At 46.1% G+C, this 115,343-nt stretch carries 91 protein-coding genes, 1 riboswitch and 1 other annotated feature (1 of these 93 running past the window's edge); of the genes, 20 read left to right on the top strand and 71 right to left on the bottom strand.

The features are described 5' to 3' along the window. Window positions 1–234: 234 nt before the first annotated feature. The 4 genes from ACFVSO_RS24680 to ACFVSO_RS24695 all read right to left on the bottom strand — a co-directional run bounded on the left by ACFVSO_RS24680 (window position 235) and on the right by ACFVSO_RS24695 (window position 3,590). Window positions 235–555 carry a hypothetical protein gene (locus tag ACFVSO_RS24680; RefSeq protein ID WP_387478927.1) on the bottom strand — a complete coding sequence of 107 codons (321 nt, stop codon included), beginning with the start codon at window positions 553–555 and terminating at the stop codon, window positions 235–237. A 69-nt stretch (window positions 556–624) separates the two neighbouring features. Then, the gene (locus ACFVSO_RS24685; RefSeq protein ID WP_387478930.1) at window positions 625–951 is read right to left on the bottom strand and encodes a hypothetical protein; all 327 of its coding nucleotides are present in this window, start codon (window positions 949–951) and stop codon (window positions 625–627) included. A 1,633-nt stretch (window positions 952–2,584) separates the two neighbouring features. Then, the gene (locus tag ACFVSO_RS24690) at window positions 2,585–3,190 is read right to left on the bottom strand and encodes a TniQ family protein (RefSeq protein ID WP_387478933.1); all 606 of its coding nucleotides are present in this window, start codon (window positions 3,188–3,190) and stop codon (window positions 2,585–2,587) included. Between the two features lie 70 nt (window positions 3,191–3,260). Next, window positions 3,261–3,590, bottom strand: coding sequence for a hypothetical protein (locus ACFVSO_RS24695; RefSeq protein ID WP_387478936.1), 330 nt, complete (start codon window positions 3,588–3,590; stop codon window positions 3,261–3,263). A gap of 191 nt (window positions 3,591–3,781) precedes the next feature. On the opposite strand from ACFVSO_RS24695, the gene ACFVSO_RS24700 reads away from it, so the two are divergent. Then, a complete protein-coding gene (locus ACFVSO_RS24700) occupies window positions 3,782–4,111 on the top strand; it encodes a helix-turn-helix domain-containing protein (protein ID WP_387478939.1) in 330 nt (109 codons plus the stop codon). 172 nt (window positions 4,112–4,283) lie between these two features. On the opposite strand, the gene ACFVSO_RS24705 is transcribed toward ACFVSO_RS24700, so the two are convergent. The 8 genes from ACFVSO_RS24705 to ACFVSO_RS24740 form a co-directional block, all read right to left on the bottom strand. Then, a complete protein-coding gene (locus ACFVSO_RS24705) occupies window positions 4,284–5,819 on the bottom strand; it encodes an ATP-dependent DNA helicase (RefSeq protein ID WP_387478942.1) in 1,536 nt (511 codons plus the stop codon). A gap of 53 nt (window positions 5,820–5,872) precedes the next feature. After that, window positions 5,873–7,189, bottom strand: coding sequence for a hypothetical protein (locus tag ACFVSO_RS24710; RefSeq protein ID WP_387478945.1), 1,317 nt, complete (start codon window positions 7,187–7,189; stop codon window positions 5,873–5,875). Between the two features lie 783 nt (window positions 7,190–7,972). Continuing rightward, window positions 7,973–9,481 (bottom strand): MFS transporter, encoded by a 1,509-nt coding sequence (locus ACFVSO_RS24715; protein ID WP_387478948.1) that lies wholly within the window; start codon window positions 9,479–9,481, stop codon window positions 7,973–7,975. 75 nt (window positions 9,482–9,556) lie between these two features. Beyond that, window positions 9,557–10,801: a multidrug effflux MFS transporter gene (locus ACFVSO_RS24720; protein WP_387478951.1), complete on the bottom strand. Its 1,245-nt coding sequence runs from the start codon at window positions 10,799–10,801 to the stop codon at window positions 9,557–9,559. A gap of 106 nt (window positions 10,802–10,907) precedes the next feature. Beyond that, a complete protein-coding gene (locus tag ACFVSO_RS24725) occupies window positions 10,908–13,124 on the bottom strand; it encodes an ABC transporter ATP-binding protein (RefSeq protein WP_387478954.1) in 2,217 nt (738 codons plus the stop codon). A 51-nt stretch (window positions 13,125–13,175) separates the two neighbouring features. Continuing rightward, complete coding sequence (locus ACFVSO_RS24730) at window positions 13,176–13,760, bottom strand: DUF1854 domain-containing protein (RefSeq protein WP_387478957.1); 585 nt, start codon at window positions 13,758–13,760, stop codon at window positions 13,176–13,178. Next, window positions 13,757–16,054, bottom strand: coding sequence for an ABC transporter ATP-binding protein (locus ACFVSO_RS24735; protein WP_387478960.1), 2,298 nt, complete (start codon window positions 16,052–16,054; stop codon window positions 13,757–13,759). Before ACFVSO_RS24735 ends, ACFVSO_RS24730 begins: the two co-directional genes overlap by 4 nt. Window positions 16,055–16,606: 552 nt before the next feature. Further along, window positions 16,607–17,239 (bottom strand): NAD(P)-dependent oxidoreductase, encoded by a 633-nt coding sequence (locus tag ACFVSO_RS24740; RefSeq protein WP_387478963.1) that lies wholly within the window; start codon window positions 17,237–17,239, stop codon window positions 16,607–16,609. Window positions 17,240–17,641: 402 nt separating this feature from the next. On the opposite strand from ACFVSO_RS24740, the gene ACFVSO_RS24745 reads away from it, so the two are divergent. From ACFVSO_RS24745 to ACFVSO_RS24755, 3 genes are all read left to right on the top strand, one after another. Then, complete coding sequence (locus ACFVSO_RS24745; protein ID WP_387478966.1) at window positions 17,642–18,214, top strand: TetR/AcrR family transcriptional regulator; 573 nt, start codon at window positions 17,642–17,644, stop codon at window positions 18,212–18,214. Between the two features lie 171 nt (window positions 18,215–18,385). Continuing rightward, a complete protein-coding gene (locus ACFVSO_RS24750; RefSeq protein WP_387478969.1) occupies window positions 18,386–19,294 on the top strand; it encodes an oxidoreductase in 909 nt (302 codons plus the stop codon). Between the two features lie 140 nt (window positions 19,295–19,434). Next, entirely contained in the window at window positions 19,435–19,950 is a 516-nt protein-coding gene (locus tag ACFVSO_RS24755; protein ID WP_387478972.1) for a CcdC protein domain-containing protein, read from the top strand. Between the two features lie 638 nt (window positions 19,951–20,588). Here the strand turns inward: ACFVSO_RS24755 and ACFVSO_RS24760 are convergent. The 7 genes from ACFVSO_RS24760 to ACFVSO_RS24790 all read right to left on the bottom strand — a co-directional run bounded on the left by ACFVSO_RS24760 (window position 20,589) and on the right by ACFVSO_RS24790 (window position 29,904). Continuing rightward, window positions 20,589–22,460: an alanine--tRNA ligase gene (locus ACFVSO_RS24760; protein ID WP_387478975.1), complete on the bottom strand. Its 1,872-nt coding sequence runs from the start codon at window positions 22,458–22,460 to the stop codon at window positions 20,589–20,591. Between the two features lie 120 nt (window positions 22,461–22,580). Further along, window positions 22,581–22,824, bottom strand: a binding site (T-box leader). Between the two features lie 167 nt (window positions 22,825–22,991). After that, window positions 22,992–24,626, bottom strand: a complete 1,635-nt coding sequence (locus ACFVSO_RS24765) for a response regulator transcription factor (protein ID WP_387478978.1) — start codon at window positions 24,624–24,626, stop codon at window positions 22,992–22,994. 7 nt (window positions 24,627–24,633) lie between these two features. Beyond that, window positions 24,634–26,379, bottom strand: a complete 1,746-nt coding sequence (locus ACFVSO_RS24770) for a sensor histidine kinase (RefSeq protein WP_387478981.1) — start codon at window positions 26,377–26,379, stop codon at window positions 24,634–24,636. 106 nt (window positions 26,380–26,485) lie between these two features. Next, window positions 26,486–26,641 carry a DUF6903 family protein gene (locus ACFVSO_RS24775; protein WP_387478984.1) on the bottom strand — a complete coding sequence of 52 codons (156 nt, stop codon included), beginning with the start codon at window positions 26,639–26,641 and terminating at the stop codon, window positions 26,486–26,488. A gap of 9 nt (window positions 26,642–26,650) precedes the next feature. Then, window positions 26,651–27,547, bottom strand: a complete 897-nt coding sequence (locus ACFVSO_RS24780) for a carbohydrate ABC transporter permease (RefSeq protein WP_387478987.1) — start codon at window positions 27,545–27,547, stop codon at window positions 26,651–26,653. 15 nt (window positions 27,548–27,562) lie between these two features. After that, on the bottom strand, window positions 27,563–28,453 hold the full coding sequence (locus ACFVSO_RS24785; protein WP_387478989.1) for a carbohydrate ABC transporter permease: 891 nt from the start codon (window positions 28,451–28,453) through the stop codon (window positions 27,563–27,565). Window positions 28,454–28,557: 104 nt separating this feature from the next. Beyond that, a complete protein-coding gene (locus ACFVSO_RS24790) occupies window positions 28,558–29,904 on the bottom strand; it encodes a carbohydrate ABC transporter substrate-binding protein (protein WP_387478992.1) in 1,347 nt (448 codons plus the stop codon). Window positions 29,905–30,243: 339 nt separating this feature from the next. Between ACFVSO_RS24790 and ACFVSO_RS24795 the strand changes: the two genes are divergently transcribed. Then, a complete protein-coding gene (locus ACFVSO_RS24795; protein ID WP_387478995.1) occupies window positions 30,244–31,686 on the top strand; it encodes a carbohydrate ABC transporter substrate-binding protein in 1,443 nt (480 codons plus the stop codon). Window positions 31,687–31,705: 19 nt separating this feature from the next. Here the strand turns inward: ACFVSO_RS24795 and ACFVSO_RS24800 are convergent, their stop codons facing one another. Beyond that, window positions 31,706–32,596 (bottom strand): helix-turn-helix domain-containing protein, encoded by an 891-nt coding sequence (locus ACFVSO_RS24800; protein WP_387478998.1) that lies wholly within the window; start codon window positions 32,594–32,596, stop codon window positions 31,706–31,708. 172 nt (window positions 32,597–32,768) lie between these two features. Here ACFVSO_RS24800 and ACFVSO_RS24805 point away from each other — a divergent pair, with 172 nt between their 5' ends. Beyond that, window positions 32,769–34,526 (top strand): glycoside hydrolase family 35 protein, encoded by a 1,758-nt coding sequence (locus ACFVSO_RS24805; protein WP_387479001.1) that lies wholly within the window; start codon window positions 32,769–32,771, stop codon window positions 34,524–34,526. A 275-nt stretch (window positions 34,527–34,801) separates the two neighbouring features. Here the strand turns inward: ACFVSO_RS24805 and ACFVSO_RS24810 are convergent, their stop codons facing one another. From ACFVSO_RS24810 to ACFVSO_RS24845, 8 genes are all read right to left on the bottom strand, one after another. Further along, the gene (locus ACFVSO_RS24810; RefSeq protein WP_387479004.1) at window positions 34,802–35,404 is read right to left on the bottom strand and encodes a hypothetical protein; all 603 of its coding nucleotides are present in this window, start codon (window positions 35,402–35,404) and stop codon (window positions 34,802–34,804) included. Beyond that, window positions 35,401–36,246, bottom strand: coding sequence for a hypothetical protein (locus ACFVSO_RS24815; RefSeq protein ID WP_387479007.1), 846 nt, complete (start codon window positions 36,244–36,246; stop codon window positions 35,401–35,403). The genes ACFVSO_RS24810 and ACFVSO_RS24815 overlap by 4 nt, the downstream gene beginning before the upstream one ends. Before the next feature lie 72 nt (window positions 36,247–36,318). Next, window positions 36,319–36,684 carry a hypothetical protein gene (locus ACFVSO_RS24820; protein WP_387479009.1) on the bottom strand — a complete coding sequence of 122 codons (366 nt, stop codon included), beginning with the start codon at window positions 36,682–36,684 and terminating at the stop codon, window positions 36,319–36,321. A gap of 285 nt (window positions 36,685–36,969) precedes the next feature. Further along, window positions 36,970–37,392 carry a hypothetical protein gene (locus ACFVSO_RS24825; protein ID WP_387479012.1) on the bottom strand — a complete coding sequence of 141 codons (423 nt, stop codon included), beginning with the start codon at window positions 37,390–37,392 and terminating at the stop codon, window positions 36,970–36,972. A gap of 235 nt (window positions 37,393–37,627) precedes the next feature. Next, window positions 37,628–38,314 (bottom strand): DUF6199 family natural product biosynthesis protein, encoded by a 687-nt coding sequence (locus tag ACFVSO_RS24830; RefSeq protein ID WP_387479015.1) that lies wholly within the window; start codon window positions 38,312–38,314, stop codon window positions 37,628–37,630. 575 nt (window positions 38,315–38,889) lie between these two features. Further along, window positions 38,890–39,747, bottom strand: coding sequence for an anti-sigma-V factor RsiV (gene rsiV / locus ACFVSO_RS24835; RefSeq protein ID WP_387479018.1), 858 nt, complete (start codon window positions 39,745–39,747; stop codon window positions 38,890–38,892). Window positions 39,748–39,749: 2 nt separating this feature from the next. Next, entirely contained in the window at window positions 39,750–40,256 is a 507-nt protein-coding gene (locus ACFVSO_RS24840) for an RNA polymerase sigma factor SigV (RefSeq protein ID WP_387479021.1), read from the bottom strand. A 9-nt stretch (window positions 40,257–40,265) separates the two neighbouring features. Continuing rightward, window positions 40,266–42,080: an acyltransferase family protein gene (locus ACFVSO_RS24845; protein WP_387479023.1), complete on the bottom strand. Its 1,815-nt coding sequence runs from the start codon at window positions 42,078–42,080 to the stop codon at window positions 40,266–40,268. A 241-nt stretch (window positions 42,081–42,321) separates the two neighbouring features. Here ACFVSO_RS24845 and ACFVSO_RS24850 point away from each other — a divergent pair, with 241 nt between their 5' ends. Both ACFVSO_RS24850 and ACFVSO_RS24855 read left to right on the top strand, forming a co-directional pair. Next, window positions 42,322–43,455 (top strand): stalk domain-containing protein, encoded by a 1,134-nt coding sequence (locus ACFVSO_RS24850; protein ID WP_387479025.1) that lies wholly within the window; start codon window positions 42,322–42,324, stop codon window positions 43,453–43,455. A gap of 985 nt (window positions 43,456–44,440) precedes the next feature. Continuing rightward, entirely contained in the window at window positions 44,441–44,782 is a 342-nt protein-coding gene (locus ACFVSO_RS24855) for a hypothetical protein (protein ID WP_387479027.1), read from the top strand. 209 nt (window positions 44,783–44,991) lie between these two features. Here ACFVSO_RS24855 and ACFVSO_RS24860 read toward each other — a convergent pair whose 3' ends face one another. Further along, window positions 44,992–45,924, bottom strand: coding sequence for a ketopantoate reductase family protein (locus tag ACFVSO_RS24860; protein WP_387479029.1), 933 nt, complete (start codon window positions 45,922–45,924; stop codon window positions 44,992–44,994). A gap of 140 nt (window positions 45,925–46,064) precedes the next feature. Here ACFVSO_RS24860 and ACFVSO_RS24865 point away from each other — a divergent pair, with 140 nt between their 5' ends. After that, the gene (locus ACFVSO_RS24865; RefSeq protein WP_387479031.1) at window positions 46,065–46,616 is read left to right on the top strand and encodes a TetR/AcrR family transcriptional regulator; all 552 of its coding nucleotides are present in this window, start codon (window positions 46,065–46,067) and stop codon (window positions 46,614–46,616) included. 336 nt (window positions 46,617–46,952) lie between these two features. Continuing rightward, the gene (locus ACFVSO_RS24870; RefSeq protein ID WP_387479033.1) at window positions 46,953–47,339 is read left to right on the top strand and encodes a hypothetical protein; all 387 of its coding nucleotides are present in this window, start codon (window positions 46,953–46,955) and stop codon (window positions 47,337–47,339) included. A 210-nt stretch (window positions 47,340–47,549) separates the two neighbouring features. Here the strand turns inward: ACFVSO_RS24870 and ACFVSO_RS24875 are convergent, their stop codons facing one another. From ACFVSO_RS24875 to ACFVSO_RS24895, 5 genes are all read right to left on the bottom strand, one after another. Beyond that, a complete protein-coding gene (locus ACFVSO_RS24875; protein ID WP_387479036.1) occupies window positions 47,550–49,598 on the bottom strand; it encodes a methyl-accepting chemotaxis protein in 2,049 nt (682 codons plus the stop codon). A 176-nt stretch (window positions 49,599–49,774) separates the two neighbouring features. Further along, a complete protein-coding gene (ggt, locus tag ACFVSO_RS24880; protein WP_387479039.1) occupies window positions 49,775–51,493 on the bottom strand; it encodes a gamma-glutamyltransferase in 1,719 nt (572 codons plus the stop codon). A gap of 477 nt (window positions 51,494–51,970) precedes the next feature. Then, a complete protein-coding gene (locus tag ACFVSO_RS24885) occupies window positions 51,971–53,245 on the bottom strand; it encodes a sensor histidine kinase (protein WP_387479042.1) in 1,275 nt (424 codons plus the stop codon). Window positions 53,246–53,264: 19 nt separating this feature from the next. Further along, window positions 53,265–54,986 (bottom strand): DUF885 domain-containing protein, encoded by a 1,722-nt coding sequence (locus tag ACFVSO_RS24890; RefSeq protein WP_387479045.1) that lies wholly within the window; start codon window positions 54,984–54,986, stop codon window positions 53,265–53,267. A 68-nt stretch (window positions 54,987–55,054) separates the two neighbouring features. Further along, the gene (locus tag ACFVSO_RS24895) at window positions 55,055–55,732 is read right to left on the bottom strand and encodes a response regulator transcription factor (RefSeq protein WP_387479048.1); all 678 of its coding nucleotides are present in this window, start codon (window positions 55,730–55,732) and stop codon (window positions 55,055–55,057) included. Window positions 55,733–56,090: 358 nt separating this feature from the next. Between ACFVSO_RS24895 and ACFVSO_RS24900 the strand changes: the two genes are divergently transcribed. Both ACFVSO_RS24900 and ACFVSO_RS24905 read left to right on the top strand, forming a co-directional pair. Continuing rightward, on the top strand, window positions 56,091–56,486 hold the full coding sequence (locus ACFVSO_RS24900) for a hypothetical protein (RefSeq protein WP_387479051.1): 396 nt from the start codon (window positions 56,091–56,093) through the stop codon (window positions 56,484–56,486). 366 nt (window positions 56,487–56,852) lie between these two features. Then, window positions 56,853–57,299 (top strand): hypothetical protein, encoded by a 447-nt coding sequence (locus tag ACFVSO_RS24905; protein WP_387479054.1) that lies wholly within the window; start codon window positions 56,853–56,855, stop codon window positions 57,297–57,299. Between the two features lie 130 nt (window positions 57,300–57,429). Here ACFVSO_RS24905 and ACFVSO_RS24910 read toward each other — a convergent pair whose 3' ends face one another. The 11 genes from ACFVSO_RS24910 to ACFVSO_RS24960 form a co-directional block, all read right to left on the bottom strand. Beyond that, the gene (locus ACFVSO_RS24910; protein WP_387479057.1) at window positions 57,430–57,669 is read right to left on the bottom strand and encodes a hypothetical protein; all 240 of its coding nucleotides are present in this window, start codon (window positions 57,667–57,669) and stop codon (window positions 57,430–57,432) included. A gap of 675 nt (window positions 57,670–58,344) precedes the next feature. Next, on the bottom strand, window positions 58,345–58,713 hold the full coding sequence (locus tag ACFVSO_RS24915; RefSeq protein WP_387479060.1) for a hypothetical protein: 369 nt from the start codon (window positions 58,711–58,713) through the stop codon (window positions 58,345–58,347). A gap of 225 nt (window positions 58,714–58,938) precedes the next feature. Then, window positions 58,939–59,487, bottom strand: coding sequence for a GyrI-like domain-containing protein (locus ACFVSO_RS24920; RefSeq protein WP_387479063.1), 549 nt, complete (start codon window positions 59,485–59,487; stop codon window positions 58,939–58,941). A gap of 2 nt (window positions 59,488–59,489) precedes the next feature. Then, on the bottom strand, window positions 59,490–60,353 hold the full coding sequence (locus tag ACFVSO_RS24925; RefSeq protein WP_387479066.1) for an AraC family transcriptional regulator: 864 nt from the start codon (window positions 60,351–60,353) through the stop codon (window positions 59,490–59,492). Between the two features lie 880 nt (window positions 60,354–61,233). Continuing rightward, the gene (locus tag ACFVSO_RS24930; RefSeq protein ID WP_387479069.1) at window positions 61,234–62,250 is read right to left on the bottom strand and encodes an aminoglycoside phosphotransferase family protein; all 1,017 of its coding nucleotides are present in this window, start codon (window positions 62,248–62,250) and stop codon (window positions 61,234–61,236) included. 464 nt (window positions 62,251–62,714) lie between these two features. After that, window positions 62,715–64,970 (bottom strand): ATP-binding cassette domain-containing protein, encoded by a 2,256-nt coding sequence (locus ACFVSO_RS24935; protein WP_387479072.1) that lies wholly within the window; start codon window positions 64,968–64,970, stop codon window positions 62,715–62,717. Window positions 64,971–65,104: 134 nt separating this feature from the next. After that, entirely contained in the window at window positions 65,105–65,773 is a 669-nt protein-coding gene (locus tag ACFVSO_RS24940) for a DUF998 domain-containing protein (RefSeq protein ID WP_387479075.1), read from the bottom strand. Next, the gene (locus tag ACFVSO_RS24945) at window positions 65,766–66,197 is read right to left on the bottom strand and encodes a hypothetical protein (protein ID WP_387479078.1); all 432 of its coding nucleotides are present in this window, start codon (window positions 66,195–66,197) and stop codon (window positions 65,766–65,768) included. The genes ACFVSO_RS24940 and ACFVSO_RS24945 overlap by 8 nt, the downstream gene beginning before the upstream one ends. 27 nt (window positions 66,198–66,224) lie before the next feature. Next, complete coding sequence (locus ACFVSO_RS24950; protein WP_387479081.1) at window positions 66,225–67,532, bottom strand: alpha/beta fold hydrolase; 1,308 nt, start codon at window positions 67,530–67,532, stop codon at window positions 66,225–66,227. Between the two features lie 102 nt (window positions 67,533–67,634). After that, window positions 67,635–67,955 carry an ArsR/SmtB family transcription factor gene (locus ACFVSO_RS24955; protein WP_387479084.1) on the bottom strand — a complete coding sequence of 107 codons (321 nt, stop codon included), beginning with the start codon at window positions 67,953–67,955 and terminating at the stop codon, window positions 67,635–67,637. 183 nt (window positions 67,956–68,138) lie between these two features. Continuing rightward, window positions 68,139–68,567: a MarR family winged helix-turn-helix transcriptional regulator gene (locus ACFVSO_RS24960; RefSeq protein ID WP_387479087.1), complete on the bottom strand. Its 429-nt coding sequence runs from the start codon at window positions 68,565–68,567 to the stop codon at window positions 68,139–68,141. A 157-nt stretch (window positions 68,568–68,724) separates the two neighbouring features. Between ACFVSO_RS24960 and ACFVSO_RS24965 the strand changes: the two genes are divergently transcribed. Next, window positions 68,725–70,035: an amidohydrolase family protein gene (locus ACFVSO_RS24965; protein ID WP_387479090.1), complete on the top strand. Its 1,311-nt coding sequence runs from the start codon at window positions 68,725–68,727 to the stop codon at window positions 70,033–70,035. A gap of 137 nt (window positions 70,036–70,172) precedes the next feature. On the opposite strand, the gene map is transcribed toward ACFVSO_RS24965, so the two are convergent. The 3 genes from map to ACFVSO_RS24980 form a co-directional block, all read right to left on the bottom strand. Next, window positions 70,173–70,955, bottom strand: a complete 783-nt coding sequence (map, locus tag ACFVSO_RS24970; RefSeq protein WP_387479093.1) for a type I methionyl aminopeptidase — start codon at window positions 70,953–70,955, stop codon at window positions 70,173–70,175. 5 nt (window positions 70,956–70,960) lie between these two features. Then, a complete protein-coding gene (locus ACFVSO_RS24975; RefSeq protein ID WP_387479096.1) occupies window positions 70,961–71,563 on the bottom strand; it encodes a TetR/AcrR family transcriptional regulator in 603 nt (200 codons plus the stop codon). A 221-nt stretch (window positions 71,564–71,784) separates the two neighbouring features. Continuing rightward, window positions 71,785–72,228, bottom strand: coding sequence for a cell wall hydrolase (locus ACFVSO_RS24980; RefSeq protein WP_387479099.1), 444 nt, complete (start codon window positions 72,226–72,228; stop codon window positions 71,785–71,787). Between the two features lie 265 nt (window positions 72,229–72,493). Here ACFVSO_RS24980 and ACFVSO_RS24985 point away from each other — a divergent pair, with 265 nt between their 5' ends. The 3 genes from ACFVSO_RS24985 (at window position 72,494) to ACFVSO_RS24995 (ending at window position 75,415) form a co-directional block, all read left to right on the top strand. After that, window positions 72,494–73,909: a PepSY-associated TM helix domain-containing protein gene (locus ACFVSO_RS24985; protein WP_387479102.1), complete on the top strand. Its 1,416-nt coding sequence runs from the start codon at window positions 72,494–72,496 to the stop codon at window positions 73,907–73,909. 21 nt (window positions 73,910–73,930) lie between these two features. After that, on the top strand, window positions 73,931–74,434 hold the full coding sequence (locus ACFVSO_RS24990) for a FixH family protein (protein WP_387479105.1): 504 nt from the start codon (window positions 73,931–73,933) through the stop codon (window positions 74,432–74,434). Window positions 74,435–74,602: 168 nt separating this feature from the next. Further along, window positions 74,603–75,415 (top strand): class I SAM-dependent methyltransferase, encoded by an 813-nt coding sequence (locus tag ACFVSO_RS24995; RefSeq protein WP_387479108.1) that lies wholly within the window; start codon window positions 74,603–74,605, stop codon window positions 75,413–75,415. Window positions 75,416–75,428: 13 nt separating this feature from the next. Here the strand turns inward: ACFVSO_RS24995 and ACFVSO_RS25000 are convergent, their stop codons facing one another. The 6 genes from ACFVSO_RS25000 to ACFVSO_RS25025 form a co-directional block, all read right to left on the bottom strand. Further along, complete coding sequence (locus ACFVSO_RS25000) at window positions 75,429–75,593, bottom strand: hypothetical protein (protein WP_387479111.1); 165 nt, start codon at window positions 75,591–75,593, stop codon at window positions 75,429–75,431. 23 nt (window positions 75,594–75,616) lie between these two features. Continuing rightward, a complete protein-coding gene (locus ACFVSO_RS25005; RefSeq protein ID WP_387479114.1) occupies window positions 75,617–76,705 on the bottom strand; it encodes a GerAB/ArcD/ProY family transporter in 1,089 nt (362 codons plus the stop codon). Between the two features lie 37 nt (window positions 76,706–76,742). Then, window positions 76,743–77,939, bottom strand: a complete 1,197-nt coding sequence (locus tag ACFVSO_RS25010; RefSeq protein ID WP_387479117.1) for a Ger(x)C family spore germination protein — start codon at window positions 77,937–77,939, stop codon at window positions 76,743–76,745. A 21-nt stretch (window positions 77,940–77,960) separates the two neighbouring features. Continuing rightward, window positions 77,961–79,499, bottom strand: a complete 1,539-nt coding sequence (locus tag ACFVSO_RS25015) for a spore germination protein (RefSeq protein WP_387479120.1) — start codon at window positions 79,497–79,499, stop codon at window positions 77,961–77,963. A 115-nt stretch (window positions 79,500–79,614) separates the two neighbouring features. Beyond that, on the bottom strand, window positions 79,615–80,853 hold the full coding sequence (locus ACFVSO_RS25020) for a YbfB/YjiJ family MFS transporter (protein WP_387479123.1): 1,239 nt from the start codon (window positions 80,851–80,853) through the stop codon (window positions 79,615–79,617). A gap of 84 nt (window positions 80,854–80,937) precedes the next feature. Then, a complete protein-coding gene (locus tag ACFVSO_RS25025; protein WP_387479126.1) occupies window positions 80,938–82,023 on the bottom strand; it encodes a polysaccharide deacetylase family protein in 1,086 nt (361 codons plus the stop codon). Window positions 82,024–82,152: 129 nt separating this feature from the next. Here ACFVSO_RS25025 and ACFVSO_RS25030 point away from each other — a divergent pair, with 129 nt between their 5' ends. Then, window positions 82,153–83,025: a LysR family transcriptional regulator gene (locus tag ACFVSO_RS25030; protein WP_387479129.1), complete on the top strand. Its 873-nt coding sequence runs from the start codon at window positions 82,153–82,155 to the stop codon at window positions 83,023–83,025. 142 nt (window positions 83,026–83,167) lie between these two features. On the opposite strand, the gene ACFVSO_RS25035 is transcribed toward ACFVSO_RS25030, so the two are convergent. The 5 genes from ACFVSO_RS25035 to ACFVSO_RS25055 all read right to left on the bottom strand — a co-directional run bounded on the left by ACFVSO_RS25035 (window position 83,168) and on the right by ACFVSO_RS25055 (window position 87,862). Further along, window positions 83,168–83,785: a GNAT family N-acetyltransferase gene (locus tag ACFVSO_RS25035; RefSeq protein WP_387479132.1), complete on the bottom strand. Its 618-nt coding sequence runs from the start codon at window positions 83,783–83,785 to the stop codon at window positions 83,168–83,170. A 174-nt stretch (window positions 83,786–83,959) separates the two neighbouring features. Then, window positions 83,960–85,174 carry an MFS transporter gene (locus ACFVSO_RS25040; RefSeq protein ID WP_387479135.1) on the bottom strand — a complete coding sequence of 405 codons (1,215 nt, stop codon included), beginning with the start codon at window positions 85,172–85,174 and terminating at the stop codon, window positions 83,960–83,962. A gap of 595 nt (window positions 85,175–85,769) precedes the next feature. Continuing rightward, window positions 85,770–86,084: a metal-sulfur cluster assembly factor gene (locus tag ACFVSO_RS25045; protein WP_387479138.1), complete on the bottom strand. Its 315-nt coding sequence runs from the start codon at window positions 86,082–86,084 to the stop codon at window positions 85,770–85,772. A 273-nt stretch (window positions 86,085–86,357) separates the two neighbouring features. After that, on the bottom strand, window positions 86,358–86,846 hold the full coding sequence (locus ACFVSO_RS25050; RefSeq protein ID WP_387479141.1) for an NUDIX hydrolase: 489 nt from the start codon (window positions 86,844–86,846) through the stop codon (window positions 86,358–86,360). An 86-nt stretch (window positions 86,847–86,932) separates the two neighbouring features. Then, window positions 86,933–87,862: a LysR family transcriptional regulator gene (locus ACFVSO_RS25055; protein ID WP_387479144.1), complete on the bottom strand. Its 930-nt coding sequence runs from the start codon at window positions 87,860–87,862 to the stop codon at window positions 86,933–86,935. A gap of 136 nt (window positions 87,863–87,998) precedes the next feature. Here ACFVSO_RS25055 and ACFVSO_RS25060 point away from each other — a divergent pair, with 136 nt between their 5' ends. Then, entirely contained in the window at window positions 87,999–89,018 is a 1,020-nt protein-coding gene (locus ACFVSO_RS25060; protein WP_387479147.1) for an alpha/beta fold hydrolase, read from the top strand. Between the two features lie 594 nt (window positions 89,019–89,612). Further along, on the top strand, window positions 89,613–90,068 hold the full coding sequence (locus tag ACFVSO_RS25065) for a VOC family protein (RefSeq protein WP_387479150.1): 456 nt from the start codon (window positions 89,613–89,615) through the stop codon (window positions 90,066–90,068). A 290-nt stretch (window positions 90,069–90,358) separates the two neighbouring features. Here the strand turns inward: ACFVSO_RS25065 and ACFVSO_RS25070 are convergent, their stop codons facing one another. From ACFVSO_RS25070 to ACFVSO_RS25115, 10 genes are all read right to left on the bottom strand, one after another. Beyond that, complete coding sequence (locus tag ACFVSO_RS25070; RefSeq protein ID WP_387479153.1) at window positions 90,359–91,399, bottom strand: NADH:flavin oxidoreductase; 1,041 nt, start codon at window positions 91,397–91,399, stop codon at window positions 90,359–90,361. A gap of 82 nt (window positions 91,400–91,481) precedes the next feature. Next, window positions 91,482–91,910 (bottom strand): MarR family winged helix-turn-helix transcriptional regulator, encoded by a 429-nt coding sequence (locus tag ACFVSO_RS25075; protein ID WP_387479156.1) that lies wholly within the window; start codon window positions 91,908–91,910, stop codon window positions 91,482–91,484. Between the two features lie 230 nt (window positions 91,911–92,140). Further along, the gene (locus tag ACFVSO_RS25080) at window positions 92,141–92,974 is read right to left on the bottom strand and encodes a histidine phosphatase family protein (RefSeq protein WP_387479159.1); all 834 of its coding nucleotides are present in this window, start codon (window positions 92,972–92,974) and stop codon (window positions 92,141–92,143) included. 1,034 nt (window positions 92,975–94,008) lie between these two features. Then, on the bottom strand, window positions 94,009–99,624 hold the full coding sequence (locus ACFVSO_RS25085; protein WP_387479162.1) for a type I polyketide synthase: 5,616 nt from the start codon (window positions 99,622–99,624) through the stop codon (window positions 94,009–94,011). Window positions 99,625–99,627: 3 nt separating this feature from the next. Continuing rightward, window positions 99,628–102,204 (bottom strand): NHL repeat-containing protein, encoded by a 2,577-nt coding sequence (locus tag ACFVSO_RS25090; RefSeq protein ID WP_387479165.1) that lies wholly within the window; start codon window positions 102,202–102,204, stop codon window positions 99,628–99,630. A 20-nt stretch (window positions 102,205–102,224) separates the two neighbouring features. Next, window positions 102,225–104,744, bottom strand: coding sequence for a pentapeptide repeat-containing protein (locus ACFVSO_RS25095; RefSeq protein WP_387479168.1), 2,520 nt, complete (start codon window positions 104,742–104,744; stop codon window positions 102,225–102,227). 21 nt (window positions 104,745–104,765) lie between these two features. Further along, entirely contained in the window at window positions 104,766–105,476 is a 711-nt protein-coding gene (locus ACFVSO_RS25100) for a hypothetical protein (protein ID WP_387479171.1), read from the bottom strand. Between the two features lie 111 nt (window positions 105,477–105,587). Next, window positions 105,588–106,829 (bottom strand): hypothetical protein, encoded by a 1,242-nt coding sequence (locus ACFVSO_RS25105; RefSeq protein ID WP_387479173.1) that lies wholly within the window; start codon window positions 106,827–106,829, stop codon window positions 105,588–105,590. Window positions 106,830–106,879: 50 nt separating this feature from the next. Continuing rightward, a complete protein-coding gene (locus ACFVSO_RS25110; protein WP_387479176.1) occupies window positions 106,880–107,443 on the bottom strand; it encodes a hypothetical protein in 564 nt (187 codons plus the stop codon). A gap of 122 nt (window positions 107,444–107,565) precedes the next feature. After that, the gene (locus tag ACFVSO_RS25115) at window positions 107,566–111,492 is read right to left on the bottom strand and encodes a hypothetical protein (protein WP_387479179.1); all 3,927 of its coding nucleotides are present in this window, start codon (window positions 111,490–111,492) and stop codon (window positions 107,566–107,568) included. Window positions 111,493–111,901: 409 nt separating this feature from the next. Further along, a riboswitch (cyclic di-AMP (ydaO/yuaA leader) is annotated at window positions 111,902–112,057 on the top strand. A gap of 132 nt (window positions 112,058–112,189) precedes the next feature. Here ACFVSO_RS25115 and ACFVSO_RS25120 point away from each other — a divergent pair. Next, complete coding sequence (locus tag ACFVSO_RS25120) at window positions 112,190–114,013, top strand: APC family permease (protein WP_387479181.1); 1,824 nt, start codon at window positions 112,190–112,192, stop codon at window positions 114,011–114,013. A gap of 73 nt (window positions 114,014–114,086) precedes the next feature. On the opposite strand, the gene ACFVSO_RS25125 is transcribed toward ACFVSO_RS25120, so the two are convergent. Together ACFVSO_RS25125 and ACFVSO_RS25130 are read right to left on the bottom strand one after the other, a co-directional pair. Beyond that, window positions 114,087–114,806, bottom strand: a complete 720-nt coding sequence (locus tag ACFVSO_RS25125; RefSeq protein ID WP_387479184.1) for a suppressor of fused domain protein — start codon at window positions 114,804–114,806, stop codon at window positions 114,087–114,089. A 132-nt stretch (window positions 114,807–114,938) separates the two neighbouring features. Continuing rightward, window positions 114,939–115,343, bottom strand: partial view of a sensor histidine kinase gene (locus tag ACFVSO_RS25130; RefSeq protein WP_387479187.1) — the end only. Its footprint extends 1,023 nt past the window's final position; only the last 405 of its 1,428 coding nucleotides appear in the window; its start codon lies beyond the right edge, outside the window; its stop codon occupies window positions 114,939–114,941.

The following is a 115,343-nucleotide window of genomic DNA, read 5'->3' on the forward strand; positions in this document are numbered from 1 at the left end:
CTGACGAATACTAATCGGTCGAGGGCTTATCCTAAACGCTTTCCGAAGGAAAGGCGGACATCGTAAGCATAGGCTTAGGGTGCGAGTCTGGAGATTGAGGAGCATGCTAAAGTACAATCAGCAATTACTTTCGTATCCAGTTTTCAGGGTGCAAAATCCATTTAAAAAACCACCATTAGGTGGTTTTTTATCGTGTAGATGTAATTTCTAATTATTTTTTAACGTTACATCATATTAAATAGGTTTGATTGTAACCGTAAAATTTTTCTTTTGAGTTAAGGGGGATTTCACCTCACAAATATAAAAAGTATTAGAGTCAACATAGGCTAACCTAGAGCCATTTCTAACCTCAGAAAATTTCAATTCATCATTTCCACCTTTGTCGATTGCTAAGCTGAACGTAAGATCATTGTTTATTACGCCGTCAACCGTCACTTCAATGTCCATGGATGAGCAGGAGCTGAACCATTTCGTTGAAAAATTTCCGCTTGTGCGGCTCCTTTGATCTGTTAATTTTGTAAAACTAGAAACTACGATTGCAATAGGTCTGCTCATTCTCGTTCCTCCTATACAAAATCAATCTTTAATAGAAAATCGACCTTCATTCATGGAATAGCTTTATTTCTAATTAGCCACATAAGGATTAATTGTAACCTTAAAATTTTTGTTTGGTGGACACTGTTGTACAATAATGTATAGTGAATTGCTCTCGATATACGATAATTGTGTATTGTTGCGTACATTATCAGCTCTTACAGGGTCGCTGCCGCTCTTATCTTCCGCGATTTTAAAGACGATCGTATCATCAATCTTACCGTCAACTGTAACTTCCACGAGCATTTGATGAGCACCTCCAAACCAAACAGTCGAGAAGTTGCCGCTGGAACGGCTGCCTTGGCCTGGTAGAGGCTTTGGATCCGATACAATGATTCCTATAGATCTATCTGCCATAAATAATCCTCCTTCTACTTGCGGTAATTACACTTCGAGTGTATTCATCGAAGGATTTTGTTATTACAGAAATTGGTTCGAATACGAAATCCTGAGATCTACTGTACATATGTAGCAAAGACAATTGTGACTGCAGATCCGAATGCTATTCGATACGACAACGAAACATATGATGATAAACCCAAAATGAATTGGCATATCGAGTAGTAAACTTAAATTTACTAATGTCCAATTTTGGGATGTCACAGAAGCAGAAGCGATACTTTAAAATGAGTTTAGAAGAAACCAACTAGTTAAGAATCCTCGTTAAAGAAACATGGCTAATTGATGAAAGTCCTGTATACATTTAGTTAGAATCTAAAATTTCAACGTAGGCTAGTAAGGTAAACTGGATAGTTTATCAATTTTAAAAGAGAGAAAAGAAAAAGAGAAAAGTGTAAGTAAAAAAAATAAAATACAAAAACAAAACACGGTATTGACATGGGTTGTGACACAATTCATAAAAGCATGGATATCGAATGAACCAGCTTTGTTACGAGGTTTCTCTTCATACTTGTTCACAAAACTCGTATTTTGTACATATGTATATAAATCGATTTAATGCCTATTACTACTGAAATTTCATTTATGTCGAATGTCAAGAATGCGTTCCTATAAATGACAAGAATGTGTTCCTATTGCCCTGAATCTCCATCTCCTCGATCGATAATGTAACTTTATTTGTTCTAAAGAATCGTATTAAAAACTGAACTTCCGTACATACCGTTCAACATAGCGCTTTAATTCTTTATTATTCTTTATTTTCATCACTTGGGTTGTCAAATACCATCATAGCCACACCTAACGGTGTGTACGATTTCATTTGAGTTATTTCTCTTCTGCGATTAGCCTTACGATTTGGACATTTAAGATTATTGTTTATCACTTTCTCAGGTTTAGCCATTGTGTAGAATTCTACAGGATGATTTGTTGTCGAGCTTATATTATATTTAAAAGCAAATTTCGAAAAGCAATTAGATTTCATTTTACTGATTTGTTCTCTGTTTGGTACAATTTCTTTTCTGGCTCCATTTTCTGCTATTTTTAACCACTCTATATAAAAAATTGAAAATTAATTGCGATGATTATTTTATTCAGCATCCAAATCAATTTATTAGCTTGTGCTGTACCATTTGAATTCTGTGTTCTGTATTCTTGAACTATGTATTTTATTTCATCGTTTATAATTTTTGTTACAGTCTCAATCTCATGTCTTCTATGTGGCAGTATTTTCTCTATCCTACTTTCATAATAGAACTTCTCCAGATTTAACAACGACTTCCTCCAGAAAACAAATGCATACGCGTAAGGGCATAACTCGCCGAAGTCTTTTTCATTTTCTTTCTTTAATTCAATTAATTGATCAATGCAACGGTGATGTCCCCGTAAGAATTTTTTCAGGATATAACTTTCGATGGATAAAAAAATTGATTTATTCTCATCAAATATTCTGTTGCTAAATTCATAATTACTCATATAGTTATTATGGATTAGGGGCCCTTTCCACTTTTTTGATTGCTGCACTGGCTTTACGGTTGTTAATAGGTCGAGATCACAATATTCAGGGATAAAAAGCCATCTTGTTCCATTATCATCAACCTTCTCTCCCTCCCCATACCATTGTATAACTGATGAAGAGTACTGTGATATTAGTATTCCATTTCAACCATCTAGTTTTATAAACATCAGACAAGCTATAACCACACTTACACATAAATGGATCACTTAATTTTTTATCACTAAACAAAAATGGAATACCTTCATTGCAACATGGACATTTATCCAATAATAGTGATCCATGATATGGACAACAAGTTACTAATATAAACTGGTGTAGCCAGGAATGAAAGCCTGAATCTAGACAAGTGGGACACCAACGTAAAGAAACATAAAACCATGTTCGATCTGGCTTTCTGTAATAGTGTAGTGGTTTGATAAGCACATTAATAATGGATTTATTGTGATCGTATAAATGGGTTCCAAGAAGAGAATTCAATTGTTCAGAATCAAATCCACTGAGTTGAAATAGCTCCCTTCTTTTATCACCAATCATTGTATTCTTTATCTTTTTGACTTCATTTGAACCAAGCATCTTCAGCATGTCTCTTCGTTCTACACAGCTGACATATGCAAACTTTTCTAGAATAGACCAAAGGCTTTCATCAGGCTTAATCCATTCCTTCCTCCAAACCACGTTCATGTTAATTGGCCCCCTATTTGACTACTGATTCAAATGCTCATTACCATACAATACTTAACCATAACGCCCCTTACGCAAGTGCCATAAATATCTCAGACTCAATATATCCAGAATGAGTGATTGCTTCTTTCCACTGATTTGGCGTAGGCCAATCCACATTTTTACCACTAGCCCCGAAAACTTTTAAAGCGTATTCAATGGAAAAAATAAAATACTCCATTGGAATTTCTAAATTTTTTGACAATCCGTGCTCTTTTCTAATATCTTTAAAAATGCCTAGAATATCTTTGGCACTATGTTCTAATCTCCTCCCCTGTTCAAAACTCTCGGGATAGTAATACCTTGTGTAACTCCACCCGCTATCTTCCGGATATTCAGTTGTTTGATGAAAGCACTTCAAACAATGTCTAACCTCGTCCAGTGTCCTGATGCCAAAAAAATGATGCTCATGGGTCATAAAACGTCCGATTATCTGAGCTTTTCTTTGTTCTAAAAAAAACGTCTGACAGGTATGATTTATAAATAATTATACCTGTACGTTTATGTAATGCTCGCTCTACCTTGTTTACACTTAAATAAAGAGGTGTAGCTATGGAGAGAGTAATCCTTCAAGAAGTTGGTCTCAGACTAAGGTATATTAGAAAGAGTTCCGGTTTAACTCAAGATCAATTGGCTGAGAAAGCAGGTGTACATTCTACGTATATCGGGTCGATTGAACGTGCAGAAAAGAACATCACACTACTCAACCTACAGAAAATCGCTCAAGCTTTAAATGTTGAAGTGGCTGATCTTTTTACATACTCCAAACGAAAGCTCAATGATGACAAAGAGAAATCCATAGATCACATTTTCTTAAAGATCCAGACCATGAAAAGCAGCGACTTAAGAAAAGTGGAATTATTTATTAATGAATTTTTCTAATGAACAACAAAGGAAAGACAGGAGTACCGTACTCCTGTCTTTCCTTTGTTAAAAACATATTTCTAGATATAGCTATTGATGTAATCGTCAGCCCTATAATTCCTTATTTCCTTTATAGCGCTGTTTCTAATCTAACATTGGATCGTGGTATATTATTCTTTACAAAACTTTGCTACTCATCTAATGACTCTGTACGATTTTGAATGGGCAACGAACGGAAAACTAGATCTTTATACGACTTATTAGATGCCGTACTTAATCTAGAATCGAGTATACTGAGTACTCCTTTATCGTTTTCCATTCGAATTAACCTCCCTACTCCTTGTCGTAATTTTATTAACATTTCGGGAAGCAATACTTCTTTATGTGGATTTACAGAAAGTGACGCTTTATAATCAATAATTGGATCAGGGACAGGAAACGGTAATCGAACGATTATCACCTGGGATAAGTCATCACCTTTAATATCTACTCCTTCCCAAAATACTCCCGTACCAAGAAGCACGCCGTGATTTCTTCTGAAACGTTGTAAGACAGTGCTTTGTGATGATCCGTCCTGTTGCGTATATAATGGGAAAGCAAGAGATCTTGCACTCATGATTTGGTGTACCCTATTAAGATCATCTTTCGCTGTAAACAACACTATGCTCCTACCATCTGTCATATTTGACAACATTAAAATACGATCTGCTACTAGTTGATAGTATTCATCACCTTTTTGATGTGAAGGTTCTGGAATATCATTTGCAACGTATAACCGACTGTTGTGATTGTAATCATAATCCGCATATTTAGGTTCAGTGACTATCCCCGGAAATCCTAAAGATTTGACGATATACTGATACTGATCTTTAATCTTTTCTGCAGGTTGACACAGCGTTGCAGAGGTTAAAACAACTGGTTCTGAGGTTTTAAATAAAATTTCTTTTAGGAGATTCTGAATTTCTTTTGGGCAACTGTATAATTCCACTACATCATTTTCACATGTAGTCCATAGTAAAATCGGTGAAACAATCCCCTTCTCGATATCCTTCATGAGCTTCCACATTTGATCTAATTGCTCAGCAAGTTCATCAATGGTTCTCGATTTAAAACCATTGTGGCGAGCTTGGAGTGAAGTCAAAGCAACGCTAAATTTATTAATTATCTTTTTCCATTGCTGATAATCAATCTCTAGAGGAAAATCAATCGCAAATCGCTCTGATTGCATAAAGGATGGATCTATTTTTTTATCCTTGATTTGTTTGAATAACACTTTAAAAAGAGCTTCGATCTGAAGTTCAAATGCAGCCAAATACTTACGATTTTCATTATAAGTAGGAGTTGTACTAAACTGATTATCTAGATTCTTAGCGAGGCGCCTTAATGACTTCAAACTCCATACATTTGTAAGTGCGTTTCGTACTTTTGATTCCAAGTTATGTGCTTCATCAATGATGATTAGGGGAGCTCTTGTGGTTAGTAATGGAGGTAGTTCTTTTTGTTTTCGAATTAAATCTGCTACTAACAAATCTTGATTAATAATAATCACATCTTGACTTCCAATATCTGATATTTGAGTTCTCATATTATAGAAATGACACTCTCTCCTGTGATAGCACTTCTCAAATGAGCAGTTATCGACATTTACTGTAGACCATTCTCGATCGTTAATGTCAAAATCAGCTTTTCCACGATCTCCAAATTTATTATGCAAAACCCAATTCAATAACTTTTTTAATCTTGGGCTTTGTTTAGTTCAGAGGGCTCTCTTTTTAAAACCTAATTATTTTTAACCTTTAGGACATTAGTGATATCCCAATAACTAGAAACTCTCCCATCCTGCAAAGAAATAATAGAAGGTCCATATCCTAATGAAGTTCCGTTATATGAATCTGGCGTACCCATAACTGAAATTACTTCCTCAAGAGTTGAACCAATAGTAAATGACTCAGCTCCATGTACTTTTTCTCCTAAAAAAACATTTAGTGGGCTATCCCCTATCTCAGACCATCTCGATACTGCACCTTTATGATCAAAGGAAATTGATGAGTAATCATATTCAAAAGAATAATAACTGGCGGAACTTGGTGTGCCCATAGAATCGACAACTTCTCTCTTTGAAGAACCTACCGTAAAAGGTTTCGCATCTGTTTTTTTATCGCCAATAAATACTTTAAGCTGACGGTCTAATTGAGACCAACCAGTCACTTTATCATTCTGAAAGTATATTTGAGAAAACCCATATGAAAAGCTCCAATCAGACTTCGAATCAGGTTCTCCCATAATTAAGGCCACTTCATTTTTTGATGAGTTAAAAGAGATATAACCTTGTTTAACCTCAAACTCATTCATTTCTTCTTCATATAGTTGTTCTTTTTTTCTAAACATAATTGAATCAATATCTTTTGTTGATTGGGATGAAGTAACCTTATTATCAGAAACAGCATCATATCCGCTAACACCAGGGTTCCCATAACCCACTTCTCCTGAGCTATCTTCTAATTGAATAGCGTCAGAGACCTCTTTAGCAGACGCATTGCCTCCGGATTTACCGCTTAAACCAAACGTATTACTTCCTGTGGGGATAGAATTATGAGCGGGATTGATTATGCTCAAACTAATGAAAAGGATTAAGAAAACCCACCAGAATCGAAAAATCATGATAAGACAAAATCCGAGAGCGTTAATAACCAGTTCAAGAACTTCTATAGTTTTAGGTCTGACCGGCAGCTCTTTATCAATAAAGTGTCTTCTTTTTTTATAATCAACATGAGTATAATCGTAATACAAATCATACTCAGCTTTTCTTTTAACGTTTAAAGGGTACTTTACTGCACCTACTTTAAACATCAGATTATTAAATTCAGTAGAAACTTCGTTATCGTCTTTTAGTCTTAGTGGCGTAGGCTCATCTAACCGAAGAAAATGGTTTATGGAAGTATTACGCGCAATTGCATAGAAGACAGCCTCTTTGAGGTACCTTGGGCTATTTCTTTTTATCAAGTTTTCATCAATAATCCGTTGGTTTTGTTTAATTTCCTCTTTCATTGCATTTCTCATATCTGAGCCGGCAAGTTCTCTTAATCTTTCATCCATTTGGCACTCTCCTGATTAATACAATCCATTCATAGTTAATAATTCAATTTATATAATGTATTCCCTCTATTTCTACGAGAAACTACACAACATAAAAAGATCATCTCTTTTCATTGAGATGATCTAATAAAGAACAATAAATGGCCAACGTACTTTTTGAACCTGGGGTGTATTTCCTCTCGGCTCTTTATTACATTACCACAGTTTTTATTACTTAGAAAAGGTTTGTTCAACACTGTCCATTTCATTATACCCTGCAACACATTGCTTCTTTCAACGTCTTGGTGCAAGCAGACTAATAGTTTGTTGAAACTTGTCCCAGTAAGGAGAAACAGAAGCTCTTCCCCCACCATTCTAGAGAAAACCAGTGGGAATTAGCTAGCAAAAAGTATAAAAAGTCTATAAATAGAGTTTTGACCAACACATAAAATGTCACACTGGTAATGCTTCTTTTAGCTAGACTCTTTTAATAAATAGTCCAATTAGCAGTCTGGCTACGGCAACAGCCAATGCGAAAAAAATACGTCTTGAATCCTAGCGGAAAGAGCTAATAAAGCCTGCGTTCCATGCAAAACGTCAGAAGGTGATGTGTCGTTCAGGAACCTTGCTTCTCCAGCTTTCATGACACTTACAGCTATTGCTGTGGCAGTAGCACCAGCGACCTGCACCAATGTATTCATAATAGCTGTACCGTCAGTGAACATGGCAGGAGGAAGCTGATTCATCCCATTGGTTTGAGCTGGATTACGGGCGATTGTAAGAATATCCGCTTTGATAACGCTGTTATCTTATATTTCTGAGTTTCCATAAAACAAAAATGATTAAGGCCGCGAAACCGACAGTAACGAGCCCATATACAGATTGAAGTGCAACGGTAGAGGAAAAACGTACCGCTTGTAGCATTTCGGGTAACCCATCTGATACTGCAAGAGCTGTTCCTACGCTTTCCATAGCCGAACTTGCTATTTCTGGCTGCATTCCAGTCGGCATTACATCTGTCAAATTCCATCGATATATGAGCATTCCGACGCTTCCAATAATGGCAATACTCAATACAGAACCGAGTCCACTGCTAACATCACTCAACGCTGAAGCCGTACCCGCACGTTCTTGAGGTACACTGGATATTATTTGATCGCTGGCAATGGTAATGGTCGGTCCAACGCCAATCCCCATCAACGATGCCCCTATCATCAAGAGAACGATATCAGCCGTATGCACCGTCAAGGCAAGTAAGAGTGTACCCAGTCCTGCAATTAGCAGATTGGATACCATGGCGTAGGTTGGACGCATCCACCTTGTAAGCAGAGGAGACACTAAAGTACCCGCAATTGAAAAGATGGCTGGAATAATCAGCAAGAGCCCCGCCTCTGTAGGAGATAGCCCAATTACTTGTAGATGTTGGGCAAAGAGCATGGATTCACCTACAATTAGCAATGATAAAAATACTCGTGCTATTAATGAATACGTTAATACTCGAGTTTTAAACATAGACAAATCCAGCAATGGTTCTTTAGTGCGAGTCTGTCGATTTATGAATAGAAACCCAACGGCTATACTGAAAGCAATTAGACCAAAGTAAAGTATGTTTAAACCATGGCTAGCCATTTCTTGCAAAGCATAAATAAAGGTGATTAATGCCAGTGACGACAACAGTACACTAACTAAATCCATGCGTGGAGAATTCTTATCGCTGTACTCAGGAAGAAGAGGTGCAGTGACTAACAATACAAGGACAGCAGGAACATTGACAAGGAATACAGCTCCCCACCAAAAATGATCCAAGAGTATGCCTCCTATTGGAGGACCAAGGGCCATACCAGCAGAGTATGAACTCATAATAATAGCAATAGCCACTGAAAATTGCTTCTGGTCAAAAAACATGTTTCGCAATAGCGACATCGTAGATGGCATGACAGTTGCAGAAGCTACACCTAGAAGTGCGCGTGAAGCAATTAACATCCAGGATTCAGTGGAAAATGCAGCAACAACGGAGGCTAATCCGTATACCGTTACCCCGATAATAAGCAAGCGTTTCCTACCAATACGATCCCCCAAACGTCCCATCGTCAAGAAAAATCCTACCGCCAACAATTCACCTATGTGAATAATCCAGAGCATTTGTGTAGCGCTCGGTGCTAAGTCGGCTGCAATGGATGGCATGGCAAGAAACAGTATGGTCATATCTGTTGCCAGCATAAAAAGTGCTAACGTCAAAGGTACCAAGCCCAACCATTCACGCCATGTAGCCTTAGGCATGTCTTTAACAACTTGAGAATTTTCGTTTGTCATCTGTTAACCCCTTAGTCTTCATATTTATTGATACTTGTTGCCAAGTGCCTCATTAGTCCCGATGACACAGATACATTATTTATTCTCAAATGACGTTGTTTTCATTGCTCTAGACGTCTTTCGAATAAGCAACATATAGCTCGTAATCGCCGCGACAACCAAACCCGTGATGACGATAGCAATAGGGGCTGCTGTCTCTTTACCACCTAAGCCTGTTAGGGGGGCAGCGATTCCTCCAAGTACGAATGACATACTAAGCAGCAACGCCGATGCGCTTCCTGCAGCACGGCCCTGATCCTGAAGAGCGAGTGATGTGGACGTACTCATTACAAGTCCCACACTGGAAACAATGAAAAAGAAACCGGCTAGAACAACGGGTAAAGCGGCCAAAAAGGTAACTGAAGCGATTAATAAGAGAGCCCCTGTCATGGCAGTCATGAGCCCTGCCATCAGCAGCTTGCGTGGAGCAACTTTCCCCGCGAGTCGACTAGCAATTTGCGTAGTCAGGATGACACCAATTCCGTTCGAAGCGAAAACAAGACTGTATTCGCGTGGAGTCATACCGTACAATTCCTGCAAGACAAAAGATGACCCCGAAATATAAGCAAACATGGCTGCCATAATGAATCCCTGTGTGAAGGCATATCCCATAAAACCGGGATTAACAAGCAACCCTCGGTAGGTAATGAGCGTATGAGCAAGTCCACCTTCTGAACGCCGCTCTACAGGTAGCGTTTCTTTAAGACCAAAGAATACAGCAGTAAACAAGGCCACCCCTAAAATAGCTAACACGACAAATACACCTCGCCAAGAGGTAAGGGTTACAATCTCCCCTCCAGCTATTGGTGCAATAATGGGAGCTGTCCCATTTACAAGCATCAGCAAGGCTAAAAACTTGGTTAATTCAGGCCCCGAATAGAGATCTCGAACGCTCGCGAACGCAATAACGATACCCGCAGATCCAACAACACCCTGGATAAATCGAAGTACAATAAAAAAGGTAATATTGGGCGCAACGACACACAACAAAGAAATGATGGCATATGCGCTCATTCCGACTAGTAAAGGAGCACGGCGCCCTTGCCAATCGCTAATCGGACCCAGGATCAATTGCCCAAGAGCAATGCCGATAAGTGTTGCTGTTAAACTGAGCTGCGCTAGTGAAGCTGACGCCTCCAAATCTAACGAGATGGCTGGCAGTGCTGGCAAATACATATCAATACTCAAAGGTCCAATCCCGGCAAGTGTGCCTAAAATAATGGCAATAAGAAGTCGTTTTGACTTTGATTTAGGATCTGAAGTTGTGCTTGTTGTTAACATAAATATCAATCCCTTTCATAAACCTTCATAAACGATTCGGAGGAACTACGCATATCACCAGCAAATACTGAAATCGAATAAGATCGCAAATGATCTGCAGTTGACCTTAACCGGTCAGCTCTTCACTTTGATTTTTCTTTGACATCTTCCTTTGAGCCGTAATCAGCTTATAGTAAATGCCCTTCTTCTCCATCAACTCGGCATGAGAACCCATTTCGGCAACACTGCCCTTCTCCAGTACGATAAGCCGGTCAACATGGCGAAGCGTCGACAGCCTGTGGGCAATGGCAATGGTCGTTCGTCCTCGCATAACCCGTTGAAGTGCCTCCTGGATGAGGCCCTCTGTCTCAATGTCGAGCGCAGAGGTCGCTTCGTCTAGAATAAGCAGCGGGGGATCATTCAGAATTGCCCTTGCAATCGCCAGACGCTGGCGCTCACCACCGGATATATTGTTCCCGTTTTCTTGAAGCAACGTATCGTAGCCATCCGGCAGATTCATGACAAAGGAATGAGCATTGGCGATTCTCGCAGCCCGGATGACTTCTTCATGTGTCGCATCCGGTTTGGAGTACCGGATATTATCCAGTATGGTCCCTGTGAACAAGAAGGTCTCCTGGAGCACAACACCGATCTGGGAACGTAAATCATCTTGTTGGACGTTACGGATGTCTATACCGTCCATTGTAATTCCCCCCTCATTCACATCATAAAAACGTGAGACGAGATTAATCAGAGTCGACTTTCCAGAACCTGAGTGACCCACCAAACCGATCATTTCCCCCTCATGAATATCAAAGGATACATCCTTCAGCACCGGCTCGTGGGACTTATAGCCAAAGTAAATATGACGGAATGAAATGGTCCCACGAATCTTATGCTTTACCGTCTTTTTAGCCTCCAGCACCTCCGGCTGTTCATCAATGACCGAAAATACACGGTCAATCGAAATCAAACCATTAGCTACCCATCTTGGCATAAACATCATCCAAGAAATCGGACCAAACACCATGGTCGCATACATGCTAAACTTGACCAATTCCCCTATATTCATCTGATTGTCCAGAATCATATTGCAACCAAGCAGCAGCACAACATATTGACCGAGCTGGATCAAATAGTTGGTGATTGGAGCGATCATGTTGAACAGGGTTTCACTCTTTATGGTAGCGGTGGCAAATTCACGATGAAGCGTGCGAAATTTCTTAATCTCTCGCTCTTCCTTGCCGAACGCCTTGACGACCCGGATGCCGCTCAGTACATCATGCATGAATGAGGTCCCCCGGTCATAGATGGCCCACTGCTTTTCATATAACTTCCACAACACATGCTTCCACAAATACATGTTGATGTAGGCTACAATAGGGGCAGGCAGCAGCACCACACATGCTAAGCGCCAGTCAGCACTAAAGAGCAAGGCACTAGCAGCAACCAGCAAAATCAGTTGATAGATTGCTGTTGTGCATAGCTCCTGAATCAGTTGCCGGATACGGTCTGTATCCGCAGTGACCCTGTTCATGACATCCCCCGCCCGTTGGGAGGACATGAAGCCCAGAGACAGGTTTTGGATTCTCTCATACACCATTCTGCGAAGATCGGCGACAATATTGGAGCTGGCATTAGCCATCACACGTGCCCGGACAATGGACAGCAATTCTCCAATGACAAGTCCGCCAATCATGGCGGCAAGTGCCAGATAAAACAGTCGCATGCTTGGACTGTGCCCATCAGGTGGTCGCAAGACACCGTTAATGAGAACTTCCTGAAAATAAGGTCCTGTCAGTGCGATCGCAGAAGCTGCAATCATGACAACTAGACCGATTGCAAGCGACCTCCAATGAAACTTCGAGACATGAAACAACTTTTTGAAAGCCGCGGACTTACTCGTGCATCTTGGACATACGCGGGTTCCTTCCACTAGTCCCCCACCGCACTTCACACAGGTGACTTCCTCTTCATGATTAAAAATTCGGATTTGACGGGATGCAGATTTATTATTCAGCACCTGTGCCATATAGGCAAAGCGGGCGGCATGCTCCATCGTCGATCGAACGAGGACACGCTTTCCCTGTTCATCTTCAGTCTCAAGCACCACATTACCGATGAGCGGAATCACCTTGTATGCCCATGAGTCCGTTATGACACCGACTTCCTTTGCTTGTCCATGCTCAATGTAAGCCCACTTCTTCTCCCCAATGACCAGAAAGCCTGCTGTACGATAGCCAAGCAGCGACAGGTTAGCTGGGACACAATATTCAATTTCTGCTCCGACAGCTTTCGTTGCAGCAATTCTATCTTGCTCTGTAAGCGAATAATTGATATTCATCGGCTCTCACCATCTCTTTCTTGACCGTTCTGTATGCAGGTGATGGCCTAACTATCCATACATGCACATTTCTACCATCCGAAACTCTTTATCCGTCAACTTGCTTATATCCGGAATGACGAACCGATTGCCGTCAACATCCGTTACAAGCAGGCGATCAGGGGTGACCAGTTTGGCATGGCTTCCACCGCCTCTTACCGTGAACCGACATAAACCAGCGGAAGTCTCCGCTTCCCAATAGGAGTAGCCAAACTCCTCTTTCACGGAAATCACCTTGCGAATTTCCGGAGTAAAATAACGAATGTGCAACTGTTCCTTCAGTAGTTGCTGCGTGTCTTCTGAAAAATCATCCAGACTGCGGATCATACCAATTTCCCAATTTTCCAAGGTCCGGACAGACAAAAACATGTGTTTATTCGTATGCGGGAAGGAACTATGTACATAGACGGCCGAATGCGTCTCTTCCCCGATTGTTACCGCCAACATTTGACCTTCCGTTTTATGAAAGGCTGTATTATCCTTCGTTAGATAGAAAACGTCTGCAGCATCGGATAGTGAACCCGCTCTCTCTTCTTCCTTCAGCCGCTCTGCCGTCTGGGCTGAAGTCGCCTTCTTTCGAGTCTCAGATGCACTCATACTGAAATCACCTCACTCATCTTCAACGCTTCATCATGCTTTTTCACCAATTTATAATAAGCACCTTCAGTACCCATCAACGTGTCATGTGTTCCTTCTTCCACTACCTTGCCTTGATCCATCACGACCAAGTAATCAGCTTTACGAAGTGTAGAGAGGCGGTGTGCGATGGCAATTGTTGTTCTTCCTCGAATCAACTTATCTAATGCCTCCTGAATTTGCAGCTCAGTCTCCGTATCCAAAGAAGCAGTCGCCTCATCCAGAATCAGTATTTGCGGGTTATGCAGAATCGCTCGTGCGATAGACAAGCGCTGTTTTTCACCACCCGATAAATTGTAGCCCCCCGTTCCCACGAGCGTATCGTATCCATCGGGAAGCTTCTCGATAAAATCATGGGCATTTGCGACTTTAGCAGCATGAATAATATCCATGACGGTGCAATCCGGATTGGCGTACGCAATGTTTTCGGCAATACTACCTGAGAACACATATACATCCTGAGATACAATGCCAATATTGGACCGTAACGACTCGTCAGCTAAATCTTTCACGTTCACACCGTCGATGGTAATCGCCCCTTCGTTCACATCGTACAGCCGAGAAATGAGATTAACGAGTGTTGATTTGCCGGCCCCGGAATGTCCGACAACGCCCAGCATTTGTTTGGCCTTCACTTGCAACGTAACATTTTTCAGGATGGACTTATTAGGCTCATAGCCAAATACAACATTTGTTACTTGTATATCGCCTTTCATGTGCGGAATCCGGATCGCGTTCTCTTTTTCCTTCACATCCGGGTTGGCATCTTGAATTTCAAACAACCGCTGCGAAGCTGTTACACATCGCGACCACCAACCTACGATATTGTTCATAAACTCGATGGGACCATATAACATATACATATAGTGGACAAAGGTCAGCATAAGCCCGAATGAAATTTCACCTTTCAGCACCATCCAGCCCCCAAATGCCCAGATAAACATGCCGCCCATTTGGGTTAAAACATTAAGCATGGGAAAGATTGTGCCGCTCAAACGATTGTAATGTTGCTCTGCGCTGGAGAAATGCACGTTTGTTCGTTGGAAACGTTCCATCTCCCGGTGCTCCATGCCAAAAGCCTTTATGACTCGGACTCCTTTAATCGAGTCGCTTATGATGGAGTTCATCGCAGACATACGGCGGTGTGTTCGCGATGATAGACGTAACAGCTTAGGGTATACCTTTTGTATGAGATAAAAAACGATCGGAAGCGGTAAAAAGCAAATTAATGTAAGTTTCCAATCCAGTACCAACAGAATGATAGTAATGCCGATGATATTCATCGCATTCACGATGAAGTAAGAAAAGACATCAATTAAAAAAATTTGTAGCTCAGCTGAATCGTAATTCATCCGAGTCATCAGCTGTCCCGTCTGCTTCCGCTGAAAAAAGTTCAGTGATAAGCGCTGCATCGCAGTAAAGATAACGGATTTCAGATCGAATACAAGGTTGGCAACCATTTTTACATTGAGAGTGCTGAATAGGACACCTGATAATAGGGATAAGGTTCGAAAAATAATAACAAGCAAGATGACCAGGCCGATCTGACCGGCAAAATAACCTTCTCCTTTAAGGGCCTGATCAAATAGAGCTGTACCTGTCAAATAAGGAATGACCAGTCCAGTCGCGGAGTTGAGTAACATGAAAAAAATAATGAGCAAGGCGGAGAATTTGTAAGGCTTCACAAACGATAGCAGTCGGAGAACCAATGCGCCTTTCTTCATGCATTTCGGACAAATCTCCCTGCCTTCTTCCGGGTACATTCTCCCGCACGTTGGACAAGAGCTATTGACAGTCTCATCTTCGAGCAGCTCGCTATCTAGCTCCTCTTCGTGTTTCAGTTTCTCGAAGATGACGGTAAACCTGGACGCCTTACTAATAAGTCCATTCGTAAATGTCGCAATAATACGCTCCTGAGGAGCCTTCATCACCAGCATGCCTGATGCGACGAGATTAACCATGAAAATAGATTCGATATCTTTGATATCAAATGTCTGAACCGACCATTCCCCTTCCTCCTGCGAAGAATTATTTGGGACCAGCTGCGGGTATCCCCTATAGGTTTTTTCATGTTCAGGTTCTTTGATACTTTTGGCAATCAGCAGTTTGTGCCTAGACAAGGCCATGTATGTATCGAGAAAATACCCCTCTGTCGTACGATCGCATATCATCTCGAACAGGATATCCTTCTCTGACCATCCCTCCTGCTGCAGCATGGTTAATTTTTCTTTAGAACGAATAGTCATCAACTCCATAGCCAGTTTCCATATACAAACTTTTGTGATTCACAAACTCATTTTGGATTGCTTCAATATCTTAAATTCTGTCTTTTTATTTTGTCAACATTTTTATATAGAAAGTATAATAAATAAAGTGACCTGTCCTTGCATAGAGATTCTTCATAGTCCACCTTCAAAACAACCCCTATGTGAAGTCTCTCCCTTAGAGAGAAGCATGCATCCCCTCCTCTGAAAAGGCTTAAGGAGCGGAAAACTATCGCATTTCTCCCGTTGCTTAGATTCTGAACGCCACCCTACATCGTCAACAATGATATTGACACTAAAATAAATGTATATTAAAGTATTGTACACATTGTATACGATTAAATTTAATAAATTGCAAAATAAAAAAGTCCACTGTTTACTGAGCACTTTACATAGAACATGAACATCCGTTTAGGTCAGGTTTTACAAAATTTATACAGACAGAACCAAAGGTGCAGTTTGATTGCATTCAGCACCTTTGGAGCTTTGGGTATTCCCTAAAACGATGCGTTATTTTGCTTTTATGAGGCCATTTTCAAGTGCTTAATTATGAAGATAGGTCGACTGGTTAAGATAACGTGAGTGCTCAACCTCATCAAGCATAAAAGTCGCGACATCGGAACGGGATATTTGAGCTAGCATAGAAGGTTGAAATGAACCATGCTTAAATTCTCCTTTTTTTGGTCCATCCGTGAGCTTGGGCGGCTGTACAATCGTCCAAATCAACCCGCTTTGCCGCACGACTTCATCTTGCTTTTCTTTGTCTGTAAATTCTCGATACATGAGGAGTGATATCGTTTTAACGACTATTCTCATTACACAACCCAGTTGCCTTCTACTGGCCGGACTGGTACCGAAGCCAGTTAATACAATAATTCTCTTGACCTGATGTTTTTTCATTCCATTTACGATGTTCAACGTCGCCTTGGCACAAATATCTGCGGGACTGCTTGAATTGGCACCGAGCGCTACAATCACTGCATCTTGCCCCTGAATAGCTAATTCTACCTCATGCGTATTAAAGACACTGCCTTCCAAAATGGTTAAATGATCATGATGAATCGTTATCCGTTTTGAATCACGTACAAAAGCAGTAACTGAATATCCTCTTTCTATTGCTTGTTCAATTAACCTTAGCCCTGTGCTTCCACTTGCACCAAAAATGGCAATTTTCATGTTCAACTCACCCGCATTCCTTATTTATGTCTCAAAGATCGACATTTTTGAAAGCATCGCTGTCTCACGGTCATATAATAAATGATTGTTCATTTATCGTCAACTTCCTTTGTATACCTATGCAGTTACATCTAAAAACTGTCCGAAGCTGCTTGTCTAACTATTAAAATGCCTGGCTATACCTTTAATTTGCAGCTGAAACATGACACTCCAAATTATCTGAAATTCATCCCGATCCCTAGTTAAAACAATCATTTTTTCCTTTCATTTCTACCTGCAGTAATTATTAGAAGTCCTTTAATCAGCACGACTTTTTCAGTACCTTTACAGTCATAATGTGATCCTTTGCTTGGATACTTTTGGTTTGTTGACTTTAAATAAACGATCATTTATTATTTGCGTATGAGGCCTAGAGATGATAACAAAGTAGAAGCCATTTTCGATGCGACTATAGAGCTCGTCAATGGTATGGGTTTTGCCGAAACATCGATATCTAAAATAGCTAAAAGAGCAAACGTATCTTCTGCAACCATTTATATTTACCATGAAAACAAGGAGGATTTACTTTACAAAACCTATTTAAAGATTAAAGGAAAAATGAGTGAAAAAATGTTTCAGGGAATAGAAGATTCCCAAAGCGTTAAGGAACACTTTGATGCTATACTCCGCAACTACGTTGATTTTATCCAAACGAATAAGGAATATTTTTTATTCTTAGAGCAAATAATGAATTCACCCTTACCTCAGAAATGGTGCATGGAGGATACAGCGAGCCAGTTCATGCCTGTTTTCAATATGTTTGAAAACGGGAAAAAACAAGGGTTGTTTAAACAAGAAAATGTAGATCTTTTAATTGCACACTCCATCTTACCCTTAGCAGAGTTGGCTAAAGGTCATTTAAAAAAAGGAACGATAATTGAAAAAAATCAATTGGATGCTTCAATCAAGATGAGTTGGGATGCTATCAAAGTCTAGACCCATTGTGCAAACAACACATAGCGATGATACACGCTTATCTCGCTTTGTTTTTTACCTTTTAATAAATGAACGTTCTTTTATTAATGGAATATCCTAGAGAGCCTGTAGGCAGAAAGCCGTCAGTTAATCAATAAAACACACATTTTACTCTTACAATGGGGGGATTTTATGATAGCGCAATGGACGCCAGATCAAATTCCAAACCTACAGGGAAAGACCGCAATTGTAACTGGAGGTAATAGTGGAGTCGGTTATTATACAACACTTGAACTAGCGAAGCATGGAGCTAATGTCATTATTGGAAGTCGAGATATCAAACGTGGAGAAGATGCCATTTTCAAGATGAAACAAACTGCACCTCACATTCAGGTATCGGTACATCAATTAAACTTAGCTGAGCTGCAATCCGTTAGACATTTTGCCAATATCATGACAAAAAATTTATCTGGGATTGATATTCTGATCAATAATGCGGGAATCATGTCTGTACCAACACGTGAATTAACAGTTGATGGTTTTGAGATGCACCTTGGAACCAATCATCTGGGGCACTTTGCATTAACGGGTCTGTTATTACCATTAATCCAAACTATAAATGGTCGAATAGTTACGGTTAGTGCACTCTCCTCACAAATGGGGAATATTGATTTCTCCGACTTGAACATGGATAAAAAATATAGACCTATAGCTGGATATAATCGTTCTAAGCTTGCCAACATTTTATTTGCACGCGAATTAAATCGTCGAGTAAAACACAAAAATGTAACTTCTATCGCCGTACATCCTGGGACGAGCCCTACTCGGATCAGTAGAAATACGCCCTCGGGATTGAAAGGATCCGCCCAGCTATTAATGAAGTTGTTGGGAACTACGCCTGATGTATCGGCTTGGCCGTCACTCATTGCTGCCACAGATGACAAAGTGACCGGCGAAAACTACATTGGATTACGAATGAACCCATTCAAAGATAAAACCCCTGTGCTAGTGGACTTTCCTAAGAAATCTTTAGACTTACAACTTGCGGAAAAGCTTTGGTCTGTTTCTGAAAAGTTAACAGATGTTCATTATCAATTTTAAGGTATCATGAGCTCTCATTTAAGTAAGTACAGCACAGAAATAAAGATAAGAAAAGCTGTGCATGCTTAATCAACTAACTTCACTATCCCACTGATTCTAATAATCTTGAAAAGAAACTACACCTAGGAGTGGATGCTCAGATGGAATTATTAACTCACTATGCGATTCCCGTTCTAATCGTCTTTTTCATGCTTTATCGCAGATTTAGACGTACCGTAGGGTTCCAGCCTTTCAAGCCAAGGGCACTGAAAATTAGAATCGGCTTATTTGCCGTCATTAGTATCCTCTTATTGTACGCAGCTTCCTTCAAGCCACAGTTGTTCGCCTTTGATGCCATTGGCTTGGCATTAGGTGCGATTGTCGTCTATTTTGCAATTCGGTATTTACGGTTTGAGCAACGGGAAAAAACGATTTATTATCGTACGCATATCGCTATTGAAGCATTCGTCGTCGCTTTGTTTGTAGGGAGAATTGCTTACAGCGTCTTGATCATGTTCACAAGTGGTAATGCAGCGGTAGGTGCAAAGGCTATGCATTTCAAACAATTCATTACAGATCCGTGGACCGCTCTCGTCTTCTATATTCTGGTCACTTACTACATCGGGTACTCCTTATTCGTTCTTCGTAACAGCGTCAAACAGGTCCGCTTGCAATAGTAACGTTAGAAATTTAATTGACGTTTGGTTTATATAGAGCGTTAAAAACCACATGTGAGTGTAAAAAACACCATGTGGTTTTTTTGAATCGTTTCCTAATATTCACCCCTTTCTATTTTCATTCTTAATCACCTGCAGCGCTCCTCAAGACAATCTCAGAAAGTTCGTGAATGAGTAAAGTTGTATATCACTGCAAGCTGGATTCACACTTTGCCGCCTGTCTCAGCCATACCAAGCGAAACGATTCGTCTATATATGCCAATCAGCCCTGTCCGCTGTTATATTTTGAATTGGTTCGTAACATGGCTAATTACCAATGTCGGCTATAGGAACATATTCTTAGAACTTATCGGCTATGGGTACAAGTTCTTGACATTTCGGATTGACAAGAATTTGTTCCTATAAAACAAAAAAACCGCGAATAACGCGGTATTCAATCGGCCCATATTCTTGACATCCTACAATTTAGTGTCATACACCATATAGCTCGATTTTCGTTCTGTTTTTTTATAAGTTCCCCTTTCTTGCAGTAAAAAAAGCAATTCGGGTATAATCCGAATTGCTTTTAAGCTTTATCATTCATCCTGGATTCCCGGCAACTCATAACGTTGTTACAAATGGCAATCCTAAAACATTAGCTATTGTTCCGCGTTTTTATTAATTACTCCTTTAATCCTTCTAACTCCAGCAGCAGAAGATTGTTCTTTTTTAATACTGAACTTTCCTAAGTTTGTTGTATCTTCTACATGAGGTCCTCCACATACTTCTCGACTCCAAACTTTCCCTTCGTTATCTTTGATTGTATACACCTTAACGATATCCGGATATTTATCCCAAAAATTCCCTTCAACATTACTTTCTTTCGCTTCATTTTTAGGCAGCTCTGAAATATAGGTAACTGCTTTTGATGAAATCGCATCATTCACATACTTTTCCACCGCAGCTATTTGCTCTGGCGTAAGTTTTTCATCATAGTTGAAGTCAAACCGTAATCGTTCTGAAGTAATATTACTTCCTTGTTGATGAACATGATCACCTAAAACTTCCCTTAAACCAGCAAGTAATAAATGAGATACCGTGTGCAGCGCTGTTGTTTCTGTTGAATGTTCAGCTAATCCACCTTTAAATTTACCCGCAGAAGCAGTTCTGCTCTTTTCAGCATGTTTCTTTGCCGCCTCTATATAAGACGTCTTGTCCTCCATGCTATATCCACTTTCAGTTAGAAACTCTTCCGTCAACTCCAAGGGAAACCCATAAGTTTCGTAAAAATAAAAGGCATCTGCACCTGTAACGTTACCCTTATTCTTAAGATGTTTTTGTATTTCAAATTCTCCTTGCTGTAAAGTTCTGTAGAAAAGATTTTCTTCCTTATTTACTATTTCGATAACTTTCTTTTTTTTACCGATCAAATCTTCATAAGCTGTTGCTTCATCTATATAAACTTCAGACAACTCACCCACAAAACTTCCTTGTATACCTATTTTTTTACCTGCACGGATCGCCCTTCTTAATAACCTTCTTGTGATATATCCTGCATCACTATTAGCTGGCTCCGCACCATCATTAATTAGAAAAGTAGCCGCTCTCACATGATCAAGTATGATTCTAAACGATTTTAAATCGTCAGTATATGGTTTACCACTTAACTCCATCAATTTTTTCTTGGGATTAAGGAAGAAAGCCGTATTATAAATATCCTTATCACCATTAAGGGCTGTCGCAACCCTTTCTAATCCGCCTCCATAATCAATATTGGGATTTTGCATTTTTACAAATCCTGTGTCTTCTTTTTTGTAACACATAAATACGTTGTTCCCAATTTCTAAAAACCTCTCGCTTACAGAAGCAGGATGAGCAAGTAGGTCGCCGCCTGGTTCAAGATCATAGAACATTTCACTATCAGGCCCACCCGGTTCACCAACAGGCATATCCAATGGACTTCCGGCTCGACTCCACCAATTTTCTTTTTCATCGTATAAGAATATTCTTCCACCTCTAGATGCCCCGTATTGATAGGGATCATCTTCAATGATAGGTTCTATACCAACTGATTTAAATTTTTCTGACCAGATTTGAATGGCTTCCGTATCTTTCTCTATATCCAAATCATCACTTCCTATAAAAGCACTGATATACAGCCTGCCAGGATCAATTCCTAATTCGATAATATGCCAATTCCAAATGGCATCGATTTGCTTTTTCTTATAGTTATTTTCATTTGCTTTAAACTCCCATCGACCGATCATTTCAAAAAATGTCAGATGCGACGTATCTCCTACTTCATCAATATCCACTGTCCTTAAACACTTCTGAATATTAGCAATATCATTACCTATCGGATGCTTTTCCCCCAATAAATAAGGAACCATAGGTTGCATTCCGCTTCCTGTAAACAACGTTGAGGGATCATTTTCTGGTAACAAGCTAGAAGAGGGCACTTGGCTAGCCCCTATTCCTTTCATAAAATCAATATATGATTTTCTTAACTCATCTGGTGTCATTTTCACCATGCTCCATACCTCCATTTTAATTATTATTTATTCTTGGAAAATCCAAAAGTCTGTATTCTGCGAATATTCAAACAATAAGAAATAAAACAAAAAAGCCCTGAGCTGACATATTCCTTGTCAACTTAGGGCGAACTATTATGTCCGTGTTACCACCTAATTTCAGATTTCTCTGCACTCTATCAATACGGGATATCTCCGATATTGTTTCCTGAATAACGGTGGAACTCCGTTGAAGCCTACTAAGATTCCTCTGTTCGGTTCACAGCTCCGAGACTGCTTCACTAATAGATCAATGAAGATTCGCACCAACCATCTTCTCTCTGTGAGATCCCTAATAGCTACTATTTCTCATCATAGCCTTTTCGTTTTAAATTAAACCAATGCTATCACACTCAACTTGTTCTGTCAATTAATCCCACTGTTAGCCACATTCGATCTTGGGACGCTGTTGATTTCTGACGGCCCGCTTCTAGAGCGATAACGCTGCTGCTACACGTCTTACAACAATTCATCGTGGCTGTGAACCTCCGTCTATCTGGGGAAACTTATTTGCTTATGCTGAGGATTGCATGCCAGCACATGGCTTTTATAATCCGTTGGAGATACGCCAAATTGTTTCTTGAACATTCGACTAAAATAAAATTGATCGCCGATGCCTACCAATGCTGCAATCTCCTTTATATAGGTATGCCCTTTCATAATTAACTCTGCCGCTTTGTTCATTCGAACCGTATTTAGGTAATGAATCAGGCTGACTCCCATCTGATCTCGAAATACGCGGCACAGGTAGTTTTCGCTGAAATTGACATGGTCAGCGATCATTTCCAATGTGATTTTGTCCTGATAGCGGCTTCCTATATATTGAATAACTTCAGCAATTTCTTTTCTGGTAACGGAGACATTCTGAAAACCGGAAATATCTGTACTTAATATCAATTCTTCGAGTGCAGCCATCGTGAACGATAATAACGTTTCAGAACTTTTACATTCCAGAATGTTGCTCCAGCTTGCCTCATACTGTGCAGGATTCTTAATCTTCACTTTAGAATCGCATAACGGTAAATAATCCAGACATTTATATACAAAGCTTTTGAGTGCTGCCGGATGCACGCCGTTATGCTTGGCTTGTTCAACAAAATCTGTTAATAGGCGCACGATTGAAACATGATGCTCTTCATATAATAAACGCAGGATCGCATTGGAGAAGTCTACATAGTTTGCGATTTCTATGTCATGCTTCAGCTTGATGTCATTGCTGCAGATCAAGGAATGCTCCTCGTAAAAGTTAATATCGATCGTATCTTTGCAAGCAGCATACGCTTCTTTCGCTTCCGGATAACCGCATATTTCCGGAGAATATACGATAACCGGCTCCATCGTCATGTACATCTGAATAAGCTTTTGTATACGCTGCGCAAAGCCAGGCGGCTCAAACCCGCATAGATGCAGCCGTTCCTTCTCTATCAGCACAAGGATTGAATGAGTTTCTGCCTGAAACACCTCTGCATCCTGCTCGGATTCAATCAAGTCCAAAATCATGTTTTCAATAAACGACATCGACAGGCTTATTTTTTGAGCCGCTTTGAGGGAAGCTCCCTCCAGATTAATGTAGAATAAATAGCACGACCGTTTTAAAAAATTCCAATGTATTTCCTGATGCTGAAAAACCTCATCCTCTTCGGAATACGGGTTCGTAAAATACTCTTTCAGCATGGTATTCTTCACACTTTTCAAATTGCTTCTCAGCACTTGCTCTCTCGTCTCTTGCTCTTGCAGCGTGACCTGTTGTTCTTCAAGCAGCTTTGCCGTTTTTTGCAGCTGTTCAATTAACGTCTCTGTTTTGATGCTGATTTTCAGCATATAATCGACCGCTCCAAGCACTAGAGCTTCACGTACAAGCTCGTATTCGCCAAAATTGCTTGCGACAATAATTTTTCCTTTATATTCAAGCTCGTTCAGCTCTCTGATCAGCTGGAGTCCGTTCATATTGGGCATCTTGAGATCTGTAATAATAATATCCGGCTGCAATTCCTTAACCAGGGCTAACGCTTCTTTTCCATCCGAGGCTGTCCCGCAGATCGAAAAGCCTAATTCTTCCCAATCTATCATCGTTCGTAAAGCAATTTTCACAATAGGCTCATCATCTACCAGCAACACATGGAGCATCTATAGATTAACCTCCCACTGACTTCTGAATCGGAATGATGATTATACAGCGCGTACCTTCTCCTACCTCACTCGTAATAAATAAGCCGTATGGTTCTCCGTAATGAAGCTTGATACGTTCATTCACATTATGGATACCGATTCCTGACAGCTTATCCCGGTGCTCAGAAGCGCGTTGAAGCTTCATATCAAAGCCCTTCCCGTTATCGGCTATCTCAATATGGAGCTGCTCCCCAGCCTGCTGAACGCGAATGCGGATATCGATCGACTTCCCATTTTCAGATATCCCGTGAATAATCGCGTTTTCCGCGACTGGCTGCAAGATGAACTTGGGAATGAATACGGAACGCAGCTCGTCATTAATGTCATAGCTAACCTGAAAGCGGTTGGCATAACGGATGTTCTGGATTTCAAAATAATGGGCCAGGTTTTGCAGCTCTTGTTCAAGCGTAATTTCTTCATTGTGATCTAAAATGGTGCTTCTCAACAGCTCTGACAGTGAACTGATTCCGTTATTAAGTACCGGAACCTGATTAATGACCGCTAGCCAGCGAAGCGTATTTAACGTATTGAACAAGAAATGCGGATTGATCTGCGATTGGAGCATATGCAGCTCCAACTCCCGCTTGCGCCTGTCATTCAGCTTTTGTGCATCCATCAACGATTCAATTTCGCTGACCATGCTGTTTATTTTACGAGAGAGAACACTCATCTCATCATCGTTATCGTCCTGTATCCGATTAGAAAACTCCCGATTAGATATTTGATTCGTAAATGCAATAATGCCTTTTATCGGCTTTACAATACTATTGTTCATAAAATAAATTATGATGATACATACGATCACAATCAGAATGACTATAAAGAAAATACTCAGTGTAATCTGACTGATTTCAGAATTAATATAGGAATACGGGATCAAGGAAATCAAATACCAGCCGATTTGCTCGTTATAAATATAGGATACTTGCTGATTTGCGTTGTTCACGGTGCCTGAGAATGAGGATTGATTGTTTTGCTGCGCCTGTCTTAGCATGGACAAGAGAGCAGGGTCCCGGTATGGTTCTCCTAAGGCAGCTTCCTTGTCGCTCGAAGAGAAGATTGTGCCGTCACGTCCCATAATAAGAAGCTGCGAGCCTTCTCCTAGATCAACGCTTGACAATATATTTTTAGAGAACAAGTCTGTGCTGACATAAACGAAAGCATACCCGATCTGCTCAGAGCTGTCATGCTCGGCATGGATCTTTCTCCCTACCGCAATCGTTTCGTAAGCCCTGGTCGTTCTTACATAGGTTAGTCCATCATATGGCGCATTCGCGTCTACATCGGCTATGGCTTTCTCAATATCTCTTTTGTTGATCGTTTCATATCCAAGCTCATAGAATGGAGTATGATCCGTATTCAAAATGCTAACGGTTACAACATGTGAAGGAAACGTGGTTCTAAAGATCGCATCCATCGCCGCTTCCTTCGAGGTTGATGGAACCAGATGCTGATCACGCTTATTCGCCAGATTGGCTTGTACGAATTCATTCGTCGAGATAGAGCCATTGAGAAATTGATAACTTTGCAGCTCAGTCAGCAAGTTTTTATTCACTAGCGTTATGGCCTGATAGGTTGAAGCAAAGAGTTTATCGCTAATCGACTGCGAATACAGCTTGTATGCGTAAAATCCGAGAAAAATAATTGGAATGACCGATACAATAAGAAAGGTTCCAATTAATCGATGCTGAATCTTAAATTTACGCAGCATAGCAAAACTCCTTGAAGGTAGTCTGTATATCTTAACATAACGCGCATCATAACACATGGAAAAGAAGATGGTATCCACAAAGCAGAAACATCTTCTCCTCATTCATTTATCTATATTTTCGATTATACATCCACAAGACGCTTATGAGCATCGCAAGTCCAAGCAGCATCGTGAAAAGCCCCGCCGGACCAATGGATCGATGACCAAACACGGTAAGCAGCATCCCGCCAAGGAACAGAACTGCATAAAACAATTTGCCCATACGATTATATCATCCTTTCAAACCGCCCATGGTCATGCCTTGGGTTAATTTCTTTTGCACCAGCATATAGATTAGCAGGGTTGGCAGCATGACGATTACGAGTCCGGCATAAAGTTGTCCATACTCAACAGCTGATTTTTGAGCGGCCATCAGATTCATTAAGCCAACAGGAAGCGTTTTGAATTCCGGCTTCGTAAGCAGCGTCATCGAGATAATGTATTCGTTCCAGAAAGATAAAAAATTGAATAAAATGATGGTTATGATAGCGGGTCTCGCCATCGGCATTATGACTTGAACCATCGTTCTAAAATGTCCCGCGCCATCGACAGCCGCAGCCTCTTCGTATTCCTTCGATAGAGACTTAAAATAGCCTGCGAGCAAATAGATCGTAAATGGCAAAGCCATAGCTGCATACACCAGCGCAAGAACAACCATGTTATTTAATAGAATAGGCTGACCAAAAAACGTTCTGGACAGCTTGTCGCCTTCATTCAGCATTAGAAAGATAGGGACGACGATATAATTGACATTGATGAACAAGCCCGCCATAAACATCGTATTCAACAGCACATTTCCCCTAAAACGATAACGAGCAAGCACATACGCCGCCGGCAATGCGATTGCGAGCAGCAATACGATGGACACTGCTGTCACTAGCACAGAGTTCAACATATATTCGCCCATACTCGCCTTTAACCAGGAATCTGCAAAGTTTTGAAGATAAACCCCTTTCGGCAGCGCCCATGGACTGCCGTAAAACTCGGCATTTTCTTTAATGGAAGCTGTGAATGCCCAGCCTACTGGAATCACTATAATAACTGTGAGCAGAAGCAACGGCATATAGGCTATGAATTTGTATAATACTCCTTTTCCTTTACGTTCTTGCATAGCAGAATAGCTGCTCATCCTCTTCTTCCCTCCTCAATACTCTAGATGATCGCGCTTCGTAACGGCATTAAGAATGCCGGCTAGAGCAAACGAGAACAGGAACACAACCACACCTATTGCCATGCCGTAGCCATAAGACGAATTCGTATAGGCTTCTTTGTACATATAGCTTAGAAACACTTCGGTTGCCCCGTCGGGACCCCCGCTTGTCATCGCTGTAACGAACAGGAAGCTCATATTGATGGTACTAATGATGAAAAAGGTAAGCGTTGTACGGATGTTGGTCCATATCAGCGGTATTGTAATGGTGAAAAACTGATGCACCGGCGAAGCGCCTTCAAGATTGGCGGATTCGTACAGGCTCTCCGGAATGTTGGCCATACTCGCCATGTACATGACCATATAATAGCCAACCGCTTGCCAGATCATGGCGCCGGCAAGACTGTAAATAACAATTTTTTGATCGCCCAGCCATAGTACGGGTTCATCTATCACTCGGAACAATTGAAGAATCGAGTTGAGAAGTCCATTGCTCGGATCATAAATAGCAGAGAAAATGGCGCTAATGACGACAACAGACAATATATTCGGAATATAAAAAACAACGCGATAGCCATTCGTTCCCTTTAATTTGCCTCTTGAAAGCAAAGCTGCAAACAGCAGAGCCAGCGCAAATGTAATGATCGTTACAACAACAATTAACAAAATGCTGTTTTGAAACACTTGATAGAACTTTTCACTTTGGAACAGCTTGCTGAAATTATCCAATCCGACAAACGTTTTGGTATCGGTGTACCCTCCCCACTTGTACAGGGACATTCGAAATACGTCGATGCTTGGAATGAACAAGAAAACAACGAACAATACGACGGCCGGAGCCAAACAAAAAAATATGAAACGGGACCTCCCGCTGGTAGATGGCATTCCTTAAGCTCCTTCCTGGGTGTAGCGTAGCTGCGGCCAGTTCATACTGGCCGCAGCTATCGTGTTCCATTTCGATTTGAGCAGTGCGAGGCGAAGCGTGATGCTTATTGTGCGTTGCGCAGCGCATCGCTTGCTTTCGTAATCGCCTCTACCCAATCCTGCTGTGATTTTGCGCCTGTAACGAGAGAATCTATACTTCCGAATACAGTGTCCGAAATATTAACGCCTTCAACCGGAGCCGTAGAGACAAATGCCCCCATTGCAGCTTTCGCGCCTTGGTCATAAATGCTGTAGAATAGCTTGTTGTCACCTTCGAGCTTGTCCGACATTCCGCTTATCGGTTGAACTGCACCTGACTTGGCAAAAATTTGTGCGACTTCATCGGAATACAGATAAGCAATAAACTGCTTCGCCAGATCCGCATTTTCAGCTTTGGCAGGAACCCAGATTTGCTCGAAGAAGGTATACGAATAACGATCTCCGCCATCGGTTACAGCCGGGAGAGCCGTAAAGCCCCACTGGAATCCATCTGCGCGAGGAGCATTGCCCATTTCATTGACAACCCATGTGCCGTTAGGCATAAACAGCGCTTTATTATCCAAAATCAGCTGTTGATTTTTTGTGAAGTTATCTTTATTTCCATTGGCAGGAACCGTTTTTTCGGTATATGTCGCCAGCTTGGAAATAATATCGAACGCTTGGCCCGCTTCACCTGATTGCCAAATTCCTTCTGTATAGTTCATCGCTTTCGTAAAAAATTCGGGACCGCCAACCTCATTCAGCAATGCATAGAAAAATGAATCGAAGTAGCCCGTTGTAGGATAAGCAAACAATGCAATGCCTTCCGCTTTTGCTTGATCTCCCAATGCCCACATTTCATCCCATGTTGCCGGAACGTCCCAGCCCTTTTGCTCGAACAAGCCTGCGTTGTAGAACAAGCCTGTCGGGCTGTAGAACATCGGCATCAAATACGTTTTCCCATCGTTATATGGATTCGTAATTGTCGTATCCACAAAACCCGGAATAATTTTTTCACCAACCTTGCCCTCTTCACCGGGAATTGTCATCGACAGCACATCTGTAAGCTCTGTCATATTGTTATCTTTTACAAAGGTTTCTGTAAGCCCTTTCGGTTGACCGACTGCCAAATGAATGACGTCAGGAAACTCGCCGGATTTCATCGATGGCCCGATGACGTCCTCGATGTTCTTTTCAATCGTCATATCCACTTTTACATTAGGCACTTGTTTCTCAAATGCCGCAGCAACCTCTTCCCAGATTGCTTTCCCATAGGCTGTTTCGAGTGCAGCAAATTTCAGCGTACGCGTCTCGCCCAAAGAAGCGCCTGTCCCCGCAGCGTTATTTTGCTTGTTGCTTTCGTTGGAAGATCCGCATGCAGCCAGAGTAAATGCCATCATAACCGCAAGCGCCAAGCTTACCATTTTCTTCATCTTTTAACCCCTCCTAAAATTTGTCGATACCAAGCGGCATTCATCATTCCTTTACATTGCCTTGCACGCATTCAGCTTAACGACTAGACGTCCCGGTGTTCAAGAGCATTTGGCCAAGTAGATAGAATTCAACATCAGTGTGCAAAAATTGTCTATCCGATCGGACCAGTCAGACATAACCTTCACATCTACCGCTAAAACGTTTTCAATGAGATGTATCCGTTTTCACTCAAAAAGCTAAAATGATATATAACTTGTGCAATAATATTCATGTACTTCTATATTGAAAATGTTCATAATTAGTCTGTTAAGGATCTGTTCCTTAGTTCTGGAGAGGGAGTGAAGACGATAAAAACATACTCGCGTCTTACCTGGATCACGATCACAGTAATTGGACTGATAGCCGTTTCTATATTCATCATCTATACATATCGTGCGTCTTCCGATGAGGAGCCCCCTATCCGCGCGCCTCTCGCCCAAAATGCAAACGCCTTCAAGAACAAGGAGCTCCATATCGCTGTGTTTCAAGGCGGCTATGGACAAGAATACTGGAAAGAAATTATTGAAACCTTCGAAGCTGATTATCCAGGCGTGCTCGTTCATTTTACGATCAGTCCCCGAATAGGAGATGTTATCCGACCTCAGCTAGTGGCCGGCAATCCTCCTGATTTTCTCGTGATTTCAGATACAGAGCAAAGCGGGATCATGACCTCGTTAATAAAAGAAAAAGGATTAATGGATATAACCGGTGTATTCGACGAGTTCTCTTTGGACAGCGATCAGCGGTTAAAGGATATGATTCTTCCAGGAATTCTTGAAAGCAAGCGATTTGCTCCGTATCAGGATGGGAAGATCTACTTGGCGCCATTTAACGCCGCACCAATGGGACTGATTTACAATAAAACCCTGTTTCAAGAAAAGGGCTGGAAGCTCCCGGAAACCTGGGATGAATTTTTTGCGCTGGAAGAGGAATTGAAGAAGAAAGAAAATTATGTGATGGATGAACGAGGGAAGCTTGTAAAACGCGCATTATTTACGTATCAGGGCATCTACCCCGAATATTTGGAGGAAATTCTGTACCCGGCACTTGCCAATTCTGCTGGCATTCACGAGCTGAAACGAATATTTTCTTATGAGCCAGGCTCATTTCGCAACGAATCTGTAAAAAAAGTGCTCGACACCTTAGCGAAGCTTGGCAGCGGCGGCTATCTCATGGAAGGAACCGTCGGACTTAATCATACCCAGTCTCAATCCGATATGATGCTTGGCAAGGCCGTCTTTATTGTCAATGGCTCATGGATGGAAAATGAAATGAAGGATGCGCCCAGAGAAGCAGGCTTTCAATTCGGCATGATGCCTGTTCCGGTATTCAACAAGGGGGATGAACGATACATCCTGTCCAGCTACGAACAATTTTCTATTCCTGCCAAAGCAAAAAACCCGGAGCTTGCCAAGGCATTTCTGAAGTTTTTATATACCGAACATTCCCTCATCTTGTTTGCCGAAAAAGCCAACGGAACCTTTGCGCTTAAGGGAGCTCAAGAGCTTTCCCAGGACAAGTTGACAGCCGGTGTCTATGAAATGTTCAGCGCCTATGAAGGAGCGACGGCCATTACGCAAGAGTGGAATGTGGTTCCCAAGCAGTCTAAGGAAGACATCCGTAATCAATTGTTTAAAAACGCCATTACTCCGATTATGACTGGCAGAATGACAACGGAGGAATGGATGGATCAAGTAGAAGCTGCCTTTGCCGATATTCAAGCCAACATGGGCACACCATAGGAAAATCAGCGGTAGCTGTTTACTCCATCTCTTTTTGTTGAGACGTCATAAACTTCGGCCGAAAAGCGCTTGGCGGCATTCCCGTCCAGCGACGAAATTGTCTTGAGAAGTGGCTGGCAGACTGAAAGCCAAGCTGCTCTGCCAGCTCCTCCATCGTATGCGTGGAATGCACAAGCAAATGTTTGGCCTGATTCAGAACAAGGCTGCTTCTGTACTGTCGCGGCGACTGCCCGTATACCTTCGAGAAAATACTCGTGCACCGCCCGCGACTCATCCCCAAGTAAGCTGCAATTTCATTGATGCTGCTATGCGCAGCATTCCGCAATTGATCTTCAATCGCATGAGCCAGCTCTGTCTCGGATACAGTAGCAAGGTTCGGCCCCCTATTGTCGCTTTCCGCCAAAGGCACCTGCTCCCCATACCTCATAAATTCCGTAATCGTGCCCAGTGTATGGGCTTGAATGACGAGGCGATTCATCGCTTTGTCGGCATGATCGATATCGTTGCGACTGAATTGCAGCAACGCATGCTCAATCGCCTTGAAGTGCACGGGCAAAGCACACTCCGCTGCCTCTTCTTCGGGAATCATGACATAATCCTCCCTGCACAGCCGCTCGCGAATGATGGGATCATCCAGATCAAAATGCAAATTAAAAAATCCGTAATGCTCCTCCGAGCTATTATCAGAAGCATGCACGATACCCGACTTGATCAATAACCAGTCTCCGGCGCGGAACGCAAAGCTCTGTTTGCCTACGGTCTGGCGGATTTGTCCGCTTGTGCAATACAGCAATTCAAATAAATTATGATGATGCCTTGGAAAAGACCATCCCGGAGGAAAGCTTCCCATATGACAGCCTATAATTTGCAGCGTACTTGTGATATCCGGGAGAGAATATTGAAGTTCCATGACGAAGGCGCCTCCTAACTCACACTCATTTACAGCAGCATTTATAGCTTAACGACCATTATACAAAAGGTCAAATATTAACCTCTTTTGTCCATTTGTTTATTGATGCATTCCTCATACAATGTGGAGAATCAAGATATTATCCATTACAACTATTTTGGAGGTTATGGCAATGGCAATCTTAACGGTGCAACAGAATCAATTTTATTACGATAATAAGCCGATTCGCTTGCTGTCCGGCGCAATTCATTACTTTAGAATCGTGCCTGAGTATTGGGAGGATCGATTATTGAAGCTGAAGGCTTGCGGCTTTAACACAGTTGAAACGTATATTCCATGGAATTTCCATGAGACCTCGCCCGGTACATTCCATTTTGAAGGCATGGCAGACGTAGAACGCTTTATTACAATCGCCGGCGAGTTGGGCTTGCATGTCATCGTACGGCCAAGTCCTTATATATGTGCTGAATGGGAATTTGGTGGATTGCCGGCATGGCTGCTTGCAGACCGGGATATCCAGCTGCGCTGTATGAATCGTCCCTACCTGAATAAAGTCGATCATTATTACGACGAGCTCATGCCGCGTTTGAAGTCTCTCCTGTCCACACAAGGCGGTCCTATTATTGCGATGCAAATCGAAAACGAATACGGAAGCTATGGAAACGACACGGCATATCTTCAATATTTGGAGCAGGCGATGATTAACCGGGGGATAGACGTTCTGCTGTTCACCTCTGACGGACCGGAGCATCATATGCTCCAAGGAGGAATGGTTCCCCAAGTGCTGGAGACCGCGAATTTCGGTTCAAGAGCTGAAGAGGCCTTCCAGATGCTGCAACGCTATCAGCCGCAAGGCCCGTTAATGTGTATGGAATATTGGAATGGCTGGTTTGATCATTGGGGAGAGGAGCATCATGTCCGCGATGGGAATGAGGTTGCAGAGGTGTTTGAGGATATGCTGGCGCTTGGCGCTTCTGTTAACTTCTATATGTTCCATGGAGGCACTAATTTCGGTTTTACGAGCGGAGCGAACGGCTTGGAACGGGATCACTATGAGCCTACTATAACGAGCTATGATTATAATGCCCCTTTGAATGAGGCTGGCGACCCTACCGAGAAGTACTTTGCCATTCGTGAGATTATATCGAAATATGCGGAGCTGCCGGCGTTGGAAGTACCCCCACCTTCACCTAAGATGGCGTACGGCGCTATAACAGCAGTCGAACGCGCTCTGTTGTTCAATCAGATGGAGAAGCTGACTAAACCGGTCCAATCGGTTACACCCGAGCCGATGGAGCGTTACGGGCAAAATGACGGCTTTATTGTATACGAAACCTTTATTACGGGACCTCGTGAAGAACGGGAGCTTATCATTCAGGACTGCCATGACAGGGCGCTAGTCTTCTTGAACGATGACTTTAAAGGGGTTGTCGAGCGATGGGATTCAAGCAAGAAGGTTTCCTTCGACATACCGGAAGGCGGTGCGCGTCTTCGCGTTCTTATAGAAAATATGGGGAGGATCAACTATGGTCCATATCTTGCTGATCGCAAAGGAGTAACGGAAGGTATTCGCCATGGCAACCAATACCTGTATGGTTGGACGGTATGGACGCTGCCACTCCAAGATCTTAGTCCGCTGCGCTTCACAGATATCGATGCGGAAGCAATATCGGGTCCGGCCTTTTACCGTGCGGAATTGGAGCTTGCAACTGCTCCCGCGGATACGTTCCTGAAGCTGGAAGGCTGGTCCAAGGGGGTTGTCTTCATCAACGGCTTTAATCTCGGAAGGTACTGGAAGGTTGGCCCTCAACAAACCCTCTATGTTCCTGCTCCGCTTCTTCAAGAGGGACGCAATGAAATTATTGTATTTGATGTTGATGGCACGGACAGCCATACGCTACAGTTTGTCGATCAGCCTGAGCTGGGCTAAAGAATTAACTGGTAATAAATCTCCTGCACGATGTTTAGTGTCAATTCAAATAAAGCAGGAACTTTTATGTCAATGAAAATTGTCATTTAGCTTATGCCTGACTACGGTCTGTTTTTGACGTACCTATTGGAAATTGATTAACAAACTTTTCCATTTTCTAAAAGCTATCACGTATGCCTATTTCAAAATTACAACAAAATCCAATCCATTGCACTGAAATCATTTAGTGGTCCCCCGTTACTTCAGATCGCCTCCTAAAGACTCCATCCATAGCGTTAAAGCGGTGCTGCTCCCGACTGGTTGTCATGATGAACAGGAGCGTTTCTGATGTGCGAAATACGGAACGGGATCCGAATGAGCATAAGCTCTGCAATAAACTTCACAATCCCGATAAGGAGGAGCAGAACTGCCAAGTCTTCGCCGAAGTTTAAAAGAAACGGATAAAAAATAAGCTGCGCGGCCATCAAAGCCAAGTATAGCCTTAGTCTTGAGACAAGGGCATTCAGCAGCTTCGGTGGGGCGATCGGTCTTGCTATCGTGTACAACCCTCGGACAATGAAATATGCCAGCAGCGCATGCAGGACCATCATTCCCTGCGAGAAAATATACATACCAAGCGACGCAACAATTAACTCATCGATGTCTATGCTTGATTTGATCACGAGTTGCGGTAAAGATAAAAGGATGAGGCCGGCGGCCAACCAGCTTGCCGGCTTGAAGCCGCCATCCCCTGTCCCAAGCTGATTTAAAGCGACAAGGATCATTATATACCCGATGAAGTCCGGAAGAACATCGAAGGGCCCCAGGTGTAAATCCAAGATTGGAAATACAAGCCCCCAGCCGAGCATTCTTAATGATTTGCGCATGGAAGGGTTCAAGAACGCTCACCTCCGGAGCGGACCAGCCACTTGATTTGTTTCTCGCTCAGATATAAATTGAAGTTAACTGGGATCCGATCCCGTACTGTTTTCCCGTCCTCAGTCTTGAAAGTAAGCGAAATGTACACCTTATATACCTCGGAAGCTGCAGGCATCTCTTGCGGTATGTTCCATTTGTAGCTAAACGTCAGCGGGTCCCCTGCAGCCAGCCGTATAGGCAGTTGCGGAATCGCTCCAGCTTTGTTCCGGCCTGCAGCTGACAGCTCGAAAATGGGACTTAGCCTGTCGCCGAAGCTGTAATCGATTTGCTCCAGCACAAGAGACTGATTAACGGTTACGCTGTATTGACCCGTACCGTCCGAGGAGCCACTGCTTGATGACATTTGCAGCAAGCCGTCGCTCTTCTCCCAATCGACCCTGATTTCACCGATCGGCACCTTCTCGGGAGCCCCTTCGTTATAATAGACCGTAGCTTCTTTGATCGAGAATGGCACTTGCTCCATTTGTCCGAAGTCCTCTTTTCTCCACTCGCCATAAGCCTTCCCAAGCACCTGATGTCGATAAGTACCAGGATGCGGATTAATCTGGAACCGGAGCATCGGGAGCTCCTCCAGCCGGATCCCCGTAACTTTCTTGCCATTCTTTCTGTTCTCTACATAGGACAATTCAATCCAGTCGCTATAATTGCCATTGAGCACCATATAGTGGTTCAAAAAAAATGGCTTTTCAAGCTGCATGGAATGGTAAAACCATAGGTTGCCAACCCAACTTGCCGTTATCAAAAGCGGTACAATCAACCATAAGAGCTTGCTTCCCTTCCCGAAGATTTGGTTCGTATGCAAGGCCTTCCCCCTTCACTGGCTATTCCGATCCTATATACAGTAGACGGCACAAAGGAGGTCCTGGTTGCGCCGCTAATTGTCTGCATCCAGTTCCAAGATGGACGAATAGTGCGGATCAATCAAAAGCATAAGCTCCGTCAGCTCATCGATGACAAGCTCGGGATGATCGGAAGCCTTTTCGACTTCTTCATGAATTTTTTTATAGATCGTGACCACGGCTTGTAATTTTCCCAATTCCTCGGCGTCCACGGCATATGAGTCTTGCTCAAGAAACTTCATGGTTAGAGCGTGAAGCAGCATGTCCACTCGGAACAAGCTATATTGAAGCAAGCTCCATTTCGGCTCCAGCTCTCCCATATAGCGCGGCTGTATGCTGACTAGATGAAGTTGTATGCTTCTTTGCTCCCCTGCCACAACTCTCCAAGAATCAAAAAGCATTTGTCGTACATCTCCCGTCTGCTCGCTTTCGGCATGTCGGACAAAGGTCTCTGCGTTCTCGAGCAAATTTTCTCCGTAGACGGAGATGGATCGCAAATGTCTCTGATTTTGATTTTGCATTTGATGATTGGAGTCCTGTTTGATGAACAGTAAATAGAGGTTAGCGGCAAGGGAAACGATTAAAAGCGGGACTAGTAGATACTTTAACTTTGGCTTTTTTATGATTATCATATCCCTCCGAATCCCTCCTTCAGATCAAACATGAGTGTAGTAAACTTATCTATTCTATCTATTAGCATCAAACACCAGTGAAATAATCCCGTAACCTATACCAAAGATAATCCCCGAAGAAGCGAAAAATACGTAAAATAACTGTGATTCTGGAGATAATATACTGCTGCCTCCAAAGATCGTCGTAATAAAGATTGTAGGCAACATAAACGACAATGTACAAAATAAGGGATAAAAAAACAAACGGAAATATTTGCGTTTTACCTTAATTTTAACAACATAACATATAAGAAGATATAACGGAACGAGTATTATTATATAAGCAATTGAAGACCAAAAAATGACCGCTTGCTTATCCCCTCCGAGTGTTTGTTTCCAGCCAAACCAGAGTGTCTTCTCGTAAGAATAAAATCCAGCCCAATAGGAAAGAAAAAATAAGCATATCAATAACAAATACCTCAGTAATGTTATTAACATCAACATGCCTCCTTTAAATAGTTGGAACTATCCTGCGTCACTTTAACGAACAACGGCAACCGATCGTGGCCGGTTAGTGGTTCTATCGTCTCCCGTTAGCACAATGAACTAGCTTTTTATCTTGTCCTCCAAAGAAAAAGTGTTTCCTGAATTCTTCCATTCGCTCAATATCCAGGAGCCAAAGTCCTCCGATGACAATATACATCGTTACCACTCGCCGCCTGTCCACATGCGCCTAGTACGCTTTGAAAGCGACGAAAATCGAACCGATCATCACGACAATGCCTCCGACCTTGCTCATGAAATAATAGAAGTCGCTCGGCTCGGGGTTCTCGTACATGAGCCGCTGCGGAGATAGACGGAACATTAAATCCTGGAAGGCTTGGTACCGGAAGCTGCACAAGCCAAAGATCAACAAGCCGAGGGCAAGAAACAGAAACCCTGGTATGCCTCGTTTGACATGGTAATCGGGGTAAGCCGCACTTATGAGCGCCGACGGCGGAAAAGCTTCTTCTCCTTCCTGCTTGATTCGCTCGCCGTTAGCGTACAGCTGAATAGCCATGACGATATTGCCTTTGTCATCGTAGCTCAAGAGCATGTCATTGTTATCCTCGACGTTGTAGACATGGCCGTTCGGATAGGTCACGCGGAACTTAATCGAGTAAGGGACGCTCCTGTCCTCAATCGCATAGGACTGACCGCCGATAATCAAAGTGCGGTGCAGCTCGTCGTCGGTGCGTACTTGGACGGGACCGGCCGTGCTGCTATGATAGGTGATTAGACGGTCTTGCTCGCCGGCGAATTTGTATGTATCCTCGTACAGGTAGAAGACGCGGTCCGTGAAATAGGTCCTCGACAATATGCCCGTCAAGACGGACACGAGGAGCACGAAGACGAAGAAAATAGAACCAGGCTTTTTCATTTTTTTGAATAACACCGCTCCGGTAGAAATATGCGCTCATCCTTTCTGCTTTATCCCTTTTACGTCCTAGCGAGAGAGGCGGTTGCTAACATTTATGCAAAAATATAACGTGCTGATGATCTACAATCAAGCTTAAGGCTGCTAACCTAACCATCATGCCAGCTGCCTTCTTAAGCTAACGTTTCCCGTTAGCTTAACGAGACAGATTAATATTCTAATCGACATTGGTCCATATTCTTAACCTTTTCAGCTATGGAGTTACGTTCTCATGAATTCATAACCTAACTGTTCGGATTTGAGGTCGCAGGGGCAAATCGCTTTCATCATAAAAACCGTTTGCACCGCTCATTATGCTCATAATAGTTCGGCTCCAGTTCAACCCCAAGTCCAGCACCATAGTGAACGTCGTCCACCGAGTTAAAGCGAGCCAGTATAACGCCTCGCGGCCCTTTTCAATTTTAAACGCCGATCAATAATGACCGGCGTTTAAATAATTATAATCTATCCTTCATTCATAATCTGCTGACTCTCTTGAGCTAATAAATCACTCCATTATTCACATAAAACAACAAAGCTTATTTTACATAATTGTGGCTGATTAGAATGTCAGAAAGGACTTTGGTCGGAATGACGAACTCTTGAACTCCCATATATCCGGGTGCTACTTCATATTTATCAAATGAAATGACAAGATGGTTATCAGAGTTAATGTAAAAACTTTGATCGGCGCGAACACTCTGGAACATTTCTATTGAAGAGTCACCCTCTTCGTTCTCTATCCAGTAAGTCTTATCAGGGTCGGCCTTCACACGCTCTTTCATTTGTTCCTTAATGTTTTTGCTAATCACTTCAATGTACTGATCATCCTTAAATAGTAAAGGAAGCGTCAATAAGATTTGATTCTTCTTATCGATTGTATCATACTTCATATTCTCGGAGGATGAACCGGTTGTCTCGACGACGTACCGGGCGATGGCGAATATATCGTCTGTATCGGTCATTACGGTATAACCCGCATCCACTCCTAGAGCAGCTTTGCTTGACTCTTCCTGGAATTGAACGTATAGCGCTTTGGCCTCCTCCAAATATTTCTCATTCAAGCCAAGCTCTAACGCTTTATCCTTGAGATTCGTGATACCTGGAACTTTTATATTGGCGTTGTGACTGTCATCATTCACGATATACTCCCTAATGGTGAGTACCTTAATTAATGGCCCTACTCCAGGAATTGCGGAAAAGGCATTGGCTACGGACGTACTGACGTTAATTCCAATTAAAAAAAGCAGGACCGCTGCAACCGCGGCGGATATCCACCTAGAATGCGTTTTTCTCCTATAGCTTTTCTTTAAAGCTTGATTAACGATGACATCTAATTCATCTGGAATTGGAATTTGCATATATTGTTGCTTTAACTTCTCCAGTTGATCATCCATTCTTATCGCTCCTCCTTGGAAATGTAGCCTTTCATCTCACCTTTTAATACATGCAGCGCTTGATACAATCTGGTCTTGATCGTATTCACATTCTCGTTTAACACGTCTGCCACTTCTTCGATCTTTAAGTCTTCGAAAAACCGGAGTACAATTACACTTCTATATTTCTCGGGTAGTTCCTCAAGCGTTTTTTCGATATCCATGTCCGAGTAAACATCTTCCGATCCGTTCATAAACGATTGAAGTTTCTCATCCTCCATCGGTTGAACCTTCTTGCGTTTTCTCAAAAAGTCCAAAGAAGTATGAACGACTATACGGTAAAACCAACTCTTAACGGCACTTGGATCTTTCAGTGATGCCTTGGTTTTCATCGCTTTATAGATGGCATCTTGAACGACATCCAGAGCGTCGTCTTTATTTCTTACATAGCTGTAAGCCAACCGATAGATGCTATCTTTATTAAGCGAAATAAATTGCATGACCATGGACTTTTCATCGATATTTCTCACAATTTTTCATCACTCCTCCTGTTGTATGGCTTCAAAAACAATGGAGGCATAATACTTTGCACCTTCCAACTTCAAATGGACGCCATCCTTAGTGAAAAACGAGCCTTTATTTTCGCTGGCGGAATACCAATCCACAATCTTCGCTTTTGGAAATTCCGCTGCTACCTCTTCTAAGGTAGAGTTGACCGAATTTTGCCATTTTCGAGGAACTCGTGTGTTCACTAGCAAAATCTGTTCCATATCTCTGAGGGAGGTCAGCAATTCACGCAATTGCTTTTTGCTGAAGGCACCGTTTGTCCCTAGTTCGATGATTATTCGATCCCCAAGCTTTCCTTCCGCTTTGAGTTGGTCTACGACGTCTTGAGCCTGGGACATTTGCCTACCTACCTTGCCATCAATGACAATACCAGGCAGCAGCTTCTCCAAATGCGGTGCAGCATCCAGAATGACGGAATCGCCTATCGCTGTTATTCCTTCTCTTGTCTCAGTTTGCGACTCATCGGGTATCTCTATCGGCTTTACGGCTGAGGGTTCCTTGGAAACCACAGTTGGCGATGTATCTTCTATTTTAATCTCCGGAGTCACAGTGTTGATTGTCGTCTCAGTGATCATTGGTTTTTCGGCATTCAAGCTGCTGGAACAAGAGATGAGAAATAAGATCAAAGCAAAGAGAGCTATTGTAAACCCATACCGAGGGTTGAAAGGAATTTTCTTTAATAGAGTCGCTCCTGATCCACGACGGATTGGCTCCTCGATATATTTCCAAGATATAGTGGCCAACAGTAAACTCAACATGAGCTGAAGAATAGCTCTGCCTCCATTAAATCCATCCGTATTCACGCTTGGGCTCGTCAGGATAATCACGGGAAAGTGCCAGAGGTATAGACTGTATGAACGTTTGCCGATCCATCGAATCGGCTTGCTACCCATTACTTTGGCAACGATGCTTGCCGGATGAGCAAGTACTGCCGTGACTATGGCTGACAGAATGGAGAAAAGCATCAACCCGCCTTGATATAAAAATGGATTATATTCATTCGATCTCCAAACCAACCAGATCATTCCTAACAGACCTACCCCGCCAACGATGTCGAGCAGCAAACGAGATTTTCCGGAAATCTCACCGGATAGATTCCGGCTAGGCCATGCCACCGCTAAAGCCGCGCCAACAAGCAGAGCGAACGCTCGCGTATCCGTACCATAGTAGACCCGGCTTGGATCTGTTCCGGGATCGTAGATCATAGCCATCGCGAGAGCCGAAGCCGCTGCGCCGAGCAGTATGAACAGAATCAATTTGCCTCGTCGCGGCGCTATAAGTAATCCGAGTGCTAAGACCAACGGCCATATAAAATAAAATTGTTCTTCAATAGCGAGCGACCAGAGATGACCGATTGGGGATGGCGGGCCAAAGCTTTCAAAGTAAGACACCTGATGAAATATAAGCCACCAGTTGTTGAAGTACAGGACTGAGGATAAGAAGTCGCCCTGCAGCGCATATAGTCGCGGACGATCAAACAACATTAACCAAGCTCCCACAACGGCAAGCATGAACAACATCGCAGGCATCAGTCTGCGAATGCGTCGCGCCCAAAAATCCCTCAGATCGATCCGTCTATTGCTTTGCCATTGCACCATCAGTTGATCGGTAATAAGATAACCGGACAACGTAAAAAAAACACCTACTCCAAGAAGTCCACCGGGCGCCCAGGATACATTGAGATGGTATGCGATGACAGCCAATACCGATAGAGCTCTCAACCCGTCCAGTCCTGGCATGTAATGAGCTGTTCCTACACGAATGTCAGGTTTTTGTGCTTTGTTCATTGAATGTAACCTCCAGCTGATTTGCGTATTGATGCTTAGTTGTTAAACATGACGAGTACAAGACGTGCGGGGTACAAAAAAAGTTTGATTTCGGTGCAAAACTTTATTCAGCGGAAAGTTCAACTTAAAAGAGCATTTCAATTAGAAAATGTGAATGTTTTGTGTCAGGAAAACTTTTTCATATGCATCGTCCGTCTTTACCATGCAAACTAAAAAACGAAAACAAGGAGATGGAAAGCAAATGAAAAAGAGTACTTTTCGTATTCTAAAAGTTGGTGTCGCATGTAGTGTTTTGTTAGGTGGAGCAAGTTTCGGAGGTATGGTTTCCGCAGCAACCGGATCCGCTGTGCCAACAGTCTCAATCTCAGCGAAGATCACGAATCCCGTTACAGTTAAAGAAGAAATCCTAACATCGAGTACAACTTACCTAAAAACGAATATACACGTTCCCCAATTATCAGGCATGCAGGATACTCGATATCAAGACCAGCTCAACGATATTATCTTGTCTCACGCTCACAAAGACCTGAAGCATTGGGAAGAAGAAGCGTCGGCTGCTGCTCAGAAAGCGAATGAGAATGGGTTTACATACCATCCGTATGAGTTGACCATTCATTATGAATTGAAATCCAATGGAACCGAGGAAGGCATCATTTCGTTAGTCGTCACAACTGAAGGTGCTACCGATGGAACGAGTATGCCACGCGTGGACACTTACAACGTGCGCAATGTGCAGGAAGCCGCGCTTGTTACGCTGCAGGACTTATTTGGAGCCGATTATAAAAAGAAGATTGATGAGCATATCTCGAAAACGATCAATGAGCAACAGGATGCCTATTTTGCAGATGAATTTAAGGGTATCCACGAAGAACAAAGCTTTTATGTTGAAAACAAGCAGGCTGTCGTTGTATTCCCGAAATACGCCATCGCTCCAGGCTCAACAGGAACACCGGAGTTCCGGATCCCGCTGGAGGAGTTGAAGGCCGAAGAAGGCGCAAAGCCTGGCGATGCCATTTCCATCGTCATAAACGGCAACAAAGCTCTCCAACCTGGGTTTATGAACGAAACTGGCAACCGGATCATGCTGCCTCTTCGTGAGGTTTCGGAAGCCCTCGGGTTTACGATTACATGGAATGCCGAAAAAAGGTCGGCAGAACTGACTAAGTCGGAGTCACCAATCTGGACACTTGTACAGGTTGGGAAGGATCAATATACCGTGAACAAGATGGCGAAGCCTCTTGGTGCTGCCCCTATCATTAAAGAAGGAACCATGTATGTGCCTGCTGACTTCTTTAAAGAAGTATTACAGGCGAATGTATGGGCGGAAGGAAAGCGGGTAACAATATCCTCCAATATGGAGAAAGTTCATAAATAGCCACAACGTGGTATCGGTGGTATCCTTATGAATTAGGAGCTTCTGTGTGCAAATCTTTGGAATAAAGCTGACATAGGTAAAAACAGGTCACTTCGTATTCACTGATACGAAGTGACCTGTTGTTTTTTTCGAAGTTCCCTGTGTAAGCATATTTGTTTGGTTTGACGAACAAAGTGAAGAAGAGTCAATACCAAATTTAAGAAGATGCGTGTCCTGCGAACGGCTGGTGAAATTACGATGTTGCATAGGGTCGTAATCTGTTGTTAAACTTGCTGATCAACTGGGATCATTGTTAGAGAGGAATCTATGATTTAGTCTTGCTGTATTAGTGCGCCCCTGACCGGCATTAGCTACGGCAACTGGAATTTCTTTTTCGACAAGCCCAAAATGTTGGCTTTCCGGAAACACCAAGGTACATTTTTTTACTTCATTTATCAGCATCGCGAAATGGATCGGTAAACGGTACATATTCTTGGCCGCAAGCGGCGATCGGAACAAATTCATGACATCCGACAGTTGAAAATATTAATGCCGGTTCTATTTAGGAACCGGCTTTTTTCCTTATTATTTATTTGGCTCGAGGTACTGAACAACATTAATTGAGTGATCTCTTTGTGTTTTTATGAGACTTTACTTTCGTAATTCAGGTTCAATTATTAATGAAATCCAGTACTACCTCTCTCACCGCTAGCTGGTTTAAGGGGCATTTTTCCATTCATGCTGTTTGAATAATCAAAATGTACACCTTTACTGATATTGGGGAAAATATAAAATATAGTTAGATGCGTGCAAGTAGTTTATTTATACGTGTCTGCTTTAATGAGGTTATGCGTAAAGGGGTGATGCTTCTAAGCGAAAAACTAAAATGTGAAATCGGTCATTTAGAACAGCATTAGTTGCAAAATAAGAAAATACAACAAGTCGCTGACAGAAATGATCTCCGATTGGATATTCTATTTAATCAAATTAGAGGAGATGATATTTAATGAAGGCTCGTAAATTAGTGATGTTATTTGTTGTTGTTGCAATGCTTCTCGCATTACCGTTAAGCGCAAGTGCTAGTGACGCAGGAACGATTCAAGGACAAGGAAATCTTGTTCTTTCTGGTACTTTTGGCGGAGCTGGAACCCCATCATTATGGATCGACGTTTATAGTGTCGTTAACGGTGTAGAGACACTTGTAGGAAGTGCTGCTCAAGGGGGACAAATGTACGTGCAGACTGAATTTACTTTCACATTTTACAACCTGCCACAAGGCACTTATAAGATCACTTATTATGCCGGTCCTAACGCAGGTGCTGATTTCACTACGATTGCGTTCTATTAATACCTAATCGAATGTGACGATATTTTATTGAACTAACCTCTCCCTGTTCTGTGAAAATAAAGCCTTAGACTAGAGTCGTTGAGTTAACAACGTTTATGAATTAAAAAATCATCAGCTTCTTAAAGTCCAATAAATAAAGCAGCGGCAGAACAAGACTTGATAAATAAAGTCTTAGACTGTCGCTGTTGCTACAATATTTTTAAAAAAAATTACTGAATATGCATTTCCGATTTGATATCATTTTGACTTAAAAATCTCATTAAATCATTACTCAGCTGCACAATCTCATTGTTAGCATTTTTCGCATACTCCGGCAACATCATATCCCTAACCATGTTAGTTCGTAGCCAGGTCATAAAGAAAAGATCCAAAAATAAGTTTGGAAATTTAAGCGCCATTTTAAGTATTGGTGGATCAATTGAAACACCAGCTTTTTGTATTGCCCTTAGATACGCTTTTAAAGTGACTGTTATTTTGCGTGCCGTCTTTCTAATTCTGGCTGTTTTTTTGTCAATCATCTTATTCTCAGAATGCAAAAAGCTCAACATGGCAATGTCTGATACGGAATGTGTGATGAGATACGATTGCATATCCTTTTTAATAACATAGGGAAGCTTTGCTGTTTTAAATAATTTTACGAGGTTTTCTATACGTTCTGTCACTACACCATTAATTTCTCCAAATGCAGTTGCCGCTATAATTTTTGGTAAAAATCGAGCATGCAATACGCCATCTTTAATCTGTCCGCCGAAGCCGGGAAAAGCAGGTAAAAGTCTATCCCCTACGATATCCAGCCACGAAGAAAATCCAATTGAATTACTAGTCATCGTAACTATATTTTTGCTTTGATTATCTTTTAGCGCTAACAACGCTGATTCGGACCGATCATAACGAACGGTAACGAAAATAAAATCGTATACATCGTCATTTTCGAGCGTATCAATGACATTCACTTGTATTGATCTAACTGTACCTTTTTCTATATATTGCAGGCCATTTTCTCTTAATGATTTAAATCTATTAGAATGTGCAAACAGGCTAACGTTAAACCCTGCTTCAATAAGCTTAATTGCGTACATGCTTCCAATGACACCTGCACCAAAAATTAAAATTCTATCTTGTTTTGCTGATATTAAAACCACCCCTGGCTTATTAACATTTCCTTTTTATTATCAGACAACATGTTGTATGATGTGATTATAAATTTTTATTATCCCTTGATCAACCATCAGTTTATTATAATTTGTTGGATGATATTCTTATTCGATAATAGGAGAGAACCATGAAAAAGCAACCCCACATAACGGAGAAAACAAGAGAAAAGTTTGTAGAAGTTTTTTGTGAGTTATATAGCCAAAAGCCGATTGAGAAAATTTCGGTTCAGGAAATTGCGAATAAGTCAGGATATAACCGCAGCACCTTTTATCAATACTTTACTGACATTTACGAATTGTTAGACTCAGTTGAAAGTGACTTATTAAATGACATGAAAAGAGAATTGGCGAATAAAGAGCTATCGATGCATACGTTTCAAGATACGCTCTATTGTCTGGACAAAAGAGAACATCTCCTGGTTCTTAATGCCCTTTTGGGTGATTATGGAAGTACCCGTTTTTTAAAACGCATAAAAAAAGAAATCACTTTGGATCAATTAGAATTAAACGTTCCGCAAAACCATTCCTTAACGCCATACTTCATTGAGTTTTACCTGACAACTTCCCTTTCTTTATTTCGTCTTTGGCTCCAGCGTCAAAAGGATTTATCGTCAGAAGAATTTTTCAAGTTAGTGGAGAACCTATATTCAAGTGGGATTACGCCCTATTTTAAAGAATGAGTCTGCGCTCTGACCGGGGTAAACGACTTCCCCAATCTTCGGAATTCGAACTGGAACTCTCCTCTTCACTGCCTCGGCTTATCCACCGGAAAATTACCTGAACGGCGAATCGTCATAAAGCTTATAGAAAGGATATTGCCCACGATGGGCAATATCCTTTTTGGTTCATGCACAGATTTACGCAATTTGATTCCGGTAGAAATAGACATACAATCATAAATTCTAGATATAGTTCCTTCTGATAAATGATGATATATTCATCGGGAGAGTTCTCGGTCAAGACATACCTATTTCGGCCGGAATGGGTACGACAACCATTATGAGGAGGTATTATTAATGAAGAAGTTATTTTCACTCGTGTTTGCTATAACCTTGCTGCTCGGTATTGCTTCCCAAGCGAGCGCTTATGGCGGGGTTTACGTGTTTAACCCGTATCCGAATAGCTACGGAGCGGTTCCGGATTATATCGGTATTACGAAGCCCAGCGGGGCTTACAAGTACGAAATCCATATTCTCGAGAAGAATAACGGAATATACGGATCACTAACCTACCATTCAGGCAAGCTTGACGTGCCGTCAAGCGGATACGACATTCATCATACGCTATCGAGTTATACGAAGCTCATGCTGTTGCACGCCGGAACCTTCATGATTATAGCAGAGGTTTATAACAGTTCTGGAGCTCTCATCGGTAGAGATGAAGTCAAAGTTACTTTCGTATAGGCTATTATAGGTTATTGAGCTTAAACTCAATCAAAGGCCGTCCTCTGTTCATTCGGGGACTGCCTTCTTCCATTCCAGTTCCGAATGTTCTTTATTCATTAGCAGGTACTCAAGCTATTTTTCAAAAATGAATAATGCCGAAAAAGTCAGCATGACCCTACTATTTCTATACTCCCAACACGTAAAAAAGGGGCTTATCGCCCCTGTCTTTTACACTTTAAATTGACGCAAGTAAGATTGTAAATCCTCTGCCATCTGTGCCAATGATGTTGCCGAAGCGCTGACCTGCTCCATTGCCGCCAATTGCTCCTCCGTAGCAGCCGATACATTTTGTGTACCCTCTGCTGAACGCCCTGCAATTTCGGTAATCACATTGACCTGATCAACAGCGTGTTCCGTGTTGCTGTTCATCTGGATGGAATAAGACGTTACCTCTTGAATTTGTGCAGCTACTTGCTGAACAGAATCTAAGATCTCTGTAAACGCTGCGCCTGCTTGGTTCACGACATCCATTCCAATCGCAACTTCACGCGTGCCTTCTTCTATTGAATCAATCGCTAGCGCGGTCTCGTTCTGAATGGAGGCGAGCAGTTCAGCGATCTGATTCGTTGATTGAGCCGATTGCTCGGATAGCTTGCGCACCTCGCCTGCTACGACTGCGAAGCCGCGTCCATGCTCACCGGCACGTGCCGCCTCAATCGCAGCATTAAGCGCCAACAAGTTCGTTTGAGCCGCAATACCAGAGATGACCTGAACGATATTGTCGATCGCAGCCGAGCGCTGTCCGAGCTGATTAACGGTACCATTTATCGTATTAACCGTATTTTGTATCGATTGCATTTGCTGCATAACCGATTGTAGTCTACGGTTACCCATCTCCGCGCTTTCCGAAGCGTTCAGAGCAGAAAGAGCAACACTCTGGGCATTGTTTGATATTTGCTGTACCCCTTCGGCAACTTGATGGATAGAACGCACACTTTCCTCTACGTTATGTACCTGCTGCTCAGAACCATCTGCTACCTCTTGAATCGATGTTGCAATATGTTCTGTCGCCTTACTTGTATGCTCCGCGTTAGCAGACAGTTCCTCTGCAGATATCGCTACATTTTCAGATGTACGACTAACTTGTTGAATAAACTGACGCAACGTACGAATCATCGTGTTTACTGCACTAGTCAGCTTGCCGACCTCATCCTTCGACTTCACGGTTAATTCCACTTGATTCAGATCACCGTTAGATACACGTTCCGCCGCTTCCGCAACCGCAACGATCGGACGCGTAATCTGCTGCGCGATAAAGTAGGCCAGAAGGATGACAACCAGACAGACGGCAACTACGATAAAGAATACTGACCATTTAATAGAAGAAACTGCTGCTGTAATCGAATCTTCTGGAATGTGCATATAGATGTCATATCCTGCAGTAGGGACTGACGCATAGGCAACCATGTATTTTTTTCCATCATCCGAATAGTCAAAAGACGTTGCTTCAGACTTGTTTTGGCCCAAAATTTGAACTAATCCAGACGTCAAATTCGCTTCTTCCGCCGTCTTTCCAATTAATTCTTTATCCTTGTGGAGTTGAATCATCCCTTGATTGTCTACGACGATCGGATACCCCACCCCATTATCAATGTACAAGCTATTAAAAATCTCATTCGTGAATTCTTCGAAATTGACAAGTCCCGTTAAGGCACCCGTCACTTTTCCATCCGCCTGCTTTACAGGTACGGCTACAATGATCGAGCGTTGACCTGTCGTCTTTGCTAAAATAACTTCTGTATATGTTTCGTTTCCTTCCATTGCGTTTTGAAAGAAAGGACGCATGCCTAAATCTATACCTACACTTCCTTCGAATGTGTCTGCTTTCACTATGCCATCCATACCGATAAATGTGTTACCGTCATAGTGCGGGGCGTTCTCTTTTAAACTTTGAATAAATGTCATCTTATTTGTATTATCATCTGTACGAATATCAGAAGTACTAGCGAGTATCCTCATTTCACTCATACGTTCTTTAAAATACTGATCCATCATTTCAGCTCTGCTTTTCACCAGCGAAACATAGGCATCACTTTGTTTCTCAATCAATTTAGAGGATGCTGTACCATATACGAATATGGAGGTGAGGACAAGGGGAATAAGGGAAACAATAAGAAACCAAGCTATTAGTCGATTATTAAGCTTACCTTTAAACACCTTGCCCACTAAAGCAACTGTGGATGCATCCTTCTCTTTTGGTTTTGCCTGTTCTTTCATTACCTCATACCTCCATTTTGTAAGCAAATAAATGTCATCAAATCGATTAATGCTATATTTCCTAGTCGCGTCAGTAGAATTTGAGCATGGTGAAGAGGTCGCCAAGGCAATCTACCCTAACTGCCTTTCTTGACAACCTCTTCATACGTACATTGAATTAATTATGCCTTAAAAGATTAATAGCCTAAAGCCGCACCTTCACCGCGCGGGTCAGCGCCAGCAAACTTAACTTTTGTGATTGGATCGATCACAACCATACCGGATTGACCAACCTGATCTGTGTAGTCGTCAATCTTTTGCACTGGATGGCCGCGACGAATCAATTCATCCATGACGGATTGAGGAATACGGCCTTCCATTCTTAATCCGTTAGCAGTCTCTCCCCAGTTACGGCCATGCAACCATCTTGGAGCTTCAATTGCATCTTGAACTGTCATGCCAAAATCAACGAAACGTGTGACCAAAGCTGCTTGTGTCTGAGGTTGTCCCTCGCCGCCTTGTGTACCATATAACATATACGGCTTGCCGTCTTTCATCAACATAGCAGGATTAAGCGTATGGAATGTACGCTTCTTAGGTTCCAAGTGGTTAATATTTGTTTTATCTAAGGAGAAGAAGCTGCCACGGTTTTGCAATAGAACGCCTGTGTCTTTCGCAACTACACCTGCACCCCAGTCAAAGTAATGACTTTGAATAACGGATACAGCGTTGCCATCTTTATCAACGATTCCGAGCCATACGGTGTCACCTTTAGGGTCAAGCGGTTTTACGTTTGTTGCAGCTTTTTTCATATCAATGCGTGCCGCTAACTTTTGGCCGTGCTCTTTTGACAACAACTCATTAACTGGAATTTTAACGAAGTCTGGGTCAGTCAGCCATTTATCACGATCAGCAAATGCTTGCTTCGTAGCTTCAACCATAACATGGTAGTAGTCAGCTGTGCCCTCGCCCATTTTCTTCAAGTCAAAATTGTTCAAAATGTTCAAAATAGACAAGGAAGCCATACCTTGAGAATTCGGTGGAACGTTGTAAGCTTGATAGCCACGATAGTCGACAGAGATTGGCTTAACCCAATCCGCTTTGTGATTAATGAAATCTTGATGAGTCAAGGAGCCGCCATTCGCTTGAATGTCAGCAGCAATCTTTTTACCCGTTTCACCTACGTAAAATTCACTAGCGCCGTTTATGGCAATACGTTTCAACGTCTTTGCCAAATCTTTTTGCTTCATCATTTCACCTGTTTTGAAAGGTGTGCCGTCCGGCTTCAAGAAAACTTTACTGAACGTTTCAAACCGTCCCAAATCTTTTAGCTCTTGATCCGTTGGATCGATAGCCGTGTTTGTCCATCTTTCTTGGTTAGGAGTTACAGGGTAGCCTTTCTCCGCATACTGAATTGCGCGTTTCAACAAATCATACCAGTCCATGGACGATTTCATCGTTTTTTCAGCATATTCGTAAGCTTCGCCCCAACCTGATACTGTCCCTGGAACTGTGTTAGCTGCCAAGTATCCGCGGGAAGGAATTTTATCAAAGCCCTTATTTTTATAAAATTCAATGGTTGTCTTCTCACCGGAACGTCCGCTTGCATTCAACGCTTTAATCTCTTTTGTCTTCGCGTTGTAAATAAGCCAGAATGCATCCCCGCCTATACCTGTGTATTGCGGATATACTACCGCAAGTGTCGCCTGCGCAGCAATCGCTGCATCAACCGCATTACCACCATTCTGAAGCACTTCGAGTGCTGCAGCGGAAGCTAAATAATGAGGTGTTGTAACGATGCCGTTCGGCGCCATCGTCGTAGGACGATTAGCTGCACCGGCAGATGACCCAAAAATTGAAAAGCACATGACTGTTGTCATCAACAAAACGGACCATTTTTTCAATTGAGTACGCATATTTCTCCTCCTTAATAAGTATTCTGATATTGCTTTGCAGAACTAAGCAATCCCTCTTGTAACCACCCCCTTCAATAGGACAGACAGCTTCATTATGCAATTTTTCGATTAATTTATGATCATATGATCATATAAGTAGCGATAATTACCTAGCTTACATTTCATATCGTGATGAGTAAGCCAGCAAAAGGATCATTTATTTAAGACTATCGATTCAGTAATACGACAAAGATGTCTTTTATTGTCACTATTACTATATCGGTTAGGAGTATCCACTTTTTATATTTTTGATGAAAAATTATTTATTCTTATATAATTTCCAGTCATTACTTTAAAGGGCCTTTCCTGCATTCACAAAATTGGTACTATATTCCTATATAAATATTTAGTTCTATATTCCTAGAAAGAGTGTCATTTACACGAAAACGGCAGCCGATTGTCTGGTCGGCTGCCGCGGTATCCTATCCACTCTATTAATTAACTAATCAACGGAAAACGAATTATAACTTCTGTACCACGCTCTAAGGCGCTGTTAATGTGGATAGAACCTTGGTGTTGGTCGACGATCCAATGCGCGATCGATAGCCCTAGACCCGCTCCATGATACCCTCTATCTCTAGAGGAATCTCCCTTATAAAAGCGGTTAAATACCAGCGGCAAATCATGTTCCGAAATACCCACTCCGTTATCCTTGACGGTTACGAGTACCGACTTTCCCTGCCTAAGGCACCCAAGATTTATTTGTCCATCCGCCTGCGTAAATTTAATGGCATTGTCGAGCACAATCATGAACAGCTGTATAAGACGATCCTCATCACCATTTATGAGCAATTCCGAGCCTTCGACATGAAGCTCTAACCGCAGCTTTTTATAATCAATGATTGGCTCCATTTTTTTTGCAATCTCTTTCATGATTCCGTCAACTCGCACAGGTTGGCATAAGATGACTTCCTCATGTGAATCGCCTCTTGCCAGAAGAAGCAGACCGTCTACCATGTTTCTCATTCTTTTCGTTTCACTCAAAATGGCTGAAATTGGAGCGCTCTCTTCCTCGATCGTATGAACGGGATGGCGTAACAATATTTGTGTTTGCCCCCGGATGACCGAAAGCGGGCTCCTCAGCTCGTGAGAGGCATCTGCAACAAATTGCCGCTGCTTGTCCCAGGCTTTCTGAATCGGAATGAGCGCCCGTCTAGCCAATCCGTAACCTGCGATGACAGATAATAACGCGCCGATACCAATTCCGGTACTAATATTCCTTAATAACAGTTTCAAATAATGGATCTCTGTAGAAATTTCCGTAATTGCCTGAAGTGTTTTCAAAGGCGCTGTATCAGACAGCTTCTCTATCATTGGCAAATTGCCTAGATAAGGTCTGCTTACGAATCGAAAGGTTCTCTTACCCACACGTATCGACTCCGGCTCCATGTGGCCTTGTTTTTCCCGAAGTTTTGAAGCTAATTTGTCATATGGCGATTTATAATATATGCTTCCAATCAAGGTATCGTTGGAATCCCAATAAAATGTCATAAAAAATCGTTCCGGTTCATCCCAGTTAACGTTAAGGACATGTTCCCCGTTGGGTAGCGTATATTGATACAAGTTGTCCATATTAAACACGAGATGACGGTCAATGTCGGAATAGATCCGATAACGCGCCAGCCCGTATAACGCTCCCCCCAGTATGATGAGCAGGCAAAATACGACCGCACTGTTCCAGATCGTCATTCGTACTAGCGTGCGTTTGATCATATCGGGGTCTCTTCTCCTTTTATTTGGCGGACTTGATATACTGATTCACTTGCTGCTCCAATATCGGAAATGGCATACTACCGTTTCGAAGAAGAACGGAATGAAAAGTTTTAATATCGAAACGATCCCCGAGTTCGCTTTCCGCTTTCTCTCGTAGGGATTGAAATTGATCATATCCGATGGAATAGCTCGTTGTCTGTCCCGGAAAAGCAATGACGCTGTCAATAAAGGCATCTGATTTCTTTCCAGTCATGCTTACCAGGTATTCATTAGCTTGTTCTCTTGTCCATCTCAGCCCATTAATGCCCGTGTCAATAACCGTTCCAACGTGAAAATATAGCAGATGTTCTTGAACCGTCGCCTGATTAAGCAAGCCCATCTCTACGCCTAAAGTTTCCACATAGGTGGCCCATCCTTCTGTGAATCCGGGTAAACTAGTCATTTTCCGGACTAATGGAATTTCCGTTTGGTTGTATTGAATGGAATATTGAAAATGGTGTCCTGGAACGCCTTCATGCATCGCAAACATTTTGGCAGAATCTTCGAAAAACGGTATGTCGGGCGGGAAAAAAAATCTTCCATTCCTATCGCCATTAATAGATGGGCGGATATAAAACGCGCCTATATTAGATAGCGGAGCCGGATATAACTGTACATCCACTGGATTGTCGGGAATAAGTGCTTCTTCAAACCAATCGGATAATTTGTGCTTTACTTCCGAGATACAGTCGTTAACGGTTTGCAGTAATTCATCTCCTTTTACTGTGTTCCACGAGACAGAGCCTCTTTGCTCCTTTACATTCTCTTCTGCTCTGCGTTTGGCGATCTCATTCATTTCCAGAGGGCTGAAGTCCGTGCTCGTGTAAAATCTAAGTTGGGCAGAATAATATTCGTCGCCACCCGGCTGACTCCAAAGCCCCTGACTCAGGGATGCTTGATTCAAAAAATCATTTTCGATCAAAACGGCAACTTTGCCGTAAGAAGGCAGTACATGATCGCTTATAGTCTGTAGAAGCTCCTTTTTCAGTTCCTCTTCTTTGAACGGTTCGAGCTTTATCTCCGATAATTTCTCTACATATGAAGTGTACAAAACCGATTCCTCCGGTTTCGTCTTCTTTAAATTTTCGTAGCTCGTGCGTATTTCCTTTAAAAATTCTGAAGAAGGAATGAATCCTTTCTCTTGTTTGCCCTGAATTCTGTCTATGATATGTGCGACCTTGTCGGAAAACCCATTCAGCGCAACAATATAATTTTCGGCATCTGCTTGGTTACGAATCGGATAGTTATTAGCAAAAGCTGGCGCGAAATTAATGAGAGAAAAATATACGTCTGTGTCCATATCCGAGTTTTGGTTCAATTGTTGTGACGTGATTAGTTGCCATTTGACGATATCATAGGTAAGCTTGTCTTTCGAGGACAGCTTGGCAGCGTTATATGTATTCAATTCTCCTAAAAATTGTTCAATATCATCGTATTTTTTTTGGTAATAGTCATCTGAGTAAACGGAAAGCTTAGTGGGATCCCACCCGAGACCATTCACATCTTCTAAACCAAAATAAAGCTGTGTTTCGGGGTCCTCATTCAGACTGGCAACCACTATCTTCTGCATCATATTGGCAAAGTTCTTTGACTGCTGATCAGCCCACCATAACGAACCGCCTGCAATCAGCAAAACAAGTAATCCCGCTGTCAAAAGAATAGTCAATCTGGTGTTCTTAAACATCTGTCTTACAAAGTTCATTCATTCATCTCCCCTCTAAGCGTATAAGAAGAATATACACGATAAAGCTTTGATTTCCCTTTGAACTGCTACTCGTTTATTCTGAGTATGTAGCCCAAACCTCTTACGGTTTGGATATGTTGATCGGCATGCCATGAGGACAGCTTCTTCCGAAGATAATGGATATAAAGCTCCACGATGCCAATTCCCGCTTCCGAATCGAGTCCCCAAATCCGGTTATAGATTTGCTCCTTCGTCACGATCTGTTCTTTATTCATGAGCAGATACTCAAGCAGCTCAAATTCCTTTTCTGTTAAAGTCAGCTCTTCTCCTGTAACCGTTATGACTCGGTTCCGAACTTGAATAACAATCGGGCCGTAGCTAATTTGCTCTTCTAGATTAACCTTGCCATAACGGCGCAGCAGCACTTTACCTCTGACGATCAGCTCCGGAATCTCGAAAGGCTTTACCATATAATCATCCGCTCCGATCGTTAACCCCTTTATCCGGTCGTTCAATGCGTCTTTGGCTGTCAGGCACAGAATCGGGGTATCCACATTTTGCTTCCTCAGCTCTTGGATAAACGTAAATCCATCAACCTTAGGCAGCATAATATCCAAAATAATTAAATCGAACTCGCCGTACAATGCGTGATGCAAGCCCTCATCTCCGCTGTAACACTCCGTAACCTTATGCCCTTCATCCTGCATAACTCTTGCAATGGTATACGCTATCGCAATATCGTCCTCGATAATCAGAAGCTTCATATTCCCCTCCATCAATGAATATATATGGAATAGTATAACATATTTTAATAGGATTGAGAGTTTACTTCCAGTAAGATTCCCCCTCCTAAGTCTCTCTGAAATCACATAGTACATCTTTTGAACTGAGGAACAGCACCCCGATAATACAGCAGCCATCGCGACAGCCATCGTGAAATGAATCAGTCAGCGGAACATATTTTTAACATTTGGAGATGACAAGAATATGGTCTTATAAAAGAATCTATGATTTAGTAAATAAGCTTTGGATATTACCATTTATATATAGCTTCCCTATTTGTCCATATCATTATCTTTTTTGAATCATATATTAGAGTATGGAAACTTGTCTTAATCGAAAATGAAAGGAGGGATTTTATTGAGTCATAAAACAAAGATTTTATCAACTGGCGTGTTACGAAGACACTCGAGTACTGAATTTCTTACTGTTGAAGCAATGAACGTTGATCCTAATGATTCGCGATCAGTAACAGTTCAAATGTTTGACTGGTCATCCGGTTCCCCTGTTTTAATATCGATGGCTGATCCTACAACTCAAACAATACCACCTAATCAATACAGAACCTTTAGATCATTTGAGCTTACTCCCTCAACATTTGCTTATGAAGTAAGAATAGTTCATCCAAAAGATAAGGATGTTGTGACAAATGTTTTTGGACTTAGCGATATTGCATTTGACCCACAGGAAGGAAACAATGTCTTGCAACATGACTTAGCTAAATTGAAATTGCGTTAATCCACTCGTGTGAAGAATAGCTGTTTAGATGAAAGCGTTTGGTTATTGTGACCAGGCGCTGTTTTCTTTTACACGATGTCGGCTGCCTTCCCCATTATGCTGTCTCCCTGCTCCTCATTTGTCGAAAGGTAAATATGTCTATATTCCTATTGAGAATGAAACATACATAAAATAGAATCTATGTAAGCGTCCTCCTTTCACTCTCTCAGCGTTGTTACACTCTTCCCTTTCCATAGTGAGTTGGACAATGAACTTCAAACTCTTTGGAAAGGAGAATATGGAACTTATTGAATGAACAATTTGCAAGATGACTCGATTTTGTATCCATTCGCTTGACTGAAAGTCCATTCTAAGGAGGAATCGTTAATGATGATGGAACAGCAAGTTATTTCGGATCGAATGATTAGAGGTACCGTGATGAAAAGAGCTTTTATCTCCGTCGTGCTGATGGTAGCCCTAATGGTTTCATTCGTGTCGTCGGCATCCGCTGCTTTTTCTTATACGAGCCCGATCTACAACCTCAGTGGCGGTACCATCTATTTTGGCAACGGCGTAATCGTCAACACCGGTCAATATTACGACACTCTTACCGTCAACGTGTACAAAAAAGAATGTACCACAACATCCACCTCATCTTGCACGAACGTATGGGTCGGTTCAAAAACCATTTCCCTGTCCTCTCAGCAATACGTCTATCCTGGCGCATCAGGCGCACCTGTAATCCCTATCGTTACAGGAACGACAGCAGGTCAATATTTTTATACATTGTCCGCTCCCGGCAGCTGGCATGTAATGGCTGGCATCCACAATTAAGCGTAAAAGCCACTCCTTGGGATCGCTTTCTTGATTAAAACAGCAAAAATAAAGGAATGGCGATGCTGAAGGAGTTCATCCTTGCATCGCCATTCAATATGCCCCGATTAATCTTTCTACTCCCATACTCTTAAGGCTCGTCTTCGTTCGTCGCTATCCGGTTAATAATCGAGAAGAGAATATGCAGAATAATCTTCGCTGCGACGATGACCGGAATGAGCACGACGACGAAGAGTCCCCAGAAGCGAAAGGGGTCCTCTTGATCAAGCGCGCCGAATGGCGCGGTCCGAAATACGTACAAACAATAAGAACCAAAGATCAGAAAAGTGCTGAGAAAATAAAAGATTGTTTTTTTCTCCTGAAAGAACAAGCGGAACGCCTTCTCGATATGAGTAAAGTTTGATATACACAATGTAAAATAAACCATACATCAAGTTAAGTGTAATTTAGCGGCAGCTGCTCCTGGATTGCATTGCAGAACTCTCTTTCACCGTCAGCGTAATGAACTCTGTCAAATGCCCCGAAGCGTAGCGTGATTTGATTTAATAACATTTAATATCAAATTGGCGCATTCATCCGGTTTCAAAGCTTCAGTATTTAGTTCTCACGAAAGCCAAAGCTTTCATAAAGCTTTTTAGCGACGAAGTTATCGGCCGCATAACAAATCCAGCAGCCAAGTTAAATATGGCGCGTCTGTTTTCCAGCGTAATTGTCTGAGAGTAATCATTCAGTTCTTCTCCCTTTATCCACTATCGTTTTGCTCCGCGGTCGCATATATAATATTACAGTTTTCACCATCAGCACATAGTTGTGCTGGTTTTATTTTTTATTAACGTAATCATGGAATGACTGGTAGTAGAAATGGAACAAAAACGCTTTTCTGTTCATTTGCAGCTAACTAGTTATTTGGCTTTTGTTGCGGTCGATGATAGTCGTAGGTAAAAAGCGATTCCGACAGCAGCTGTCAGGAATCGCTTTAGCTTGATTTTCTATGCAAGCTTGTTGTCTCAAGGGAGTCAACAAACGTTGACGCTTGGCAACAACCTTATTGGCGAATGATTAATACATCTCTTGGCGGTGTCCCCGTACGACGAATCTCGTTAATCTGAGCATTCGTCAGATTGCGTCCTACAAGAACGAGGGAAGAAGTTAAATCGTTAAAATCCCCCAGGCTAGCTACGTTCTGATTGCCGCGGAATACACGGAAGGAGCCTCTGAAATTAATATCTGAGAATAGTACAAGCGTCACTTGTCTTCTATTTACAACATTGCGCAATCTAAAGCTAGAGAGCTCATCATTGAAAACAAATGCGTTTAAGTCTCTGATCGCAACTCCGCCGCGTCTAAATAAAATCCTTCTCCCAGAAAAGTTATTATCTCTGAACAGAGTCAATCTCACATCTCGATTTGCCAATTCTATCAACCTCCATATCTGTGATTAAATAGATTATGAAAACTCACAATGGAATGATATGGATAAGAATCCTAAGTAAAATACCCGTTTCGCAAATGGAGATAAATAGCAGCGCCTTTCGTTGGCTAAAATAAAAAGAACCCTCCACTTCTGGAGAATTCTTTTATTGGTTGTAAATGTACCAATTGCAGCCTGTATGTAAAACTAATGTCTTCGTTTGTTTAGCTACACTTGTTTAATCGGTATATAAATATCAAGTATCAGTACTTTCTGTCCACTTCTTTGAGGCATTCCAAATCTTTGATCCGTATAAACTTCACATTTAAAGTAATTTTGCCAATCTACTTCATAGCCATTTTGACGAATGGCTTCTATTGTCAGTTGATCTGCATTCGGGTAGATCTCATGCTCTTCGCCCTCAATCCAAGTTTTTGCAATGGTACAAGCTGGTATGTCATATGCTACATATCCATCAGGCACAGGTGTATTCACTTTCATTAAAAAACCTGCAACGTATGTAAATGTTCCATCCTCACTGTTGAAATCTCTTACGTACCCCTCATATCCATTCGGCGTTTCGGCAGGGCAATATTCAGTCATGTTTGCAAGCGTATCAAATGTTCCGTCGGAGAAGCATTGTTGCCACAACGATGGAATCGTTGGATATTTTGATGGGAAAACAGGATTAAAGTTTTCAATCTTGGTTCTTATTTCTTTTCCAACCATCTTGTACGGACCAAACTCAACAAATTCATTTTTTTTCAATTTAGCCATAGTCATCTTCCTTTCTGAGTAATAGGAACCCACAGTTCATTTTGAGGAGAGTGTCCTGGAGGATAAAAGCATTCAACTGCTGGCAGGTCTGCCAGTACATAATCAGATGTTGGAACCCAATCCGTATACAAACACTTCCAAGTGCTTACGAGGTCGGCAGGATTTTGGGCTTCGAATACAACCCATTGGCCCTCAGGGAATGTTAACTTTTCCATATCCTCAGGTGTTTCTTTTTCATATTGTACCGCCAAGTAATAGAAGAAAGTATCATTCTTACCCCAGTCACCTTCTGTTAAAATGCCCAATATGCCATTAGGTGCTTTTTCTGAGTTTTCACCCATTAAACCAAGTAATTTGTCGCCAATGCCGTTCATTTGTGCTTCTTGCCAGAGCTTAGGTATGGAATGGTACGCATGATCCGTATTCACGCAATTTTTGAAGCCTGCAGCTGAAAATCCAGGATTTTTTTCAATTCTGTAGTTCATCTCTGCCCTCCCCTTAATCGAAATATGGAAAGACATACGTGGATAAGCCTTCAGGTTTACCCCTGATTTACGAGCTGATGTTGGTGAAATCCCGTGCAGCTCACGGAATGCTCGCGTAAAAGCAGCATGAGATTTATAACCATAGGTTTGCGCAATTTCAATCACACTTTTGTTGCTTTGTTGCAGCTCAAAAGCAGCAAGTGTCAGCCGCCTTCTTCTGATATAATCAGAAAGCGTCACCTCTGATATAAAGGCAAACATTCGTTGGAAATGAAAATTCGGGCAACAAGCTGCTTTTGCAGCTTGCTGATAATCGATTTCCCCACTCAGGTTGCCCTCAATATAGTCAATTGCCGCATTCATTCGATCAAGCCACTCCACTAATGGTCCTCCTTCCATACATAAGTCTAGCAGAAAAATAAACTGCTGCTTTGCAGTAGTTGTACAAAAAATGCAAAGAACTGTTACCTTACATTGAGTTATTTTCCAGTGATCTTTTGTTCTATTTCCTTTAAAGATAGATATATCGCTTGAAGGTAGAAAATAATATACAAGAAACCCAGAATTAAAATAAAAATCAAAAAATTCATGGTAGTCACCTCTTTCAAATAGTAATGCAGCTTATAGATGTTACTTAAACCTCAAGTCTATACCAGATAGAAATTGATGAGAGTTAAGCGCATGGGTATCATTAATGAACAATTAACAATCAATTATATCGTTGGGAATATCTTGCTAGGAGAGATTATAACAGACTCGACTATTGCAAATAAAGAAGTTGTAGCGATAAGCTATAAAAGCAAGGAATCTTGCACTAATTAAACAGAACAACAACTTCTAACTTTGAAAGTTTCTTTTATAAAATTTATTATTTTCATGCCCGTAAATTGAACAAACAGCCCATCACGCTGATCGGCTGCCTTGTTTTTTTAATTCATCAATCATCCAGCCTGAGTCTGTCGGTCCTGGATTGAACACCTTTGCTGTTCTATTCAGCCGCGCTAAACCGACTCGATCTTATCAATTACTGCCGACTTCATAGCAATGTATGCAAGATTATTCGAGTCAGGGTCTCCTTTTTCTTACTGCCATCTATCTGTTATGCCTTGTAGTTTCCACTTACCATCTTCTAATTGAAACAAGACTACTGATCTTTCCTGTAAGCAGTAAAGCTGCGAGCTTGTTTTCGCTGCTGCAGGTATTCCCTGCTTTATTCCTTGGCATATCGCTTCCAATCGTTTGGCTCAATCGTTACATTTATCTATCTGTTATTCATTTCATAGATTTTTTGTAAGGTATTAAGGTGCATTGCTTTATCTTCGAGCGACTCAGCGAATTTATACCAATCCACAAGCCTGTATCCGAACATAACAAGGATTAGTTCATGGATACAATGATCGGAGATATGGGACACATCCGCATATTCCGAGAAGCCCCTGTAATACGCTGGAATGCATTTTTGGTAGTACTCAATCATATGAGAGACGTCCACTTCATCCGTTATTAAACTCGCGATATCCTCGCCCATGTAACCCCATCCGGCGGTATCCCAATCAATAAGTACGATTTTATTGTCCGAATAGAATAGGTTGGCCACCCAAAAATCTCTGTGGCAAAGCACTATTGGCAGCTTTTCAATGCGACTGAATATTTCATCCGCGTTATTATCTATGTTTATGAGCATTTTACACAGATGCTTCGGAATTCCGCAGTCATCGGAGCGTATGTAATCATACACAACATCCCATGACCGATACCGCAGATAGAAGTTTTTCGTAAGCTCAACCTTGCTTAAGTTGGACAGATTCTGCATTACGTCTGGTCGTTCAGTGTATAGCTTGCCTTGAAATCGCCCCAATTCCTCGGCTATACGTGCATACATATCCGAAGTCAGATCTAAGCCTGATACCCCATCGATATATTCCATCCATAGCTGTATCTCATCGCCGTTCATCTCTGCGTGATAGCATTCTGGCCAGCAGAGCGATTCAGTGAAAGATTCACCGAAATCCGATGTATAAAGGTCGTATTCCCTGCGCCATGAATCTGGGTCGCCGTAGCGTTCCCATTTTCTCTGTGTTTTCCAAACCACCCTATACGGCAAACTTTCACCGTCGGAAACTTCAGCCATGCCCGTTACAAGCCGAACAGCTCCTACTGTCCCGCCTTGCAGCTCTTTGAGTTGATAATCTGCGCGGATTATCGTTTTATCGAGCATTTTACTCAAAACAAGCGCTAGTATTTCGGGCTTTACAAAGCTTTCATCATGGTTGTTCATTTCTTGTATCCTCCCCTTTACGTATAAGGTAACGCTCCCAAAGCTCTGGCGCTTCCGAATATCAACCTATCGGCGGCGTTTCAGCTTCAATTTAGCTAATTATTTCAATCAATCATTGAACCGATCCTCACCAAAAAAGTAATGTTATTTATTGGACATAAAAATACCGCGAACAAGCAGCCTCCTAAGAAGCTGCTGTTTCGCGGTGAAAAGCCAAAGGCCGGCGTATAATCAAAAAGGGAAACCATCTTCATCGTATCCCGTTAACAGCAGTATTCACGAAAGACATCTCCTATCGCGTGAAAAGTTGAAATCCAATTTCACTTCTATAGTGTGACATAACCCTTTGTGAGTCATCCATGGATCATTTAATTATAAACAAATTTTACCACTTCCATTTCATACGCCCCATGTGATTTTCCAAGTCTCCCACTTCAGTGCCGCCACCATAACTGTTACTGATCTTACTTTAAATATCTCCCTGTTAGCGATTGTTTCGCTTGAATGATTTGCGAAGGCATCCCCTCAAATACGATCTGGCCGCCCCTGCTGCCTCCATCAGGACCCATGTCGATAATCCAGTCAGCCTGGCTGATCACGTCAAGGTTATGCTCAATGACGATGACCGTATTGCCCCTTTCCACGAGCCGGTTCATGATATCCATAAGAAGACCGATATCCGACATATGCAAGCCTGTCGTTGGTTCGTCCATCACATAGATGCTTCCATCCTTATGAAGCTCGCTGGCCAGCTTGATGCGCTGACATTCTCCGCCCGATAGTGTACTGAGCGGCTGACCAAGCGTAATATAATTCAGACCGACATCGCTCATCGCCTGAAGCTTACGCAAGACGTCCTTCAGCTGGAAGAAGTCCAGGGCCTGTTCTACCGTCATCTCCAGCACATCCGCTATAGACTTTCCATGAAGGTTGTATGCTAACACCTCTTCCTTGAAACGTTTACCGCCGCATGCATCACATGGCAGCTTCACGCTGTCGAGAAAAGCAAGATCCGTATACACAACGCCTAGCCCTTGACAGCTCTCGCATGCTCCCTTGGAGTTAAAGCTAAATAAGCCTTGATTCACTTTATTGGCGGAAGCGAACGCTTTGCGAATGTCATCCATGATGCCCGTATACGTCGCGGGATTCGACCGAGTAGACACACCAACTGCGGATTGGTCGATGACGATTGCTTCCGGATGCTGATTCAGGAATAACTCGTTAATCAACGTGCTTTTCCCCGAACCAGCCACTCCGGTTACGACTGTTAATATTCCGGTAGGAATATCTACGTTCACGTTCCGCAAATTATGAAGAGATGCGTTCCGAATCGACAGCTTGCCGGACGGCTGTCTGCAATCTTGCTTCAGGACAAGCGGGCGTCTCATATGCTTGCCTGTCAGCGTACCAGATTCCAGCAAGCCATGGAAGCTGCCTTCATACACGATATTGCCCCCTCTGCTGCCCGCGTGAGGTCCAACGTCAACGATATGATCCGCCACCTTGATGACATCGGGATCATGTTCGACGACAATAACCGTATTCCCCTTGTCGCGCAGCCGCTGGAGCAGTTCGCTCAGTCGGTGCACATCGCGAGGATGCAACCCGACGCTAGGCTCGTCAAATATGTACGTGACATCTACCAAGCTGCCGCTCAAATGCTTCACCATCTTCACGCGCTGGGACTCGCCGCCGGACAATGTATCCGTTGCGCGATCCAATGTCAGGTAGTCCAGTCCAATATCTACAAGATGCTGCAGTCGCTCCGTCAAGGATCTGACGATTGGCACAGCAACGGCATCATCGATCTCTCGAACGAGTTTTATGAGCTGGCCAACCTCCATTGAAGTCATTTCTGCAATATTGTGTCCGTTAATCCTGCAGCTCAGCGCAGCCTGACTGAGTCTCGCTCCACGGCAACTCGTGCACGGACCCTCGGAGATGAAAGGCGCAACCGCTTTTTGGGTGCGTTCGGACTTCGTCTTCACGTCCTGCTTGATGTATTTATTGGTGAATTTCTCGATAATGCCTTCCACCGTCATATTCATCGCTTTACCTGCGAAATCCATTTGAACTTTCCTCGCCTTAGCGTATAGAAGACGCTCAAGTTCATCTTCCGAATAGGCGTCCAGCTTCTTGTCGGGATCTAGAGCACTCGATTGAATGACCATATTCCATTCCCATCCGTCCACTGCGTAATCTGGAAGCAGAATAGCCCCTTCGTGCAGTGATCTCGACATATCCACTGCTTTGTTCAAGTTTACTCCAAGCCTTCGCCCCAATCCGCTGCACTCCGGACACATCCCCTGCGGATCATTGAACGAGAACATGCTTGCTTGCCCGATATGAGGTTGTCCCACTCTTGAGAAAAGGAGACGAACAATCGGAGCAATATCGGTAATCGTGCCCACAGTAGAATGAGAGCCGCCGCCTAATCTCTTCTGATCCACAATGACGGCCATGCTTAAGTTCTCTATCGCATCCGTATCAGGCTGCGGAATTCGAGGCAGAAAGTTTCGCACAAACATGCTGAAGTTTTCGTTCAGCAACCGCGTCGATTCCGCTGCGATTGTATCAAAGACGATGGAAGACTTCCCAGATCCGGATACTCCGGTGAATATCGTGATTTTTCGTTTGGGTATACGCAAGGAAACATCTTTGAGATTATTCTCCCTCGCTCCAGTGATGACAATATGATTATGATCGTATGCAGGCATTCCTAACACCCTTTCTTCCGCAAACTGTAATTGAACTGAACGTGTCCATAACAGAAGTAAACCGGCTGCAATCGATATGCAGCCGGTTTACGAAACACGGTTTATGCCGTTCTCCCTGCTACCCACTCACTCTGCTATGATCTGTTAGAGGCTCCCAGCTTCGCTGCATGAATCCCGACAATGATTAGCCACGCAATGTCGGCTAAGATCAAAATGCGTCCAAACAATCCGGCCAAAACCTCAGGCCCAAATTGCCCGTCTTGCGGGATTTGCAGAATGAAAACGAGCATCGCGATGATTGAAATAACCGCGCTGGTAAGGAGTCTGTTTTTTATAGGTCTCCAAGCATCAAGTCGAGATAACGAAAGGCTAATCAACAATGCAGCTACCGGCGTATAGTCCAGCATCGCTCCGATAGAGTGCATCCTGCCATTAAACGTGGCATCATCCGGACTCATGGAGATAGGATCGGTCACGAAGATCCCAGCGATTATAACGCCAATTGCACTAATTCCAAGAATGACAAGTCCAATGTATCCCGTAACCGTGCGAATATGCGGGAAAATGGTAATCGCCACACTGATTTGGGCGACAGCCAGCAATCCAAAAGCCACGTGCATCATCCAACCAAAGTTGCCTAAAGCGTATTCGCTGATAAAGCGCCATGTCGGATCAAATTCAGGCTGCAGCAGATGAAGAATACTAAGAAGCAGTATGAACAATGCTCCAGAGAAGATCGACACAAGCGCAAATCTGGAGGCAGTCACCGTTAAAGGTTTTGCAACGACCAGCTGCTTAGCCAATACCCCATCCTCCCTCAGTCGAGACTCTCGTCATCGTGGATTCATATCCTCCACCGCCGGGATAATGCCATGCCCCCGTATTAGTGGTTCCATCAGAACTGAATTCTCCTTTAAAATAAGAAGGTGACCCTTTGCCTCCAGCCCAAATGACAAGCATATCCCCTTCTATTTCGTAAACATAATCAAACGTATTGCCCAGCGTATCGTAATAACGGGATTGAATATCCGCGCTAGCGCTCTCGCCGAACGGTTTCAAGTGTCCTATCATCTCAATGCCTTTCACTTCCTGTCCATCTTGAGATAGATGGACGCGCTGAATCAAAAAGTGTCCGCCTTCCATCCACTCATAGGTTACCGTTCCTTCTGCTCCGCCGCTAATATGCCAAGTACCGACCAGACGATTGAGTGTTTGAAGATCCGTCATCGTACCATTCTCCTCGCGCCATATGTCTTATGATTTGAAATCAAATACAGCCTTTGCCAATCCATCAGGAGCCATCATGACTGCAGAATGGTCTTGTCCAGCGAGAGAGTGAATTGCAGCCTTTGGCAATTGATTGACAAGCGCGCCTGCCGCGTCATGGAATAGCGGTTCGCTGTTCTCCCCTGTCATAATCAAGGTTGGAATGCTAATGTTCCATCTGTTCGCGGGAAGCGGGTTCCCCGACTGTGTGGTTCCCATAATCAGTCCATCATAAGCCAGCGTATGTGCCAGAGACTCCATCTTGTTCCAAGAAGAGTCCGCCTTCATGTATCCGATGTATTCACCTGGAATACCTAGAGCCTCGGAGGCGAAGTATTCGACTGCTTCTGATCTGTTCCCGGCTTCAATCAATGAATTCAAATGTTTAACGTAGTCACCAGGCACGGGCTTACGGCTGTCGTTGATAATGAACGGCGGTTCGTACAAATAGAGACTTGCGATCCGATTCCCTAGCAGGTTTGCTGTCTCAAGTGCCAACACGGCTCCGGACGAGCTTCCGAACAGGCAAGCTTGGCCGCCTGCGACTTCGATTAGAGCCTCGATATCTTCCACTTCTCTTGCGACTGCGTAAGGAGCAGTATCCGTACTGCGTCCCCGTCCACGGCGATCGTAATTGTATACGGTGTAATGAACCGACAAGTGCTCGGCTAACTGCGAAGCATCTTGATGGTCTGCGGCTGCCGAAGAAACCAAGATGAGTGCAGGACCAGTTCCTTGTTTGGTATAAGCAATCTGTGTGCCATCCTTTGAAGTAACCGTCTCCATCTTGTCACTGCCTCCCATTAAGTTTTCTAAGTATTCTTCCAGTCGATCGTAGGCATCCGTAAATCCTTCCATCATGCCCATTGCTTCTGCATTGTCCAATTGTTCGCTAGTAGCGAATCGCGTCACGATACTAATTCGTGTTCCTTCGCTTTTTTTCTCGAACAATACGGTTGTGTACATTTCACTGTCCGTAACCATATTCCACTCGCTGTCGGCAAAGGTGTCAGTATACACCAGTTTGTGCGGTACCTCTACCTCATCATACACAGCTCTGCAGTAGGCCTCTTCGCTGCTATTGTCATCCGCTTTTAAGCTGTATCGCCACACTCCGCCTGGCCGCACATCCATTTCATAAACGGTTGTCGTCCAGTCTTTCGGCCCCCACCATTTTGTAATATGTGTGGGTTCCGTCCAGCCTTCCCATACAAACTTGGCAGGAAGCGCAACGTTACGTTCGATAGTGAGTTCTCTGCGCTCGTGATTTTTACGTATGGTTGTTTTTCTTTTCATCTGCAGTCATCCTTTTCAGGTAGTTTTCAAGGGAATCCAGCCTTTTGTTCCAGACATCGCGGTAATTTAGCATGTAGCTCGCGATAAAACTGTTGATACCTGTCATAGATCCTCCTTCTTTTTGTAATCCTGCATATACTCCTCAAAATGGTCGAGACGTTCTTCCCATAGAATGCTGAAGGAATCAAACCATTCATCCAGCTCCTGAAACGGCCCGGCTTCAAGGCTGTAAATTCGCAGCTGTGCTTTGCTGCGTGCGCGCACCATCCCGGCCTCGCTCAAAATGCGTAAATGACGGGAAACGTGCGGCTGGCTGATACCTAGGGCTTGGACGATTTCTCCTACCGACTTAGGACCATTCCTAAGCAATTCAACAATGTTGAATCGATTAGGTTCGGCAAGAGTAAGTAACGTTAACTGCATGGTTGCTGATCTCATGTCCTTAATATATATTACGGTGTATATACATGTCAATATATATAAAGAGCATTTTATAGAATATAAGTAAACAAAGAAACTCCTAATGTATATAGGAGCTTCTTAGCGTATTTTTTAGTTATATTTTTGAAGATAACAAGGATGAACCGTTATAGGGAATCATCTTCTTTATATGCGCTCATTGATTTTGATCAACAATTTCTTTAAGACTTGCTTCTCCTCGTCGGTAAGGACTTGAACGATTTCTTCCTCCACCTTTTGGAATGAATCTTGAAAGTCTTCAATCAGTTCAATCGCTTTTGGCATTACATATATATTTTTTTGCCGTTCATTATTGGCTGGGATTTTGCGTTCGATGAACCCTTTTTGCTCTAGACCTTGAAGCATGCTTGTAATGCTAGCCCCACGTAGATGAAACCGATCTGCAAGGTCCTTTTGAATAATATGATTATTTTGATTCTCGTATATATAGTCGATTACCTTTCCTTGTTGAGCATTTAACCCGAGCTCTTTTATACTCTCGTCTGCTCTTTTCTTTAACTTAAGACCGATAATCTGAAACAAATCCAGATAAGGCGTATCCTTCCGGGATTGCATGATCGTCCCCCCTGTAATTGTTAGGAATCTAATTGTAAGTAAATAAACTATACAGCGATCCTATAGGCTTGTCAAACAAACATTAGTTTATTGACAGTTAGGTTTCTAACAGTTATACTTCGAAGTGTTGAATGGCATACACTCAGGAGGAATTCAAATGGAGAAGGCAACTCAAAATGCTGCGTTAGAACAAGTTACGGTGATTACAAATGTACGTATCTTTGATGGAGTTCAAATTATTGCGGCCAGACATGTTGCCATTAAAGGGGAGTCCATTATTTCAGTGGGTGGAGACCTTCCTTCCGAAGCAACGATTATAGATGGAGAAAATGCAACATTAATGCCTGGACTGATTGATGCACATGTCCACACTTCAATCGGCGGATTACGAGATGCCTTGAAATTCGGCGTTACAACAGAACTTGAAATGAACGGCGATTTTACTAAAAGAGGGCGCGAGATTCAGCTTAAAAATGTGAATGACGTCGCAGACGTCCGTTCTGCTGGCACAGCGATCACCGCTCCGGGCGGACACCCGGATGAATTACTGCCGGATGGAGATGAAATACCGGAATTCGTATTAAAGGAACTAGCGAAGTTATCGGAGGAAGACCGGGAAGCGATGCTGGCCGCATACGCTCACGATCACGAAGAAATACCACAAGTGACGACAGTGGAAGAAGCGATAAAACATGTGCATACCCAGGTGGAGAATGGAGCCGACTATATTAAGATCATGATTGAAGAAGGAACGGTCATGGGTGCACCTGGCCTGCCAGTATTAAGCGACGAGATTCTAAAAACAGCCGTGACAGAAGCCCACAGGTTCAATAAGCTGGTCATCGCCCACGTCTTGACGGCTCATTCATCGCAAGAAGCCATCGACTTTGGAGTCGACGGTTTAGGCCACTTGTTTATTGACAGACCCGAGTACACGTCCGAGTTAGTGAAATCCATAGCTGGTTCAGGCGCTTTTGTTACACCATGCTTGGTGTTGAATTCATCGATTATTGGAAATCCGGCATCGGAATTGGCGAATGATCCGCGTGTTCACTCCAAATTGAGTCCAGACTGGATCGATATATTAAACTCAAGCTTTAATACGTTCCCACAAGGCAATATGGAAAACAGCTTTAAGAATGTGATAGACCTTCACCGTGCCGGAGTTGATATTCTGGTAGGGACAGATGTCGCGCCGGTCCCCGTTCCGAACCTTGGCGGACTTGCTCATGGGGCCAGTGTCCACCACGAAATGCAGCTGCTGGTGAAGGCGGGGTTCACTCCGATCGAGGCTCTGCAGTCGGCTACTAGCAAACCGGCCCGTTGCTTTGGTCTTCAAGATCGCGGCCGTATTACCGAAGGTATGCGCGCTGATCTTATTCTCGTCAACGGTGATCCGACTACTCATATTTCGGATACCTTGTCGATCAAATCCGTGTGGTTTAATGGTTCACAGCAACTAGGTTAATCCGATTCGATTACCCAGTACAATAAAAACTAAAACTCCGTGCCAAAGGTCGGAGTTTTAGTTGAATGAATTGATTATTTTAAGTTCGATGCTCATCGCTTCCAGCAGATCTTATTAGTTAGCCACTGTTAAAGCTTTCAAATTGAGTTTGTAATCAACGCTGATTTTGATTTGCATAGTTCGGTCAATATAATCGGACCTTCCGCAGTAATGGCTATCGTATGCTCGTACTGTGCGGAAAGCGAGCCGTCAGCCGTTCTGGCGGTCCATCCGTCGTCATCAATCGTCATTAACGCTTTTCCGGCATTAAGCATCGGCTCGATTGTAAAAACCATCCCTTCCTTCAAGCGGAACCCTTTGCCCGGACTCCCGACATGGGGAAAGTTAGGTTCCTCATGCATCTCTCTTCCTACACCATGAGCGAGCAGATCGCGCACCACTGAGAATCCGTTGCGCTCCGCATGGGATTGAACCGCGTGCATCACATCGCCGATTCGGTTTCCGACAACCGCTTTTTCGATACCGAGATATAAGCATTCCTTCGTTACACGCATCAATTTACGCGCTTCCTCCGTCACCTCGCCGACCGCATAACTCCATGCTGAATCGCCGATCCAGCCATCCGCTTCCGCGACAATGTCGATGGTGACGATGTCGCCTTCCTTGAGCGGCTCCCTGCTCGGAAAACCATGTGCAATGACGTCATTGACAGACGCACATGTTGCATACGGATAGCCGTTGTAGCCTATTGTATAAGCCTTGGCGCCATTCTCCTTCAGGAACCGCACCGCAAACGTCTCAATATCGAGCGTTGTGACACCCGGCCGTATCCGATCTGCAATGGCTTGATGGAAAGCAGCGACAATTCGGCCGGCTGTTCTCATTTCTTCAATTTCTTCTTTCGATTTTAGAATGATCATTTCCTTTAATTCTCCTTTGACTGTAAGCCAGAAAAAATCATATCGACGATCCCTTCCACGTCGATCTCGTTCCGCATGTTGTGGTGGATATTTAATGACGCGTAACCCACAAGCGAACCAAAAATTAGATTAGCCCTTTTATCCGATGATTGGGAATCGATGCCATTACGAATCATTGCCACAAACGGCAAATAGATCCGTTCCTGAAATTCGGCAAACAGCTTGCTGAACCGGTTTCCCGGAAAGTGATGAAAATTATCCGAAACCGTTTTAAGTAAAATAAATATAGAAGGATCCTGGATGCAATTCCGCAGGAGCAGCCTGGAGAACGACGTGGCTTTAAGCAAACTGCTGCCGTCCCCCGATATAGCGGGCTGTATGGCCGACTCCGTTCGATTCAGGGCATCCCACAGTAAATCTTCCAAAAGCATGTGCTTATTTTTGTAGTAATGATATACGGTTCCATAGCCGAGCTCTGCTTTGACCGCAACATCTCGTACTTCCAATTGAATGCCCTTCTCCAAATATACTTCCGCAGCCGCTTGCATAATTTGGTTCATCCGCATCTCCCGGATCGCATCATTCTGTTCTTTGGTACGTGGTGACATGGCTCCTCCTTTTTAGACCTACTGCAATGTCAATGTAAAAACTAATATACATCAATTCGAAGTAAGGATCAAGTACTTCAACCTTACGCACAACTTTATTCCGCTAAACTCAAAAAAGCCGCGATATTCGCGGCAATTAATGAGATAAAGTTCTAGCCAACTGACACATGACTGCGACAAGGCTGGTTAAGAGATCCTGATGAGCTCATTTCGTTCATGAATTAATACGTATTATAGATATTATCACATTCACCCGGAGTCGGTTCATAAAAACAGTGCTTCTTCCATCGTCCTGCGAGCGGCTGATTATACCAAGTTGGCGGACATGGTCCGGGATTTTCGAATGATCCTGGGCGGAAATACCACAGGGAGTATTTGCCTGGCCAATTCCGCTCCCCATTCACAGACCGTTGCGCCAGACGGCGTTCCCTTTCTCTTGCATTTTGATAATACAAACTATGTTGCAACGCTTCGAACGCATGCGGCTGGTTGATCATTTGGGGAATGGTCCGGATATCTTTAAAATCGGAGCAATTCCCTCTTATCCGGTTAATGCCAACATTGCCAACAAGGAGCATGCCCATTTCGCCTTCGGTTTCAGCCTCAGCTCGAAGCAACCTTGCCAACATCTTAATGTCCTGTTCCCTGGCTTTTACGACTGCCATTGGCTCACCTCTTTAGATTTCTAGACTCATCATATTGTAGGTAAAGCGGATGTGTTACTTAGTTTGCATGAAAAAACCGGACCCTCACAAGGAATCCGGTTCTTATATTAGCTAGCAGTCTCAACTAACGTCATTGTTCACGTGTTCACATTTCTGACAAATTTTATTCACTTATAACTCTAAAGTGCCATAGTGAATATCGAGTTCCTCCACGTATAATTACCGTCGTACCAATGTAGATTTTAAATTCACAAGGAGGTCCCCCATGAGTCTTAATCCCCCCACTGCCCCTGCTTCACAAACCGCGGTAGAGAACAAAACTTCTAAACCGAGACTTCTATCCGCGCTATACCAATCTGTCTGGAGATGGCATTTTTATGCCGGTATTATTTTTGCCCCGTTTCTAATTATTCTCGCGTTCAGCGGCTCAGTCTATCTCTTCAAGCCACAAATCGAAGCCTATTTGTATAAGGACATGCTGACCGTCCGAGAGGTTGGCGCAGCACAGATGTCAATTGATGAAATCATTGCAAAGACAAAACGAGCTTACCCTGGGACTGCAGTATCCTCGGTTGAAGTTTCGGGGGATTCCGCCGCTACAATTAAGCTATCCGCCAGCCGCAATGACGTCCCAACGACAATGTATGCAGATCCCTACACTGGCCATATTGCCGGCATGATGAACAGCGACAAAACATTTACGGCGTTTTTCAAAAAAATGCACAGTCAGCTCGTCATCGGCGGTACGTGGGCCAACCGTCTTGTCGAATTAGCCGCATGCTGGGCGATTATTCTCGTCGTAACCGGCTTATATTTATGGTGGCCGCGTAACCGATTCCAAATTTGGGGGACGATTCTGCCAAGGTTCAGCAAGCCGGGAAGCCGCCAGTTTTGGCGCGATCTCCATGCTGTACCGGCCTTCTGGCTCTCCTTGTTTATCGTCATTTTAATTGCATCCGGGTTGCCTTGGTCCGGAATACTTGGTGGTCAAATTGACCGTATCGCCAATTCCACGAATACCAATTACCCGCCCTATGCGCTCAGCTTTTTGGATAAGCCTGAATCAGTAACCTTGACCAAAGATATTGCCGAGGATGTTCCGTGGGCTTCCGAGAACCTTCCGGTTCCCGAATCAAGTGCTGGAGGCTATCTGAAGCTTAAGGTTGAAGATTTAAAGACGATTGCCGACAAGCAGGAAGTGGCACCTCCCTATACGATATCGCTGCCCCGCGGCAATACAGGCGTGTACACGATCGCTACTTCACATTCAAGACCAGGGGATAATGCCACACTGCACGTGGATCAATATAGCGGAGCTGTGCTCACGGATGTTCGGTTCGATGATTACGGGATTATGGCGAAGGTTATTACAATGGGTATCGCTCTACACGAAGGAAGGCTCTTTGGACTCGCAAATCAAATTCTTGGACTAATTACAGCCCTCGGCGTATTGCTGTTGGCCTTAAGCTCCTACTTCATGTGGCGCAAACGGAAGCCGAGTGGCAAGCTAGGCGCTCCTCCGCGGGCTAAGGACAAACGCATTACAATAGGCGTGCTTGTCATAATGCTTATATTCGGAGCCTTGATGCCTTTGGTAGGCTTATCCATCATCGTTGTTATCTTGCTTGACTGGTTGATCATTCGCCATATTAAATCGCTGAGAGCCTGGTTCTCGGCTTAATGTAAGGAGGAGCGAATTAAAATGTCGAATCGCAATAACTGGCGAAATATAGGCTTTTCCACACTGCTTGCTGCTATGCTTCTGTTAAGCGCATGTACCGCCAATGTTGATTCTGTTGATGAGAATGGGCTGCAGCCGCATCTGAAAGTCGACTTACACATTCCGGAGAAATTGGTCCTGCATGAGAATAACTCATTTAGTGTTCAGGTGATGAAGGACGGCCAACCTGCGGCGGCAGATCAAATCCACTTTCAGTTCTGGCCTGAAGGCAAGTCTGAGCAGGCAGTGACACTCGATGGCAACAAGATTGACGAGGGTGTATATGCAGTCGATTATCGTTTAATGGAGCAAGGGATATATGTTGTAAGATGCTTTATTGCATCTGACTCATTAGAAGTGATGCCAGCCAAGAGGTTTGCCATCGGCTCGGAAGCAGTGCTTCATCTGGCGGCATTGGAGGAGCAAGAAGCGCAAGGCAGTCTGTCACAGTCGAATCAGGCAGCGGGCGGACATCATCACCACTAAGCCGATGTCCAAAAGCGCTAACCACATCTCAATTGCTCCAACGGTAATGCCTCATGTATGTTGGATTTGTTCATGATAAAGTGTTACATTAGTGTAGAATCGCACATATGTTCGTCATCCATATGTGTTGTTGAGATTACCCGCAAGTCACTTGAGGAGGGTATCGACATGGACAAGAATACTGTACATCAAACAAACATTATAGGCGCTGGCGAGGTTGGCTCCGCCGTCTCGATCGACATGGACAAAAATGCTGTGCATACAGCAAACAGTCTTTATTGGGATACACAAGGAAATGACTTTTTAGGAGCAATTGTGCTTCCTTATTATGGAGCGTTTGTCTCAGAAGAAAAATGCCAGCTGTTTGGCGATGTCTCAGGGAAAAAGATGCTGGAGATCGGCTGTGGAAACGGGCAATCCTTGCACTATCACGGAGAACGCCAAGCATCTGAACTATGGGGTATGGATCTATCAGAAAAACAAATCGAAAAGGCAACGCAACATCTAAAGTCATGCGGTCTTGCGGCGCAATTGATCTGTTCTCCTATGGAAGAAGAATGCGGCCTGCCCGTCCACTATTTTGACTACGTTTATTCGATTTATGCCATAGGCTGGACTACTGATCTTGAGGGTACTTTTGACCGGATCGCATCTTACCTCAAAAAAGACGGTGTATTTATTTTCAGTTGGTCTCACCCTATACATAAATGTGTGGCTGCAGAAAATAATAGCCTTGCTTTCAAAAAAAGTTATTTCGATGAATCGTGGTATTCGGTATCTCTTGCTGAGGGTGCGCTAACCTTATCGGACCGCAAACTATCCACCTATGTGAATGCCTTGGCTAAAGCGGGTTTTGTTATGGAGCAAATGATTGAGGAATCTGATGAAGAAATGATGCAAGCGCGGGGCGAAAACAACGATTTTGCCCAAAAAGCAAAGATGCTTCCTGTCACATTTGTAATTAAAGCAAGAAAATTATAGCATTCCTATCCTATTACTCCTCGGAATCGGATTTCGAATCCTCCGAACGCTCCTGCCGCGGCTTTCTGAACCAGGTAAAGAACGACAACACGATTGCAGCTGCGGCAAAAACCACCGGTTGCGCCCAAGGATATTTCAGCATCATATCGGATTTCCAAAACGCCATAAAGCTTGCCATCCTATCACCTCCACGCTTATCCGTCAGGCTTGTTTTCTTCGCATCCAGGATACCGTCATCAATAACATGGGGATGAATATCATTAAGGATAAATATAGGGGGCTGTATGGGACGATCTTCTCTACCACGGTAATATGTACGATCACATTCGGTGCCATGGTTAGGCCGAGTACAAACGCAATGAAGCAGACAGGTATAATAAAACTGCGGTTACTCTGCGCGTAGGTTAGCTTTTGAATACTCCGGATCGTAGCAAACAAATAGATATAAGTCTTCAAGAATGCCATGAAGCAAAAGTACAGAACACCTGTCGCATCGAGCTGCGTAATGAAATCCGCAACGTTAATGGTTTGGATTAATGCATACATGGGGTAAGTCGCCCGTTTAAAGATCTCTTCTCCAAATACAGAAACCGCCATGGCATCCGTATAAGCGATAAAGGTTCCTGCCAGAAGAGTCGACAGAAGCATCGTTCGACCCACCCGCCCCTTGGGCTTGACTGATGTCCAGACCATCGCCAAAGCAAGCGACTCCCCATAGGATTGAATGATCCCCAGCGGCCAGACCACCTTCCACACCCTGTCCCATCCTTTGTCCAGCAATGGGAATAAGTTATCGAGGTCGATCACTCCGGTACTCATAATTAATACCACTTCAACGATATAGATGAGACCCAGAAGCGGAAGGATAATTTCGGCCAGTCTTCCCATCACCTTTAAACCCAGGAATAGCGCGTATCCAATGACCATGATAAAAATCGCCAGAATGGCCCATGAGGGCGTACCGGGCAAAATCGTCGAAGGCACCAAATTGTTGATGTCTGCAACGATCCTCCCTGCGATATACAAAAACAATAACGGATGGAGCCAAGCGATAGGCGTTCCCAGCCATTTGCCGAATTGTTTCGGGTAACATTCAATATAGGTCAGGCCCGGGTTTAATTGAGTTACACTGACATAAACCATGATGACGACTGCTCCCAAAACGGTGGAAATTAATACAGCCAGCCAGGAATCTCTTCCTGCCCCAGAGGCGAATCCAAATATGATGGTTGTCCCGATCTGATAGATAATGGAAATCGCCAGCAATTGATGCCTAGAAATAGTGTCCATACCGTAATATTCCTATTCCTTATGCGAATTTATGGTTCTATTTTTCCAGCTCTTCTTCATCTACAACGGATTCATTCGCACGTCCAGTCCCGATAAGCTTAAATGTAGCTTTCGTGTTGACCTCAATATTCGGGAATTCTTCTTCCCATCTGGCTACAAATCTTTTGTTCCAGTCGTTCTTATGCTGCCGGTGCAAAATATTTCCAAAACCAATGACATCTGATTTATACTGCTCCTGCAGCTTTTTCACTGTCAGGGTTACACGGTCTTCAATCTCTTTTTCCAGCGCATGTTGCATGAGGTTCAAATTGTTCATTTCTTTCATGCTTAGTTTAGTTGAGTTTTCGAATAATTCACCAGTCATTTTAACCGCTACATCAAATTGAATCTTCTCCCCCGAAATGTTCGATTTGAATTTGGTTTTCGCGCTAATAAGCTGAACGCTTACTCTGCCTGTCGATTTATCTTTCCCGGGTATAGCAACCGTCAGAACGGTGTTTTTCATCCTGTTTCTTAGCCATAATAAACATTCGGCTTCAGACCGGTTCATCCACCCGAGTAATTTGTCCTTGCGATAAATTCCGACACCGACCAGTCCCAGCCCTTGCTCGTCTTCTTTTGTCGGCTTGCTGCTCTGATCACTCAATGGTACGACCTGCATCTGGGAGCTGGTAGGCTCTATTCCTTTTTCAAACAAGCGGTAAATAAAATCTCTAATGCTGGCGCTATCCAGCATGCTTGCTTTCTCTTCCTCCCTCATCTCCTCCGCTGTAAATATTTCAAAGTTCGCAGGAGCTTCCAATAACTCGATGGCTTCTCCCCGTGTCGTCAGCAAATAGCTGTTCCCCCGGGCCTCCCGATGCCTGGAGAAGAAATCAATAGCGGGTGCAATCCCTGCTCTGGCCAGTTTTTCACCCACGATTATGACCCGATTATGAGAGAAAATAAGCTGACGAGGGATCTTTTTCTGAATCACGTTAAGCGCATCCATGATCGTATCCCCTTTGGCAGAGAGAATCAGGGTAGCATTTTCACTAGAACCGCCCTTCTCACTCATTCCCTTGGTCATTTTCATTTTTAGAATCTGCACACTTAATTTGTACTTTCCATCTTGGGCAAGGTCGATGGCTGACGCTGTGACGATGGCGACATCGTTTAATTCTATCCTGCTCCAGCAGCCGGTCTGCAAACTAAGGATGAGCAGTGTGAGCAACAGAAGGATCGGTTTTCTCATCACGACCTCGCATAGAACCATTTATTTTTGAGTCGGTCTCCGGTGAAGAAAAGAAGACAGGAAATTAGTTTGTTGACTCTCTCCGCCTGATTGGGAAGACTTCGTCATCTTCACCCAGTTGGCCCGGAATAAGACATCTTTGAGTTGCCCTGCACGCAAAGGCGACAAGGGTGACATATAGGGAACACCAAATGACTGGAGATTAAGCATATGAAGCAGCAGCAGCAGTACCAGCATTAAGATACCATATAGGCCAAATGTTGCAGCTGCAATCATCATGGGAAAACGAAGCAGCCGGAAGGCAAGTCCCAATTGAAAGCTTGGGAACAAAAAGGAAGCGATGCCGGTCATTGATACGATGATCAATAGTGGTGAAGATACAATACCAGCTGCTACGGCCGCCTGACCAATAACCAAGGCTCCCACAATGCTTACCCCTTGTCCTACCGGACGCGGAAGACGGACACCGGCCTCCCGCAATCCCTCAAAAGCAACCTCCATCAGCAAAGCCTCCACAAAGGCGGGAAATGGCACCGTTTCCCGGGAAGAAGCAATACTGATTAGCAGCATCGTCGGTATCATTTCATGATGATAGGTAGTTAGCGCAATGTAGAGAGACGGCAGAAGCAGAGAAGAAACAACGGCGATAAAACGCAAAATACGAATAGCAGAAGCAACAAAATACCGTTGATAATAATCTTCAGGGGTTTGCAGCAGTTGAAAAAAAGTACCCGGGACAACTATGACGAACGGCGTGTTGTCCACGATGATGGCGACCTTGCCTTCCAGCAGATTTCCGACTACTTTATCCGGACGTTCCGTCACCAGCACTTGAGGGAATGGCGATACGGAATTATCCTCAATCAGTTCCTCCACATAGCCGCTTTCCAATATGGCGTCAATTTGAATCCGGCCGACTCTCTCCTTTACTTCTGTAATTAAACTTTCTTTTGCAATGCCCTCCAGATAGGTAATGGCAATGTCTGTGCCGGATAACTTGCCTGCCGTACATATTTCCGTCTTTAACTGCGCTGTTTTTAGCCTTCTGCGAATCAGACTGATATTGGTGCTTATGTTTTCTTGAAAGCCATCCCTCGGGCCGCGGATTACAGCTTCCGTAGCCGGCTCTTCAATGGATCTTGTCTCCAGCTCTTTCACGTTCAGGAATAAGACTTGATTGGAACCATCCAGAAGCACGGCAAGCTCTCCCGATAAAATCCTTTCAACGGATGCCTGAAAATCATCGCTCCAGCTCGTTTGTGACGTGAAGCTGAGCTTTGACTGGATGGCAACTTTATGATCGTCAGTTAGCCCCTCTGATTCTCCTGTCAGGCTTGATTCAATGGCATATTTCAACACGTTCATATCAACAACACTGATATCACCCAGTCCGCTTAAAAAGATAAACGCACCTTGCTGCGCTGTATTCAATTCAAAGTACCGGTACTGGATATCCCCGCATTTGTTAAAAACAGCCTGGAAATGCTTGAAATTCACATCCAAATCTGCACTCAGCGTATCGCTGCTGGCAGCGCTGTCTCGTTGCTCGATGGGTGCCAATTCAAAATCATCCTTTTTTTGCCTAACTGATTTTTATTAATATGGGCCAGCTGTTTTCGGATTATACGAAAACAAGCGATATCACGGTGTGACATCGCTTGTTTCCTATATCTAATCACACGCTGATAGGCAATTCACGGATCTTAAGCTTTCGTTGCTGTTGTCCATAGAAACCAGCCAGCGCAGCGGCAATCGCCATGAAGATGGCGCTGGATGCCACGCCGAATTGCAAACCATGCCGCTCGACCACCACGCCCCCAACGATGGGACCGATAATCTGTCCAGAGGCAAAAAAAGCTGTGGCTATGCTAAGACTTGCCGCATATGCGTGGTGAGGGACATGACGACGAAGGAGCGCAGTTGTCATCAGCGGCGGGGTAATAAAGGAAACCAGCCCAATCATGGCGGCTCCGAGCACCGTGAATAACATATGATTGGTGATTACCCCTATCACACCGATCGTCCCCAAGGTTAACCCCGAAGCCAGCGTATACCCGCTCGGCCATCGGTCAATGGCTTTGCCTCCGATCCATCCATTGAACAAACCCGCAAACCCGATTCCGGACCATATCAACCCGGCATAGAGGGACGGTATGCCTTTGCTCACGAGATAGGGAATCAAATAGGTAAAATAGATGATGTATCCCCAGCCGAAGAAGAAATAAGAAGCGATAAGAAACAAGAGCTTCTTCGGGTTCAACAGGAGATGATACACTTGAACATTTTCTTTGACCCGTGAGCTCGATTCGGTCTGCGAGGGTAGTGGCTCGGCTCCCCTTTTTCTGGTGACGAACTCGAAACCAAGCGCGGCAATGACCCCGAATACGCCCATGGCTACCCAAGCATACCGCCACCCCTGCAAGTGTAAAGGATCTATAGTTAAGGGGGCGAATAAACCCGTTATTAGTATACCGGCAGATCCGCCTAGCCATATAAGCCCCGATGCCACTCCTCGTTCGTCTGGTCGAACAGCATCCATGGCAATGGACAGGACTAACACGGTTGCGAAAGCCGATAACAACCCGATTACGAACCGCCAAAGCCCAAGCGCAGTGAAATGATCACTAAATGCCGAACCGATCAACGTCAATCCGAGCAACAAGCACGTCATCCGATTTAAGGCATGTTTGCGGTTTGGAAAACGAGTGATCAAGGGAGACAGACATAATGTTCCGGCCAAATAACCCATAAAGTTAACAGTGCCGAGTATACCGAGCTGTCCGTAGCTCCCCCCTATCTCCCTCTGTATCCCAGGCAAGAACATACCGTAGGAGAGCCGGGAAAATCCAAGTATGACGACAAACAATAACGATGCCCATAGCGTAATCCAATTCAATGCGGATTTCGTACCCATATCCCCCATCTTCCCTCTCTGATGAACCTGTATCCTATCCTTTTCTTCGTATGTTGTACTGGATATAAGTCTGCGATTGAGCCGTTATCCTTCTTGCAAGACAATCTCCGCTTCGAAGCCCAACTGTTCGCACAGCTTGTGTATACGGCGCATATCCTGTGTGCTGGTAACCCACTCGCAACCGGAGATGGATGCCTCATGCGCTGCCCATTGCAGCATATAGACCAAGGCATCCGCATGGGGTTCCTTCGTAGCGAAGTCCTCCAGCACCAGCGCGTCGCCACGGACCGAGGCACACGCGTAGGCCCAGTGCTGGTCGGCAAAGCTGCGGGCGACCACACGCGTTTCGCCATCCGACTGGCCCTGCGTGGATAACATTTGCAGCCATTTGCTATAGGCGCCAGGCCCGATCGGGGCTTTCGGGCTCCCCCAAACAAGTGAATCGGCAGCCAGCTTCCGCCATTCCTCATCCCCGGCTACACGCTTCCACTGCTCAAGATGAATAGAGTCTTGGAAAGTCGGTTTGAATCGGACTTGCCAGCGGCGTTCGCCTGACCTGATGCCATCAGCTTGAAGCAGCTCGGATACGGGAACTATGGCAAGACCTTGGGCCAGCGTATGTTGAACAAGCGATTTAACAGCTTGCGGCGTTTCCTTGGCGATTTCGTTGGCATGAAAGATTAAAATCGAACCTTTGACCAGATGAGGTATGACCCGCTCCACAAGCTGCGAGCTTGGCGGTCCCGACCAGTCGACGGTATCCTCCCCTTCGATGAGCAAATAATTCCACTCCCGGAGCCAATCCAAATTCTCCTCCCCATAAGAGGCGTAAGGAAAACGCATAAAGGTTGGGGCTGGCCTTCCCGTTGCTTCCTGATAAGCAAGCTCAGCCAGCTTCAGCTCTTCGAAGAAAACGGCTTTGCTCACATCTGCCATTCTGCGATGATGGTAGGTATGTGTGGTGAGCTCATGGCCCCTGGCTAGCATTTCTCTTGCTTTCGCGGGGTACCGATCGAACCACTCGCCTGTTAAAAAGAACGTCCCGCGCGCGCCACCCTGCTCCAAGGCATCCAGCCAGGCGTCAATCGATATCCGCATCGGACCGTCATCGAACGTAAAGGCACAGTGCGAAACCGCTGAATTGCCGTGAGTAATAACCAATTTTGTCATTGTAAATCCCCCTTCTGTGGTATCTATCCAACAAAATACCGTTGTCCCTATTGTAAAATCACGGTAATGTTTTGTAAAATTGAATAATATGAATGAATGGTTCAAATTAATTAAACAAAGGTGATGACAATGGATCTTCGAGCTTTAAAGACCTTCGAGACTTGCGTGCGTTATGGACATTTTCTGAAAGCCGCCGAGGAACTCCAATATGCACCCTCTACGGTAACCCTTCAAATTCAGCGCCTCGAAGCTGATCTGGGTGTTTCCTTATTCGTACGCGACGGAAAACGCGTGATCGTGACTGAAGCCGGCCGATGGCTCTATCAGGAGGCCTCGACTTTACTGAAGTCGATCGGAGCTATGAGGCAGACCGTCTCGGATATTGCTGAGGGAGGCAGCGGCTCGGTGCGATTTGCTTCTATCGAGCCCTTCGCAAGCCAGCAGTTAGCGACCGTTATAGCCCGCTTCTGCAAAGCTCGACCGAAAGTGGAGTTATCCATGGAAGTAGGCGGCAGCAGATCAATTGCGGAGAGGATTCGTGCTGGCGAATTGGATTTCGGTATTTGCTCGGCTCCACCTTCGAAACACATGCTGGAGTTTGAGCCGCTGATCGAGGAAAGATTAGGGGTTATGTTAAATAGGAATCACCCATTAGCCGAACGAAACAGCATCACGGCGAGCGACCTGGTTGGGCAAACCATTCTAGTCAAAGAACCAACCTGTACCTATCGAGAGCTTTGGGAAACGGCAATTTCTGAGGCGGGACAAAACGGGTTCGCTTGTATGGAGGTTGGAAGTTTCTTCGTCATTCAACAAATGGTGAAGGCAGAGCTAGGCATGGGGATTGTTCCGATATACAGCGGTCTGGAACAGGAGGGTTCCTTGGTTATACGACCACTAGCTGATTTGAACCCTCTAGTTACGATAGGCATTGCTTATAAAGATAAAAACTATCTAGGTCAGGCAGCATTATTGTTAATGGAAGAAATTAAACAGATCTAAACTGGACTTGCAGCAGTAAAAAAGGAACCTTCTTGCAATTAACGCAGGGGTTAACGCCCTGTGCTCTCGAGGTGAACTGGTATCGCAAGCCAAAGAACCTCTGCTTAACCAGAGGTTCTAGTCCTTTTTTTGCATTTACGCTCTATTTGGTGATGCTTGTGCTTATAAGACTTAAGTAGCCGTCGAGACGTTGCTTAACATCCTTCCACTCACTAGCCAGAATGCTGTACAGCACGACGTCGTGTATGGTTCCGTCGGGTTTGATTCTTGCCTGCCGAAGGACTCCTTCTTGTACGGCTCCAAGCCGTTCGACGGCACGCTGAGATCTGACGTTGTAATGACTAATCGAAAATTGGACGCGAAGCGTGCGCAGGTGTTCGAAGCTGTAGTCGAGCAAAAGCCTCTTGCATTCGGTGTTGACGGAGGTTCTCCATACGCGGGGCGATAGCCAGGAGTAACCGATCTCTGCATGGCGATGTCCCAGGCTGATCCCTGCGATTCTCGTTGTGCCAACGATGCGACCCGTGCTTTTTTCGATTACGGCAAAAGGAAGCTGAGAGCCTTCCCCCCGCTCCCGCAGCGCTTCATCGACCAGGGCTAACGCTTGTTCCAGCGTCGTGATTTTCCGCCATGTAAACTCCCATATTGCATCGTCATGCAGCACAGCAGCCAGCTCTTCTTTATGCTCCGGCTCCAGCAGTACGAGATCGATCGTTTGCCCTATCAGCTTCATTCCGACATCCATTATGGTCGTATTCATAGGATTGCGCCGCCTATTCGTTTTGTTTTTTTGTCTAGTTCTATCATACCGGATAACGAGCGGACGGAGATTGGATGTTTTGTAAAACGACACTGGAAAATGCTAACATAGCCAAAAGCCCCCGCCCGGTCATCCTTGACCAAGCAGAGGCTTCTACCCTCGCTCTATTCGCGTTTACTTGTTTTGCGAATTCACTGCCGCCCGCTTATCCGCCAGCATGCTGCCCGCTCCGATGGCCAGAGCCAAGCCCACCAGTATGGCTCCAACCCACGGAAGCGAAGCCAGCGACATATGAGTAATAACCCACCCGCCGACGAAAGCGCCCACCGCATTGCCGAGATTGCCCGCAGAATGGCTGGATGTGGAGGCTAATGCCGGGGCGTCCTTGGCGATGCTCATAATGCGCACCTGCAAACCCGGCATAACCGCGAAGGCGCCTGCGCCCCAGAGGAAGATCGTCACAATAGCGGCAATCTCGTTTTGGATCGTAAAGGTCAACGCCGTTAAAGCCACAACGACGACGGCATAGGTTCCCAGAAGCGAAGGCATGAGCTTCCAGTCCGCCAGTTTGCCGCCGACGATGTTGCCGACGGTCACGCCAACGCCGAACAATACCAGTATCCAGGTGACACTGTGCTCAGCAAATCCTGTAATATCGACGAGCAACGGCGTGATGTAAGTGAAGACAGCGAACAGCCCCGCGTTGCCCAGCGCACAGATGAGCAGGAATACCATCAGCTTCGGATTGACCAGAGCCGCCACCTGCTGAAGAATACCGGTCGCCTTTGGCTGCTGCAAACGCGGGATTAATAGAATGATGCCGATCAACGCGATAACTCCCATCAGGGCAATAGCCCCGAAGGACGCACGCCAGCCCATATTTTGCCCGATGTAAGTGCCTAGCGGCACGCCTAAAATATTCGAAATGGTCAAACCAGCCATCATAACGGACACGGCGCCTGCTTTCTTGTCGGGCCGTACCAGGCCTGCCGCGATGACCGCCCCCACGCCGAAAAAGGTACCGTGCGTGAGTGCGGTCAGTACTCTCGCACCCATTAGAAAGGCGTAATTCGGTGCGATTACGGCTAAGCCGTTCCCCGCGATGAAGAGCAGCATAAGCACGATCAACAGCTTTTTCTGCGGAATTCGGTGAGTCAGCAATGTAAGGATTGGGGCGCCGACCGCCACACCTAGTGCGTACATCGTGATTAGCTGGCCCGCCGCAGGTATGCTTACGCCCAGATCGCTCGCTACGTTAGGCAGAATGCCCATTATAACAAATTCGGTCATACCGATGGCGAAAGCGCCGACGGTAAGCGAGAACAATGAGATCGGGAAACTTCCTTTCGCCTCTCCCGGGAGGCTTTTATCTGGTTGCTTTAATTCCATGATGCGGTTATTCCATCCTTTCAATCTGTTAAATCATGCAGGAAGCGTCGATGCTTGCATACAGTCCATAGAGAGCATTCTACTAGAAGTTAAACGAGATGTCTCTACTGTACAGAAATAAAAATCGGCTACCCACACATAAGCTCGGCCTGAAACGCTTTCAGCTCAATTAAGTCGATCTAACCGACTTAACGTAATGATTGGAGCACCTTCGCTGCATTTAAGCCGGTCAGATCGATTTATCGTTATCTCGGAACACTTTTAGCCCAATTAAGTCGATCTAATCGACCTAGCGAAACGATTGGCGCACCTTCGCTGCATTTAAGTCGGTCTCATCGACCTATTTGTAAAGGACAGGAAAAAAAAAGCCTGCTTCGCCGCAGACTTTGCTTTCCCCTCTATCGTGTTCATTCTTATCTTGAATTCTTGCATTCCTTTACTCATTCCGGCTATAAAGTCTGCGTCTACTTCTTCATGCTGGTATGGACTATCTGGGCTTTTGTTGTATAGGCAACATCAATCACGAAAATAAAAAAACCGCGATTATCGCGGCTTCTTCTGAATACGTATACCATGTCCTGTCATACATGTTCCACTAAGTGGCGCTCATTTGACGTGCACGAATTTGTTCTCTGGCTTCATCGCTTATTAAAGCAGGCGTCCATTTGGGTTCAAACACAAGCTGCACTTCGGCTTTTTCTATTCCTTCGACCGATTCTGCCGCTTTCTTGACATCTGCTACGATTTGATCAACCAAAGGACATTCGGGAATGGTAAGCGTCATCTCTATGACGACTTTCCCGTTGCCTTTCTCTTCAATTCCGTACACAAGTCCAAGATCAACGATATTTATGCCGATTTCAGGATCGATAACCTCTCCGAGTGCCGTCATAATCTGTTCTTCCTTCATGGGCAGCCCATTCCTTTCGCTGTTGGCATTGAGTCATTACTCGTCATAGTATGCGTATGGAAGCACCCAAACAATCGGAATTAACATTCGGAATAGACCATTTTCGTAAAAGTCAGCAGAGACGGAACATTTACGACCTGGCTCCAACATCTGAAATTCCAATGATGCCGCAAACTAATGGACATGCAATCATAAATAAGACCTAATTATGAAAGGCCATCCTTTGCAGGACAGCCTCTCTTAGATACCGCATAAACTGCTGCCATTGCGCAGCTAAACTTGTCTTTGATGCATGACCTTAAATCCAGCATCCGAAGCAGTAACGTACTCGATATAATTCACGGAGCCGTTAAAGTTCAAGTAAGCTTCATACCGCATGCGTATTCCGGGTAAAGTAATGAAATCCAATACATTTTCCTTTGGAACCCACTTGCACTCGCTCGTTTCATCAGAAGTAGCCAACTCTCCACCCGCTGCAATGCAAACGAAATCAAACATGACCTTCGTAGGAACATCCGTCACACCGTCATACCACTTATGGATCGCTGTATTCGATATAACACTAACTAAATGGCTGACAGTAGCGTCTATTCCACTTTCCTCTTTGATTTCACGAATTACGCCATCAATCAGGTTTTCTCCCACTTCCGTTATCCCGCCTGGATACACCCAGCCATCATCATGGGCTTTGACTAACAGGATGTTTCCCTTCCCATCTTCTACAATTCCGCCTGCCGATACAATATGTGTCGGAAACGCCATTATACAACCCCCTGATACCGTAAGTTGTATATTTATTCCTCATCCTCCTTGTAATTTCCTTCTTCTGCGGATTTGCTTCAGGCGTCTTACTCCAAAACAAAGCAATTTGTCTCTTGTCGTCCCTCCGCCTCAATAGCGATAACTTCCCTTGCTGCTTCTATAAATGATTCTATGATTGGTGAAAGCCACTTGTCTTTATGCCATAACATCTGTGTATATACGTGCAGGTCCGGTATTTGCCAGGGAAGTGCAACAAGTTCGCCCCGTTCAACTTCGGCCTTCGTCGTTATTTCAGGAAGAAAGGCAATGCCAATCCCTGCGATTGCACATTGTTTAATGGCTTCGGCATTTTGAAACTCTAAATACGTAATGCTATCAATGCCCTCTTGCTCAAATCCCCGGTCAAACATGGTTCGATACGTACAACCTTTTTCATTAGTCAAGAACACTTCTCCATGAAAATCTTCCAGCTTCAGTGAGGTTCGTTTCACGAGCGGATGATCTGGAGCGGCAAAAAAGCGGAAGGTTTCTTCCACCAACGGTTCTAAGGTTAACCCTGTTGATCGAATGGTCTCGTCCAACATAAAGACGACATCCGCGGTTCCGTCAAAAAGTGTCTGTTTGAGCTGCTGATTAGGAACAGAGCGGAAGATGAGACGCACTCCCGGATGGCGCGAGCGAAACAGGCGAAAGACAACTGGAAGCCGATAGGCGCAAAGAACCTCGTTGGCGCTTATCGTTAGCGTACCGCTCAGATGTTTATTGTCATGAACGACGCTGCGGGCTTCGTCCAATTTTTCAAGAACGCTTTGGATTTTAATTAAAAAGCGTTTACCCGCAGATGTGAGAACAAGCTGCTTGCCCAAGCGGTCAAAGAGTCGAACGCCAAGCTCTTCCTCCAATGCTTTTATTTGCATGGTGACGTTGGAAGGAACGTAGTTCAGCACTTCCGCGGCACGGCTGAAATTTAATGTGAATGCAACCGTGCGGAATGTATTCAGTTGGCGCAATTCCATCCTACGACCCCCGTATGCTTTCAATATTTTTGAATACTACTTTGAATTCTGTTCACTTTTATTGAGGGTATCACGAATCTATACTAACAACAAGCCATACATTCTATGGTTTCATTTTGAAGGGAGAGACAACACGATGGACTATGAAATTTTTGATTTAGGTGACGTAGCCTTGCAATCAGGAGTAACGTTGCCTGGCGCTTTTCTAGCTTATAAGACTTATGGAAGGCTGAATGCACGGAAGGATAACGTCATCATCTATCCTACTGCTTTTGGCGATCAGCATGTTCAAAATGAATGGTTGATTGGAAACGGCATGGCACTAGATCCGCAGAAATATTTTATTATCGTGCCAAATCTGTTGGGCAATGGATTATCTTCATCTCCCACCAATACGCCTCCCCCATTCGACCGGACAAATTTTCCGCAGGTAACCATCTATGACAACGTTAAATTTCAGCATCGGCTGGTCACAGAGAAATTCGGCATTCAAAAGATCGCTCTCGTAGTAGGGTGGTCTATGGGAGGTATTCAATCCTTCCAATGGGGAGCAAGTTATCCCGATATGGTAGAACGAATCGCACCTTTCGCCGGAGTTGCGAAGACATGGCCGCAAACGTATGTGGTTCTAGAAGGAATGAAAGCTCCGCTCATGGCTGCAGCCCGCTACGCTTCCAGTAATCTAAACGGATTGACTTCGTCAGATATGCGTGCCGTTGGGCGTGTTTATGCCGGGTGGGGGCTGTCGCAAGCTTTTTACAGAAATGAACTGTATCGTGAGCTGGGCTTCGACACATTGGAGGATTTTATAGTCGGTGTCTGGGAGGATACCTTCATGAAGCTGGATCCGCATAATGTGCTGGCCATGTTATGGACAGGCCAATTTTCAGATATAAGCGCTAACCCCGCCTATAATGGAGATTTTGATAAAGCGCTCAAAAGTATTAAAGCGCATGCCTGCATCATGCCAGGAAGCACGGATCTCTTCTGCACAGCGGACGATAACGAATACGAGGCTAAGCTTATCCCTAATGCTGTTTTTAATCCGATCAAGTCAATCTGGGGTCATCTAGCCGGTCGCGGAATCAACAGTGCCGATAATCAATTTATTGATGACAGTCTAAAACGATTGCTGGCGCTTGGTGCAAACGGGTAGATAGTTGAGACAAGATTAACTAAAAAAATCAAGCGATAGAAGGTTCTATCGCTTGATCTCTATTGCTACACTTTGCAATTGATGCCGCCGTCAATCGCTTCACTACATTGTACTGTCGAGCAGCTTCCTATCTATTAGAACGCACTAGGGAACATAGGTTATGCTGGAGGCACTGGACATATTGCTGCCATTCGAATTTTTCATGAAAATAACATAAATGATATGTACCCCGCTAACATAATCTGAATCAATATAATAGTTTGTCCCGAACGATAGCGTTACGTCTTTGATGATAAACTCCCCTTCTTGGGTTTTTTGAATGCTTCTCACGACAACTTGATCACGGTGAACGGCATTCGGAGGATAGTTCCATTCAAGTGTACGTTCATTGCGTGATGCCCCTGTGAAATGAAGATTAGTGACAGGCGATAAAACATCTGCAAAGATCGTTGTAGCAAAGCTTAACAATAAAATGACAGCAAATACAGTGGAAACAGAAGCTTTAATGCCGTTTGGAAGGAACTGATAATCCTTGATAGAATAACTATGAAGATGATCAGGTACTACATTTTGTGTCCATAAGGAGATAAAACTATGGCAAATAACAAATTATTAAGAATGGACAATGTTGGCATCGTTGTAGAATCCCTTGATGACACAATCTCTTTCTTCGAGGAGATTGGCTTGACGCTCGAAGGGCGAGCTACTGTCGAAGGTGAATGGGCTGGTCGCGTAACCGGGCTGGGTTCACAGTGTGTAGAGATTGCTATGATGATTACCCCGGATGGCCACAGCCGACTTGAGCTTTCGCGATTTCTCACCCCGCCTACTATATCAGATCACCGAACTGCTCCTGTAAATGCCCTCGGTTATCTTCGCGTCATGTTCACCGTTGAAGGCATTGACGAAATGGTATCCAGACTCATCACTAAGCATGGCGCTCAGCTCGTTGGCGAAGTGGTACAGTACGAGGACTCCTACCGACTCTGTTACATTCGTGGAAAAGATGGACTTCTAATCGGTTTGGCGGAACAACTCGGTAATAAATAAGTGGCGTTTATCCTCGGTCCCGAAATAAGGAACGAGGAAGTTAATGCCGGGACACATCCGCACCGACTAACCGCATCGCGGCCGGCAGCAAGCTGCCTTAACTCGGTGGGACTTCGTGATGCATGAACTTTTACGGCTATCAATGCAAAACCAAATTAATAGGACTCAACTAACGGGTACGATAGCTCAATAAGCCGCCTAGGATTTAACATAGCCAAAAAAAAGCACCTCTCAAAAGCATATGCTTCTGAGAGGTGCTTCCTTTTGCTCATAGGACGCGATACAAGAAATCAATACAATGTCTGAACGGATTGAGGCTTAAAAGGAATAAGCTCCTCTATCTTGCCTTCTTGAATCTTGCGCACCCAAGCCGGGTCCGCAATCAGCGCCCGGCCGATGGCGACCAGATCGAACTCCTGATTCTCCAGTTTAGGAATCAAGCCATCCAGGCTTGCATTGCCCGAGCCGCTTCCAGTCGTGAAGAAAGTCGACACGTCACCTTCCAAGCCGACGGAACCCACTGTAATAGTCGGCTTGCCGGTCAATTGCTTCACCCAGCCCGCGAAGTTCAGCTCAGAGCCTTCGAATTCCGGCTCCCAGAATCGACGAGTCGAGCAATGGAAGATATCCACACCCGCTTTCACCAACGGCTCGAGAAATTGCTTCAACTCCTCCGCTGAAGATACGAGCTTCGCTGAATAGTCAATACCTTTCCATTGCGAGATGCGCAAGATAATTGTGAAGTCGGGACCAACAGCTTCACGGCAAGCTTTCACCACTTCTGCGGCAAAGGTCGTGCGTGCGATGAAATCGCCTCCGTAACGATCCGTTCTTTGATTCGTTTTCTCCCAGAAAAATTGATCGATTAAATAACCATGAGCGCCGTGCAGCTCAATGCCGTCAAAACCGAGACGTTTGGCTTCTGCAGCTGCTTTGGCGAATTCCTGCACAATATGTGCAACTTCTTCTTCCTTGTACTCATTCACATTGCCGCGAGCGCCCATATGCCAGATTTGTGGGACGATCTTGCCTCCCGCTTCGTGAACTTCGGATACAACTTTAGCCCAGCCGTTCAAGGCTTCTTCGCCGTAAATGTGCGGGACGTCTTTCTGATTACTGGAATCGGCATGTTTAATGACCGTGCCCTCCGTTACGATTAGTCCAACTCCGTTTTCTGCTCTGCGACGGTAATAAGCCGCCACATCGGGACCGGGAACGCCGTTTGGCGATTTTTGACGCGTCATCGGCGCCATAACCGTCCGGTTAGACAAGGATAGGTTACCGAGCGAAAAAGGACGAAACAAAGATTGCACCGTTTGTGTATTAGTCATGATTACCCTCCATGATTGCTATTTTTAGAAGCATGCGCATGCATATAAATTACCGAAATAAAAGTGTTCTGTCAAGTTGCACTCATTTTAAAAGCTTTTGAATCAGATTTTCCAGTTCTTTCAAGGTTCCATCACCTTGAAGCTCCTCATTCAGCACCTGACTGACGGTTGCAAGGGCTTGCTCATATTTATGTTCCCCTAATTCTGTAATCTTAGTATAGATGCCTCGTCGATCCATCGTGCAGGTGTGCCGTTCCAGCGCTCCGACGCTGGGCGCTTCCATACGATCCACAAGACGCGACGTTGCGCTTTGACTTAACCCCACCTTCTCTTGGAGCTGCTGCAATCGCAGTTCTTTGCACGGGGAGCTGGATACGAATTTAAGGACGTAAAATTCCTTTAATGATATATCATATTGCCTCAGCAGCGCTTGTTCCAACTTATCGTTGACGCTGGAATGGATTTGGGATACAGACAGCCATAGATCCAGACGTTCGGTATTATTATGCAAGACTAGACCACCCCATGATTAATTGTTCGTACCGTACTTATTGTAGCAAGCTTGTCTGAAATGGTCAAAACCTTGATGTGCTGCGTTTCAGATTGGTATGCAGAATGGTTTCTGCTTGTCCGATAGGTCGATTGCACATAAGAAACATTTCGTACCGTTAGCCAATTAGCGAAGGCAGCCGATCTTTCTTGCCGGCTGCCTTCATGTCTTTTATTTAGCTATCGCGGAATTTACTTTCGTAATGCTGCAGCACCTTTTTCAAGAAAGCTCTTGTCTCCAGCACTAACCAAGGAGTACTTGCCATCAGATACCTTAAGAATCGTCACCGTGCAATTGCCGATATCTTCACCTTTGTACTGTCCTGGTACAAATGCTTCCAAAATTGTGGCAATCTCACCTCCATGAGAAACAGCCAGTGCATTTCCGCCGCCTGCTTTCTTTGTCTCATCCACGATTTGTTGGATCGCCTGTTTCGTCCTTTCCGTGATTTGGCTGTAATTTTCGGCAGTCTTCGTTGGGTCATTGGCTGCAATCGTATTGCTGATCTCTTCATCGCTCAGCTTTTGAACCAATGTACCGTATTGTGACCAATCCTCATCAAAAGTCAGGCCTTGCGATTCAAATATGGGGATCCACATCTCTGCATTTGTCTTTCCTTCATATCCTCCATAGAACCACTCACGAATACCCGTAAGTTCTTTGGCCATCAGACCTCCCCGATCCCCTTTTTCCAAAATATAGTGGGCAGTTGAGCGAGCTCTCCCCAGATCACTTGAGTATGCAGTTACGAATGAGATATCTTTTAAACCCTCCGCTACCTCTTTTGCTCCTTGTATGCCCTTGTCTGTTAATGGGGTATCCGACCACCCTTGCACTTGTCCGGTGGTATTAAAGAATGTTTTTCCGTGACGTACAAGGTAGATATAAATATCGTCGGCTTCCTGGTTTGCCTCTGTATTCATTTGACTAATGGATGGCTTATCTTCATTAATTGAACATCCGCTAAAAATCAGTAATCCGATCAACAATATAGAAAAACTCTTTATCTTATTATTAAATATCATTTTTGATCTCCCCCATTATAATAGTGTTAAAAAGAAAAGTGCTTAACATGCCCGAAATGAAATTATTCAGATCCATACAAGAGTACTTAAGGAACCGATATAAATTATCGGCAGCGTACATGATCGCTACTTAAATTGAATCAACCCATACGTCTTTGGTGAAGGTTACCAGTCACAGGGCAAAACACTCTGTCATCCACTTCATTAATCGATACATTCTAATCCCTCCCAAGTTATTATTTTCGTAATGTGCATGCTCAGTATATCTACAAATGACAGCGCTTTCTTGTTGTTCTTTGCGCAGGATAGGGGTGTTTTTTGTGGAAACATTTTTATTATTTTCTGTTTTGCACTTAACGTTCTGGGAATATACAGCAAAAAACACCCCTGCATGTTGTTAGCAAGAGTGCCTCTTGATTCACGAGAAAGCAGTAGAGGGGTGCGAAGAAATAGAAGTAGTGGTCGACTAACCCGACAAGGTAAAATTCCCATTCGTCAGGTATGCAAAAGCGGTTAAGGAAGATCATTATCATATACATCCTTTTATAAGCGGGCGATGCAGGATTGCGCAATTCCTTTGTATAATAGGCTTCAGGCCACCTCGATTCTATCATTTCTCAATTAATATAATCGAATTGTATGGGCGATTGTTTGCGGTGCCAATCATCCCTCCTATTAAATGTGGGAATTTTTTTCAGAATTGACGGTGTAGAATATTGCATATTGAATTCAAGGTATATAGAGTTTACACCAATCCCTCGATTCATTAACCTAAAAAAATACTGCACAAAATTTTCATTTTGTGCAGTAACCTCGTAATGCAATCTATATCAAGATTACTTGATCCGGCGCGACTTCCTGCTTTGGCGCTGTGTCCCTCGTCGAGATTCCAGAAAACGATTCAATGCTGTCCGTATTACCATGCGCCCAGGCTTCAATCCGCATGGTCTGTTACTCTATGGACATCGGACAAACAGGCAACTTCTATAACAATGTAATTTATCACCCAGCCCATACCGTAAGCGAAGAAGTCGTCACCCTGCGGAGCAATATTCCCGTGACAGCTTGTGCTGCTCGTCGAATAGGCGAACCATTTTATCGGATAGCGCCAAAATGCTGTTGCCGCTCAGCAGCTCGCCGATCATCGGCGCGACGCCAAGCTCGTTCAGCAGCCGCGCCCGCAGCCGGATTGCCATCATGGAATCGAGGCCGATCTCCGGCAATGCTTTGGTCGTATCCACGGTATCAGCGGTGAAGTGCAGTAAATCGGCAATGATCGCTTCTACGTGCCGTTGCACGGCAAGCTCTCGCTCAGGCAGGGCAAGCGTCTTGATCGTCTCCATCGCAAGCTCGCCCGAAGCCGATGTGCCAGCGTAGCCGGGCTCATCCTCCTCCAGCAGCTCAAGCAGCGGTATGTCGTCGTACAGCTTGCGGAAGGCGCGCCAGCCCGCGGAAAGTGCTACGATTTGGGTCATGTTTTGCCCGATCAAATGCTCAAACAATCGCATACCGACGGCCGGGGTAATGATGTCGATACCATTCGTCTCGAAAATATCGGTCAGTTGCAGCTTCTTAACCATGCCGACGGACCATGGCCCCCAATTGATGCTTAGCGCTGGCAAGCCGAGGGAGCGGCGATATGCGGCGAGCGCATCCAGGCACGCGTTGCCTGCCGCGTAGTTCCCCTGTCCCGCCGCGGGAAGCAGCGAGCCGAGTGAGGAGAACAGGACGAAAAACTCAAGCGGCTGCCTGAGCATCGCCTGATGCAGTAACCATGCGCCCTTCGCTTTCGGATCGTATGCTTCGTCGAATATCCGGTCGTCCATCTGCATCAGCAGCACGTCCTTCACCGCTCCCGCGCAATGTACGACGCCGCGTATGGGCAGCGAGACGCTCGCTTCGTATTGCTGAATACAGCCGGTCATCGCCGCTTCGTCGGTCATATCTACGCCAACGACCGAAACATGCGCGCCCGCCGCTTCCAGCTCCCGGACAAAAGCGATCCGCTCCCCTTCCCGGCTGCCTGCAGTCTGCAGGTCCCGCATCGACCGCTCGGGCAAGGGGTTCCGGCTGAGCAGAAGCAGGTGTCTAGCGCCTTTGTACACCAGCAGCCGCGCTACCTCCTGACCTATCGCACCGAACGCTCCCGTCACGAGATAGGCTCCGTCAGCCCTGCATTGCAAGGGCAGCGAAGACGGTGTCTCGCTGTCTCGCTTCAGCCGCAGCGCATAGCGCCGATTGTCGCGGTAAGCGATTTGATTTTCCGCGTCGCCGGCCATCATTTCGTTTACAAGGCATTGTGCCGCCTCTGCGGCCGAAGCGAGCGGGTCCACATCGATCAGCCCTTTGCCATACTGGCGCAGCTCCTGCTGGCCGATATACCGGCCCAGCCCCCAAGCTCCCGCCTGGAACACCGCAAGCGGCCGTTCCGCCTCGGGCACGCTCTGCGCCCCCTGCGTGACGATCCATACGCCGGTGTCGGCGTCGGTACGTGCAAGGCTCTGTGCCAAGTACAGGAGCGAGTGCGTGCCGAGGCTCTTGATCCGCGCCCATTGGTTGCCGAGCGGCCGGCCGACCAGCTCCTCAGGCGCAGGTAAGTCGGCGTTCCAGACATGTGCGACACCGGACAGCTTCCCTCCTGCCACCTGCTCAGCATCAGCCAGCAGCCGGTCGTAATGGCCCGGGTTGGCCGGGTCGATCCGGCTGGCCAGAGCTTCGTCGCCGAAGGCGTACTCGTCCCCGGCGACGGCCAGCAAGCAGCGGCTGCCCGCTTTGCGCAGAAGCGCCGCCGCTTCTTCAGCGATGCTCTTGGCATCGGCCAATAGCAGCCACGTGCCGGTAGGCCGGCGGTCCAAGGCGACGGCTGTACCCGGAGCGGAGGCTGGAAGCTCGGCTGCCTGCCACTCCAGCCGGTTCAGCCAGCGTCGCGCCTGTAATCCGTTCATCCGGCTTGTCGCCGCATCGACGGACTGCTTCACAAAGTCGAGAAACTCGGCGACCAGCATGCCCCGCTCGTTATAAACGCGCAGATTGCCGCGGGTGAGCACCTCATTGCGCTCGACCATCTGGCTGTGCGCCCATAGACGCCCATCCGGCCTGGCGTAAAAGCGAATGCTCCCGATTCGCACGGGAATGCGGAACTCATGCCCGAAATCTCTGGGCTGCTCACCTTCAGCTGGAAATTCGGCGGCGAGCAGCGCTTGGAAGCACGCATCCATCAAGCTCGGATGGAAGATGTACTCCCGCGTAGCCGCTTCCTCCAAGGGCAACTCGATTTCAACCCAAGCTTCGTCCACCCCCAGATGAACCCGCTGGATGCCTTGGAATACAGGACCGTAGTCGAATCCGGAATGTTTTAAAATGCGGTAAGCCATCGCTTTGTCGATAACCAGCGGCTTCCTTTGGCGGGCAGCCGTAATATCGCTGGCCACTCCCTCCGCATGGAGCTGAAGCTGCCTTACCCGGCCAGAAGCGTTCAGCACGAACGCCGAGCGCTGATCGTCCTGCGCAGAGAAGATGCGGAACGTGCCGTTTTCCGTGTCCAGCACATGCTGCATGACCGCCGACGGCTGGCTCGCGGGCAGCGTCAAGCCACGATGAAACTCTAACTGCTCCAGCACGCAGCTGCCTTCGCCCAGCGACAACGCCTGCGTCAGCGTTGCCATCGCCCCCTCGATATACGCCGCCGCCGGATACAACACCTGGTCCAGCACGCGGTGATCGCGCAAATATGGGAGGCGGTGCAGCGTGATTTCACTTTCCCACGCTTGGACAGCTCCCGGCAGCGGCCTGCCGAGCAGCGGATGATCCTTGTGACCTTGGCGGATATGCCGGACAAATTCCGGTTCGTGCCAATAGCGCTTTTTTTGCCACGAATAGGCTGGAAGCGTCATCCATCGCCCTTGGCGATAGATCGCCTGCCAGTCCGGTTCAAAGCCTGCGGCATACAGCTCGGCCAGCCCGCGCATCATCGCTTCCGGCTCATCCTCCTTGCGGCGGATGGAAGCAACCACCAGACCCGGCTTATCGCTCAAGCATTCCGCCAGCGGTCCCGACAGCACGGGATGCGCGCCGATTTCCAAGTAATTAGTATATCCTTGCGAGATGAGCTGAGCGATGGCGGACGCATAAGCTACCGTTTCCCGCACGTTGCGCCACCAATAAGCGCCGTCGATCTCCTCGCCGCGAATCTCGCCCGCGGTTACGGAAGAATACAGCGGAACGGATACCGGCCGGGACGGAACATGCCTTAAGCTCTCTATCAATTCTTCCCTGATCGGCTCCATATACGGGCTATGAAACGACGTTTGCACGCGAAGCTTGCGGGTGAACAATCCCTTCTCCTCTGCCCGCTGCACAGCTTCGGCCAAAGCCTCCACATCGCCCGACAGCGTGACAGAGGTCGGACTGTTGACCGCACCGATGCAGACCTTATCCTCCAGGTCGGCCAGCAGTTCCGCGGCTTCCTTCTCGGACACGGCGATGAACGCCATTCCCCCGGTGCCGCTCATCCGGTCCAGCAGCCGGCTGCGGTGGTAGACGACGCGCAGCGCGTCCTCCAGCGTGTAGACGCCCGCCTCGTGAAAAGCGGCCACTTCGCCTGCACTATGGCCGACAATCAAGTCCGGCACCATGCCCCAGGAGCGCCACAGCGCGGCGAGCGACACTTGCAGCAGGAAGCTGATCGGCATCGAGATCGCCGTTTCGTTCATGCGGCTCTCGGCTTCGTCCTTGCGAAGCTCCGCCAGCATAGACCACCCGGCAATCGGGGTGAACAACGCATCGCCGCGCTCCATCGTTTCACGGAAGACCTGCTCATGCCGCAGCAGCTGCCTGCCCATCCCGTACCATTGTGGCCCCATGCCAGAGAAAGTCCATACCAGCTTGGGCTTCTCTCTGGCCAGCTTTCTGCCGGAGAAGACGTTCTTTGGCTGCGCCGCATTGCCTGCCGAATCCGAGCCGTCCAACTGCGCGGCCAGTTCCTCGCGGGTGCGGAACACGAGCGCCTTCCGGTGGCTGTGGTGCTCGCGCCGTACGCCTGCGCTCCAACACAAATCCTCCAGCGCGAGCGGCTTCAAATGACTGCTTTCCGTCAAGTGTCGCCGGTACGCGGACAGCGTCTGTGCAAGCGCTTCGGCTTTGCGGGCCGACAGTGGCAGCACATACACACGCTCCCGTACGTTATCCATGCCCGCAGCTTCTGCGCCCGCTTCCGAAGGTGCCAGCCCGGGCTGCGCTCCCGCTGCCTCGGCGCCGAACAAGACCGCCGCCCGCATGCCCTCGCCAGCTCCACCCGCCAGCGCCTGCTCATGCGGCAAAGGCTCCCGCACAATGGCATGCGCGTTGGCACCGCCAAAGCCGAACGAATTAACAGCGGCGATGGCCGGACCTTCGTGCTCGGGCCATGGCCCCACGGCTGTTGGCACCTTCAGCCTCCAGCGGTCAAACGCAATCGCCGGATTCGGTTGCTGTAAATGCAAGTGCGGCGGAATTTGCCGATGCCGGAGACAGAGCACCGCTTTAATGAACCCGGCGATACCAGCCGCCGACTCGGTGTGGCCGATGTTCGTCTTGCACGAGCCGACAAGAAGCGGCTCACTCACCGGCCGTCCTTCGCTGTACACCTCCCCGATTGCCCACGCTTCGATCGGATCGCCAACTGGCGTCCCTGTACCATGCGCTTCGACATAACGGACGTCCGTCGAGTTCACACCGGCCTTGCGAAGCGTATCGCGGATCAGCCGTGCCTGCGCATCACCGCTCGGCACTGTAATGCCGGCCGTATGCCCGTCCTGGTTGACGCTGCTGGCGAGAATGACCGCTTGGATCTGGTCGCCCGCCTCCATCGCATCGGCCAGACGCTTGAGCGCAACGACTCCGACGCCTTCCCCGCGAACGTAGCCGCTGGCGGACGCATCGAACGTCTTGCAGCGCCCTTCAGGAGACAAAAAGCCGCCCGCGCTCTCGACCACCGTATATTGCGGCGCAAATGTCAGCACCACGCCCCCTGCAAGCGCCATCGCGCTCTCCCCGTTGCGCAAACTCTCGCAGGCGAGATGCAGCGAGACGAGCGAGCTTGAGCAGGCGGTATCGACTGTCATCGACGGGCCGCGAAAATCGTAGATGTACGATATCCGGTTCGACAGCATCGTGGCCATGCTGCTGGCCGCCGTGTACGTGCTGACGCTGCGCTGGAACGGGTCGCCGAATTGCAGCGCGTGGTAGTCCAGCGCGAACGCACCGATAAACACGCCGACATCGGTCCCCCGCAGCTTTGCGGGTACGTGTCCGCCGTCTTCCAGCGCCTCCCAAGTGACCTCCAGCAGCTGGCGCTGCTGCGGGTCCATCCGTTCGGCCTCGTTCGGCGAGATGCCGAAAAATTCCGGATCAAACCGGTCCATGTCGTCGATAAAGCCACCGAAGCGGGTCACCATTTTACCGTTGCGCTCGCGGTCCGGATCATAATAATCGTCTACGCTCCAGCGCTCCGGAGGAACTTCGATGATGGCGTCTTGTCCGCTACGGAGCAATTCCCAAAATTGCTCCGGGCTATTCACCCCTCCGGGGAACCGGCAGCCCATGCCGACGACGGCAATGGCCTCCCGCGTGTCTCGGCCAGCGGCGGTTTGGAACGGCTCTTTTTTTTGCATCGGTCAGCGACCTGCCTTTCTGCATTTATCTACTGTTGCAAATGGAGCCCATACGCAGACGGAGGCCACATAATCGCCTTCCGGCCCTTCCATCAGCTCATAACCGAGCGTATAGACGTTGCCCCACGGGTCGACGCACAACTTATCCGCATTGACGCCTGCGGTGGAAGTGAGGAGTGCGCCGTCTGCGCCGTAAATGTCCAACCCATATTGGCTCGGCTGCGTGCCGTCTCCTTGATAATATAAAAGGTACATTCGTCCTGAACTGTCGATATCAATATCCAAATAATGGACATTGGTATTCGGCTTTAGCGGCAGTAAACCTGACTTTCCGAAATACGGGTACGGGTTGCCGAACACGTCGAATGCCTGCAGCCGGCGGTTGCCCGCCTCCAGCACGATAAACTGGCCACCTGGCGTAATTGCGACCGCAACAGGCATGAACAGCAGCCCTTCGCGGGTCCCCCTGCCGCCGGCCGACACCGGAACCGGCGCATCCGCATCGCTCATAGCTTCCGTGCTAAGGCGCACGATTTGCAGGCCATCAGCCGCAGCGCCGACGGCAGCGGCGAATCCGGCCGGATGGACGGCCAAATCGTCCACGTAGCTTAGCCCAAGCGTTCCGAGGCTTAGACCCGAAGGAAAGCGAAATGGCGTCGTATCGCCCACTTCGATGGACCTAAGCCCATACGGAGCCGTGCGGTTGTCGTAAAACAAGTTGTCCGCAGCTCCGTTGCCGCAAGCGATCATCGCCACCGTATATAAGCCGCATGACGCGGGCTTGAGTGACTGCTGCACACAGGACGACACAGACACGGCTTGCAGCCGGTACAGCTGCTGCCCACCAGACCCGCCGCCGCACGGAAGCGCCCCCGGCCCCGAGGCTCTCCAGCCGTAGACCAGCGTGCGCATTGCCGCATTGTAGGACAAACCGGTCAACCTGCACAAATATGTACCGGTATTGCTGCAATCGAGTGCGGTATGTGTAGCCGAGCCGAACGAAGAAGCAGGCTTCCAGCCGTAGCCGTTAACGTCGTCAAAGGACAGCGCCATAATCGGCTTGTATATCGTGGACGAGCCAACTGCCGCCGCCACTTCTTTAAGGACGACAACCGGCTGCTGAGCCGCTTGGCACGTTAACGTGCCTTGGGCCAGCATCGCACCGTCCGCGTCATAGACGAACGCCTGCACCACGGCGTACCCGACGCTGAGGACAGCCGGGAACGACGCCTGCACGGGACTGCTGGTCCATATGCCGTTCATTGTCCCTTCGGCATGCTTGCTTTCCCCGTCCGCTTCCCAGGTCATGCGGTACGACGCCGCTTTCAGCGGGTACGCGCCATGAGCAGGATCGGGCCGCATCTCGACGACCGCATCGACAATGAGCTGCATGCTGAACGATTGCACGAATGAGGCGGGAACGGACAGCGTCTGGACAATGCCGCTAACCGCCCCCGGCAATGTTGCAAGCAACCCGGAAAGCGGCCAGTTCAACCCTTGGGCGCCATCAATCAGAGCGGAATGGCTGAATTGCTTTTTCAATTCCGCCAGCAGTCGCGGCAAAGAGCCGCCGAATAACAGCATTCCTATCTGCTGCTGCAACTGCAGCAGCGCTTCCTCCGTAGACATCGAGTTCGCCATTACCCCGGCGGCGCTTACAACTTCATCCAAAACCCCTTTATTGGCAATTAGCGAATTATACCAAGACAGATCCGGGTCTGCCGCCTGCCCTTTCATGAGCCAAGGCACCGCATAGCCGAGCAAGCCGGTCGCGATCAGCGGCAGCGCGTTCACGCTCGTGTTCCAGCCAAGTGCGCCAAGCGTGCCGCAGGTAAGGCGAATCGTCTCCGTTCCTTGCGGGGCGCTGCCTTCGAGCGTCACCTGCTTTGCCGCCATCGGAATGCCCGCGATGGCGAGAGTTGGCGGCGCGAAGCCGAGAAATTTCAGCGTCGCCGTCTCGAAGGCAGAGCTGCCTTCCGGCAGCCGGGATGTCCAAGCGGCTGGCATAATCGCCTGGCCGTCTGCATCGGCAAATTCCGCGTAGATGCTGTAAAAGGCCGGAAACTCATTGCTTAGCACGAATTGAAACGCTCCGGTAGCCGGGTCGGCGCTGACCGACTGAACCGTCAGGCCGAATTGCGGCCCGAACCGTTCCGCCGTCCACGTAAAGGGCTCAACCGGCGGAACGGACGCTTGTATAGGACCCGGTACGCCTTCTTGTACCGTCCACAGCTTGTTTTGCAAGGAAGCGTCCTGCTTGACAAGCGCCAGCGTACCCTGAAGGATTGCAACGGCGCTGCTCGCCGTCTGTTCCGACCAATTGTATTGATAGACAAGCTCCGTTCCGAGCTTGCCGACTTCCTTCTTGCGTGCCCAGCCGCTCGTCTCTGTTGCCTCGCCCTGCTCGGAAATGGTGGTGGCAAATGCGTTGAGCACATTTTCCTGGCTATTAATATAGGCAAGCACCGAGTTGCCGATCGACGGATCGGGCGTGGACAGCTCGGCATGGCTGCCGGCCAGCGCGCGCGCGTAATCGATCGGCTTCGGATTGCTCGCAAGATCGTTATCGGATTGGTTCATAATCGCAACAACTCCTCTCTTTACGGGCACCAGTGATCCGGGCTCGGTACACAAACAGGCGGCTTCGGCGGGGCGGCCGGCGTCATCATCTGTTCCCACGTAATGCGCTCCGGTGGCCGCTGGTCCAAATAACGGGACAGCCGCATCCCATTCGGACATGTCGTCGACCGGTCCATGTCATTTTGCGTCAGTTGCGTCGTAGGCAGGGCGATCCGCACATTTTCCAGCTCATGATTCGCTCCGGTGCGAATGATCATCAGCACCCGGGCGTAGACGTGCAGCATATTGTCGTCCGTGCTGTTCAGCACGTAGAACTCGGAATAGCCGTTTTGCAGCTTCGACGTATCTGATTCGATATTTTTCATATGCCAGAAGCTGCCCGGGACGATCACTTGATCGATATTGGCCGACGGCAGCAGCGGATAGCCATTGTTGCTGAACGCGTCCTTTATGGCCTGGGATACATTTTTCCGGTCCAAATCGGTGCTGACTGATTGGACCATATCGAACAGATGAACACCGAACGGCCGGCCGGATACGTTCAGTTTCTGGTTCACTTCCGCGATATTATAAACAGGATATACCGGGTCGGAGCCGTTCAAGATCGTCCAACTGCTGTTTGGAATGTTTACAGTAACCGTAGCATTCGAGGCAAGCGGATAGTTGTGGGTCTGAAATTGCGTCCGCAAATCGGACGAGATCGTCCCATTGTTCAGACCGGACGCATAAGACATTGGCACTGTGAAAAACGGTCCTTGATCGAGCGACACGGCCGCATTCGTCAGCACGGCCCCTTGCAAATGCGCTTGGATGAACGATGCGCCTTGCATATTGGCGAAGGTGAGCGACGCGGGCTTTTTGCTGACCGAAGGGCGCAAATAAGCGCCGTTAAAAATCGTTTCGATCAATATCGCTTGGCTTAACGTGCAGCCGTACATGCGAGCCTGGGTGAAATCCATGCTGCCCAAATTGGCGTTCGATAAATTGACATCCTCCAGATCGGCGTTATTGGCCTTGGCGGAAGCGCCGTACCAGTTCACGCCCGACATATCTACCGCGTACAAGTTCGCGTTCGTGAACACAGCGTTAGGCATATAAGCGCCGGCCAGCACGGCTGCATCGTGCACGTCGGAGTACACCCATACGATCAGCTCCGAGCCGTTGTTCGTGATCGTATAAATCGTATTGACATCAATAATGACCCAGTTCTCATTCGGGATGCGCGCCTCCAGCGTGGCGCTGCCCGACAGCGTATGCCCCCCGTTCTGAAACGCGGTCCGCACGCCGGAGGTGATCGCCCCGCTGTTCAAGTCGGGAGCGAGCGACTTGTTCATCGTGAACGAGGCTTCCTTCGCGCCAAGCTGCGCGCCGGTGAAATCCGCCGATGTCAACGTCGAGTTGGACAGGCTGGCGCTATACAGCTTCACGCCGCCCGTAAGCTTTGCTTTAGTCAAGTTGGCATAGCTGAAATCCGCCCCGGTCAGGTCGGAGTTGTCAAGCAGCGCTTCGGTCAGGTCGGCGCGGGTGAATGTCACCTTGGACAATGAACAGCCGATCAGCCGCACCTTCTGCATGCTCGCGCCAGCGAAATTCGTCTTGGCGTCGATTTGCGCCGTCCGCAAATCCAACTCGTCCAGCTTGGCCGAGACGAGCGTCGCGCCCGGCAGATGAATATCGTCGACGCTGGCTTTCCTGAGATCGGCTCGCGTTAAATTCGCATTGTCGAAGCGGGCGTTTCTTATAAGGGCTTCGCTCAAATTGGCGTCGGTCAAATTGCCGTTCTGGACGCGAGCATTCAAGAGCAGCGCTTTCGTCATGTTCGCACCTGTGAAATTGCTGCCTTCCAAGTTGGCGTCGGACAGCTTCGTATTCAGCATTGTCGAATTGGTCAAATTAGCGCCCGGCATCGTTACCTGATTCATGACGGCGTAAGACATCGTAGCGCCTGAAAAGTTCACGCGCGTTAAATTTGTAGTGGCATTCGGAAATACAGCTCCGTATACGTTGCAGGCCGACAAATCGGCATCCGACAAATTGGAGTCGATAAAAGAAACCCTGTTCAGGTCGGCAGAAGCCATATAAGCCCAAGTGAGATCATTGTTAATCGCCATCTTGGAAGCTTGAATGTCCGCTAGCCCCCGCGAAATAATCTCTTGATTCAGCAGCGTACTCGCCGGCGGATTGTTGACCGGCACTCTGCTCACCGTACTGCCGCTGACGTTCACGTAGTACCTCGTACCGGACGCTTGCTCCACAAGCCGGACGGAAGCTCCCGATGTCTCCAGCATAAACAAAGCAGGGGAGCCGGTTCTCGGCTCCGCTGCGGTATATCCGCTACCCTTGTAAGCGACATATTTCCCGTTATTGCCTTGCAGCCAAAATCCGCTGCTCGTATTCCCATAGCCGTTGAACCGCTGGTTTCCGCCCGGCGTCGAAGCGTTGACGGCTACAAGCTTACCGCTCCCATCCAAGCTGATGTACGAGCTTACACTCGCGCTGCGCAGCGCCCACTTGCCAATAAACCTCATATCTGAAGACATTTGTTATCCTCCCCGCACGCGCTACAAATGCTCGACTTGTTGGATGGAAACATTCCCGCTTGTGCCTACCGTGCCGGGAGTGCCCGCCGTTCCGGACACCCCGTTCGCCCCGTCGCTCGCGGTGGATGGCGGCACGCCCGGCTTCGAGCCGTTCACGCCTCCTGGGCCGCCTACACCACCACTGCCCCCCGGGCCGCCTGCTCCGCCTACACCGCCGGTTGAATTGCCGGATACGGGCTGTATCATGGAAGCCGTCACATACCGGACCGTAATATCGCCGCCATGTCCAGCATTGCCTCCATTGCCGCCGTGTCCGGCATTACTGCCGCTGCCGCCGACACCGCCCAGCGCAACGGGAAGTGAATTCTCGCATTTGGAGGCCTGCTGCCCGGCATTGCCGCCGGTGCTGCCATTGCCGCCATGGCCGCCGCTGCCGCCGCTGCCGCCATTGCCCCCTTGACTAAGAATCGTAATAATCGACTGCGTCACGATCTCCCCGCAGCGCAGCACGAAATCAAAAGCATTTTCTCCCGCGCCGCCATGGCCGCCGCTCTCACCGGTCGTCGGCGCATTATGGCCCGGCTGTCCGTTCGTTGCGGAGGTGCAGTGAGGATTATCATGCTTGTTGTACGATCCGTTTTGCCCGTTCGCTCCGCTTTGCGCAGCATCTTGCCCGTCCATACCTGCCGCTCCCAATACCCCGTTTGCGCCTTGAATGACAATATCGCTCATATGATCGTTCCTCTCGTATAAGTGATGCCCGGATCCATCATGCGCTACTTGTAAAGTCTGGCTGCAAGAACCGGGCTTGGATATGGCCGTTAGCCAGAAAACCATTTTTTATTAGATTGGCACGTTATTGACGTAAATTCTACCCGGCGTGCCGGTGATGCCATTGGAGCCGACCCTGCCCGCGTTGCCTCCGCTGCCGGTAGGACTCCCCTGCCCGCCGGATCCACCGTTTCCGCCTCGGCCGCCTTGTCCGGCTTTGCCCTTGTTCGGATTGGGCGAGAACTGAAACGACGTGCCCGGAGCGGCCGACGAGTAAATAATATTAACCGTTCCTCCGTTGCCGCCATTGCCGCCATTGCCTCCGCTTCCACCGTTTCCGCCTGTACCGCCATTGCCTTTTGCTCCTGCCGAGCAATGCCCCGTGGCGTCTCCACCGGCACCGCCGGCTCCGCCGGTCCCCCCGTTGCCGCCGACGCCGCCATTGCCGCCGTTGCCTCCAATATTGCTGACCTTTACGATGCCGCTAATTTGGTCGTAAGTCATCGTTATGTCTCCGGATGCGCTGCCGGCAGAACCGTTGCCGCCATTGCCACCGGGCTTTCCTGACTCGCCTGTGCCGCCCTTCCCAGGCTGTCTGTCGCACGAGTTTTTCCCGCTGGAACCAGAAGAGCCTTTACTCCCGGTGGTGCCGTTTCCGCCGTTTCCTGCTGCTGGGCCTGACGTACCGTCTACGCCTTCGTTCGTAATCGTCGGGTTTGAGCCGCTGCCCGGCTGCTGAGTAAAGACATTGGACAATATTTTGACTTTTCCGGTAGTGTTAATACGCCCGCCTGGCTCTATCGTTATCGTATTGTAGCTGAACGTCACCGGCTGGCTGGAGCCTCCTTGCAGGTTCGCCGTCTGACCGCTCCGCACGATCAAGTCGTTCGCTGCCAAAATAGCCAATTCCGTCGGAAAAAAATGCTTCTGGATGACTTCCTTGTACGACTGCACTTTCTTCGAATTGCCCTCAATGTACGCCGTGTAAGCCTCGCAAATCGCGCTTTGCTCCTGAGCAGTCAGCTCCTCGTACGACAGTGAGGTTCTGGCTTCCGGCCACGGCGGCGGCACCTCGTTTCTTTCCTCAAGCGTGCCGTTTTCGTACAAATGATCCGGATTGCCTCCGAATTCCTTGAACTCATCAAGCGAATTGATCGTAACAAAAACCGGCTCCACGACGGACGACACATTGGGATCAGCGGAAAAATATACCGGATCGGGGCCAGCCACATCGATCGTTTCCTCATGGATAATGTCTTCCGTCAGACCGTAACGTGACATAAACGTATTGCGAAATTGATTAACAATGCTCATAGCTTAGCGCCTCCTCGATTTTTAAATAGTTCCGGCTTGAAGCGATTGGCTTACTGCTTGATGAATTTGTTTGCAATAATAATGACGGGAGTATGGCAAAAAATTTGCCCGCCGGGCTCCAGCGTAATTGAATTGACAGTGAGGAAGAGCGGATCGTGTCCTTCCTCAGGCTCGATCACAAGCGGATGGCCCGGTTTGACGACGATATCTTCCACGGCAAACACGCCGGCCTGAATCGGAAAATACCTCCGTTCCACGATGCCCGTGTAGCTTGACACCGTCTCCTGGTGCCCGGCAAGCATGGTGCGCAGAGCGGCATATACTTGGCGCTCCTCCGATTCGTTCAGATGCTTGACATCGGCTTCTTGCTTGCTTTGCGGCCATGGCTCCGGAATATTTCGGGGAGCGGCCGCTCCTGCGGAGCCGCTGACAAGCTCCTTCAATTCCTTGATCGTATTAATCGACACCATCTTGGCCTTCACTGCCGACTGAACCTGCGCCTTGGTGGACAAATACGTCGGACCCGGCTGGCCCCCGGTGGTCAGCGTGCCTTGATAGATGTCCGCTTCGGTCAAGCCCAATCGCCTGGACGTTTCTTTGAACAAATCGACCACATGTTCTCCTCCTTATAAGTGGAATTATATATTTATGAAAAAGCCCCTTGCCCGTCTTAAAGCGCTATACCATGATGAAGCAGCGGACAGAGACGCTTCATACGGTAATTTGGAACCGGCTCCTACGATGCCGGAATGCTGTATACTTGCAGGCTGCTGCCGCTGCGGATGACATCGTACGTTATGGACCCGTCGATGACGTGCCAGAACCCGCTTTCGCTCACCGTCTCGATCCGCGTGGAGGCGCTTAGCGTAACCCCATTCGCCGCAAAATCCGCCCGTACAGCAGTCACGTTATGATTGTCGTAGTTCGGCTGCTTCTCCAGCGGAAGATCGAACAACGGCGGCGTTGGCATCCAGTGGCTGATGCTCGGCTCCGTGCGGTTGTTCGGCCCGATGATCGCCTCGTAGTTGAGCGTATAGACGCTGCGCCAAACATCGATGACAAACTTGGCTGCGCTTATATATTGCGGATGGGTCGGCTGCAAGCGGGAGTTCGGCGTCCGCACGAGGAACGAGCCGTCGGGATTATAAATATCCATGCTGTAATTGCTCGTCACGCTGCCGCCGGAAACATACGAGAGCACGTAGATGTACCCTTTCGCCTCTACGGCGACATCGAGGTACGTAATATCCGTCCGCCCATCCGGATTGTAGAGCTTCATGTGCGGCAAATAGCGGTTCACATTCAACTGCCGGCCGTTCGCCGCATCCTGGGCTATATAGTAAGACTTGGCGCCGGTCCGGTCTTCCACGACCCAAGTACTGCCCTCGGCACGTACGTCGACCGCAACGTTTGTCAGCGCATGGTTGACGCCTAGCACATTGCCCGCTTTCTTGATGTCGAAGACGGCGCTGCGCGTCGGGTCGGTAATTTTCCACTGCTGGCCTTGCACGACAATCGTCACGAAAGCGCTGATCTTATGATCATTCATGTGCTCTTTGTCGTACGCGAGGTAGACTCCTTCATCGGCGAAAGCATCAATCAGATAATCGGTCAACACGCCCGAGTTCAAGTCGGAGGCCAGCGATCCGGCCAAATCGAAAATATGCGTCAAGCCGTTCGTTTGGAACTGCTGCTGCAGCGCCGCGGAAAATTGGCCTTTATCCAAATCGGCGGCATAGTCGGAAGCCGGCAGCGTGAACAGCTTCTCGCCCAGGAAGCTGGCCACCGGGTTGCCTTTTGTATCGAACGACTGAATGCGCTGGTTGACGGTTTCGAGAATGAGCACGCGCCCGTCCGGCGTCACCGCCAGCGCCCGCGGTCCGTTCAGCAGCCCTTGCCTCACGCCGAGCCCCGATACCATCTGCGCATCCTCCGCCTTGTTGTCGTCCGACGGCGCTTCGGGAATTTGCAATATTTCCATCTTGCTGTCCCGCCAGCTGACGGCGATTACCGCACCTTCCGGATGTACAACAACCCCGTCGAGATTGGACAAATTGAATTTGCCCCAGCTTTTCAGATTCGGACCGTTCAAGCCGAAGCCCGGCTTGCCGTCCATCAGATCGACACGGCGCAAATGAAACTGGTTATTGCGCGTATCGACAATAAAGTTGTTCAGGCTGACCTCGCGATCCTGTCCTTCCTTCGGCTCGACACCGAACTGGTCGTAAGCGATAGCCGGCTGGACGGCAAACGCCGTCTCGGACAGCTTGAAGCGTGACTGCGGATCGGCCAGCACGGACAAGTTTTGCGCCAAATAATTTTGGCTGCTGGCGCTCCATACATAGCCGACCTGGTACGCCTGCCCGTTCAGCGTCATGCAGACCGGCTTGCACAACCGGTTGCCTCCGCTGCTGCAATCGAGACTCGCTACCGTCGCCGTCGGCAAATCACCCGCATGCCAGATATGCTTTTGACTCGGAGCGTCGTAGACGATTTTTTCCTTATATTTGTACTGCGTATCCTGCGTGAGCGGGACGAGAATTTCCGTAATGCTGCCGGAAAGCCGCAACGAGGTTGAGCCGTCGTCCGGGAAAGCGGGCAGCCATTCGCCCTGGTATTTGCCGCACAGCCAGCCGCTCTCGGAGTAGATGCCCGCCATAATTTGCAGCTTGCCTCCGACCGGTATATCTGCGAACGTCAGCTTAAGCGGCGTGCTGGACGTCGTCTCGGGCATTTTGCCCTTCAGCACGAAGTTCGTTCCGCCCTGGTACTGGACGGTCACTTGATAGTGATGGGACACAGCTGGCCAGACGGCCGTCTCCGGATGTCCTGCTTCGCCGTGCTCCGGGTCTGGCTTCAACGTAAACTCCAGATCCATGGAACGGGCCACGGTGGCCGACAGCGTCGATGGGGAGGACATAATTTCGCCCGTCGTAACAGCCATGCTCGCAACATTAATCGCCATGTTCGCAGCCCGAAGCGCCCAGCCGACAAACGGAATGTTAGTGGCAAGCGCAGCCGCTGTAATTTCGCCCGTTATTTTCAGTGCGAGCTTCTCCAGTCCCTTCTTCACCAGCATGCCCGCAACTGCATTGGCTACGGTGGACAGTGCCCACTTCGTATGACCAAGCGCAGATGCCGTCGCCACCCCTCCGCCGACGATTGGGAAAGCAACGCCCAATACGGCGATAATGTTATCCCAATCATCGACAAATTCGTTAAACCATTTGGAGCTTGTAATCGCCGCTCCCGCTACGAGGAAGATGGTCGGGATGCCGTACTGCATAATGCCCGTCATCAGGGACCCGACCAGAGCTATATCCTTATCCCACTGAGACGTGCCCAGACCGCCGAATTGCAGCTTAAGGCTCGTCGCATCGCTTGGAAATTTGAACGACAACGTTTTGGGATCGGTGGGCATCGGTATGCCCATCACCGAGTTGACCGCCGAGACCGGCGTAATAAATTTTTTGTAATCCGTCTCGAACCAGCTTCTCATAAATTCCGGCAGCTTCTCTTCCCAACCCTCCGGATTTTTGATTTGCTCGCCTTTCTCGTTAAAAAACTGCGCAAACGCGCCTACCGACCGCAAATACGTATTTTTCACATCGATAGAAAACGTGCCATCCGCATGGAACTTCAGCGAGCCTGCATTTACGTCCAGCCCGTGATTCGGCGTCAGCTCCTTTACCGTCCACTTGAACTGAGGGGCGGCAGGCTCCACGCCCTTCACTCCGGTAGCGTAGGTTCTGCGAACGGTGACACTGCTGGAGCCGCTGTTGTCCTGATGCTCGCTCGCCGTCTTGCCCTGGTTTACGCTCCACGTCTGGTTTTGCAGCGCGGTATCGTTGCTCGCCGTCTGCATCGCTCCGCCGTTCGGCGCTGTGGCCGCATCTGTTGTCATTTCCGACCATTTGTACTCTAAAACGCGGTCGCCTACTTTGCGATCAGCCAAATCGAACTCAAAATAAAGCGGATTGCCGTCCTTATCAACGGAATCGGTAATAGTCGCCCATCCGCCCGTCGAGCTGGCTTCGCCTTGTTTGCTGAGGATGATTGCCAGATTTCGAACCCGGTTATATTGCTGCGGATTAACGATTTCGGAAGGGTAAATATGATCGTTGGTCACAATGGAGGCCGTATGCGGCCGGTTGGAAGCAAGCTCCGGATTGGAGAACAGAATCGAGATCGCAGTATCAATCGGCGACTGCAGCAGCTCGGCATCGACGCAGGCTTGAATGAGCTCTCTATTGCTTAAACTATTGGCCAATTTGGTTAGGCCCAGTGCGCTCAGCTTAGGATGGTGATAAATGCCGTTCCGCGCCATTTTGCGCTCATAGTACTTTCTGCGATGCCTCTCGGGAATATGGATCGATACGTGATGTAGCGCAGGCAGATAAATGTCGGGGTTGGGATCGGGCGATGTGACCCGAATACGGGTCAAATGATCGGGCGGAAACAACTCTTCTGGAATTTCAGCATAGTGCGTGAACAGACTGCGGCTCGTTTCTGAGAGCAGCGAAAGCGCCCGGTTGCCCGAAGCTGCAGTGCGAAGGGTATGTACGGTATGCGCCTTCGTTACCACCTTTTCCGTGCCCACCCAAGTGGTGAGTTCTTGGCCCTTATAGCCCTCCACCAGTTGGAAATGAAATGTTTTTGCCATTTGCATTCTCCTTTCGGAATTTACTACTGAGACGCAAGGGCTACCGACATTTAAATGTAAAAACTTGTGAAAAAACCCTTTTGCTGTACTCTTATAAATTATAGCAATAAATAGTAACATTTGGGAATTGTTTTTTTCGAGGATCACGAGACCGCAAATTCCGTGCATGACGAACTTGGGCTGCCAATGGCAGTCCTATAAAAAGGGGAGATAGCGGAGACCCCGCATCTAATCATTTTTTGATTTCGCGAGCTTGAAGAAGATAAAATGCGCGCCGCCAAGAGCGAAGTGGAAATAAGCGCTTTTTCAGACGAATGTTACCCAATTTCACGCCAAGCTTCCTCCCCTGTTTGTTTACAGCCTGCTTATCGAGGAGTAAGATTTATCAATGTAAGCTCACAAATACATGAATCCTTGATCGCTTAATTCTGCATGCAGAAACGGGGGAACCATCGGAGTGGCTTGCCATTCCAGGGGTGAATCGCTTGATTGTCTCAATCAGCGTAAGGTTACTTTCAGACCTGAATCCGTCAGCTAACCTCGTAAGCGTCTCGAAAGAGGAACTCATCGCGTTTTTTAGAAACCGCGGGAAGGTCCCTACTTCCCTGCGGTTTTTTTGCCATTCGATGAAGAGATTAAGGTTTATCGTTGACTCGGAATTGAGCTGCAATCCTCATAAAATGGAGTGGATGACGACATGGCAGCTTTTAAACGTTTTTTAATCGGCAAGCCTTTGAAGACAAATGAACTGGGCGAGCAAAAATTGAACAAGAAAAAAGCGCTCGCGATTTTATCCTCGGACGCTCTCTCATCCGTCGCATACGGACCTGAGCAAATTTTATTGGTTCTCATTACGGTTAGCGCCGCAGCATTCTGGTATTCGATCCCCATCGGGATCGGCGTGTTAATCTTGCTGACTGCCCTGATTTTGTCGTATCGTCAAATCATATTCGCTTATCCGCATGGTGGCGGGGCTTATGTCGTTTCTAAAAATAATCTCGGCGTATACCCCGGTCTGGTGGCAGGCGGATCACTCCTTGTTGATTATATTCTGACGGTAGCCGTCAGCGTATCGGCTGGTACCGATGCCATTACGTCCGCCTTCCCTTCGCTGCATGAATATAAGGTTCCGATTGCCGTCGTATTCGTACTACTGCTTACTCTGCTGAATTTGAGAGGCGTGACAGAATCAGCGTCTATTCTGGCTTATCCGGTATACTTGTTTGTTTTGTCCCTATTGATCTTGATCGGAGCCGGCTTATACCGCATCATAGTCGGCGGTGTCGCTCCGGAGCTGCATACGCCAATCGGCACGCCTATAGCAGGGATCACCTTATTCTTACTGCTTAAGGCATTCGCTTCCGGAAGCTCAGCACTTACCGGGGTCGAGGCGATTTCCAATGCAATTCCGAACTTCAAGAGCCCTGCCCCTAACAATGCCGCCAAAACATTGTCTGCTATGGGAATATTGCTCGCTCTGTTGTTTTCGGGGATCGTGGTGCTCGCGTACATGTACGGCATCAAGCCGCTTGATGAAGCCACCGTCGTTTCGCAAATCGCCGAAACAACGTTCGGACGCCATTTTATGTACTTCTTCGTCCAGGGGACTACTGCTCTCATTCTGATACTTGCCGCCAATACGGGATACTCGGCATTCCCGCTGCTTGCCGTCAACCTGGCGAAAGATAAGTTCATTCCAAGAATGTTCACCGTTCGCGGCGACCGGCTCGGCTATTCGAACGGCATTTTAATTCTAGGATTGCTGTCGATTCTGCTCATCATCGCTTTTCAAGGAAAGACGGAGCATCTGATCCCGCTCTATGCTGTTGGGGTATTCATCCCCTTCACTTTGTCCCAATCGGGCATGATGGTGAAGTGGATACGCGAGAAGCCGGCAGGCTGGATCACAAAGCTGACCATCAACACGGCGGGAGCTCTTATCAGCTTCACGGTTTCGATGATGTTCTTCATCACCAAATTGGCGCAGGTATGGCCGGTACTTGTGTTTTTGCCGCTCATCGTTTATTTGTTCCACCGCATCAAAAAGCATTACGAAGCGGTCGGCGATCAACTGCGTCTTGCCACATGTGAGCCGGCGGTTCCGATCAAAGGCAACGTCATCATCGTGCCGGTATCCGGCATCACCCATGTCGTGGAGCAGTCGTTAAATTATGCGCAGTCTCTCGGCGCCGAGCAAATCATCGCCGTCTACATCCCGTTCGACCGGGAAGAAGAAACAAAGTTCGAGAAGAAATGGAGTCAGTGGAAACCGGAGGTTCGCCTGGTCACGCTGCACTCCCCATACCGGAGCATCATCCAGCCGCTCAGTAAATTCATCGACATGGTGAAACGCAAAGCGGATGAGTCCAATTACCAGGTAACGGTAGTCATTCCTCAGTTCATTCCAAAGAAGGGCTGGCATAATCTTCTTCATAACCAAAGCAGCTTTATGATCCGGACGCATCTGCTCTACCGCAAGGACATTATCATTACGACCGTGCCTTACCATTTGAAGAAATAAACAAAAAAAGCTTGGATTCCTGATTCAGGAATCCAAGCTTATCTATTGAATATTGAATTGCCTCCTAAAACCTCTAATCAGCTACGCACGTATTGCGCCGATTCAAATCTAGAATCTCGTTAACGTTGTATTCCTCGAACTTATCCAGCAGCGGGTCGCTGCCATGCTTTAGCTTAAGATCCATCTCTTCCGGGTACAGTGGAACGATAGCGTAGAAGTGTACGGTCCGTCCATCCTCCATATCTAGCGAAATAAAATCTTCGTCTACTTCAAGAGGAGGCAGCAAAATGATTCCGTTCATGCTCGTTTGCTGTGAAAGCGGTTCGGCCGGATCTCCGTTAGGAATCGTATGTTCCCAGCCTAGCCAAGTTTCGTAGTCATGAGGAAATCTAGCCAGCATCTTCAGCCATCGAATAGGCCAATAATAATTCGGATTTTCTAAATCCTCTTGCGAGAATCGCCAATCCGGAGGCAGGCAGATCATCAATTCCGCAAATTCATAGCCTTCCGCATCTTCTGGCGTATTCATAGGTAAAAAGCTCATGCCCGTTGTGAACAACGTATAGTAGTTGCGCTCAGGAGTCGGATGAATAATGTGAACGTCAATATGTACAACATCCGATAGGATTTCGTGAAATACGGAATCGATCTCCCCGATATGCCGTTGCACATGTTCTTCAATTCTGCTCACCCATTCTTCTTCCCCGTATTCCGGTGGTTGCCATTCCCGCTGTCTATCGCTGTAGCGATAGATCGGGTACCCTGACTCCGAATACTCCGATGATTTCGACATGTTCGCCTCTCCTCTGCTTCATCCAATTTCTACCCAATGGAATTAGTATAACGAAGCTGTATATTTTAGACAATGAGAGTAGAGTCCCTCACTCCATATTTCCAGATTGATACAGCCATTGCTTTCAAGGCATCAGTTCTCCTCCGTCAAAGCGTCCAGCTCAATCACAATCGTTGATCCTTTGCCAACCTCACTCAATACTGCGATGTCACCGCCATGCGCTTCAACGATGTCCCGAGCAATCGCCATGCCAAGACCTGATCCTTGATGCGCTGCCCCCGTATGGGTCCCCCGGTAGTAGCGGTCAAAGATACGCTCCAGTTCCTCCTCGCGGATGCCCTTCCCGTCATCTCGAATCACGATCCGCGTCCGCTCTCCGCTTTCCAGGCTGACCGTAATCCGAACATGTTCGTCATTATGGACAACGGCATTATAAAGCAAATTGAAAATGACCCTGCGGAACAAAATGCCGTCAACTTCCTGCATGATGTCCTCCCGATCCGTCTGAAACTCGATATGCCGATCCCCATATCTCTG

This window comes from Paenibacillus sp. NPDC057967 (genome assembly GCF_042887015.1).
In the GTDB taxonomy this organism is placed as follows: domain Bacteria; phylum Bacillota; class Bacilli; order Paenibacillales; family Paenibacillaceae; genus Pristimantibacillus.

Coding starts and splice junctions, on each gene's coding strand:
- ACFVSO_RS24950 (WP_387479081.1), bottom strand. CDS start 67,532: ATGAAAAGAAAAACAACCATACGTAAAAATCACGAGCGCAGAGAACTC.
- ACFVSO_RS24770 (WP_387478981.1), bottom strand. CDS start 26,379: ATGCTGCGTAAATTTAAGATTCAGCATCGATTAATTGGAACCTTTCTT.
- ACFVSO_RS24830 (WP_387479015.1), bottom strand. CDS start 38,314: ATGAAAAAGCCTGGTTCTATTTTCTTCGTCTTCGTGCTCCTCGTGTCC.
- ACFVSO_RS25035 (WP_387479132.1), bottom strand. CDS start 83,785: ATGAATACGACCATAATGGATGTCGGAATGAAGCTGATAGGGCAAACG.
- ACFVSO_RS24890 (WP_387479045.1), bottom strand. CDS start 54,986: ATGAACTTTGTAAGACAGATGTTTAAGAACACCAGATTGACTATTCTT.
- ACFVSO_RS24985 (WP_387479102.1), top strand. CDS start 72,494: ATGAGTCTTAATCCCCCCACTGCCCCTGCTTCACAAACCGCGGTAGAG.
- ACFVSO_RS25055 (WP_387479144.1), bottom strand. CDS start 87,862: ATGGAATTGCGCCAACTGAATACATTCCGCACGGTTGCATTCACATTA.
- ACFVSO_RS24765 (WP_387478978.1), bottom strand. CDS start 24,626: ATGCTCCATGTGTTGCTGGTAGATGATGAGCCTATTGTGAAAATTGCT.
- ACFVSO_RS25050 (WP_387479141.1), bottom strand. CDS start 86,846: ATGGCGTTTCCGACACATATTGTATCGGCAGGCGGAATTGTAGAAGAT.
- rsiV (WP_387479018.1), bottom strand. CDS start 39,747: ATGGATGATCAACTGGAGAAGTTAAAGCAACAATATATGCAAATTCCA.
- ACFVSO_RS24720 (WP_387478951.1), bottom strand. CDS start 10,801: ATGTTAACAACAAGCACAACTTCAGATCCTAAATCAAAGTCAAAACGA.
- ACFVSO_RS25125 (WP_387479184.1), bottom strand. CDS start 114,806: ATGTCGAAATCATCGGAGTATTCGGAGTCAGGGTACCCGATCTATCGC.
- ACFVSO_RS24690 (WP_387478933.1), bottom strand. CDS start 3,190: ATGAACGTGGTTTGGAGGAAGGAATGGATTAAGCCTGATGAAAGCCTT.
- ACFVSO_RS24945 (WP_387479078.1), bottom strand. CDS start 66,197: ATGACGGATCTTCAAACACTCAATCGTCTGGTCGGTACTTGGCATATT.
- ACFVSO_RS24870 (WP_387479033.1), top strand. CDS start 46,953: ATGAAGAAGTTATTTTCACTCGTGTTTGCTATAACCTTGCTGCTCGGT.
- ACFVSO_RS24725 (WP_387478954.1), bottom strand. CDS start 13,124: ATGAATATCAATTATTCGCTTACAGAGCAAGATAGAATTGCTGCAACG.
- ACFVSO_RS24780 (WP_387478987.1), bottom strand. CDS start 27,547: ATGAGCAGCTATTCTGCTATGCAAGAACGTAAAGGAAAAGGAGTATTA.
- ACFVSO_RS25095 (WP_387479168.1), bottom strand. CDS start 104,744: ATGTCTTCAGATATGAGGTTTATTGGCAAGTGGGCGCTGCGCAGCGCG.
- ACFVSO_RS24920 (WP_387479063.1), bottom strand. CDS start 59,487: ATGGCTAAATTGAAAAAAAATGAATTTGTTGAGTTTGGTCCGTACAAG.
- ACFVSO_RS25020 (WP_387479123.1), bottom strand. CDS start 80,853: ATGGGTACGAAATCCGCATTGAATTGGATTACGCTATGGGCATCGTTA.
- ACFVSO_RS25120 (WP_387479181.1), top strand. CDS start 112,190: ATGGCAGCTTTTAAACGTTTTTTAATCGGCAAGCCTTTGAAGACAAAT.
- ACFVSO_RS25005 (WP_387479114.1), bottom strand. CDS start 76,705: ATGGACACTATTTCTAGGCATCAATTGCTGGCGATTTCCATTATCTAT.
- ACFVSO_RS24785 (WP_387478989.1), bottom strand. CDS start 28,453: ATGCCATCTACCAGCGGGAGGTCCCGTTTCATATTTTTTTGTTTGGCT.
- ACFVSO_RS24760 (WP_387478975.1), bottom strand. CDS start 22,460: ATGGTGAAAATGACACCAGATGAGTTAAGAAAATCATATATTGATTTT.
- ACFVSO_RS25100 (WP_387479171.1), bottom strand. CDS start 105,476: ATGAGCGATATTGTCATTCAAGGCGCAAACGGGGTATTGGGAGCGGCA.
- map (WP_387479093.1), bottom strand. CDS start 70,955: ATGATCATTCTAAAATCGAAAGAAGAAATTGAAGAAATGAGAACAGCC.
- ACFVSO_RS24700 (WP_387478939.1), top strand. CDS start 3,782: ATGGAGAGAGTAATCCTTCAAGAAGTTGGTCTCAGACTAAGGTATATT.
- ACFVSO_RS25105 (WP_387479173.1), bottom strand. CDS start 106,829: ATGAGCATTGTTAATCAATTTCGCAATACGTTTATGTCACGTTACGGT.
- ACFVSO_RS25070 (WP_387479153.1), bottom strand. CDS start 91,399: ATGACTAATACACAAACGGTGCAATCTTTGTTTCGTCCTTTTTCGCTC.
- ACFVSO_RS25080 (WP_387479159.1), bottom strand. CDS start 92,974: ATGATATTTAATAATAAGATAAAGAGTTTTTCTATATTGTTGATCGGA.
- ACFVSO_RS24680 (WP_387478927.1), bottom strand. CDS start 555: ATGAGCAGACCTATTGCAATCGTAGTTTCTAGTTTTACAAAATTAACA.
- ACFVSO_RS25115 (WP_387479179.1), bottom strand. CDS start 111,492: ATGGCAAAAACATTTCATTTCCAACTGGTGGAGGGCTATAAGGGCCAA.
- ACFVSO_RS24980 (WP_387479099.1), bottom strand. CDS start 72,228: ATGGCAGTCGTAAAAGCCAGGGAACAGGACATTAAGATGTTGGCAAGG.
- ACFVSO_RS25045 (WP_387479138.1), bottom strand. CDS start 86,084: ATGAAGGAAGAACAGATTATGACGGCACTCGGAGAGGTTATCGATCCT.
- ACFVSO_RS24900 (WP_387479051.1), top strand. CDS start 56,091: ATGAAAGGAGGGATTTTATTGAGTCATAAAACAAAGATTTTATCAACT.
- ACFVSO_RS24930 (WP_387479069.1), bottom strand. CDS start 62,250: ATGAACAACCATGATGAAAGCTTTGTAAAGCCCGAAATACTAGCGCTT.
- ACFVSO_RS24850 (WP_387479025.1), top strand. CDS start 42,322: ATGAAAAAGAGTACTTTTCGTATTCTAAAAGTTGGTGTCGCATGTAGT.
- ACFVSO_RS25065 (WP_387479150.1), top strand. CDS start 89,613: ATGGCAAATAACAAATTATTAAGAATGGACAATGTTGGCATCGTTGTA.
- ACFVSO_RS24715 (WP_387478948.1), bottom strand. CDS start 9,481: ATGACAAACGAAAATTCTCAAGTTGTTAAAGACATGCCTAAGGCTACA.
- ACFVSO_RS24875 (WP_387479036.1), bottom strand. CDS start 49,598: ATGAAAGAACAGGCAAAACCAAAAGAGAAGGATGCATCCACAGTTGCT.
- ACFVSO_RS24895 (WP_387479048.1), bottom strand. CDS start 55,732: ATGAAGCTTCTGATTATCGAGGACGATATTGCGATAGCGTATACCATT.
- ACFVSO_RS24855 (WP_387479027.1), top strand. CDS start 44,441: ATGAAGGCTCGTAAATTAGTGATGTTATTTGTTGTTGTTGCAATGCTT.
- ACFVSO_RS25085 (WP_387479162.1), bottom strand. CDS start 99,624: ATGCAAAAAAAAGAGCCGTTCCAAACCGCCGCTGGCCGAGACACGCGG.
- ACFVSO_RS24740 (WP_387478963.1), bottom strand. CDS start 17,239: ATGAAAATTGCCATTTTTGGTGCAAGTGGAAGCACAGGGCTAAGGTTA.
- ACFVSO_RS25000 (WP_387479111.1), bottom strand. CDS start 75,593: ATGGCAAGCTTTATGGCGTTTTGGAAATCCGATATGATGCTGAAATAT.
- ACFVSO_RS25030 (WP_387479129.1), top strand. CDS start 82,153: ATGGATCTTCGAGCTTTAAAGACCTTCGAGACTTGCGTGCGTTATGGA.
- ACFVSO_RS24735 (WP_387478960.1), bottom strand. CDS start 16,054: ATGGAGTTGATGACTATTCGTTCTAAAGAAAAATTAACCATGCTGCAG.
- ACFVSO_RS25090 (WP_387479165.1), bottom strand. CDS start 102,204: ATGAACCAATCCGATAACGATCTTGCGAGCAATCCGAAGCCGATCGAT.
- ACFVSO_RS24935 (WP_387479072.1), bottom strand. CDS start 64,970: ATGCCTGCATACGATCATAATCATATTGTCATCACTGGAGCGAGGGAG.
- ACFVSO_RS24955 (WP_387479084.1), bottom strand. CDS start 67,955: ATGCAGTTAACGTTACTTACTCTTGCCGAACCTAATCGATTCAACATT.
- ggt (WP_387479039.1), bottom strand. CDS start 51,493: ATGCGTACTCAATTGAAAAAATGGTCCGTTTTGTTGATGACAACAGTC.
- ACFVSO_RS24745 (WP_387478966.1), top strand. CDS start 17,642: ATGAGGCCTAGAGATGATAACAAAGTAGAAGCCATTTTCGATGCGACT.
- ACFVSO_RS24995 (WP_387479108.1), top strand. CDS start 74,603: ATGGACAAGAATACTGTACATCAAACAAACATTATAGGCGCTGGCGAG.
- ACFVSO_RS24685 (WP_387478930.1), bottom strand. CDS start 951: ATGGCAGATAGATCTATAGGAATCATTGTATCGGATCCAAAGCCTCTA.
- ACFVSO_RS24755 (WP_387478972.1), top strand. CDS start 19,435: ATGGAATTATTAACTCACTATGCGATTCCCGTTCTAATCGTCTTTTTC.
- ACFVSO_RS24885 (WP_387479042.1), bottom strand. CDS start 53,245: ATGATCAAACGCACGCTAGTACGAATGACGATCTGGAACAGTGCGGTC.
- ACFVSO_RS25040 (WP_387479135.1), bottom strand. CDS start 85,174: ATGGAATTAAAGCAACCAGATAAAAGCCTCCCGGGAGAGGCGAAAGGA.
- ACFVSO_RS24790 (WP_387478992.1), bottom strand. CDS start 29,904: ATGAAGAAAATGGTAAGCTTGGCGCTTGCGGTTATGATGGCATTTACT.
- ACFVSO_RS24750 (WP_387478969.1), top strand. CDS start 18,386: ATGATAGCGCAATGGACGCCAGATCAAATTCCAAACCTACAGGGAAAG.
- ACFVSO_RS24965 (WP_387479090.1), top strand. CDS start 68,725: ATGGAGAAGGCAACTCAAAATGCTGCGTTAGAACAAGTTACGGTGATT.
- ACFVSO_RS24800 (WP_387478998.1), bottom strand. CDS start 32,596: ATGGAACTTCAATATTCTCTCCCGGATATCACAAGTACGCTGCAAATT.
- ACFVSO_RS24710 (WP_387478945.1), bottom strand. CDS start 7,189: ATGGATGAAAGATTAAGAGAACTTGCCGGCTCAGATATGAGAAATGCA.
- ACFVSO_RS24775 (WP_387478984.1), bottom strand. CDS start 26,641: ATGGGCAAATTGTTTTATGCAGTTCTGTTCCTTGGCGGGATGCTGCTT.
- ACFVSO_RS25060 (WP_387479147.1), top strand. CDS start 87,999: ATGGACTATGAAATTTTTGATTTAGGTGACGTAGCCTTGCAATCAGGA.
- ACFVSO_RS25025 (WP_387479126.1), bottom strand. CDS start 82,023: ATGACAAAATTGGTTATTACTCACGGCAATTCAGCGGTTTCGCACTGT.
- ACFVSO_RS24805 (WP_387479001.1), top strand. CDS start 32,769: ATGGCAATCTTAACGGTGCAACAGAATCAATTTTATTACGATAATAAG.
- ACFVSO_RS24975 (WP_387479096.1), bottom strand. CDS start 71,563: ATGTCACCACGTACCAAAGAACAGAATGATGCGATCCGGGAGATGCGG.
- ACFVSO_RS24865 (WP_387479031.1), top strand. CDS start 46,065: ATGAAAAAGCAACCCCACATAACGGAGAAAACAAGAGAAAAGTTTGTA.
- ACFVSO_RS25010 (WP_387479117.1), bottom strand. CDS start 77,939: ATGAGAAAACCGATCCTTCTGTTGCTCACACTGCTCATCCTTAGTTTG.
- ACFVSO_RS24730 (WP_387478957.1), bottom strand. CDS start 13,760: ATGAGTGCATCTGAGACTCGAAAGAAGGCGACTTCAGCCCAGACGGCA.
- ACFVSO_RS24825 (WP_387479012.1), bottom strand. CDS start 37,392: ATGTTAATAACATTACTGAGGTATTTGTTATTGATATGCTTATTTTTT.
- ACFVSO_RS24960 (WP_387479087.1), bottom strand. CDS start 68,567: ATGCAATCCCGGAAGGATACGCCTTATCTGGATTTGTTTCAGATTATC.
- ACFVSO_RS24990 (WP_387479105.1), top strand. CDS start 73,931: ATGTCGAATCGCAATAACTGGCGAAATATAGGCTTTTCCACACTGCTT.
- ACFVSO_RS24845 (WP_387479023.1), bottom strand. CDS start 42,080: ATGAACAAAGCACAAAAACCTGACATTCGTGTAGGAACAGCTCATTAC.
- ACFVSO_RS24820 (WP_387479009.1), bottom strand. CDS start 36,684: ATGCTTTTTGATTCTTGGAGAGTTGTGGCAGGGGAGCAAAGAAGCATA.
- ACFVSO_RS24905 (WP_387479054.1), top strand. CDS start 56,853: ATGATGATGGAACAGCAAGTTATTTCGGATCGAATGATTAGAGGTACC.